The 115343-nt window shown below is 75.0% G+C and carries 96 protein-coding genes (2 of these 96 running past the window's edge); 46 read left to right on the forward strand and 50 right to left on the reverse strand.

All coding sequences use genetic code 11. The annotated features are described in order from the left end of the window. Positions 1–663, forward strand: the end of a protein-coding gene (locus OOT42_RS13250; RefSeq protein WP_273651663.1) for a nicotinate phosphoribosyltransferase. The gene continues 696 nt to the left of window position 1, outside the view; only the last 663 of its 1359 coding nucleotides appear in the window; its start codon lies beyond the left edge, outside the window; it ends in the stop codon at positions 661–663. Between the two features lie 96 nt (positions 664–759). Here the strand turns inward: OOT42_RS13250 and OOT42_RS13255 are convergent, their stop codons facing one another. The 3 genes from OOT42_RS13255 to OOT42_RS13265 form a co-directional block, all read right to left on the reverse strand. After that, on the reverse strand, positions 760–918 hold the full coding sequence (locus OOT42_RS13255; RefSeq protein WP_168679405.1) for a hypothetical protein: 159 nt from the start codon (positions 916–918) through the stop codon (positions 760–762). Positions 919–1160: 242 nt separating this feature from the next. Next, positions 1161–2972, reverse strand: a complete 1812-nt coding sequence (locus tag OOT42_RS13260; RefSeq protein ID WP_273651664.1) for a DEAD/DEAH box helicase — start codon at positions 2970–2972, stop codon at positions 1161–1163. Beyond that, positions 2969–3337, reverse strand: a complete 369-nt coding sequence (locus OOT42_RS13265) for a DUF3039 domain-containing protein (RefSeq protein WP_124344285.1) — start codon at positions 3335–3337, stop codon at positions 2969–2971. The genes OOT42_RS13260 and OOT42_RS13265 overlap by 4 nt, the downstream gene beginning before the upstream one ends. A 97-nt stretch (positions 3338–3434) precedes the next feature. Here OOT42_RS13265 and OOT42_RS13270 point away from each other — a divergent pair, with 97 nt between their 5' ends. Beyond that, the gene (locus OOT42_RS13270) at positions 3435–3800 is read left to right on the forward strand and encodes a PadR family transcriptional regulator (RefSeq protein ID WP_273651665.1); all 366 of its coding nucleotides are present in this window, start codon (positions 3435–3437) and stop codon (positions 3798–3800) included. Beyond that, positions 3797–4510, forward strand: coding sequence for a hypothetical protein (locus OOT42_RS13275; protein ID WP_273651666.1), 714 nt, complete (start codon positions 3797–3799; stop codon positions 4508–4510). The genes OOT42_RS13270 and OOT42_RS13275 overlap by 4 nt, the downstream gene beginning before the upstream one ends. A 19-nt stretch (positions 4511–4529) precedes the next feature. Here the strand turns inward: OOT42_RS13275 and nagB are convergent, their stop codons facing one another. The 6 genes from nagB to OOT42_RS13305 form a co-directional block, all read right to left on the reverse strand. Continuing rightward, the gene (gene nagB / locus OOT42_RS13280; protein WP_273651667.1) at positions 4530–5312 is read right to left on the reverse strand and encodes a glucosamine-6-phosphate deaminase; all 783 of its coding nucleotides are present in this window, start codon (positions 5310–5312) and stop codon (positions 4530–4532) included. 40 nt (positions 5313–5352) lie between these two features. Next, positions 5353–6312 carry an ROK family protein gene (locus OOT42_RS13285; protein WP_273651668.1) on the reverse strand — a complete coding sequence of 320 codons (960 nt, stop codon included), beginning with the start codon at positions 6310–6312 and terminating at the stop codon, positions 5353–5355. A 1-nt stretch (position 6313) separates the two neighbouring features. Continuing rightward, a complete protein-coding gene (locus OOT42_RS13290; RefSeq protein WP_273651669.1) occupies positions 6314–7261 on the reverse strand; it encodes a carbohydrate ABC transporter permease in 948 nt (315 codons plus the stop codon). After that, the gene (locus OOT42_RS13295; protein ID WP_273651670.1) at positions 7258–8199 is read right to left on the reverse strand and encodes a carbohydrate ABC transporter permease; all 942 of its coding nucleotides are present in this window, start codon (positions 8197–8199) and stop codon (positions 7258–7260) included. Before OOT42_RS13295 ends, OOT42_RS13290 begins: the two co-directional genes overlap by 4 nt. A gap of 115 nt (positions 8200–8314) precedes the next feature. After that, entirely contained in the window at positions 8315–9637 is a 1323-nt protein-coding gene (locus OOT42_RS13300) for an extracellular solute-binding protein (RefSeq protein WP_273654842.1), read from the reverse strand. Between the two features lie 92 nt (positions 9638–9729). Beyond that, positions 9730–10917 (reverse strand): ROK family transcriptional regulator, encoded by a 1188-nt coding sequence (locus tag OOT42_RS13305; RefSeq protein WP_273654843.1) that lies wholly within the window; start codon positions 10915–10917, stop codon positions 9730–9732. A gap of 120 nt (positions 10918–11037) precedes the next feature. Here OOT42_RS13305 and OOT42_RS13310 point away from each other — a divergent pair, with 120 nt between their 5' ends. Then, positions 11038–12090: an LLM class flavin-dependent oxidoreductase gene (locus tag OOT42_RS13310; RefSeq protein WP_273651671.1), complete on the forward strand. Its 1053-nt coding sequence runs from the start codon at positions 11038–11040 to the stop codon at positions 12088–12090. Between the two features lie 20 nt (positions 12091–12110). On the opposite strand, the gene OOT42_RS13315 is transcribed toward OOT42_RS13310, so the two are convergent. From OOT42_RS13315 to OOT42_RS13325, 3 genes are read right to left on the reverse strand one after another with little or no spacing between them, the layout of a single operon-like run. Further along, positions 12111–12431 carry a hypothetical protein gene (locus tag OOT42_RS13315; protein ID WP_273651672.1) on the reverse strand — a complete coding sequence of 107 codons (321 nt, stop codon included), beginning with the start codon at positions 12429–12431 and terminating at the stop codon, positions 12111–12113. A gap of 35 nt (positions 12432–12466) precedes the next feature. After that, a complete protein-coding gene (locus OOT42_RS13320) occupies positions 12467–13003 on the reverse strand; it encodes an OmpA family protein (protein WP_273651673.1) in 537 nt (178 codons plus the stop codon). Next, complete coding sequence (locus OOT42_RS13325; RefSeq protein ID WP_273651674.1) at positions 13000–13569, reverse strand: hypothetical protein; 570 nt, start codon at positions 13567–13569, stop codon at positions 13000–13002. Before OOT42_RS13325 ends, OOT42_RS13320 begins: the two co-directional genes overlap by 4 nt. 207 nt (positions 13570–13776) lie before the next feature. Here OOT42_RS13325 and pgi point away from each other — a divergent pair, with 207 nt between their 5' ends. Further along, complete coding sequence (pgi, locus tag OOT42_RS13330) at positions 13777–15447, forward strand: glucose-6-phosphate isomerase (protein ID WP_273651675.1); 1671 nt, start codon at positions 13777–13779, stop codon at positions 15445–15447. Between the two features lie 249 nt (positions 15448–15696). After that, positions 15697–17040 carry a pectate lyase gene (locus OOT42_RS13335; protein WP_273651676.1) on the forward strand — a complete coding sequence of 448 codons (1344 nt, stop codon included), beginning with the start codon at positions 15697–15699 and terminating at the stop codon, positions 17038–17040. Positions 17041–17195: 155 nt separating this feature from the next. On the opposite strand, the gene OOT42_RS13340 is transcribed toward OOT42_RS13335, so the two are convergent. The 3 genes from OOT42_RS13340 to OOT42_RS13350 form a co-directional block, all read right to left on the reverse strand. Beyond that, positions 17196–18455, reverse strand: coding sequence for an amidohydrolase (locus OOT42_RS13340; RefSeq protein WP_273651677.1), 1260 nt, complete (start codon positions 18453–18455; stop codon positions 17196–17198). 90 nt (positions 18456–18545) lie between these two features. Beyond that, a complete protein-coding gene (locus OOT42_RS13345; RefSeq protein WP_273651678.1) occupies positions 18546–21203 on the reverse strand; it encodes a multicopper oxidase domain-containing protein in 2658 nt (885 codons plus the stop codon). Beyond that, positions 21200–22423 (reverse strand): hypothetical protein, encoded by a 1224-nt coding sequence (locus tag OOT42_RS13350; protein WP_273651679.1) that lies wholly within the window; start codon positions 22421–22423, stop codon positions 21200–21202. Before OOT42_RS13350 ends, OOT42_RS13345 begins: the two co-directional genes overlap by 4 nt. A gap of 86 nt (positions 22424–22509) precedes the next feature. Here OOT42_RS13350 and OOT42_RS13355 point away from each other — a divergent pair, with 86 nt between their 5' ends. The 7 genes from OOT42_RS13355 (at position 22510) to OOT42_RS13385 (ending at position 32094) form a co-directional block, all read left to right on the forward strand. Further along, positions 22510–23229, forward strand: coding sequence for a helix-turn-helix transcriptional regulator (locus OOT42_RS13355; protein WP_273651680.1), 720 nt, complete (start codon positions 22510–22512; stop codon positions 23227–23229). A gap of 245 nt (positions 23230–23474) precedes the next feature. After that, a complete protein-coding gene (locus tag OOT42_RS13360) occupies positions 23475–24782 on the forward strand; it encodes an MFS transporter (RefSeq protein WP_337251873.1) in 1308 nt (435 codons plus the stop codon). Between the two features lie 31 nt (positions 24783–24813). Then, positions 24814–28593 carry a nitrate reductase subunit alpha gene (locus OOT42_RS13365; protein ID WP_273651682.1) on the forward strand — a complete coding sequence of 1260 codons (3780 nt, stop codon included), beginning with the start codon at positions 24814–24816 and terminating at the stop codon, positions 28591–28593. Position 28594: 1 nt separating this feature from the next. Next, positions 28595–30280: a nitrate reductase subunit beta gene (gene narH / locus OOT42_RS13370; RefSeq protein WP_273651683.1), complete on the forward strand. Its 1686-nt coding sequence runs from the start codon at positions 28595–28597 to the stop codon at positions 30278–30280. Then, entirely contained in the window at positions 30277–30951 is a 675-nt protein-coding gene (gene narJ / locus OOT42_RS13375) for a nitrate reductase molybdenum cofactor assembly chaperone (RefSeq protein WP_273651684.1), read from the forward strand. Before narH ends, narJ begins: the two co-directional genes overlap by 4 nt. Then, positions 30948–31703, forward strand: coding sequence for a respiratory nitrate reductase subunit gamma (gene narI, locus OOT42_RS13380; protein ID WP_273651685.1), 756 nt, complete (start codon positions 30948–30950; stop codon positions 31701–31703). The genes narJ and narI overlap by 4 nt, the downstream gene beginning before the upstream one ends. 82 nt (positions 31704–31785) lie before the next feature. Further along, positions 31786–32094, forward strand: a complete 309-nt coding sequence (locus OOT42_RS13385; protein WP_124344455.1) for a DUF2249 domain-containing protein — start codon at positions 31786–31788, stop codon at positions 32092–32094. Between the two features lie 78 nt (positions 32095–32172). Here the strand turns inward: OOT42_RS13385 and OOT42_RS13390 are convergent, their stop codons facing one another. After that, entirely contained in the window at positions 32173–33312 is a 1140-nt protein-coding gene (locus OOT42_RS13390; RefSeq protein ID WP_273651686.1) for a GDSL-type esterase/lipase family protein, read from the reverse strand. 175 nt (positions 33313–33487) lie between these two features. On the opposite strand from OOT42_RS13390, the gene OOT42_RS13395 reads away from it, so the two are divergent. Next, positions 33488–33859, forward strand: coding sequence for an RNA-binding S4 domain-containing protein (locus tag OOT42_RS13395; RefSeq protein ID WP_272726104.1), 372 nt, complete (start codon positions 33488–33490; stop codon positions 33857–33859). 60 nt (positions 33860–33919) lie between these two features. On the opposite strand, the gene OOT42_RS13400 is transcribed toward OOT42_RS13395, so the two are convergent. Further along, a complete protein-coding gene (locus OOT42_RS13400) occupies positions 33920–34240 on the reverse strand; it encodes an STAS domain-containing protein (protein WP_273651687.1) in 321 nt (106 codons plus the stop codon). Then, positions 34237–35124 (reverse strand): DUF72 domain-containing protein, encoded by an 888-nt coding sequence (locus OOT42_RS13405; protein ID WP_273651688.1) that lies wholly within the window; start codon positions 35122–35124, stop codon positions 34237–34239. Before OOT42_RS13405 ends, OOT42_RS13400 begins: the two co-directional genes overlap by 4 nt. A gap of 52 nt (positions 35125–35176) precedes the next feature. Between OOT42_RS13405 and OOT42_RS13410 the strand changes: the two genes are divergently transcribed. Together OOT42_RS13410 and OOT42_RS13415 are read left to right on the forward strand one after the other, a co-directional pair. Continuing rightward, positions 35177–36136, forward strand: a complete 960-nt coding sequence (locus OOT42_RS13410) for a DNA-3-methyladenine glycosylase family protein (protein ID WP_273651689.1) — start codon at positions 35177–35179, stop codon at positions 36134–36136. Between the two features lie 76 nt (positions 36137–36212). After that, positions 36213–36440 carry a hypothetical protein gene (locus tag OOT42_RS13415; RefSeq protein ID WP_273651690.1) on the forward strand — a complete coding sequence of 76 codons (228 nt, stop codon included), beginning with the start codon at positions 36213–36215 and terminating at the stop codon, positions 36438–36440. Positions 36441–36444: 4 nt separating this feature from the next. Here OOT42_RS13415 and OOT42_RS13420 read toward each other — a convergent pair whose 3' ends face one another. From OOT42_RS13420 to OOT42_RS13430, 3 genes are all read right to left on the reverse strand, one after another. Then, positions 36445–37113 carry a response regulator gene (locus OOT42_RS13420; RefSeq protein WP_273651691.1) on the reverse strand — a complete coding sequence of 223 codons (669 nt, stop codon included), beginning with the start codon at positions 37111–37113 and terminating at the stop codon, positions 36445–36447. Beyond that, positions 37110–38363 carry a sensor histidine kinase gene (locus OOT42_RS13425; protein ID WP_273651692.1) on the reverse strand — a complete coding sequence of 418 codons (1254 nt, stop codon included), beginning with the start codon at positions 38361–38363 and terminating at the stop codon, positions 37110–37112. Before OOT42_RS13425 ends, OOT42_RS13420 begins: the two co-directional genes overlap by 4 nt. Before the next feature lie 97 nt (positions 38364–38460). Further along, on the reverse strand, positions 38461–38886 hold the full coding sequence (locus tag OOT42_RS13430; protein WP_273651693.1) for a ChaB family protein: 426 nt from the start codon (positions 38884–38886) through the stop codon (positions 38461–38463). Between the two features lie 131 nt (positions 38887–39017). On the opposite strand from OOT42_RS13430, the gene OOT42_RS13435 reads away from it, so the two are divergent. After that, positions 39018–39869 carry a pentapeptide repeat-containing protein gene (locus OOT42_RS13435; RefSeq protein WP_273651694.1) on the forward strand — a complete coding sequence of 284 codons (852 nt, stop codon included), beginning with the start codon at positions 39018–39020 and terminating at the stop codon, positions 39867–39869. A gap of 152 nt (positions 39870–40021) precedes the next feature. Beyond that, positions 40022–42691, forward strand: coding sequence for a sodium-translocating pyrophosphatase (locus OOT42_RS13440; protein WP_273651695.1), 2670 nt, complete (start codon positions 40022–40024; stop codon positions 42689–42691). 93 nt (positions 42692–42784) lie between these two features. Here OOT42_RS13440 and OOT42_RS13445 read toward each other — a convergent pair whose 3' ends face one another. Continuing rightward, positions 42785–43273 carry a nitroreductase/quinone reductase family protein gene (locus tag OOT42_RS13445; RefSeq protein ID WP_273651696.1) on the reverse strand — a complete coding sequence of 163 codons (489 nt, stop codon included), beginning with the start codon at positions 43271–43273 and terminating at the stop codon, positions 42785–42787. Then, the gene (locus OOT42_RS13450) at positions 43270–43740 is read right to left on the reverse strand and encodes a hypothetical protein (protein WP_273651697.1); all 471 of its coding nucleotides are present in this window, start codon (positions 43738–43740) and stop codon (positions 43270–43272) included. Before OOT42_RS13450 ends, OOT42_RS13445 begins: the two co-directional genes overlap by 4 nt. A 72-nt stretch (positions 43741–43812) precedes the next feature. Between OOT42_RS13450 and OOT42_RS13455 the strand changes: the two genes are divergently transcribed. Then, complete coding sequence (locus OOT42_RS13455) at positions 43813–44670, forward strand: TetR/AcrR family transcriptional regulator (RefSeq protein ID WP_273651698.1); 858 nt, start codon at positions 43813–43815, stop codon at positions 44668–44670. Positions 44671–44716: 46 nt separating this feature from the next. Here OOT42_RS13455 and OOT42_RS13460 read toward each other — a convergent pair whose 3' ends face one another. Together OOT42_RS13460 and OOT42_RS13465 are read right to left on the reverse strand one after the other, a co-directional pair. Beyond that, complete coding sequence (locus OOT42_RS13460) at positions 44717–46069, reverse strand: sensor histidine kinase (RefSeq protein WP_273651699.1); 1353 nt, start codon at positions 46067–46069, stop codon at positions 44717–44719. 4 nt (positions 46070–46073) lie between these two features. After that, positions 46074–46727, reverse strand: coding sequence for a response regulator transcription factor (locus OOT42_RS13465; RefSeq protein ID WP_273651700.1), 654 nt, complete (start codon positions 46725–46727; stop codon positions 46074–46076). 167 nt (positions 46728–46894) lie between these two features. Between OOT42_RS13465 and OOT42_RS13470 the strand changes: the two genes are divergently transcribed. The 5 genes from OOT42_RS13470 (at position 46895) to OOT42_RS13490 (ending at position 51231) form a co-directional block, all read left to right on the forward strand. Then, on the forward strand, positions 46895–48070 hold the full coding sequence (locus OOT42_RS13470; RefSeq protein WP_273651701.1) for a LolA family protein: 1176 nt from the start codon (positions 46895–46897) through the stop codon (positions 48068–48070). After that, positions 48067–49062 (forward strand): ATP-binding cassette domain-containing protein, encoded by a 996-nt coding sequence (locus OOT42_RS13475; RefSeq protein ID WP_423775899.1) that lies wholly within the window; start codon positions 48067–48069, stop codon positions 49060–49062. Before OOT42_RS13470 ends, OOT42_RS13475 begins: the two co-directional genes overlap by 4 nt. A 4-nt stretch (positions 49063–49066) precedes the next feature. After that, a complete protein-coding gene (locus OOT42_RS13480) occupies positions 49067–49933 on the forward strand; it encodes an ABC transporter permease (RefSeq protein ID WP_273651702.1) in 867 nt (288 codons plus the stop codon). 126 nt (positions 49934–50059) lie between these two features. Then, complete coding sequence (locus OOT42_RS13485) at positions 50060–50512, forward strand: S-ribosylhomocysteine lyase (protein WP_273654845.1); 453 nt, start codon at positions 50060–50062, stop codon at positions 50510–50512. Beyond that, positions 50509–51231 (forward strand): 5'-methylthioadenosine/adenosylhomocysteine nucleosidase, encoded by a 723-nt coding sequence (locus OOT42_RS13490; RefSeq protein ID WP_273651703.1) that lies wholly within the window; start codon positions 50509–50511, stop codon positions 51229–51231. The genes OOT42_RS13485 and OOT42_RS13490 overlap by 4 nt, the downstream gene beginning before the upstream one ends. A 38-nt stretch (positions 51232–51269) precedes the next feature. Here OOT42_RS13490 and OOT42_RS13495 read toward each other — a convergent pair whose 3' ends face one another. Then, positions 51270–51545, reverse strand: a complete 276-nt coding sequence (locus OOT42_RS13495) for an acylphosphatase (protein WP_273651704.1) — start codon at positions 51543–51545, stop codon at positions 51270–51272. Positions 51546–51638: 93 nt separating this feature from the next. Here OOT42_RS13495 and OOT42_RS13500 point away from each other — a divergent pair, with 93 nt between their 5' ends. After that, positions 51639–53780: a CHAT domain-containing protein gene (locus OOT42_RS13500; RefSeq protein ID WP_273651705.1), complete on the forward strand. Its 2142-nt coding sequence runs from the start codon at positions 51639–51641 to the stop codon at positions 53778–53780. Beyond that, positions 53765–57256, forward strand: a complete 3492-nt coding sequence (locus tag OOT42_RS13505; RefSeq protein WP_273651706.1) for a WD40 repeat domain-containing protein — start codon at positions 53765–53767, stop codon at positions 57254–57256. The genes OOT42_RS13500 and OOT42_RS13505 overlap by 16 nt, the downstream gene beginning before the upstream one ends. A gap of 21 nt (positions 57257–57277) precedes the next feature. Here OOT42_RS13505 and OOT42_RS13510 read toward each other — a convergent pair whose 3' ends face one another. From OOT42_RS13510 to OOT42_RS13520, 3 genes are all read right to left on the reverse strand, one after another. Then, positions 57278–58729, reverse strand: a complete 1452-nt coding sequence (locus tag OOT42_RS13510; RefSeq protein ID WP_273651707.1) for a hypothetical protein — start codon at positions 58727–58729, stop codon at positions 57278–57280. A 92-nt stretch (positions 58730–58821) separates the two neighbouring features. After that, positions 58822–59337, reverse strand: coding sequence for a mycothiol transferase (locus OOT42_RS13515; RefSeq protein WP_273651708.1), 516 nt, complete (start codon positions 59335–59337; stop codon positions 58822–58824). A gap of 97 nt (positions 59338–59434) precedes the next feature. Then, positions 59435–60514 (reverse strand): winged helix DNA-binding domain-containing protein, encoded by a 1080-nt coding sequence (locus OOT42_RS13520; protein WP_273651709.1) that lies wholly within the window; start codon positions 60512–60514, stop codon positions 59435–59437. A 100-nt stretch (positions 60515–60614) separates the two neighbouring features. Between OOT42_RS13520 and OOT42_RS13525 the strand changes: the two genes are divergently transcribed. The 3 genes from OOT42_RS13525 to OOT42_RS13535 all read left to right on the forward strand — a co-directional run bounded on the left by OOT42_RS13525 (position 60615) and on the right by OOT42_RS13535 (position 65670). Then, the gene (locus OOT42_RS13525) at positions 60615–62828 is read left to right on the forward strand and encodes an esterase-like activity of phytase family protein (protein ID WP_273651710.1); all 2214 of its coding nucleotides are present in this window, start codon (positions 60615–60617) and stop codon (positions 62826–62828) included. A gap of 164 nt (positions 62829–62992) precedes the next feature. After that, positions 62993–65107: a TerD family protein gene (locus tag OOT42_RS13530; RefSeq protein WP_273651711.1), complete on the forward strand. Its 2115-nt coding sequence runs from the start codon at positions 62993–62995 to the stop codon at positions 65105–65107. Between the two features lie 89 nt (positions 65108–65196). After that, positions 65197–65670, forward strand: coding sequence for an Hcp family type VI secretion system effector (locus tag OOT42_RS13535; protein ID WP_273651712.1), 474 nt, complete (start codon positions 65197–65199; stop codon positions 65668–65670). Between the two features lie 12 nt (positions 65671–65682). Here OOT42_RS13535 and OOT42_RS13540 read toward each other — a convergent pair whose 3' ends face one another. Next, a complete protein-coding gene (locus tag OOT42_RS13540; RefSeq protein WP_273651713.1) occupies positions 65683–66006 on the reverse strand; it encodes a DUF1905 domain-containing protein in 324 nt (107 codons plus the stop codon). Continuing rightward, on the reverse strand, positions 66003–66158 hold the full coding sequence (locus OOT42_RS13545) for a hypothetical protein (protein WP_273651714.1): 156 nt from the start codon (positions 66156–66158) through the stop codon (positions 66003–66005). The genes OOT42_RS13540 and OOT42_RS13545 overlap by 4 nt, the downstream gene beginning before the upstream one ends. Positions 66159–66321: 163 nt before the next feature. On the opposite strand from OOT42_RS13545, the gene OOT42_RS13550 reads away from it, so the two are divergent. Beyond that, on the forward strand, positions 66322–66750 hold the full coding sequence (locus tag OOT42_RS13550) for a TA system VapC family ribonuclease toxin (RefSeq protein ID WP_273651715.1): 429 nt from the start codon (positions 66322–66324) through the stop codon (positions 66748–66750). Between the two features lie 9 nt (positions 66751–66759). On the opposite strand, the gene rlmC is transcribed toward OOT42_RS13550, so the two are convergent. Next, positions 66760–67914, reverse strand: a complete 1155-nt coding sequence (gene rlmC / locus OOT42_RS13555) for a 23S rRNA (uracil(747)-C(5))-methyltransferase RlmC (RefSeq protein WP_273651716.1) — start codon at positions 67912–67914, stop codon at positions 66760–66762. Between the two features lie 98 nt (positions 67915–68012). Here rlmC and OOT42_RS13560 point away from each other — a divergent pair, with 98 nt between their 5' ends. The 7 genes from OOT42_RS13560 to OOT42_RS13590 are packed head-to-tail and all read left to right on the forward strand — an operon-like array spanning position 68013 to position 76601. Continuing rightward, positions 68013–70475 carry a GMC oxidoreductase gene (locus OOT42_RS13560; RefSeq protein WP_273651717.1) on the forward strand — a complete coding sequence of 821 codons (2463 nt, stop codon included), beginning with the start codon at positions 68013–68015 and terminating at the stop codon, positions 70473–70475. Beyond that, positions 70472–72316 (forward strand): hypothetical protein, encoded by a 1845-nt coding sequence (locus OOT42_RS13565; RefSeq protein WP_273651718.1) that lies wholly within the window; start codon positions 70472–70474, stop codon positions 72314–72316. Before OOT42_RS13560 ends, OOT42_RS13565 begins: the two co-directional genes overlap by 4 nt. Then, positions 72313–73374, forward strand: a complete 1062-nt coding sequence (locus tag OOT42_RS13570) for an alpha/beta fold hydrolase (protein ID WP_273651719.1) — start codon at positions 72313–72315, stop codon at positions 73372–73374. Before OOT42_RS13565 ends, OOT42_RS13570 begins: the two co-directional genes overlap by 4 nt. Continuing rightward, positions 73371–74354: an acetoacetate decarboxylase family protein gene (locus tag OOT42_RS13575; RefSeq protein WP_273651720.1), complete on the forward strand. Its 984-nt coding sequence runs from the start codon at positions 73371–73373 to the stop codon at positions 74352–74354. Before OOT42_RS13570 ends, OOT42_RS13575 begins: the two co-directional genes overlap by 4 nt. Next, positions 74351–74827, forward strand: a complete 477-nt coding sequence (locus OOT42_RS13580) for a DUF1772 domain-containing protein (RefSeq protein WP_273651721.1) — start codon at positions 74351–74353, stop codon at positions 74825–74827. Before OOT42_RS13575 ends, OOT42_RS13580 begins: the two co-directional genes overlap by 4 nt. After that, entirely contained in the window at positions 74824–75264 is a 441-nt protein-coding gene (locus tag OOT42_RS13585) for a hypothetical protein (protein ID WP_273651722.1), read from the forward strand. The genes OOT42_RS13580 and OOT42_RS13585 overlap by 4 nt, the downstream gene beginning before the upstream one ends. Further along, positions 75261–76601, forward strand: a complete 1341-nt coding sequence (locus OOT42_RS13590) for a patatin-like phospholipase family protein (RefSeq protein ID WP_273651723.1) — start codon at positions 75261–75263, stop codon at positions 76599–76601. Before OOT42_RS13585 ends, OOT42_RS13590 begins: the two co-directional genes overlap by 4 nt. Positions 76602–76616: 15 nt before the next feature. Here the strand turns inward: OOT42_RS13590 and OOT42_RS13595 are convergent, their stop codons facing one another. After that, positions 76617–77489, reverse strand: coding sequence for a restriction endonuclease (locus OOT42_RS13595; RefSeq protein ID WP_273651724.1), 873 nt, complete (start codon positions 77487–77489; stop codon positions 76617–76619). 206 nt (positions 77490–77695) lie between these two features. Here OOT42_RS13595 and recC point away from each other — a divergent pair, with 206 nt between their 5' ends. From recC to recD, 3 genes are all read left to right on the forward strand, one after another. Further along, a complete protein-coding gene (recC, locus tag OOT42_RS13600) occupies positions 77696–81088 on the forward strand; it encodes an exodeoxyribonuclease V subunit gamma (protein WP_273651725.1) in 3393 nt (1130 codons plus the stop codon). Continuing rightward, positions 81085–84477, forward strand: coding sequence for a UvrD-helicase domain-containing protein (locus tag OOT42_RS13605; protein WP_273651726.1), 3393 nt, complete (start codon positions 81085–81087; stop codon positions 84475–84477). Before recC ends, OOT42_RS13605 begins: the two co-directional genes overlap by 4 nt. A gap of 97 nt (positions 84478–84574) precedes the next feature. Continuing rightward, positions 84575–86461 (forward strand): exodeoxyribonuclease V subunit alpha, encoded by a 1887-nt coding sequence (gene recD, locus OOT42_RS13610; protein ID WP_273651727.1) that lies wholly within the window; start codon positions 84575–84577, stop codon positions 86459–86461. Positions 86462–86551: 90 nt separating this feature from the next. Here recD and OOT42_RS13615 read toward each other — a convergent pair whose 3' ends face one another. The 4 genes from OOT42_RS13615 to OOT42_RS13625 all read right to left on the reverse strand — a co-directional run bounded on the left by OOT42_RS13615 (position 86552) and on the right by OOT42_RS13625 (position 90466). Continuing rightward, a complete protein-coding gene (locus OOT42_RS13615) occupies positions 86552–87055 on the reverse strand; it encodes a GNAT family N-acetyltransferase (RefSeq protein WP_273651728.1) in 504 nt (167 codons plus the stop codon). 179 nt (positions 87056–87234) lie between these two features. Further along, positions 87235–88683: a dicarboxylate/amino acid:cation symporter gene (locus OOT42_RS13620; protein ID WP_273651729.1), complete on the reverse strand. Its 1449-nt coding sequence runs from the start codon at positions 88681–88683 to the stop codon at positions 87235–87237. Between the two features lie 163 nt (positions 88684–88846). Further along, positions 88847–89065, reverse strand: coding sequence for a putative leader peptide (locus OOT42_RS20315; RefSeq protein ID WP_423775901.1), 219 nt, complete (start codon positions 89063–89065; stop codon positions 88847–88849). A 261-nt stretch (positions 89066–89326) separates the two neighbouring features. Then, a complete protein-coding gene (locus tag OOT42_RS13625; RefSeq protein ID WP_273651730.1) occupies positions 89327–90466 on the reverse strand; it encodes a matrixin family metalloprotease in 1140 nt (379 codons plus the stop codon). A 122-nt stretch (positions 90467–90588) separates the two neighbouring features. Here OOT42_RS13625 and OOT42_RS13630 point away from each other — a divergent pair, with 122 nt between their 5' ends. Then, positions 90589–91596, forward strand: a complete 1008-nt coding sequence (locus OOT42_RS13630) for a hypothetical protein (protein WP_273651731.1) — start codon at positions 90589–90591, stop codon at positions 91594–91596. Positions 91597–91614: 18 nt separating this feature from the next. Here the strand turns inward: OOT42_RS13630 and OOT42_RS13635 are convergent, their stop codons facing one another. Then, on the reverse strand, positions 91615–92214 hold the full coding sequence (locus OOT42_RS13635; protein ID WP_273651732.1) for a GNAT family N-acetyltransferase: 600 nt from the start codon (positions 92212–92214) through the stop codon (positions 91615–91617). A gap of 10 nt (positions 92215–92224) precedes the next feature. Next, positions 92225–93577 carry an FAD-binding oxidoreductase gene (locus OOT42_RS13640; RefSeq protein WP_273651733.1) on the reverse strand — a complete coding sequence of 451 codons (1353 nt, stop codon included), beginning with the start codon at positions 93575–93577 and terminating at the stop codon, positions 92225–92227. A gap of 214 nt (positions 93578–93791) precedes the next feature. Here OOT42_RS13640 and OOT42_RS13645 point away from each other — a divergent pair, with 214 nt between their 5' ends. After that, positions 93792–94667 (forward strand): alpha/beta fold hydrolase, encoded by an 876-nt coding sequence (locus tag OOT42_RS13645; protein ID WP_273651734.1) that lies wholly within the window; start codon positions 93792–93794, stop codon positions 94665–94667. Between the two features lie 47 nt (positions 94668–94714). Here the strand turns inward: OOT42_RS13645 and OOT42_RS13650 are convergent, their stop codons facing one another. The 4 genes from OOT42_RS13650 to OOT42_RS13665 form a co-directional block, all read right to left on the reverse strand. Next, on the reverse strand, positions 94715–96187 hold the full coding sequence (locus OOT42_RS13650; RefSeq protein WP_273651735.1) for a glutamate synthase subunit beta: 1473 nt from the start codon (positions 96185–96187) through the stop codon (positions 94715–94717). Between the two features lie 79 nt (positions 96188–96266). Next, a complete protein-coding gene (locus tag OOT42_RS13655) occupies positions 96267–97586 on the reverse strand; it encodes an alkaline phosphatase (protein ID WP_273651736.1) in 1320 nt (439 codons plus the stop codon). 163 nt (positions 97587–97749) lie between these two features. Next, entirely contained in the window at positions 97750–101088 is a 3339-nt protein-coding gene (locus OOT42_RS13660; RefSeq protein WP_273651737.1) for a DUF6493 family protein, read from the reverse strand. Further along, on the reverse strand, positions 101085–102398 hold the full coding sequence (locus OOT42_RS13665) for an SWIM zinc finger family protein (protein ID WP_273651738.1): 1314 nt from the start codon (positions 102396–102398) through the stop codon (positions 101085–101087). The genes OOT42_RS13660 and OOT42_RS13665 overlap by 4 nt, the downstream gene beginning before the upstream one ends. Positions 102399–102592: 194 nt before the next feature. Between OOT42_RS13665 and OOT42_RS13670 the strand changes: the two genes are divergently transcribed. From OOT42_RS13670 to OOT42_RS13680, 3 genes are read left to right on the forward strand one after another with little or no spacing between them, the layout of a single operon-like run. Beyond that, the gene (locus OOT42_RS13670) at positions 102593–104125 is read left to right on the forward strand and encodes an MmgE/PrpD family protein (protein ID WP_273651739.1); all 1533 of its coding nucleotides are present in this window, start codon (positions 102593–102595) and stop codon (positions 104123–104125) included. After that, positions 104125–105018, forward strand: a complete 894-nt coding sequence (gene prpB / locus OOT42_RS13675; protein ID WP_273651740.1) for a methylisocitrate lyase — start codon at positions 104125–104127, stop codon at positions 105016–105018. The genes OOT42_RS13670 and prpB overlap by 1 nt, the downstream gene beginning before the upstream one ends. A 54-nt stretch (positions 105019–105072) precedes the next feature. Further along, positions 105073–106197, forward strand: a complete 1125-nt coding sequence (locus tag OOT42_RS13680; RefSeq protein WP_273651741.1) for a bifunctional 2-methylcitrate synthase/citrate synthase — start codon at positions 105073–105075, stop codon at positions 106195–106197. A 37-nt stretch (positions 106198–106234) separates the two neighbouring features. Here OOT42_RS13680 and OOT42_RS13685 read toward each other — a convergent pair whose 3' ends face one another. Beyond that, positions 106235–106387 carry a hypothetical protein gene (locus OOT42_RS13685; protein WP_273651742.1) on the reverse strand — a complete coding sequence of 51 codons (153 nt, stop codon included), beginning with the start codon at positions 106385–106387 and terminating at the stop codon, positions 106235–106237. Between the two features lie 219 nt (positions 106388–106606). On the opposite strand from OOT42_RS13685, the gene OOT42_RS13690 reads away from it, so the two are divergent. Further along, positions 106607–108283: a hypothetical protein gene (locus tag OOT42_RS13690; RefSeq protein WP_273651743.1), complete on the forward strand. Its 1677-nt coding sequence runs from the start codon at positions 106607–106609 to the stop codon at positions 108281–108283. A gap of 76 nt (positions 108284–108359) precedes the next feature. On the opposite strand, the gene OOT42_RS13695 is transcribed toward OOT42_RS13690, so the two are convergent. From OOT42_RS13695 to OOT42_RS13720, 6 genes are all read right to left on the reverse strand, one after another. Then, complete coding sequence (locus OOT42_RS13695; protein WP_273651744.1) at positions 108360–109157, reverse strand: hypothetical protein; 798 nt, start codon at positions 109155–109157, stop codon at positions 108360–108362. Between the two features lie 100 nt (positions 109158–109257). Beyond that, positions 109258–110088, reverse strand: coding sequence for an HpcH/HpaI aldolase/citrate lyase family protein (locus tag OOT42_RS13700; protein WP_273651745.1), 831 nt, complete (start codon positions 110086–110088; stop codon positions 109258–109260). Further along, a complete protein-coding gene (locus tag OOT42_RS13705; protein ID WP_273651746.1) occupies positions 110085–110558 on the reverse strand; it encodes a MaoC family dehydratase in 474 nt (157 codons plus the stop codon). Before OOT42_RS13705 ends, OOT42_RS13700 begins: the two co-directional genes overlap by 4 nt. After that, positions 110555–111745 carry an acyl-CoA dehydrogenase family protein gene (locus OOT42_RS13710; protein WP_273651747.1) on the reverse strand — a complete coding sequence of 397 codons (1191 nt, stop codon included), beginning with the start codon at positions 111743–111745 and terminating at the stop codon, positions 110555–110557. Before OOT42_RS13710 ends, OOT42_RS13705 begins: the two co-directional genes overlap by 4 nt. Next, complete coding sequence (locus OOT42_RS13715; protein ID WP_423775902.1) at positions 111742–114057, reverse strand: biotin carboxylase N-terminal domain-containing protein; 2316 nt, start codon at positions 114055–114057, stop codon at positions 111742–111744. The genes OOT42_RS13710 and OOT42_RS13715 overlap by 4 nt, the downstream gene beginning before the upstream one ends. A gap of 5 nt (positions 114058–114062) precedes the next feature. Continuing rightward, positions 114063–115343: the 3' portion of a carboxyl transferase domain-containing protein gene (locus OOT42_RS13720; protein WP_273651748.1), read on the reverse strand. The gene runs 327 nt beyond the window's last position; only the last 1281 of its 1608 coding nucleotides appear in the window; its start codon lies off the right edge, out of view — the gene reads right to left on this strand; it ends in the stop codon at positions 114063–114065.

Here is a 115343-nt window from a genome sequence, read left to right on the forward strand (position 1 = left end):
CTCGTCGACACGTACGACGTGCGGCGGGGCGTCGAGCGGGCGCTGGCGGCGGCCGGCACCGGGCTGGGCGCGGTGCGGCTGGACTCGGGCGACCTCGGGGTGCTCGCGACGGAGGTGCGGGCGCAGCTCGACGCGGCGGGGGCGCACGGCACGCGCATCGTCGTGACGTCGGACCTCGACGAGTACGCGATCGCGGCGCTCGCCGCGGCACCGGTCGACGTCTACGGGGTCGGGACGTCGGTCGTGACGGGCTCGGGTGCGCCGACGTGCGGCATGGTCTACAAGCTGGTCGCGCGCGAGGGGCGGGACGGGGCGCTCGCGCCGGTCGAGAAGAAGTCGTCGGCGAAGACGAGCGTCGGGGGCCGCAAGACCGCGGCGCGGCGGCGGGGGCCGGACGGCCGGGCCGCGGAGGAGGTGCTGGTGACGGGTCCCGACGACGCCGTGGCGTCGTGGGAGCCGGAGGGCGCCGACCTGCGGGCCCTGCACGTGCCGCTCGTGACCGAGGGCGAGGTGGACGCGTCGTGGACGGGTCCGGAGGGGGTGCGCCGGGCACAGGAACGGCACCGCGCCTCGCGGGACGAGCTGCCGCGCGGTGCGCGACGGCTGTCGGCCGACGAGGCCGCGGTGCCGACCGTGACGCTGCGGCTGGCCGGACGGGACTGAGGGACCGTCCGGCCAGACCGCTGCGCGGGGACCAGGCCGCGGGCGAGCGGCGGGGCGCAGGGGGCTAGGCCCTCGCCGCTCGCGCCCGCGGCCGGGTCAGATCCGGGCTCGGCCGCGACCGCGGCCGACCAGCCCGAGGATCAGGCTGACGACCAGGACGGCGATACCGATCCACAGGAGGAACTCACCGACCCCGGCGAAGCCGAGGATGAGGAGAACCGCTCCGACGAGGACGAGGATGAGCCAGCTGGGCATGGTGCGACCCCTTTCTTCGTGGTCACCGTGAGCGTCCGGGGGAACCCGGCGCCGTGAAGCACGGGGAAGACGTTGCCGAACGGGTGACGGGCCCGCACGTCGAGAGGACGAGTTGCGGGCGCGCCGGTCGCTGCTATGTGGTCGCGCGTCCAGCGCGCTGACCTGGGCTGATGAGAGGATTGACACCGTTTCACATCGTGAGACAGGGGTTGCCTCGTCTCAACGTCGAGGCGTAACGGCCGTCACCGCTTGCCGACGAACCAGCCCCGGAGCATCTCCACGCGCGCCGTGAGCTGCGCCGGGTCCGCGAGCGCGACCTCCGGCCCACCGCACCGCCGACGCAGCTCCGCGTGCACGGCACCGTGCGGCTGCCCGCTGCGCCGCGACCACGCCCCGACGAGCTGCGCGAGCTCCTTGCGCAGCTCGGCCTGCTTGCGGTGGTCCATCTCCTCCACGGGCGCCGCCTGCGTCCGGCGCCGGCCCTTGAGCTGGTCCGCCTGCCGCTGGCGCAGCAGCGCCGACACCTGGTCGGCGTCCAGCAGGCCCGGCAGGCCGAGGAAGTCGAGCTCCTCGTCCGAGCCCACCGCGGCCTCGGTGCCGAACTCGCCGCCGTCGAACAGCACGCGGTCGAACGACGCCTGTGCCTCGAGCGCCACGAACGTGCCCTGCTTGCCGTCGGGCCCGACCGCGTCGGGACCGTTCTGCTCGGCGTTCGCGGCCGCGAGCAGCGCGTCCTCGGGGTTGTACTCCAGCCCTTGCTCCTCGGCCGTCTGCGGCCGGTCCAGGGCGTGGTCGCGCTCGAGCTCGAGGCTGCTCGCGAGGCCCAGGAGCTGCGGCACCGACGGCAGGAACACCGACGCCGTCTCGCCGCGCTTGCGGGCCCGCACGAACCGCCCGACGGCCTGCGCGAAGAACAGCGGCGTCGCGGTGCTGGTCGCGTAGACGCCGACCGCGAGGCGCGGCACGTCGACGCCCTCGGACACCATCCGGACCGCGACGAGCCAGCGCGAGTCGCCCGCGGAGAACTCGTCGATCCGGTCGCTCGCGCCGTCGTCGTCGGACAGCACGACCGTCGGCGACTCCCCCGTGAGCCGCGCGAGGTGGCCGGCGTACGCGCGCGCGTCGGTCTGGTCGGTCGCGATGATCATCGCGCCCGCGTCCGGGACCGCCCGCCGCACCTCGGTGAGCCGCCGGTCGGCGGCCGCGAGGACGCTGGGGATCCACTCGCCGTTCGGGTCCAGCGCGGTCCGCCACGCCTGCGCGGTCATGTCCTTGGTCAGCGGCTCGCCGAGGCGCGCGCTGACCTCGTCGCCCGCGCGCGTCCGCCAGCGCATCGAGCCGCTGTACGACAGGAAGATCACGGGCCGCACGACGTGGTCGCGCAGCGCGTCGCCGTAGCCGTAGGTGTAGTCGGCGACGCTGCGCCGGATCCCCTCGTGGTCGCGCGCGTACTCGACGAACGGGATCGCGGCCGTGTCGGAGCGGAACGGCGTCCCCGTGAGGCTCAGCCGCCGCGTTGCGTCCTCGAACGCCTCGCGCACCGCGTCGCCCCACGACAGCGCGTCGCCGCCGTGGTGCACCTCGTCGAGGATGACGAGCGTCCGCTCGGCCGTCGTCCGCGCCGCGTGCAGCGCGGGCTTCGACGCGACCTGCGCGTACGTGACGGCGACACCGTCGAACCCGTGGCCGTGCCGGCCCTGCGCGTTCGAGAAGTTCGGGTCGAGCCGGATCCCGACGCGCGCCGCGGCGTCGGCCCACTGCTTCTTCAGGTGCTCCGTCGGCGCCACGACCGTGACGCGACGCACGACGCGGGCCTCGAGCAGCTCGGTCGCGATGCGGAGCGCGAACGTCGTCTTGCCCGCCCCGGGCGTCGCGACCGCGAGGAAGTCACGCGGCGAGCGCTCCCGGTACAGGTCCAGCGCCTCGGCCTGCCACGCACGCAGCTTGCCCGCGGTCCCCCACGGCGCACGCCCGGGGAACGCCGGCGGCAGGTGGGAGGCCGCCGACGTGGACGCGTGGGACGTGGTGGAGGACGGGCGTGCGGCCGCGCTCACTTGCCGCCGCGGCCGAAGCCCCAGCGACGACCCCCGCCCGAGCCCTCGGAGCCGCCGTCGCCGGACGCACCCTCGCCGTCCTGCGGGTCACGCAGCCCCTCGTAGATCTCCTTGCAGACGGGGCACACCGGGAACTTGTTCGGGTCCCGGCCCGGCACCCAGACCTTGCCGCAGAGCGCGATCACGGGCTTGCCGCTCATCGCGGACTCCATGATCTTCTCCTTGCGCACGTAGTGCGCGAAGCGCTCGTGGTCGCCGGGCTCGACCTGCTCGTGGGTCTCCTGGCGCTCCAGCACGCTCGTCGACGTGCCCTGGCCCGGGTCGTTCGGGTCGGCGGGGCCGGTCGGCGGGAGGGGCTCAGTCATGCGCAGGAGTCTACGTCGCAGCGCCCACGCGACCGTGAGCGACACCGGTCGGCGGACTAGGTAGACAGCCTGCCTAGGTAGCCGTACTGTCTAGCGCGTGACGACGACCCCCTGGCCCGGCGAGTGGCTGCGCGGCGTCCTCGACCTGTGCGTCCTCGCCGTCCTCGCCGAGGGCGAGACGTACGGCTACGCGCTGGCCGCCCGGCTCGACGCGCTGGGCCTCGGCACGATCAAGGGCGGCACCCTCTACCCCCTGCTCGCGCGGCTCGAGCAGGCCGGGCAGGTCACCACGCGGTGGGAGCCCGGCGAGGGCGGCCCCGGCCGGAAGTACTTCGCGCTCACGTCCGCGGGACGCACCGCGCTCGCCGCGCGCGCGGACGCGTGGCGGACGTTCGCTGCGCTCACCGTCGAGCTGACGTCCGCGGCCGACCGCCGCGACCGCACCGAGGAGGCACGCGCATGACCGACCCCGCCACCACGTCCACGCTGGTCCCGGAGCCGTGGCGCACCACGTTCGTGCTCGAGCTGCGCGAGCGCGGCGCCGACGGTCGTGTCGTCGGCGAGGCCCTCGCGGAGGTCGAGCAGTTCTGCAGCGACAGCGGGCAGTCCGCGGTCGACGCGTTCGGTGACGCCCGCGCCTACGCGGCGAGCCGGGTCGACGCCCCCGCGCGGCGGTTCGGCGGAGTCGGGCGCGAGCTCGTCCCGACCGCGGTCGGCGTCGTCGGGATGCTCCTCGTGCTGTGGGCGGTCGGCGCCGACGGCCCGACGCTCGACGTCACCGTCGGCCGCTCGCTCGTGCCGCCCCTGCTCGTCGGCGGGGCGGTCCTCGCGGTGCACGTCGCCGTCCGCAGCCGCCTGGCCCTCGCGGGGACCGTCGCCGCGCTGCTCGTCGCGGTCGTCGTCCTCGACCGCGTCGCGACCGCGTCGCTCGTCACGACGACGCCCGCCGTCGCGGCGCTCGTGGGCACCGCGCTCCTGCTCGGCGAGGCGGGCTGGCAGACGTGGACCGCGATGCGCCGGCCCGAGCCCGTCGTGGTCGTCGCACCGGGGTCGGACCCGCGCGACGAGCGCCGCCGCAACGTGCGCGCGGGGGTCGCGCTCGCGTGGCTGCTTCCGGCGATGACCACGGTCGCCTCGGCGTTCTCCGCGCTCGTCCGCGCGCTGCTGCCGTGACGTCCGGCGCCCGAGCGCGTCAGAGCCCCTGCCAGCCCGGCTTCGCCGCGTACGTCTCGCGGTAGTAGTCCGCGAGCTGCAGGCGCGACGCGGCGGCGTCGTCGACGAGCACCGTGACGTGCGGGTGGTGCTGCAGGACCGTCGCCGGCCACATCGCGCTCACCGGCCCCTCGGCGAGCTGGTGCACCGCCTCGGCCTTGCCCCGGCCGGTCGCCAGGAGCACCAGGTGCCGCGCCGCCATGATCGTCGCGAGCCCCTGCGTGAGGCAGTGCGTCGGGACCTGGTCGACGTCGCCGCCGAAGAACCGCGCGTTGTCCTCGCGGGTCTGCCGGGTGAGCGTCTTGATCCGCGTGCGCGACGCGAGCGACGAGCCCGGCTCGTTGAACGCGACGTGCCCGTCCGTGCCGATGCCGAGGATCTGCAGGTCGACCCCGCCCGCGTCCGCGATCGCCTGCTCGTACGCCGCGCACGCGGCGGGCACGTCGGTCGCCAGGCCGTCGGGTCCCTGGACGGCGCCGTCCGCGAAGTCGACGCGGGACGCGATCTCCTTCTCGATGACGTTGCGGTACCGCTCCGGGTGGTCGGCGGGCAGGCCGACGTACTCGTCGAGCATGAACGCGCGCGCGTGCGCGAACGACAGCCCCTCCTCCGCGTGCCGGCGGGCGAGCTCGTCGTAGACGGCGAGCGGGCTCGACCCCGTCGCGAGCCCGAGCACGGCGGTCGGCCGTGCACGCAGCAGCCGCTCGACCGCGTCGGCCGCGATCCGCGCGAGCTGCGCCGCGGGCGCGATGACGACCTCCATCAGCGTTCCTCTCGTCGGGCCGCGACGGTACCGCGGCCGGTCATGCGTCGTACTCGCCGCGGCCGACGAGAGCGGCGCCGACGGCCCCGACGGGGACCCCGTCCGGCGCGAGCGTCACCCGGTCGGCCAGGCGCATCGACGCGAGGAACGGCGACGTCGCAGCGGCCGCGTCGAGGACGCCCCGCACCGCGTCGAGCAACGGCGGGCCGACGGCGCTCACGCCGCCGCCGATCACCACGTGCCGCACGTCGCACGTGAGCACGAGGACGCGCACCCCGGCGGCGACGGCCGCGGCGAACTGGTCGCGCAGCGCGACCGCCTCCGGGTCGCCGTCCGCGGCCGCGGCGAACACCTCGGCCGGGGCCGGGGCTCCCGTGCGGCTGGACCACGCCGCGTCGAGCGCGGACCCCGACGCGTACTGCTCGAGGCAGCCGGTCTGGCCGCACTTGCACGGCAGGCCGTCGGGCACGAACGTCAGGTGCCCGATCTCCCCCGCCGCGCCCTGCGACCCGCGCCGCAGCCGGCCGTCGAGCAGGAGCCCGGCGGCCAGGCCGGTGCCGAGCGCGAGGAACGCGAGGTCGTGGTGCGCGTCGTCCGCGCGCGGCTCGACGAACCGCGCCGCCCCGACGACGGCCGCGTTGAGGTCGTTCTCCAGGCGGACCGGCACCGTGCCGAGCCGGTCCGCGACCAGAGCCGCGAGCCCGACGCGCTCGTCGATCCCCAGGTTGACGGCGTGCTCGACCGTGCCCGCCGCGACGTCGACGACGCCCGGCAGGCCGAGCCCGACGCCGACCAGGTCGTCGACCGCGACGCCCGCGAGCGCCGCGAGCTCCTCGACGGCCGCGACCGCGCCGGCGACGACGCCGTCGAGACCGCGCACCGTCCCCGCCTTCACCTGGTGCCGGACCGCGCCCGACGGGTCGAGCACCACCCCCAGGACCTTGCTGCCCCCGATGTCCAGCCCGACGGACCAGCCGCCGGACCTCACCCGCACGTCCACGTCAGCCCTTCACCGCGCCCGCCACCAGGCCGGACGTCATCTTCCCCTGCACGAACAGGAAGAACACGATCACGGGGACCGCGATGATCGCGGCACCCGCCATGACGACACCCCAGTCGGTCGCCCGGTTGGCCTCGACGAGCCCCTGGAGCCACAGCGGCAGGGTGCGCTGGGTCGGGTCCGTCATGACGACGAGGGCGAGGGTGTACTCGTTCCACGCCTGCAGGAACCCGTAGACGCCGGAGGCGACCAGGCCGGGGGCCAGCAGGGGGAACGTGATGCGGAAGAACGCGCCGGTGCGGGACAGCCCGTCGACCATCGCGGCCTCCTCGAGCTCGATCGGCACGCCCGCGACGAAGCCGCGCAGCATCCAGATCGTGAACGGCAGGATCGCGGCCGTGTAGACGAGCGCGAGGCCGCCGACGCGGTTCACGAGGTCCCAGCCGTCGAGCAGCTGGTACTGCGAGATGAACAGGCCCTCGGCGGGGATCATCTGCACCACGAGGATCGTGAGGATGAACGACTTGCGGCCCTTGAACCGGAACCGGCTCACCGCGAGCGCGGCGAGGAACGCGAAGACGAGCGCGGCGACCAGCACGATCACGACGACCGACAGGGACACGCGCATGGCGGCCCAGAACGAGTCGTCGTTCACGACGCGGCGGAAGTTCGACATGGTGCCGCCGAACGGCAGGAACGTCGGGTCGGGTGCCTGCAGCTTGTTGAGCGGCAGGAACGCGCTGTTGATCATCCAGTAGATCGGGAACACCCAGACGACCGCGACGAGCACCGCGACGAGTCCCAGCACGCGGCGCGCGAGCGGGCTCTGCGTGCGGCCGGACTCCTTCGACGGCCGGCGGCGCGGCGCGCGGCGCGCGATCGCGTCGGTCGCGGCGGGGTCGGGCACCCCGTGGGGCGCGGGGGCGGGGGGCGTGGCGAGCGCGCTCACAGCTCGTCCTCCTTGAGCATCTGCCGGATGTAGAACCCGGTCAGGGCGAGCGTGATGACGAGCATGATCGTGGCCAGCGCACCGGCCTTCGAGAACTCGTCGGAGTACGAGTAGATGAGGGTGCCGAGCAGGTTCGTCTCCCGCGTGGGCGCACCGGCGCGCTGCAGGACGTAGATCTGCGTGAACACCTTGAGGTCCCAGATCACCTGCAGCAGCAGCACGATCGACAGGACGGGCCGCATGATCGGGATCGTGATGCGCCAGAAGCGCTGCCGCGCGGAGGCGCCGTCGAGCTGGGCGGCCTCCATCGTCTCCTCGGGGACCTGCAGCAGGCCCGCGTAGACGGAGAACACGACGAACGGCACGGACATCCAGACGACGATCACGGTCGCGACGACGTAGAACGACAGCGGCTCGACGATCCAGGAGTGCCCGGCCATCGAGTCGACGCCGAAGACGTTGACCAGCACCCAGTTGATGACGCCGTACTGCGTGTCGAACAGCCACTGCCAGACGGTCATCGACGCGAGGACGGGCGTGCCCCACGCGAGCAGCAGGGACACCTGGAGCGTGGTGCGCGCGGCGCGGCCGACGCGGGCCATGAGCACCGCGAGCGCCATGCCGATCACCATCGTGAGCGCGGCGTTGACGAGGCAGAACGCGATGGACCGGGCGATGACCGTCCACACGTAGGGGTCGGACAGCAGGTCGGTGTAGTTCGCCAGGCCCACCCACTCGGCGGGCTGGCCGAACTGCTGGCGCAGCCCGTACTCCTGGAAGGAGATGACGAACTGCCGGACGAGGGGGTAGCCGAGGGCGACGGCGATGACGGCGGCGGCGGGGACGAGCAGTCCGTAGACGCCGAGCCGGGGCCGGCGACGCCGGACGGGTGCGACCGGGGCGTCGGGCGCATCCGTCGCGAGGGCGGTGGCTGCCATGCGGGAGAGCTCCTTCGAGGGTGCGGCCGGGCCGGGGGCTGTGCGCCGGCGGCCCGGCCGCGCCTGACCGGGGCCGGCCGGGTCCGTCCGTGACGGGGCCCGGCCGGCCGGTGGATCAGTTGAGCGTGTCCTCGAGGAGCTGGTCCGCGTCCGCCGCGGCCTGCTCCACGGGGGTGCCCGTGGCGATCTTCTGGAAGAAGTCCTCCAGGATCCGGTCGCCCTCGACGTCGGCCCACTTCTCGGCGGCCGGGGTCAGCTTGGCGTTGATCGCGGCCGAGACGGCGGCCTGGGCGTAGACGTCGTCACCCATCGACGACGTGTACTCGGTGTTGCCCGGGATGAGGCCGTTCTGGCCGAGCATCTCCTGGAACTCGGGCGAGTAGATGATGCGGATGAGGTTCTTCGCGAGCTCCTGGTTCTTCGACTTCGCGGCGACCGCGATGTTCGAACCGCCCGCGAAGGCCGTGGCGAACTCGCCCTCGGTGTTGCCGGGCATCGCGAAGATGCCGGTGTGCTCCTCGTTGCAGGCCTGCTGCTCGCCGCGGAGCGCCTTGGCCTCGTCGGACGTGTCGTCGGGGTCGACGCCCTTGTTGCACTGCGGCAGGTCGATGCTCCAGCGCGCCCAGGTCGGCGCGGAGAACATCGCGGCCTGGCCCGCGTTGAACGGGACCCACGGCTCGTTCGAGTCGGCGTCGGCCGGCGCGTTGGTGGCGTTCGCGAACAGGTCGGCGACCTGCTCGAGACCGTCGACCGACTTCGGGTCGGACAGCGCGCCCTTCCACTGGTCACCGTCCTGCACCGCGAAGTCACCGCCCGCGGTGTAGAGCCACGTCGCGCCGTTGTACCAGTCCTGGCCCGGGAACCAGAACCCGGAGACCGTGTCCGACTGCAGCTTCTTCGCGGCCTCGCCGAACTCCTGGATCGTCGTGGGGACCTCGACGCCCGCGGCGGCGAACATGTCCTTGTTGTAGAACACGGCACGCGCGCCCGAGTAGTACGGCAGGGCGTAGTTCTTGCCGTCCACCTTGCCCGCCTCGACGAAGCCGTCGAGCAGCTTGGCGCCACCGACCTCCTCGTAGAGGTCGCTGATGTCCGAGAACGCGCCCGCGTAGGTGAACGTCGCGGACTGGGTGTTGCCGATCTCGACGACGTCCGGCGTCTGCTCCTCGGAGGCGAGCGCGGTCTGCAGGCGCGGCACGAGGCCGCTCCAGTCCTGCTCCTCGATGACGAGCTTCGAGCCGGGGTTCTCCTTCTCGAACGTCGTCACCAGGTACTCGCGGAGCGCGTCACCGGTGTCGGTGCCGTTCAGCCACAGCTTGATCGTGGCGGGCGCCGGGGTGCCACCGTCGGTCGTGTCGTCCGAACCGGTGTCGTCGCCGGAGCTGCACGCCGTGAGGGTGAGCGCGGCTGCCACGCCGACGGCCGCGAAACGTAGCATCTTCACGTTGGGGTTCCTCCCGTGAGCGAGGCGAGCGCCGAACGGCGTCGCCGGGGTGGTGATTCCGACTGCAACGGGTCGGCTCGGGGTCGTCACGTGACCCCGAGCTGACCTGACAGGACGAGGACCGTCGCGCCGGCGAGAGTCCCGTCCTCGTCGAGCGAGCCCATCCGCAGCGCCAGCCCGTCGCCGATGACGGGCATGGTGCGGGTGCGGAGGGTGGCGAGCGCCGACTCGCGGAGAGGGCCGTCCAGCAGCTCCGAGGGGCCGGAGAGCAGGACCTCCGCGAGGTCGAGCGCGCTGACGACGGGTGCGAGGGCGATGCCCAGCAGCCGTCCGACCGACGCCAGCTCGGCGTCGGAGTCCTGGGGGTCGCGTCCGGCGGTGCGGCGGCGCAGCGCGGGGACGGAGAGCACGGTCTCGAGGCAGCCCTCGCGCCCGCACGCGCAGGGCGCGGGACGCTCGGGGGTGTCGGCGTCGAGGACCGTGACGTGGCCGATCTCGCCCGCCGCGTGGTGGCGGCCGAGGACGAGCGCGCCGTCGACGACGATGCCCGCGCCCACGCCCTGCCCGACCGTGACGACGATCGTGCCCTTGCCGCTCGCGTCGCCGTAGGTGAACTCCGCGAGCGCGCGCGTGTTGGCGTCGTTCGCGACGTGCACGGGGACGCCGAGCGACGCGGTGAGGCGCTGCGCGAGCGGCACGCCGTACCAGCCGCGGTTGGGCGCCTGGACGACGACGCCCGCGGGGTCGATGACGCCGGGCGACGCGATGCCGACACCGATGACGGTGCGCTGCGCGGCGCCGAGCAGGTCGCGGCACAGCGCGTCGAGCAGCTCGACCGCGTCCTCCCCCGTGCGGCCGTCGAGCGGGACCGACCGGCGGGCGACGACGCTGCCGTCGAGGTTCATGACCGCGCCGTGCAGGCGGGTGTCGTCGGTGAGGTCGACCGCGACGACCTGGTACGCCTCGGTGCGCATCCCGACGAGCGTGGCCGGCTTGCCGACCTTGCCCTCGGCGCGGACCCCGAGCTCCTCGACCAGGCCCTCCCCGATGAGCTCGGCGACGAGGCCGGAGACGGTGACGCGGGTGAGCCCGGTGCTGCGCGCGAGGTCGGCGCGCGACGACGGGCCGACGTGGAAGAGGTGCGCGAGGACCATCGACCGGTTGTGCGCGCGGCCGTGCTCGGGCAGCGCCTTGGCCGTGGGCCGCAGCGCGCGCCCGACCGGCCGGGCGGTCCCGCTGCCGGCCGCCGAGCCGGGCGTGGTGGTCGTCGTCACGTTTGTTAGTAGAGCGTCCTTACTAATCTCGGTCAAGTGTCCATCTGTGACCGTGACCACATCGTGACCGAGCGTTCACACGTCCGGAACACCGTCGCCGCCGGTCACGTTGGACGACGCATGGAGCTCGGCCTCTACACCTTCGGCGACATTCACCCGGATCCCGTCTCCGGCGCGACGACCTCTCCCGCTCAACGGCTGCGCGAGATCCTCGAGCGCATCCGCCTCGCCGAGGACGTCGGCCTCGACTACGTCGGCATCGGGGAGCACCACCGGCCCGACTACGCGATCTCCTCCCCCGCGACCGTGATCGCCGCGGCGCTCGCGCAGACGTCGCGCATCACCGTCGGCTCCGCCGTCACCGTGCTGTCCACCGAGGACCCCGTCCGCGTGCACCAGCAGTTCTCGACCATGGACCTCTACTCCGGCGGCCGCGTCGAGCTGCTCGCCGGACGCGGCTCCTTCATCGAGTCCTACCCGCTGTTCGGTGCGTCCCTCGACGACTACGACGCGCTCTTCGACGAGAAGATCGGCCTGCTGCTGCGCCTCGACGAGGCCGAGCGCACGACGTGGTCGGGCCGGTTCCGCGCGCCGCTCGACGACGCGCTCGTCCTCCCCCGCCCGCTCGACAAGCCGGGCCTCGGCCCCCACCTGCGCATCGCGATCGCCACCGGCGGCAACCCCCGCTCGTCGGCACGCGCGGGCATGCTCGGCCTGCCCGTCTCCTACGCGATCATCGGCGGGCAGCCCGCGTCGTTCGCGCCGCTCGTCGACCTCTACCGCGAGTCGTACGCAGCCTCGACGCGGCCCGGCCGCCCCGAGCAGCCGTTCGTGTCCGTCGCCGGCATGGGCTTCGTCGCCGACGACCCGCGCGCCGCGCGGGACTTCTTCTACCCATACTGGCACGACTCCCTCCGTCGGATCGCGTCCGAGCGCGGGTTCGCGCAGCCCAACCGGATCGCGTTCGAGTCGCAAGCCGCGCGCGGCGGCGCGTACGTCGTCGGGCACCCCGGGGAGGTCGCCGAGCGGATCGTCGCGCTGCACGGCGTGCTGCACCACGACCGGCAGGCGTTCCAGATGGACCTGTCCGGCGTCCCGCACGCCGAGTCGATGCACGCGATCGAGCTGCTCGGCACGCGCGTCGCGCCCTTGGTGCGGGACGCGGTCGGCTGACGCCCTCGGGCCCCGCGCGGTCAGACCCGGGCGCGCGTGACCGACGGGCGGTCGACGAGCGCCCAGGTGACGGCCGCCAGCGCCACGGCCACGAGCGCGACGGACGGCCACGCGCCCAGGTGCGGCGCGAGCAGGTGCGAGACGACGAAGCACGAGGCCGCGACGACGAGCACCACCGCGGTCCGCAGGGATCCCGCCGGCCGCCACGCCCGCACGGCGCACCACGCGCCGCCGGCCAGCAGCACCGCTCCCCCGAGCGCCCGGACGTCGGTGGCCTGCGCGACGGCGAACCCGACGACGAGCGTCAGGGCGGCGATCAGCGCCGTGGGGACCCGGTGCACGCCGTCACCCTACGGCGCTCGCCACGGGCCTCGGGTCAGGCCGTCGCCCACCGGATCTCGACGCGCCGGTTGCGGGCCATCGCCTCCGGGTCGGGCGCTCCGCCGGCGTACTCCGACGCGAGCGGCTCGCTCGACCCCGCGCCGCCGACCGCGAGCACGAGGTCGGGCCGCGACGTCCGCAGGACCGCCGCGACGGCCTCCGCGCGGGCGCTCGACAGCGGCAGGTTGATCGCGTCGCCGCCGCGCGAGTCCGTGTGGCCGACCACCGACACCTGCGCGCCCTGCGGCACCTGCGCGGCCTGGGCCTCGACCGCGGCGAGCGCGGCGGCGTCGAGGTCGGCGCTGCCGAACGCGAACAGCACGTCCGAGCCGATCGTCAGCACGGTCGTGGTGCCGTCCTGCTGCGGCGGCTCGACGGCCTCGACGGACCCGTCGGTCGAGTAGCGGTCGATCGACTTCTCGATCGTCGCCGCCGACGGCTCGGGGGCGTCCGAGCGGTCCGTGTAGCCCGCGGGGACGACGGCCAGCGGGAGCGCCAGACCGGCCGCGACGGCGAGGTGCAGGGCGCTCACGACGCCACCGGGATCGCGGGCAGCTCGACCGACCACTCGTCGATCGTGAACGTCAGCTCGTCGACGTCGTCCTCGGGTGCCGCGTACACGAACCACGACTCCATCGGCTCGCCGTCGCGCGTGACGGCGTCGTCGTTGGTCAGCCAGTCCTGCGCCCCCTCGCCCTCGATCACGGAGTAGCGCTTGAGGTTCTGCCGGTCGAGGAGCACCGGGTGCAGGAAGAAGAAGTCGTTCATCTCGGAGAGCGTGACCTCGTCGTCGGCCTTCGCCAGGTGCGGCGTGAACGCGACGCGCAGCGTCATCGTCGAGCCGTTGCCGTCGAGCGTGAGCGAGCGCACCGCGACGTCGACGGTGCCGATCCCGTTCGGGAGGGTCGCCTCCGCCTCCGCGACGGTCGTCAGGTCGCCACCCGCGCCCGCGTCCGCCGACGCGCTCGGGGACGCGCCCGTCGGACTCGGGTCGGGGTCCGAGCCGCCCGTGCAGGCGGCCAGCGGGGCGGCGAGCACGAGAAGGGCGGCGAGCGTCGCACGACGGCGCGCGGGATGAGGGCGGGTCGGCTGGGGCATCCCGCGATGATGCCCGATCCGTCCGGTTCCCCCGCGGCCGTCCCACCGGCCGCCCGTCGCCGTCACCCGGACGGAGGACCCGCGACCGTACCCGGTCGGACCAGCGTCGGCACCGACGGACGTCCTGTGCGGCCTGGTGACCGGCCGGGCTAGGTTGGGACGGCCAGCGCGGTCGCGCACCCATCACCCGCTCCGAGAGGGAGACCCGTGTCCTCGCACCCCATCGACGCCACCAGCACGAGCGCGTGGCAGGACCTGTCCGCGCACGAGGCCGAGCTGCACGCCGACCTGCGCGGCTGGTTCGCCGCGGACCCGGCGCGTGCTGAGCGCCTGTCGTTCCCGCTCGCCGACCTGCACGTCGACCTGTCGAAGAACCTCGTCACGGACGAGACGCTCGCGCTGCTCGTGCGGCTCGCCGACGAGGTCGGCCTGAGCGACCGGCTCCAGGCGCAGCTGCGCGGCGACCACATCAACGTCACCGAGGACCGTGCGGTGCTGCACACCGCGCTGCGCCGGCCCGCGGGGGCGTCGCCCGCGCTGGTCGTCGACGGCCAGGACGTCGACGCGGACGTGCAGGCGGAGCTCACGAAGATGTACGCCTTCGCGGACCGCGTCCGTTCCGGCGCGTGGACCGGGGTGACCGGCGAGCGGGTGCGCACGGTCGTCAACATCGGCATCGGCGGCTCCGACCTCGGGCCCGTCATGGCGTACGAGGCGCTCAAGCCGTACGTGCAGGACGGCCTCGAGGTGCGGTTCGTGTCGAACATCGACCCGACGGACCTGGCGGAGAAGGTCAAGGGCCTCGACCCCCGCACGACGCTGTTCATCGTCGCGTCGAAGACGTTCGGGACCCTCGAGACGCTGACCAACGCGCGCCTCGCGCGCGACTGGCTGTGGCGCGAGCTCGGCACGGAGGACACCGACGAGGCCCGCAACGCCGCCGTCGCGCAGCACTTCGTCGCGGTGTCCACGGCGCTCGACAAGGTCGCGGCGTTCGGCATCGACCCCGCCAACGCGTTCGGCTTCTGGGACTGGGTCGGCGGCCGGTACTCGGTCGACTCGGTGATCGGCACGTCGCTCGCGATCGCGATCGGCCCCGACGCGTTCCGGGACTTCCTCGCGGGCTTCCACGCGGTCGACACCCACGTCGCCACGACGCCGTTCGCGCAGAACGTGCCCGTCCTCATGGGCCTGCTCAACGTCTGGTACGTCAACTTCCTCGGCGCGCACACGCACGCCGTCCTCCCCTACGCGCAGTACCTGCACCGCTTCCCGGCGTACCTGCAGCAGCTGACGATGGAGTCGAACGGCAAGTCGGTCCGCTGGGACGGCACGCCCGTCTCGACGCAGACCGGCGAGGTGTTCTGGGGCGAGCCCGGCACGAACGGCCAGCACGCGTTCTACCAGCTCATCCACCAGGGCACGCGGCTGATCCCGTCGGACTTCATCGCGGTCGCCAACCCGGCGCACCCGCTGAAGGACGGCGAGACCGACGTGCACGGGCTGTTCCTCGCGAACTTCTTCGCGCAGACGAAGGCGCTCGCGTTCGGCAAGACCGCCGACGAGGTGCGCGCCGAGGGCACCGCCGAGGACATCGTCCCCGCGCGCGTGTTCTCCGGGAACCGGCCGACGACGTCGATCCTCGCGCCGTCGCTCACGCCGTCGGTGCTGGGCCAGCTCATCGCGCTCTACGAGCACATCACGTTCGTGCAGGGCGTGGTGTGGGGCATCGACTCGTTCGACCAGTGGGGCGTCGAGCTCGGCAAGAAGCTCGCGCTCGAGATCGCGCCCGCGGTCGAGGGTGACGCGTCCGCGCTCGACGCGCAGGACCCGTCGACGAAGGCGCTCATCGCGAAGTACCTCGAGCTGCGAGGCTGACGCGACCGTCTGGCGAGGGGCGCCGTCCGGATCACCGGGCGGCGCCCCTCGGCGCGTACCGGCGACGTCGGTGCACGTCAGCGCCCGGCGCACCGTCGGCGTGGCGGCCCGGCACAGCCCGGGACGCAGTCGACGTGGGTATCGAAAGTCTGGACCGGTAGAGCCATGAGAAACGTCTCATAGCGCTCCCGCTGGGCGATTTGCGGTGGTTGGGTGTCCCAGCAACCGCTTTCCAGACCGGAGGTCTCCATGACATCCCGCCCGACCACGCGCCGCGCCCGCCAGGCCGTCGCGCTCGCCGTCGCCGGCGTGCTCGCCACCGCGACCGCCTTGGCCGTCGCCCCCGCCGCGTCCGCGGCGACGCCCGACGGCAGCGCGACGTACGTGCTCGTCAGCCGCAAGAGCGGCAAGGTCGTCGACGTGCAGGGCGCGTCGACGTCCGACGGCGCCGCGGCCGTGACCGCGAACCGCACGGACGCGACCTCGCAGCAGTGGCAGTTCGTCTCCGTCGGCAGCGGCTGGTACGAGCTGCACAACCGCGCGTCCGGCAAGGTGCTCGCCGTCGCGTCGGCCAGCACCTCCGACGGCGCCGCGCTCGTGCAGGCGACCGACCAGAGCAGCTGGTCCCAGCAGTTCTCGCTCGTCGACCAGAGCGACTACGTGCGCCTCGTCAACCGGAACTCCGGGAAGGTGGTCTCGATCGCGGGCGCCTCGACGTCCGCGGGCGCCCCGATCGTCCAGCTCACGGACGGCAAGTCGTACCACCAGCAGTGGCAGCTCGTGAAGGTCGGCTCGGGCAGCACGCCGACCGCCACGTCCACGCCGAAGCCGACCGCCACCGCCACGTCGACCCCGAAGCCGACGGCGACCGCGACGTCGACGCCGAAGCCGACGACCACCTCGAACCCCGGCTCGTTCCCGTCGTGGCCGACCGCGAAGGGCGAGAAGAAGGTCTCGTCGACCATCTCCGTGAGCGGCACGCTCGACGGCGGCCTGGTCCGCTACTACGGCATCTCGTCCGGCGGGCAGAGCGAGTCGCAGCCGCCGATGTTCCTGCTCTCCGACGGCGCCGTCCTCAAGAACGTCATCCTCGGCTCGGGTGCGGGCGACGGCGTGCACTGCACCGGCACGTGCACGCTCGAGAACGTGTGGTGGGAGGACGTCGAGGAGGACGCCGCGACGCTCAAGGGCTCGTCGTCGTCGCAGGTCATGACGGTGAACGGCGGCGGCGCGCGCTCGGCGTCGGACAAGGTGTTCCAGCACAACGGGCCGGGGAAGTTCGTCATCAAGAACTTCCAGGTGTCCGACTTCGGCAAGCTCTACCGGTCGTGCGGCAACTGCTCCAAGCAGTACGCCCGCACGGTCGTCGTCGACAACGTGCAGGTCACCGCGCCGGGCAAGTCGCTCGTCGGGATCAACTCCAACCTCGGCGACAAGGCGACGCTCACGAACGTGACGATCGTCAACGACTCGTCGAAGAAGATCGCGATCTGCGAGGAGTACAAGGGCGTGACCTCGGGCGAGCCGTCCAAGATCGGCTCCGGCCCGTCCGCGGCCTGCGGCTACTCGACCTCGTCGATCACCTACCGCTGACGCGCTCGGGCGCGCCCGGGTGACCGGAGCCGCCCGACGCCACGCACCACCGACGGCACCGTCCCACGCTCCCGGGACGGTGCCGTCGGTCGTCGCACGCCGGACGTGAGCCGACGGCCGGCATCGCGCACGACGCGCCCCGCGCGCGGCCGGTGTCAGTGCGAGAAGCGCTCCGCGCGCTCGACGACGCGTCCCCGGTGGGCGGCGTCGTCCCAGGTGTAGACGGTGCGGCCGTCGATGAGCACGTGCTCGGCCCGCGCGTGCACGTCGAGCGGGTCACCCGACCACACGACGACGTCGCCGTCGCGGCCGGGCTCGAGCGCACCGACGCGACCGTCCAGCCCGAAGAACGACGCCGGGTTCGTCGTGAGCGCCTCGAGCGCGGTCTGGCGCGGCAGGCCCTCCTTCACGGCGAGCGTCGCCTGGTGCACGAGGAAGTGGATCGGCACGACGGGATGGTCGGTCGTGATGGCGACCCGCACGCCGGCCGCCGCGATGGCCGCGAGGTTCTCGATCGCGCGGTCCCGCAGCTCGACCTTGGACCGGCTCGTGAGCATGGGGCCGAAGATCACCGGCACGTCACGCTCCGCGAGCACGTCGGCGATCTTGTGCGCCTCGGTGCCGTGGTTCACGACCAGGCGGTAGCCGAACTCGTCCGCGAGGCGCAGCGCGGTGGCGATGTCGTCGTGCCGGTGCGTGTGCTGGTCCCAGACGAGCTCGCCGTCGAGCACGCGCGCCAGCGTCTCCATCGCGAGGTCGGCGGCGAACGGCTCGCCCTTGGTCGCCGCCGCGGCCCGCGCGGCCGCGTAGTGCCGGGCCTTCGTGAACGCCTCCCGGATGACCAGCGCCGTGCCGAGCCGCGTCGACGGGAGCTGCTTGCGCTCGCCGTACACGCGCTTCGGGTTCTCGCCGAGCGCCGAATTCACGCTCACCGACGCCGAGATCACCTGCTCGTCGACCGTGCGGCCGCCCCACGTCTTCATCGCGACCGACTGGCCGCCGATCGGGTTGCCCGAGCCGGGCTTCACGACGACCGACGTGATGCCGCCGACGAGCGCGTCGCGGAAGCCCTCGTCCTCGATGTTGACCGCGTCGACCGCGCGCACGCCCGCGGTGTTGGGCGTGACCATCTCGTTGGTGTCGTTCCCGGCGGCGCCCTCGCCCTCCTCGTGCAGGCCGACGTGCGCGTGCCCGTCGACGAACCCGGGCAGGACCCAGCGCCCGGTCGCGTCGATCGTGCGCGTGCCCTCGGGCACCTCGACGTCCGCACCGACCGCCGCGATCCGGCCGTCGACCACGAGCACCGTGCCGCCCTCGACCGGCGGACCGGACACCGGGACGACGTACCCGCCGGTGATCGCGACGGTGCGGTCCGGACGGTGCGCAGGGGACGGCGACGGGGTCGTGGAGGCCATGCCGTCCACCGTACGTCGCCGCCGCCCGACTCCTCGGGTCGGGAGGCGGCGGGACCCGGCGCCGGCCCGGGGGTGCGCCGGCGCCGGGCGTCAGGGAGCGGTGACGACGAGCCGGCCGGACGCGCCGGCCTCGGCGTCGCTCATCGCGTGCGACACGAACGGGTAGGTGCCGGGCTGCGGGATCGTCAGCTCGACGAAGCCGCCCTCGGCGGGGGCGAGCGACAGCACCTGGGCGCCGCCCGTGCCCGTCGAGCCGCCGTCGCGCAGCACCCAGTCACCCTCGCGGTACACCGTGTCGAACTGCGCCCCGACCACGTGGAACGCCGACGACAGGTTCGGTCCCGCGTCGAGCACCCAGAACCGCAGACGCTCGCCCTCGGTCACCTCCAGCGGGCGGTCGCGGTACTGGTGCGCGTAGCCGTTGAGCACGACGAGGTCGGGCACGCGCGTCGCGATGCGCGCCGGGTCCGCGACACCGCCCTGCGGCCCGAGGTAGAGCTCCGACTGCACGACGACGTACTCGTGGTCGACCGGCGGCAGCCCCGGCGGATCGATCACGACGGCCCCGAACATCCCGTTGGCGATGTGCAGGCTCATCGGCATCGTCGAGCAGTGGTACATCCAGATGCCGCTGCGTGTGGCCGTGAACGAGAACGTGAGCGACTCCCCCGGCGGGATCGTGCGCATCGTGTCGTCGGGGACGAGCTCGCCCGCGTGGAAGTCGATCGAGTGCCCGATCGAGCCGTCGTTGACGAGCGTGATCTCGAACCGGTCGCCGACCTGGCCGCGCAGCACCGGACCGGGTGCCGTGCCGTCGAACGTCCAGAGCGTCTGCGTGACGCCGGGCGCGACCTCACGCTCGACCTCGCGGACCGTGATCGTGCGGCGGTGCGTGCGGCCCGCGGGCTCGGACGGCGGTGCGGCCGCGTCGCGCGCGACGAAGCCGTCGGCGGGGGCGGCCATGAGGTCGAGGTCCTCGGCTGCGGACGGGCCGGTGGCGGCGTCCGTCGGGACGTGACCCGCGTGGCCCGCGTGCGCGCCGCCCGCCTCGTCGCCGCCCGTCGTGCCGTCCGCCGTGACCGTCCCGCCGACGGCGACGATGTCGAGCGTCATCCCCATGTAGCGGTGCCCGGCGACCGCGCACCACGCGTCGACCGAGCGGCCGACCACGCCGACGTCGAGCGTCGCCTGCTCCCCGGGGCCGATCCGGCCCGTCGTCGCGCCCGTCGCGAGCGTGAGGTCGTGCACGTCGTCGTCGGTGTTGACGAGCTCGATCACGAGCCGGTCGCCCGCGGGCACCTCGATGCGGTCGGGCGAGAAGCGCATGTCGCGCGCCTCGACCTGGACGGTGGTCGTGCGGCCCGTGGGCGCGACGCCGTCCGCGCCGGCGGCGGACACGAGGCCGATCCCGGCGGCGGGCGGGTCGAGGGCGACGCCGACCGCGACGACGAGCGCGAGCACCCCGACGCCGACCGCGGCCGCACCCGAGCGGTGCCGGCGCGGCTCGACGACCGGCGCGGCACCGACGGCGGACCGCGGCACGGGCGCGGGCGGCGTGGCGCGGCGTGTGACGAGCGCGGCGCGGACCGCGAGGACGAGGAAGGTCACGAGCGCGCCGAGCACGACGAACGAGCACACGACCCGGACGGCCGCGGGCACGGGGGCGACGTAGACGAGCAGCCCGCCGTTGACGAGGACGAGCCGGACGAGCGCACCGCGGTCGAGCTCGGCCGCGGTCGCGCGGGCCGTCGACGGGCCGCCGCCCAGGACGACGGACAGCAGGTACGACAGCGACCCGACGAGCACCTGCGCCGCGAACCCGACCGCGAAGGGTGCGACGAGCACCTTCACGTCGTCGACCGCGGCGGCCCACGACGGCGCGGTCGCGACGATCGCGCCGTACGCGAGCGTGCAGCCCACGAGCCAGAGCACCGCGGCCCCGACGGTCCACGCCGCGTACGTGCGGGGCGCCGCCGTACGTGCCTGGTCCACCATGGACCGCGCGATGACGGCGACGCCCGCGACGACGACCAGGCAGCCGACGCCGACGAGCGGGCGCCGCCCGGTCGCCGACCCGGCGCCGAGCACCGCGATCCCGGCGAGCACGACGGGCAGCGCGCGCGGCGCAGCCTTCTCCGCACGCTCGTCGATCCGGGCGTGCAGCACGGTCGGCCACAGCACGACGAGCGTGCCGAGCACCGTCAGGCCGACCCAGCCCAGCAGGTTGAGCGCGACGTGCGCGACGTACGCGCGACCGTGCGCCTCGTCGGCCAGGTCGCCGCGCGCCATGAGCACGCCCAGCGTGACGCCGACCGGGAGCAGCGCGCTCGCCGCGACGTAGTACCGGACCATCGGCCCGAACCGCGAGGGCAGCGCGCCGCGACCCTGCCGCGCGAGGACGACGACGTGCGCGACCGCGCCGGCCGCGACCAGCACGCCGCCCGCGACGACCAGCGCCCAGACGGACGCGAGCAGCCCCGCGACGACGAGCACCGCGCCGAGCGTGTGCGCCGCCAGGCGGGCGGTGTGGCCGCGGCGGCCGCCCGGGGCGGGGCGGCGCAGCAGCGTGTCGGCGAAGTGCTGGCTCCACACGAGGATCGCCGTGCTCACCGCGCCGAGCAGCAGCAGGTGCACCATGAGCCACGGCGCCGCGGGGACGTTGCGGTGCACGAGCGTCGCGACGACCGCCGTGACGAGCCACGCGCCGACGAGCGCGTTGGCCCGCAGGTGCCACGACGCGCGGGTCACGCCGTCACCTCCGCGGTCTCGTCCGCGGCCTCGTCCACGGTCTCGTCGACGCGGGAGGTCGTGGTCGGGAGCCCCGCCGCGCGGTCAGCGGGAACGGCGACGGGGCGGTCGGGGTGGCCGACGTCGCGCGTCGGTCCGGGGCGGGGCCGTCGCGCCGCGCGGGCGGACAGCACCGCGACGACCGGGAACGCGAGGACGGCGAGGATGTTGCCGACGCCGCCGACCTGCACGACGACCGGCAGGTCGCGCGCGTCACCGACGGCGACCCGTAGCGCGAGCGTCAGGTGCAGCGCGACGAGCGGTCCGTACATCAGGGGGCGATACGGCAGCGCGCGGCGCAGCACGGCGGGCAGGATCACGGGCGCGTGCGCCATGACCATCGAGATCACGAACCCGAGGAACACGGCGTGCAGCACCGCGTCGTACCCGGGCCCGGCGAGCTGCGGACCGCCCACGAGCCACAGCGCGCCCGCGACGGCGAGCCACGCGTACCCGGCGAGCATCGCGACGGCCATGAAGCGCGGCAGGCCGGTGGCCCGCACGGTGCGGCGCGCGACGTCGTACCGGACGAGGAAGGCGACGAGCACGAGCAGCACGACGCCCAGGGCCGCGTACCCGACGGCCGGCCACAGCAGCGCGAGCGCGGCCGCGACGGGGAACGCGAGGGACGCCCCCACGACGCCGCGCTCCGCGACGGGCGGCGGTGCCGCGACGCGCATGAGCTCGAGCCGCTCGCCCGCGACGGTCAGCACGAGGAACCCCACCCACCACGGGACGAGCCGCGGGACGGGGACGTCGCCGAGCCAGAGCACGGCCGACCCGACCGCCATCAGCGCGCCGAGGCCCTGCACGGCGACCGCGGCCGCGGCCTGGCGTCGCCACACCGCGCCGTACAGGCCGACGAGCGCGACCGCCCCGCCGAGCTGCGCGGCACGTCCGGCGGCGAGCGGCAGCGGCGACAGCAGCAGGAGCCCGCCGACCCCCAGCAGCGCGGGGGCGGCGTAGCCGAGCAGGCGCCCGACCGCGACCGCGCGCTCGAGCGCGACGAGCGCACCGACGAAGCCGAGCACCATGAGCGCGCCGTGCACGTCGGGCAGCCGTTGCGTCGAGACGGGTGCCGGGAGCCCCAGCAGGACGAGCGCGGCGTCGAGACCCGCGAGCAGCGCGACCGCGACGGGGACCAGGAGGACGGTCCGTCCGCGCAGGCCAGGAGTATTCACGGCTCGACCGTAGATTTACGTCCCTGGCCTGCGGATGGGACGGAGGTCCCGAGCCGGGTACGTCACTCCGCCTCGATGATCGGCGCATGTCCCGACGCACCGCAGCGGCCCGCACGCTGGGCTCGGGCAGCCGCGTCGACCTGCTGCACCTGCTGCAGAGCGGCGGCCCGCAGACGGTCGGCGAGCTCGCCGACCGCACCGGCCTGCACGAGAACACCGCACGCGAGCACCTGCAGCGCCTGGTCCTCGACGGGTTCGTGCACCGCGAGCCCGAGGTGCGCACGACGCGCGGCCGGCCGCGGATCGTCTACCGGGCCGTGACCTCGCAGGACGTGCGGACCGACCCGGTCGCCGCCCGCCGGCTGGAGGACGCGATCGCGGGCGCCGCGCTCAGCCGCGTGCTGCTCGCCGGGTACGGCAAGCCCGTCGCGTCGGTGCCCGAGACCGCCCGCGCCGCGGGCCGCGAGCTCGCGGCCCGCGCGGTCACCGCGGTGCACCCGCCGGCGCCGCGCACGTCGCCCGACGCGCCGCCCGAGCAGCGCCAGCTCGACGCACTGTCCGCGCACCTCGACCGGCTCGGCTTCGACCCCGACCTGGAGGACGACCCGCTGCGGTTCCACCTGTGGCGGTGCCCGTTCCTCGACCTCGCCCGCGAGCGCCCGGACGTCGTGTGCAGCGTGCACCTGGGCCTCGCGCAGGGCGTGCTCGACGCCGTCGGCGGCCCCGTCGAGGCGGCGGAGCTCCACCCGTTCGTCGAGCCCCACCACTGCGTCCTCAACCTCCGGTCGGCGACCTCCTCCTGCTGACCGCGACGCCCCGTGCGCCGGCTCGCCGCCGCGACACGGTCGTCACCGCCGCCGAACGCACCATCACACGCGTCTCGCCCGCCCGGGACGCGCGTGACGTTGCGTTCGCGGTCCGTTCTCCGGCCGAGCGGCTTTTCCACGGCACTCCTGGTGGAGCGGCCGCCGGGTGGGTCGCGATGCTCACGCCGAGGGGACCGGCACCGGTGCCCGGCGCCACACCCCGGCGCACGCACGAGGAGGACCCTATGGCGGCAACGACGGCGCTCGCGCCCGACCTGGCGAACTGGAACCCCGAGGACGAGTCCACGTGGGACAAGAAGCTCGCGTGGCGCACGCTCTGGATCACGACCTACAACCTGACGCTCGCGTTCTGCGTCTGGTACCTCGTGAGCGCGATCGCGCCCCGGCTCAACGTCATCGGGTACGACCTGTCGAAGGAGCAGCTGTACTGGCTGGTCGCGATCCCGGGGCTCGCGGGCGGGCTGTTCCGCATGGCGTACACGTTCCTGCCGCCGATGCTGGGGACGCGCACGCTGGTCGGTGGCACCGCGACGCTCATGCTGCTGCCGATGGCCGGCTGGACGATGGCGGTCCGCGACCCGTCCACCCCGTACGCCATGCTGCTGCTGCTCGCGGTCGCGGCGGGCATCGGCGGTGGGGCGTTCGCGGGGTTCATGCCCTCGACGAGCTACTTCTTCCCGAAGCGGATGGCGGGCACGGCGCTCGGCCTGCAGGCGGGCCTCGGCAACTTCGGCGTGAGCCTCATCCAGTTCCTCGTGCCGTGGGTCATCGGCTTCGGGCTGCTGGGCACGGCGGCGCTGACGCCGCAGCAGAAGGCCGAGGGCGGCCAGATGTGGCTGCACAACGCGGGCCTGGTGCTCGTGCCGTGGGTGCTGCTGGGCATCGGGCTCGCCGCGCTCTACCTCAAGCGCGTGCCGGTCACGGCGAACATCCGTGAGCAGCTCGACATCTTCCGCGACAAGCACACGTGGTTCATGACGGCGATCTACGTCATGACGTTCGGCGCGTTCTCCGGGTTCGCCGCGCAGCTCGGCCTGCTGACGCTCAACCTGTTCGGCGGGTTCGAGCACGCGCCCGACCCGCTGAAGTTCGCGTTCCTCGGCCCGCTCCTCGGCTCGATCACGCGCGCCGCGTGGGGTCCGCTGTGCGACCGGTTCGGCGGCGCCGTGTGGACGCTCGTGTCGGGCATCGGCATGACCGTGAGCACCGTCTTCACGCTGTTCTTCCTGCGCCCGACGGACACGGCCTCGTTCGGCTGGTTCCTCGCGGGGATGCTGCTGATCTTCACGTTCGCGGGCATCGGCAACGCGGGCACGTTCAAGCAGATGCCGATGATCTTCGACCGCCGGCGTGCGGGCGGTGTCATCGGGTTCACGTCCGCGTGCGCGGCGTTCGGCCCGTTCCTCGTCGGCATGGCGCTGTCCGCGTGGTCGCCGACCGCGTTCTTCGTCGGCTGCGCCGTCTACTTCGCGGCCTGCACCGTCCTGACCTGGGTGCAGTACGCGCGTCCCGGCGCCCCGCGCCCCAGCTGACCCGGTCCGCCCTCGCCCCCCGGAGGTCCCCGTGCCCGCACGTCATCAGCCCACCGGTCCCGCCTCGTCCGCGGCCGGCACCGACAACCGCGCGATCGACGCGCTGCTCACGGTCGGGTCGCGCCTGCGGCCGGGCACCGTCTCGACGGACCTGCGCAGCCTGTTCCTCGAGGGCGGCCGGAAGGGCGACGCGTTCTACCGGGACCGCTGGTCGCACGACAAGGTGGTGCGGTCGACGCACGGCGTGAACTGCACGGGCTCGTGCTCGTGGCAGGTGTACGTCAAGGACGGCATCATCACGTGGGAGACGCAGCAGACCGACTACCCGACGGTCGGCCCGGACTCCCCCGAGTACGAGCCGCGGGGCTGCCCGCGGGGCGCGTCGTTCTCCTGGTACACGTACTCGCCGACACGCGTCCGGTACCCGTACGTGCGCGGCGTGCTGCTGCGGGCGTACCGCGAGGCGAAGGCCCGCACGGGCGACCCGGTCGCCGCGTGGGCGCAGGTGACGTCCGACCCGGAGACCGCGCGCGCGTACAAGGCGGCGCGCGGCAAGGGCGGGCTGGTCCGGGCGACGTGGGACGAGGCCGCCGAGATCGTCGCGGCCGCGCACGTGCACACGATCAAGGAGTACGGGCCGGACCGCGTCGCGGGCTTCTCCCCCATCCCGGCGATGTCGATGGTGTCGCACGGGTCGGGCGCGCGGTTCGTGTCGATGCTCGGCGGGACGATGCTGTCGTTCTACGACTGGTACGCCGACCTGCCCGTCGCGTCGCCGCAGGTGTTCGGCGACCAGACGGACGTCCCGGAGTCGGCGGACTGGTGGAACGCGTCGTACCTGGTCATGTGGGGCTCCAACGTCCCGGTGACCCGCACGCCCGACGCGCACTTCCTCGCCGAGGCGCGCTACCGCGGGCAGAAGGTCGTCGCGGTCTCCCCCGACTACGCGGCCAACACCAAGCTCGCCGACGAGTGGCTCGCCCCGCACCCGGGCACGGACGGCGCGCTCGCGTTCGCGATGGGGCACGTGGTGCTCCGCGAGTTCCTCGTCGAGAAGCGCACGGCGCGGTTCGTCGACTACCTGCAGAAGTACACCGACGCGCCGCACCTCATCACGCTCAAGCAGCGCGGCGACGCGTGGGTGCCGGACAAGTTCCTCACGGCCGACGCGCTCGGTGCCGCCGCGGGTGACGACGCCGGCGCGCGCGACGCCGCGTTCATGACCGTCGTGCTCGACGCCGACGGCACGCCGCACGTCCCGAACGGCTCGCTCGGTCGCCGGTTCGACCCCGCGCAGGAGGGCCGCTGGAACCTCGACCTGGGCGACGTCGAGCCGGTGCTCTCGGTCCGCGACCTCGACCCGGCGACGGCCGGGACACCCGAGGCCGTCGCCGTCGACCTGCCCCGCTTCGACCTCGCCCCCGAGGCGGGTGCCGAGCACCAGGGCGGTGCGGGCGTCGTGCGCCGCGGCGTCCCGGTGACGCGCGTCGGCGGCCGGGTCGTCACGACCGTGTTCGACCTGCTGCTCGCGCAGTACGGCGTCGGCCGCGACGGCCTGCCCGGCGAGTGGCCGACCGGCTACGACGACGCGTCCACGCCCGGCACGCCCGCGTGGCAGGAGGAGATCACGTCGGTGCCCGCCGCGACGGCGGCACGGATCGGGCGTGAGCTCGCGCAGAACGCCGAGGACTCGGGCGGCCGCTCGATGATCCTCATGGGTGCGGGCACCAACCACTGGTTCCACTCGGACACGATCTACCGCACGTTCCTCGCGCTCATGTCGATGACCGGCTGCCAGGGCGTCAACGGCGGCGGCTGGGCGCACTACGTCGGCCAGGAGAAGTGCCGACCCGTGACCGGGTGGGCGCAGTACGCGTTCGGGCTCGACTGGGTGCGGCCGCCGCGGCAGATGATCGGCACCGCGTTCTGGTACCTCGCGACCGACCAGTGGCGGTACGACGGGCTGCCCGCCGACGCGCTCGCGTCGCCGCTCGCCGAGGGCCGGTTCGCGGGCCGCACGACCGCGGACTGCCTGGTCGAGAGCGCGAAGCGCGGCTGGATGCCGTCGTACCCGACGTTCGACCGCAACCCGCTGGACCTCGTCGCGGAGGCACGGACGAAGGGCGTCGACCCGGCGCAGCACGTCGTCGACGAGCTCGCAGCGGGGCGGCTGCACTACGCGTGCGAGGACCCCGACGACCCCGCGAACTTCCCGCGCGTCCTCACGGTGTGGCGCGCGAACCTGCTCGGGTCGTCGGGCAAGGGCAACGAGTACTTCCTGCGGCACCTGCTCGGCACGGACTCCGCGGTGCGCGCACCCGAGTCGGAGCCGGGACGCCGGCCGGAGTCGATGACGTGGCGCGACGAGGCGCCGCGCGGGAAGCTCGACCTGCTGGTCACGAGCGACTTCCGGATGACGTCGACGACGCTGTTCAGCGACGTCGTGCTCCCCGCGGCGACCTGGTACGAGAAGCACGACCTGTCGACGACGGACATGCACCCGTACGTGCACTCGTTCAACCCGGCGATCGCGCCGCCGTGGCAGACGCGCACCGACTTCGACGTCTTCCACACGCTCGCCCGGGCGTTCCAGACGCTCGCCGCTGACCACCTCGGCACGCGCGAGGACCTCGTCGCCGTGCCGCTGCTGCACGACACCCCCGACGAGCTCGCGACGCCGCACGGCGCGGTGCCGGAGTCGATGGGCCTGGTCCCGGGCGTCTCGATGCCGAGACTCGTGGTCGTCGAGCGGGACTACGGCACGCTCGCCGACCGGTGGGCGGCGCTCGGGCCGCTCACCGCCCGCGCGGGGATGGTGACCAAGGGCGTCGCGTTCTCGCCCGACGTCGAGGTCGCCGAGCTGGGCCGCGTCAACGGTCTCGTGCGATCGGGCGCGGCGGCAGGCCAGCCGCGCCTCGACGACGCGCGCCACGTGTGCGAGGCGATCCTCGCGCTGTCCGGCACGACGAACGGCCGGCTCGCGGTGCAGGGGTTCGAGCGCGTCGAGAAGCGCACGGGCACCGAGCTCGCGTCGCTGGCCCGCGACCACGAGGGCAAGCGGATCACGTTCCCCGACGTGCAGGCGCGGCCCGTGCCGGTCGTGACGTCGCCCGAGTGGTCGGGGTCCGAGCACGGCGGTCGGCGGTACTCGGCGTTCACGATCAACGTCGAGCACCTCAAGCCGTGGCACACGCTCACGGGCCGCCAGCACTTCTTCCTCGACCACGACTGGATGAGCGAGCTCGGCGAGAACCTGCCGGTCTACCGGCCGCCGCTCGACCTGCACCGGCTGTTCGGCGACGCGCGCCCGGGGTCGACGGCCGCGTCCGGGGCGCCCGGGTCCGACGGGCACGCCGAGGTCGCCGTCCGCTACCTGACCCCGCACTCGAAGTGGTCGATCCACTCCGAGTACCAGGACAACCTCCACATGCTCACGCTGTCGCGCGGCGGCCCGACGATCTGGATGTCCCCGCAGGACGCGGCGACCATCGGCGTCACCGACAACGAGTGGGTCGAGGCGTACAACCGCAACGGCGTCGTCGTCGCGCGGGCCGTCGTCTCGCACCGCATGCCCGCCGGGACGGTGTTCATGTACCACGCCAAGGACCGCACGGTGGACGTCCCCCGCTCGGAGACGTCGGGCCTGCGTGGCGGGATCCACAACTCGCTGACGCGCGTGCTGCTCAAGCCGAGCCACCTCGTCGGCGGGTACGCGCAGTTGTCGTTCGCGTTCAACTACCTCGGCCCGACGGGCAACCAGCGCGACGAGGTCACCACCATCCGCCGCCGGTCCCAGGAGGTGACGTACTGACATGCGAGTCATGGCGCAGATGGCGATGGTCATGAACCTCGACAAGTGCATCGGGTGCCACACGTGCTCGGTGACCTGCAAGCAGGCGTGGACGAACCGCGCGGGCGTCGAGTACGTCTGGTTCAACAACGTCGAGACGCGGCCCGGCCAGGGCTACCCGCGCACGTACGAGGACCAGGACCGCTGGGGCGGCGGGTGGGTCCGCAACAAGAAGGGCCGGTTGCGCCTGCGCTCGGGCGGCCGGTTCACCAAGCTGTCGCACATCTTCGCCAACCCCCGGCTCCCCGAGGTGCGCGATTACTACGAGCCATGGACGTACGACTACGACGTCCTGCTGTCGGCGCCGCAGGGCGAGCACACACCCGTCGCCCGGCCGAAGTCCCTGCTCACCGGCGAGGACACGAAGATCACGTGGTCGGCGAACTGGGACGACGACCTCGGCGGCTCCGCGGCGACGATGGAGAAGGACCCGGTCCTCGCGCAGATGAGCGACCGCGTGAAGGCCGAGCTCGAGAGCGCCTTCATGTTCTACCTGCCGCGCATCTGCGAGCACTGCCTCAACCCGTCGTGCGTCGCGTCGTGCCCGTCGGGCGCGATGTACAAGCGCGCGGAGGACGGCATCGTGCTCGTCGACCAGGACGCGTGCCGCGGCTGGCGCATGTGCGTGTCGGGCTGCCCGTACAAGAAGGTCTACTTCAACCACGTCACCGGCAAGGCCGAGAAGTGCACGCTGTGCTACCCGCGCCTCGAGGTCGGGCTGCCGACGGTGTGCTCGGAGACGTGCGTCGGGCGCCTGCGGTACCTCGGGCTCGTGCTCTACGACGCCGACCGCGTGCTGGAGGCCGCGTCGGTCGAGGACCCGCACGAGCTCCTCGCGGCGCAGCGGTCCGTGCTGCTCGACCCGTCCGACCCCGAGGTGATGGCCGCCGCCGAGCGCGACGGGGTGCCGCACGACTGGGTCCTCGCCGCGCAGCGCTCGCCCGTGTGGGCGCTGATCTCGCGGTTCGAGGTCGCGCTGCCGCTGCACCCCGAGTACCGGACGCTCCCGATGGTCTGGTACGTGCCGCCGCTGTCGCCGGTGGTCGACGTCGTGTCGGGGTCGGGCAACGACGGCGAGGACGCGCGCACGCTGTTCGCCGCGATCGAGCGGCTGCGCATCCCCGTCGAGTACCTGGCCGGGCTGTTCACCGCGGGCGACACGCGTCCGGTGACGGCCGTGCTGCGGCGGCTCGCGGCGATGCGCGCGCACATGCGCAACGTCAACCTCGGCGTGGAGCAGGACCCGCGCATCGCCGCCGCCGTCGGGATGACCGGCGACGAGGTCGAGGCGATGTACCGCCTGCTCGCGATCGCGAAGTACGAGGACCGCTACGTCGTCCCGCCCGCGCACGCCGAGTCGGCCCGGGCGCTCGACGAGATCGCCGAGGGCGGCCTGGGGTGCTCGCTCGACGGCGCGGGCGGTCCTGGCATGGGCGGTCCGCGGGCGCGCGGCGAGCGGCCCGCCGCGCTCGCGCAGCCGGCCGTGGGCGTCGAGTCGTTCCACCCGTCGACGTCGGGGTCCGCGTCGGACCGCCCGGCACGCGTCAACCTGCTCAACTGGGGCGGCGACAAGCGCGAGGCAGGCCTCTTCCCGCCCACGCAGGGGCAGCCCGGCTACGGCGACGGCCCGACGGGAGCGCACGCATGAGCCGCCGCACGCTCCCGTTCCTCGACCCCGTGCGCGTCACGACGGGCGAGCGGTCGCTCGCGCACCTCGCCGCGGCGATGCTGCTCGACTACCCGACCGAGCACGTCCGGGCGCACCACGACCTGCTGCGGTCGACGGTCGCGGGGCTGCCCCGGCCCGTCGCCGACGCGTTCCTCACGCACCTCGACGCCGTCGGCGCGATGGACCTCGCCGCGCAGCAGGGCCACTACGTCGCGACGTTCGACCTGCGCCGACGCTGCGCGCTCTACCTGTCGTACTACTCGGCGGGCGACACGCGGCGGCGCGGGATGGCGCTCGTGACGTTCCGCGAGGCCTACCGCGCGTGCGGGTTCGACGCGAGCGACGACGAGCTGCCCGATTTCCTGCCGGCCGTGCTGGAGCTGTCCGCGCGCGCGCCCGGACCCGTCGTCGACGTGCTGCTCGGCACGCACCGCGAGGGTCTGGAGATCCTCCGGTCCGCGCTGCACGACGTCGCCAGCCCGTACGCGCACGTCCTCGACGCCGTGTGCCGCACGCTGCCCGCGGTCGACGCCGCGACCGCCGAGCGGTTCGCCGACCTCGTCGCGTCCGGGCCGCCCGGCGAGACCGTCGGCCTGTCCGCGCCGCTGCTCCCCTTCCCGACCGTGCGCCCGCAGGAGGTGCCCGCATGACGTCCACCGCCGTGCTGCTGTGGGTCGTGGTCCCCTACGTCGCCGCGACGGTCTTCGTCGTCGGGCACGTGTGGCGGTACCGGCACGACCAGTTCGGCTGGACGACGCGCTCGTCGCAGGTGCACGAGAGCCGGCTGCTGCGCATCGGGTCGCCGATGTTCCACCTGGGCATCCTCATGGTCATCGGCGGGCACGTCGTCGGCCTGCTGATCCCGCGCGCGTGGCTCGAGGCCGTCGGGATCCACGAGCACGCGTACCACCTGGTCGCGACGTGGGCCGGCAGCATCGCGGCCGTCCTGACGATCGCCGGCCTGGCGATCCTCGTGTACCGCCGGCGGGTCGTCGCCGCCGTGCGCCGCGCGACGACCACGTCCGACAAGGTCATGTACGTCGTCCTGGGCGTCACGCTGTTCTGCGGCACCGCCGCGACGGTCCTGTTCCAGGTCCTCGGCGGCGGCTACGACTACCGCGGGTCGATCGCACCGTGGATCCGCGGGCTGCTGTCGCTGCGCCCGGACGCCGCGTCGATGGCCGAGGTCCCCGGGATGTTCCAGGCGCACGTGCTCTCGGCCATGGTCCTGTTCGCGATCTGGCCGTTCACGCGGCTCGTGCACGTGCTGTCCGCGCCCGTCGGCTACCTCGTGCGCCCGTACGTCGTCTACCGCACCCGCGACGCCCAACGTGGGACGCGTGTCACACGCCCCGGCTGGGAACGGGCCGAACGTCCCGGGGCACCGGCCGAGCACCGATGACACGCTGACGACGGCCGTCCCGGCCCCACGACCCGCACCACCTGTCCCACCTGCACGACACGCACCGACCAAGGAGAACCCCATGGCTGCCGAGAACGTCGAGATCCTCACCACCGCGCCCGTCGCGGAGCCCGCCGGCCACACGTGCGGCTGCGGCGGCCACGACGAGGCCGACCCGGTGCTCGACGTCCGCACCATCCCGCACGCCATCCGCCACGCGACCGTCTTCGGCGCGTTCGAGGCGATCGCCCCCGGGAAGTCCCTGATCCTCGTCGCGCCGCACCTGCCGCGGCCCCTGCTCGCGCAGCTCGCCGAGCGCGCGCCGATCGAGTCCGAGGTGCTCGTCGACGGTCCCGACGCCTGGCACGTGAAGATCACGCGCACCGCCTGACGGTCGGCTCGACCACCGCCCCGACGCCGCGATCGCACGGCGTCGGGGCGGCGGTATGTCGGCGTCACACGTCGGTGGTCAGCGCGGGGTCGCCGTGCAGGTGACCGTCGACGGCTCGCCCGAGCCCGTGCCCTGGAAGCCGATCTCGGTGGCCTGGCCGGCCGCGAGCGTCCCGTTCCACGGCGCGTTCGTGAAGGTCCACGTCTTCCCGCTCACGGAGCTCTGCGAGCTCCACGCGTTCGCCACCGTGCCGTTCGGCAGCGTGACCGCCACCGTCCACCCCGCGATCGGCTGGGTCGCGGTGACCCGCACGCTCGTCACGAACCCGCCCGGCCAGGTGCTCGCGAGCGTGTAGCGCGCGGTGCAACCGGCGCCCGACGTCGGGGTCGGGGTCGGGGTGACGGTCGGCGTCGGCGACGGGGTCACCGTGGGCGTGGGTGTCGGGGTCACGGTGGGGGTCGGCGTGACCGTCGGGGTCGGCGTGACGGTCGGGGTCGGCGTCGCGCCCGACAGGACCGCCGCGAGCGCCGGATACCACCGGTCGGCCATCTTGACGATGCCCGCGTCACCGGGGTGCACGCCGTCGTAGGTGTCGGTCGCGGGCACCCACCCAGTCGCCTGGTCGACGACCACGATCGGTGACTGCGCGGTCGACAGGCCCGCCGCCCACGCGGGGATCGCGGCGTTCAGCGCGGCGGTCCGGCCGGGGCAGTCGGCGCAGGTCGGCGGCGCGACGGGGATGATCTGCGCGACGAGGACCACCATCTGCGGGTTGCTCGCACGCATCTGCTGCACGAGCGTCGTGTACGCGTCGAGGATCTGCTGCGTGCTGCGCGCGCTCCACACGTCGTTGGTGCCGAAGTGCATGAGGACGACGTCCGGGTCGGTCGCGGCGAGCCACGGCACGAGCTGGTTCTGCGCCGCGACGTTCGTGACGAGGAAGCCGCCGTGCCCCTCGTTGTCGCCGTCGTGCGCGATGCCGCAGCCCTGCGGGCCCTGCGTGCCGACCATGTCGATGTTCGTGTACCCGTTCTGCTGGAGCTTCTGCCACAGCAGCGCACGCCAGCAGCCGGGGTTGCCGGTGATCGAGTCACCGAGCGCCATGATGCGCACCGGGTCCGCGGCCTGCGTCGGGCCGGCCAGCGCGAGCGCGCCGGCGAGCAGCAGCAGCACGGCGGTCAGGGCGCCCGCGAGCCGCCGCGAGAGCGTCGTCGTCATGCGTGGTCCTCCCGTGGGGACGGCGCGCGGGCACGTCCCGCGCGTCGGCGGAGCACCTGCGGCCCGCCTCGTCGCAGCGTGGTGGGCGGCACACGCCCAGGGCCAGTTGGAGCGCTTCGACGAAGCGTTTAGCCGCCGCGATCCGCGGCGCGTCGGGCCGTGAGAGAGTCGTGGCATGCCCGAGGTGACCCGAGCCCGCGTCGACGCGTGGACCTGGTCGGTGCGACTCTTCCCGACCCGGTCCGCCGCGGGAGCCGCGTGCCGCGCGGGCCACGTGCGCGTCAACGGCGAGCGCGCCAAGCCCGCGACGCAGGTCGTCCCCGGCGACGAGGTGCACGTCCGCGGCGGTGCGCGCGAGCGCGTCGTGATCGTGCAGCGGCTCGTCGTCAAGCGCGTCGGCGCCGACGTCGCCGTCGCGTGCTACCTCGACCGCTCCCCCGCGGTCCCGCCCAAGGAGCACGTCGCCGTCGCCGGCCAGCGCGACCGCGGCGCGGGCCGCCCGACGAAGCGCGACCGCCGCCTCATCGAACGCCTCCGCGGCCACTAGGTCGACGCGCCGGCGCGACGGCCCGGGCGTGAGGGCCGGCGGGCCGGTCCGGCTCGACGGCTAGACGCCTTCGACGCCCTGGGCGCGCATCCACGCGTCGACGCCGGTGACGGCGAGGATCTCGGTCACCGGGCGCGGCGCGCCGTGGAGGCGCACGCGGCGGCCGGACTCGGTCGCGTCGCGGACCAGGCGCACCAGGAGCGAGAGGCCGGTCGAGTCGACGAACGTCACGTCCGCACAGTCGACGACCACGTCCTGGTCACCCGTGGCGAGCGCCGCCCACACGGGTGCGGCGGACTCGCGCACGGCGAGGTCGACGGCGCCGGCCAGGGTGACACGCAGGACGGACCCCTCCGTCGACACCGCGATGCCGCCGCTCACGCGCCCACCTCCGTCCGCAGCCCGAGCCGTGCCGACAGGGCCATCGCGTCGACGGGCGCGCGGACCTTCACGTCGTTGTCGAAGTAGACGAACACGTCGCGGCCGTCCGACGCGGGCGCCGCGCCGCGCAGCCGTCGCGCGTCGACGGGGTCGCTGCCGTCCGCCCAGGCCCGGACCTTCGCGGCCCACCGGTCGAGCGCGTCGTCCTCGTAGCCGCTGGTGTAGAGCTCGGTGTCGCCGTGCAGCCGCACGTACACGACGTCGGACGTGACGTCCTCGATGACCGGCCAGCGGCCCGCGGTGTCCGCCACGACGAGACCGACGTCGTGCGCGCGCAGGAGGTCGACCAGCTCGGGTGTCTCGAACGACGTGTGCCGGACCTCGAGGACGTGCCGCAACGGCCGGTCCGCGTCGGTCGTCGTCCACGACCGGTCGTCGAGCCGCTCGTCGTGCCGCGTCGCCATGTCCGCGGCGGCGGCCGTCGAACGCGGCAGGAGCCCGAAGAACGTGGCGAGCCGGTCGGGGTGGAAGCCGAGGTTCGGGGGCAGCTGCCAGAGGATCGGGCCGAGCTTCGCGCCGAGGGCCAGCACACCGCTCGCGAGGAAGTTCGCGACGGGCGTCTCGACGTCGGCGAGCTTGCGCATGTGCGTGACGAACCGCGGCCCCTTCACGGAGAAGACGAAGTCGTCGGGCGTCTGCTCGGCCCACGCGCGGTAGCTCTCGGGCCGTTGCAGCGAGTAGAAGGAGCCGTTGATCTCGATGCTCGTCAACCGCTCGGACGCGTACGCGAGCTCGAGCCGCTGGGGCAGGCCGCGCGGGTAGAAGACGCCACGCCAGGGGGCGTAGCGCCAGCCGCTGATGCCGACCCGGATGGTCACCGGCACAGCCTGCACGGCGCACGCCGGACCGGCATCCGGAAGGGCGCACACTGGTCGGGTGACCGTCGAGACCTCCCCCGCGCCCGGCCCCGAGGGCGACGCGACGGCTCCGGTCCTGGTCGACGTGTACCGCCCGGCACAGCGCGTCGACGTCCGGCGCACGGTCGCGCCGCACCGCCGCGGGGCGGCCGACCCGTGCTGGTGGGCGGCGCCCGACGGGGCGCTGTGGCACGCGGTCGCGACGCCCGACGGACCCGCGACCCGGCGGCTCGCGGTCCACCGCGACGGCGTGCACGTCGCCGCGTGGGGTCCCGGTGCGGAGCGGGCCGTCGCGGCCGTGCCGCGCCTGCTGGGCGCGCACGACGACCCCACGGGATTCGACCCGGGCCTGCATCCCGTGGTCCGCGACGCGTACCGGCAGCTGCCGGGCCTGCGGGTGGGCGCGAGCGGTGACGTGCTCGCCGCGTTGGTGGCCGGGATCCTCGAGCAGCGCGTCGTCGGCGCCGACGCGCGCGCGGCGTGGCGGCGGCTCGTCACGCGGCACGGCACGCCCGCCCCCGGTCCGGTGCCCGCGTCGGTGCGGGTGCCCCCGCCGTGGCCGGTGTGGCGGGACCTGCCGGTGTGGGAGTGGCGGCAGGCCGGCGTCGACGACCAGCGCTCGTCGGCGGTCCGGCGGGCGGCCGAGGTGGGTCGTCGCCTCGACGAGACGGTGGACCTCCCGCTGGGAGAGGCGCGGCGACGCCTCCTCACGGTGCGTGGCATCGGGCCGTGGACGGTCGCCGAGACGACGTCGCGCGCGCTGGGCGACGCGGACGCGGTCTCGGTCGGCGACTTCCACCTCGCGCACCTCGTGGGCTGGGCGCTCACGGGCCGGCGCACCGACGACGCCGGGATGCTCGAGCTCCTCGAACCCTGGCGGGGGCATCGCCAGCGCGTGATCCGGCTGCTCGAGACGACGCTCGCGGGACGTGCCCCGAAGTTCGGGCCGCGCTCCCCGCGCGCGCTCCCCCTGCGCTGACGGCGCGGCGGCGCCGGGCCCGCCTGGCCTTCGCGCGCCGCGCGGGGCAGGATCGACGCGACGAAAGGTGGGTCCCATGAGCTATCCGGTCATCGCACCGCGTGACGACGAACGGTCGGAGTCGGCCGGGCGCGTCGTCGGCGCGTTCTTCGCGTTCCTCCTCTTCGCGGCGGGGATCGTGCTGTTCGCGCTGTCGTTCCAGGGTCCCGACTGGAGCCTCTGGACGTTCGTCGGCGCGATCCTCGCGATCACGCTCGCCTTCATGATCCCGACGACGATCCTGCCCGCGCTCGAGGGCGACTGACCGGTCAGGCGCGCTCGTCGCCCGCCTCGTGGACCCAGCGGGCGATCTGCACGCGGTTCGTCGCGTCGAGCTTCGTGAGGACGTTGCCGACGTGCGTCTTCACGGTCGCGACGCCGAGGTGCAGCTCGCGCGCGATCTCGGCGTTCGACATGCCGGCGCCGACCGCCTCGGCGACCTCGCGCTCGCGCTCGGTGAGCGTCGCGAGGAGCGCCCGCGCGCGGGCACGGGGCGGGTCACCGGCCGGTGCCGCCGTGACGGCCGCGATGAGCTGCGACGTGACGCTCGGGGACAGCATCGGCTCGCCCTGCGCGACGCGCCGGACGGCCGCGACCAGGTCGGGCGGCGGCGTGTCCTTGAGCAGGAACCCCGCGGCCCCCTGCCGCAGCGCGGTGAGGACGAGGTCGTCGGCGTCGAACGTCGTGAGCACGAGCACGCGCGCACGGGAGCCGAGGTCGCGCAGCCGGCGGTGCGCGGCGAGGCCGTCCATGCGCGGCATCCGGACGTCCATGAGGACGACGTCGGGCGCGGTCCGGACCACGACGTCGACACCCGCCTGCCCGTCGGCCGCCTCGCCGACGAGCTCGACGTCGGGCGCGCCGCCGAGGATCAGCCGCAGGCCCGTGCGCACCAGCGGGTCGTCGTCGACCACGACGACGCGGACGGGCGCGGTCATGCCGGCCACGGCAGGCGCGCCCGCACGACGAACGTGCCGTCGCCCTGGTAGCCGTGCTCGAGCTCGCCCCCCGCGAGCGTCGCACGCTCGGTCAGCCCGACGAGCCCGACGCCGGGACGGTGACCGCTGCTCGCGGTGAGGAACGCGCGGTTGCGGACCTCGACCGCGAGGTCACCCCCGGGCGCGCCGGCGAGCACGACCTCGACGGGCTGCCGCGGGGCGTGCTTGCGCGCGTTGGTGAGCGCCTCCTGGACGACGCGGAACGCGGTGCGGGACACCGACGCGCCGAGCTCGCGGACGGCGTCGGGCGCGAGGCCCGCGGTGTCGAGGCTGACCTCCGCACCCGCCTCGCGCGCCTCCGCGACGAGCGCGGGGATCTCCTGGAGGGTCGGCTGCGGCCGCTCGACGGCGTCCGGCTGGGCCGGGTCGCGCAGGACGCCGAGCACGTCGCGCAGCTCGGCGAGCGCGGCGTGCGCGGCACCCGCGATCGTCTCCGCGGTCTCGACGACCTGCTCGCGCGAGAGGTCGTCGCGGTACGCGAGCGCCCCGGCGTGCAGCGCCACGAGCGAGATCCGGTGCGCGAGGACGTCGTGCATCTCGCGGGCGATCCGCGTGCGCTCCGCCTCGCGCGCGACCTCGGCCGCGAGCGCGCGCTCCCGCTCGGCGGCCTGGGCGCGGGCGTGAAGCGACGCGACGAGCTCGCGTCGCGTCGCGATGCCCTGGCCGGTGCCGACCGCGAGCGCGAGGACGGCGAGCCCGATGAGGACGTCGGTGATGTGCGTGGCGGGCGAGGTGTCGGCCAGCCAGACGCGCGGCACGTGCACGAACGTCGAGTACAGGGTCGTGGCGAGCCAGGTGAGGCCGACGACGACGAGCCACCGGCCGCGACGCCACGTCGACATCGACACGATGGCGAACGTCGCGGGGCCGATCGCGACGACGGACACCGCGGTCGCGGCGGTCGTCGCGACCGCCACGGCGAGCGGGAACCGGCGGCGCAGCGGCAGGAGCGACAGAGCGACGACGCCGAGCACGAGGTCGAGGACGATCGCACCGCCGACGACCTCCTCGGACGGCGCGACGGCGGTCTCGCCGGCGGCGTCCGGCATGGTGAGGGCGACGACCTGGGCCATCCAGAGCGCGACGCCGAGCCCGCCGGCCAGGAGGTAGCGCCAGGCCCGGGACCACCCGCGCCACCGGGGGTGCAGCCAGACGTCGGGCGTCGGCGGGGCGACGACGACGGAGGACATGCCGCCAGCGTAGGGGCGCGGGGCCGCGTGGCAGGTCAGCCGTCGGGCGGGTCCGTCTCCACCCTTGTGCGGAGGGCCGCGGCCGGGCGCCGGACGGTCAGCGGAGGGCGGCGCGCGAGCGGCGGTCGTTCTCCCGCCGGATCGCGTCGACGAGCTCGGCCTTCGTCATGCGGGAGCGCCCCCGCACACCGAGCTCGGTCGCGACGTCGTACAGGTGGGCCTTCGACGCGTTCGCGTCGACGCCGCCGGCCGTCGGGGCGTCGCTGTCGAGGCCGCCCTCCTCGGCGCGCGCGTCGGACGGCCCGTACTCCTCCTTCGGGCGCCAGCTGTCGCCGACCTTCTCGTGCGTGTGCTTGAGCGCCGCGAACGCGACGCGGTAGGCCCGTTCCTCGTCCCCGTCGTACTGCTCGAGGGCGGCGTCGTGGGCGTGCGCGAACGTGCGCTGCGCCTTGTCGCCGGACCGTTGCAGGGTGCTGGGCAGCTCGTCCGGGATCGGGTCGCCGTCGCGCCTCGTCTTCGGCACGGTGCGCCTCCTTCCGTGGGCGGGTCGCTCCCCTCATCGTGCGGCCGGTCCCCCTCGCGCGCACCGCGACGGCGGTGACGGCCGCGACGGGGGTCGCGAGTAGGCTCACGCGGTCGGCGGGAGGAGGCGGCATGGCGGGGACGTCACCCGACGGCAGGCCCGTCCTCGACCTCCGGGCGGACTGCGCGCGGTGCGCCGCGCTGTGCTGCGTCGCCCTGCCGTTCCAGCGGTCGGCGGACTTCGCGTTCGACAAGCCCGGCGGCGTCCCGTGCCGGAACCTGCGCGACGACCTGCGCTGCGGCGTGCACGCGCACCTGCGCGACCGCGGGTTCGCGGGGTGCACGGTGTTCGACTGCTTCGGGGCCGGTCAGCGCGTGACCGCCGCGTTCGCCGGTCGGGACTGGCGCGACGGCGCGGACGTCGCGGGGCCGATGTTCGCCGCGTTCGGGGTGCAGCGGCGGCTGCACGAGCTCGCGTGGTACCTCGTCGACGCCGCCGGGCGCCCGGTGCCCGCCGCCCTGGCGGACGAGGCGCAGTCGCTGCTCGCGCGCGTCGCTGCGCTCGCGGACGCCGCGCCGGACGACCCCGCCCGGGGCGGCGTCGACGCTCTGCACGCGACGGTCGACGGCCTGCTCGCACGCGTGAGCGCGGCGGTGCGCGGTGCCGCGCGGCGGTCCCTGCCCGGGCGACGGCGCGACCGGCGACGGGCCGACCTCGTGGGCGCGCGGCTGCGGGACGCGGACCTGCGCACGGTCGACCTGCGCGGCGCGTGGCTCATGGGGGCGGACCTGCGGGGCGCCGACCTGCGGATCGCGGACCTCGTGGGCGCCGACCTGCGCGGTGCGGACCTGCGCGGCGCGGACCTGACGGACGCCCTGTTCGTCACGGGCCCGCAGGCCGCCGCGGCGCGCGGCGACGCCGTCACCCGGCTGCCCGGACGCGTCCCGCGTCCCACCCACTGGACGGCGTCGGTCGCCCGCTGACCTGCGGGAACGGCGTGTCCGCCCCGACACGCCGGACGAACCGGTCCGTGCTCCCCCGCGCGGGCGAGCGCCCGGGACTGAGGTCACACGTGCGCCAAGTGCCCCCGCTCTACGTTCGAAGAACGAGCAAAGGGTTTCCGCACGAGCCGAGGATGACCGTGTCCACAACACCGTCGCGCGAGAGCGCGACCACCACCCGTTCCGTCGCACGTCCCGCAGCACGACACACCCCCGTCCCGGCTCGCACCGCCGGTCGCACCCGCACCGCCACGACGACCGCCGGCTGGCTCGCCCTCGCCGCCGTCGTCGCCCTCCTGTCGGGATGCGCCAGCACCACCTCCACCGACACCTCCGAGGGGGCGCCGCACGGCGGCGAGGCCGGCCTGGCCCTCCCCGACCTGTCGTCCGTCACGATCGCGGGCCTGCCCGGGCGGGTCTGGCTCGGCGTCGGGCTCGTCGTGTGCGCGCTCGGCCTCGCGTTCGGCGTGACCGTCGTCGCGCAGCTCAAGCGCCTGCCCGTGCACGGCTCGATGCGGTCCGTGTCCGAGCTCATCTACACGACCTGCAAGGCGTACCTCGTGCAGCAGGGGCGCTTCCTGCTCGTGCTGTGGGGCTTCATCGCCGCGGTGATCGTCGTCTACTACCGCGTCCTCGTCGGGTTCGACTGGGGACGCGTCGCCGTCGTCATCGCGTTCAGCCTCGTCGGGATGGCGGGGTCGTACTCCGTCGCGTGGTTCGGCATCCGCGTCAACACCTACGCGAACTCGCGCACGGCGTTCGCGGCGCTGCGCGGCCGGGCGCTGCCGCTGCACCGCATCCCGCTGCGCTCGGGCATGGCGATCGGCATGGTGCTCATCAGCCTCGAGCTCGCGATCATGCTGGTCATCCTGCTGTTCCTGCCGGGCGACCTCGCGGGCGCGTGCTTCATCGGGTTCGCCGTCGGCGAGTCCCTGGGCGCGGCCGCGCTGCGCATCGCGGGTGGCATCTTCACGAAGATCGCCGACATCGGCTCCGACCTCATGAAGATCGCGTTCAAGATCAAGGAGGACGACGCCCGCAACCCCGGCGTCATCGCCGACTGCACCGGTGACAACGCGGGTGACTCCGTCGGCCCGAGCGCGGACGGCTTCGAGACGTACGGCGTCACCGGCGTCGCGCTCGTGACGTTCGTGCTGCTCGGCGTGCCCGACCCGGGGGTGCAGGCCGCGCTCCTCGTCTGGATCTTCGTCGTGCGCGCCGTGATGATCGCCGCGTCCGGCGTCTCCTACACGGTCAACGACCTGTGGGCGTCGCGCCGGTACGCCTCGGCCGAGCGCATGGACTTCGAGAAGCCGCTCACGTCGCTCGTCTGGCTGACGTCGGCGGTCTGCATCGCCGCGACCTACGCGACCACGTGGCTCGTCCTGGCCGACGGCACGCCGGGCCTGTGGTGGAAGCTCGCGACGATCATCTCGTGCGGCACCCTGGCCGGCGCTCTCATCCCCGAGCTCGTCAAGGTGTTCACGAGCACCGGCAGCCGGCACACCCGCGAGGTCGTCGCGTCGTCCCGCGAGGGCGGCCCGTCGCTCAACATCCTGTCCGGCCTGGTCGCAGGGAACTTCTCCGCCTACTGGCTCGGCATGGCGATCGTCGTGCTCATGGGCGCGGCGTACCTGGTCAGCGAGCTCGGCCTCGCGGACGTCATGCACGCGCCCGCCGTGTTCGCGTTCGGGCTCGTCGCGTTCGGCTTCCTCGGCATGGGCCCCGTGACCATCGCCGTCGACTCCTACGGTCCCGTCACCGACAACGCGCAGAGCGTCTACGAGCTGTCGGGCGTCGAGCAGGTCGACGACGCCGAGCTGCAGGACGCCCTGGGCACGACGCCGCGGTGGGAGCACGCCAAGCAGCTCCTCGAGGAGAACGACGGCGCCGGCAACACCTTCAAGGCGACCGCCAAGCCGGTCCTCATCGGCACGGCCGTCGTCGGCGCCACGACGATGATCTTCTCGATCATCATGGGCCTCACCGACGGCCTCACGACCGGGCTCGAGAACCTGTCCCTGCTGCACCCGCCGTTCCTGCTCGGCCTGGTCGCGGGCGGCTCGATCATCTACTGGTTCACGGGCGCCTCTACGCAGGCCGTCACGACCGGCGCCTACCGGGCCGTCGAGTTCATCCGCACGCACATCCGCCTCGACGGGACGGCCGCGGCCAGCGAGGCCGACTCGCGTCGGGTCGTCGAGATCTGCACGCAGTACGCGCAGCGCGGCATGCTCACGATGTTCCTCGGCGTGTTCTTCGCGACGCTCGCGTTCGCGTTCGTCGAGCCGTACCTGTTCGTCGGCTACCTCATGTCGATCGCGCTGTTCGGCCTCTACCAGGCGATCTTCATGGCCAACGCGGGCGGCGCCTGGGACAACGCGAAGAAGATCGTCGAGACCGAGCTGCACGCCAACGGCACCCCGCTGCACGACGCGACCGTCGTCGGCGACACCGTCGGCGACCCGTTCAAGGACACCTCGTCCGTCGCGCTCAACCCGGTCATCAAGTTCACGACGCTGTTCGGCCTGCTCGCCGTCGACCTCGCCGTGCAGCTCTCCGGGCAGGGGCGCCACGCGCTGGTGCTCGTGCTCGCCGGGGTGTTCTTCCTCGCCTCGACGTACTTCGTGCACCGGTCCTTCTACGGCATGCGCATCGAGTCCCACGCCGCCCCCTCGGAGCCGGAGGCACCGACCGACGCCGAGCCGGTCGCGCGGGACGAGGTCGTGCCCGACGACGAGCCGGGCGCCCTGCTCCCGCAGCAGCCGACGCCCGCCGACGACGCGGTCCCGAGCCGCGTCTGACCCCACGCCCCCGGACCGGACGCGGAAGCCGACCCCCGTCCGGTCCGGGCCTCGGGTCGCCCCGAGCCGCGCGGGCGTCCCGCGACCGCGGGCTCAGCGCGGCTCGACGCGCAGGACCGGGTAGTCGGCCGCGACCTCGGCGAACCGTGCGAGCGGTGCGTGGCGGTCGACGGCGACGTGCGGACGCGCGCCGGGCGCGATCGCGAGGTACCGGCGCAGCACCGGCGCGCGCTCCTCGACGGGGACTTCGACCAGGCGCACGGGCTCCGGCCGGGGTGCGTGCAGGACGGCGCGGCCCTCGTCGGCGCGCACGTTGCGGACCCACTGGGCGTCGGTGCCGAGCATCGAGACGAGGTACCGCTCGCCCTGCTGGCGCACCAGCACGAGCGGCACGCGCACGGGCCGGCCGGACGCGCGGCCGCGCACCTCGAGCGTCACGCCGCGACCGCCGACGGTGAGGACGCCGTGGGCGTACTGCCATGCCGCGACCGCGTTCATCGCGCGCGCGAGCGGGCCTGGTCGTCCGCCGCGGTACATCCGCTGCTTGAGCCGGTGCCAGGGCCGGACCCGGGTGGTGCTCATGCGGACCACAGCCCGTGCGTCGCCCAGACGGCGCCCATCGCCTCGGTGAGAACGGTCGCGGTGGTCACGAGCACGGCGACCGCCGCGACGGCGACGACTCCGGCCGCGATGCGCGCGCCCGTGGTCGCGGGTCGCCGCGGCCGCAGGACGCCCCACACGGTGGCGAGCACCGCGACGCCGAGCACGACGACGGCGACGGTCAGCGCGTCGGACCCCTTGGCGTGCGCTCGGACCTCGGCGGGCAGCGGCTGCCCGGTGGCGGCGGCTGCGGACTCGAGCTGGTCGAGCAGGTCTCCCCCGGCTGCGCCCGCCCAGAGCGCGAGCGCGAACGTCACGGCGCCGACGGCGACGAGCGGGACGCGCAGGGCTGTGCGCGTGCGCGGCGCGGCGGCGTAGACGAGCGCGAGCAGCGCGGTCAGGGGTGCCACGATGACCACGAGGTGGCCGGCGACGGCGTGCGCAGGCATGGCAGCCCTCCGGACGGTAGTTTGGTACTTGGAGTTCCAAGTTCCACAAGCGAAGGTAGGACGATGGCGAGCGTGCGTCAACCACCCCGTGCCCGTCCGCGGCTGTCCGACGCGGAGACCGAGCGGCGCGTGGTCGACGCCGCCCTGCGGCTGCTCGCGGAGCAGGGCATCACCGTGGGCCTCGACGGGCTGCGCTTCGAGGACGTCGTGCGCGCCGCCGACGTCTCCCGGACGTCGGCCTACCGGCGCTGGCCGTCCCGCGACACGTTCGTCGCCGACGTGCTCGTCGCGCTCGCGCGCGGCACCGAGCTCACCGGCATCGGCGACCGCATCGGGGACGAGGTCGGCGCGCTCCTCGCGGCGGACACCGTCGACCTGCGCAGCCCGCAGGGGCGGCACGACCTCTTCGTCCAGCTCCTGCGCCTGTCGTTCCAGACCGACGTCGAGGGCACGCTCTCGTCCCCCGAGTTCCACACCTACCTCGCGCTGCGCGCGGCCTTCGTCGGCGTGCCCGACGACGACCTGCGCGACGAGATCGCGGCCGCCCTCGCCCACAGCGAGCGCCGCGCCGTCGCGCGCGGTCGTGTCGTCGTCGCGGGCGCCGCCCGTCTGCTCGGCATGCGCCTCGTCCCGCCGCTCGCCGGTGACGACGGGTACACCCTCGTCGCCCGCGCCGTGAGCGCCGCGAGCACCGGGTTCGCCGTGTCCGCGCTCGCCGACCCCGGGCTGGTGCGCACGACGCGGCCGCTCGCACCGTTCGGCTCGACGCGCACCGCGCCCTGGTCCGTCCCCGCGCTCACGCTCGCCGGGATCGTGCTCACGCACCTCGAACCGGACCCCGACGCGCCCGTGCCCACCCTCGACGACCTCACGACAGGGCTGCGCGCGCTGATCGACGCGGGCGCGCACGCCGCCGCGACCGCCGAGTAGCCGCCCGGGTCAGGACGCGGGCAGGACCACGCGCGCAGGTCCCGGGTCAGGACGCGGGCAGGACCACCCGCGCACGCAGGCCGCCGAGGTCGGCGTCGGCGAGGACGACGTCGCCCCCCTGCTCGCGGGCCATCTCACGCGCGATCGCGAGCCCCAGGCCGCTGCCGCCGGCCTCGCGCTCGCGCGCGTCGTCGAGGCGCACGAACCGCTCGAAGACGCGCTCGCGGTCGGCCGCGGGGATGCCGGCGCCGTCGTCCTCGACCACGACGGACCCCTCCGTGACGGTCACGACGACGCGCGACGCGGCGTGCCGCAGCGCGTTGCCGACGAGGTTGCGCACCACCCGGCCGGTCGCGACGGCGTCGCAGCGCGCCCGGCCGTCGCCGCGCACGTCGACCGTGACCGCCCGGACCGCGCCGTTCTCCCCGTCGACCACGTCCCGCACGAGCGCGGCCAGGTCCACGTCCTCGGCGCGCAGCGGAGCCGACCCGACGCGTGCGAGGAGCAGCAGGTCGTCGACGAGCGACTGCATGCGCGACGCCTCGCGCTCGGCGTCGGCGACGACCTCCTCCTGCGGGTACGCGTCGGGGTGGGCGCGGGCGACGTCGAGGGTCGCGCGCAGCGACGCGAGCGGTGACCGGAGCTCGTGGGCGGCGTCGGCGACGAAGGACCGCTGCCGGGCGGCGCTCGTCTCCAGGCGGTCGAGCATGTCGTTGAGCGTGCGCGCCAGGGCGGCGAGCTCGTCGTCGACGGGCGGCACGGGCAGCGAGCCGGAGCCGCCGGTGCGCGCCACGTCCGCCGCCGCACGGCGCAGCTCGTCGACGGGCCGCAGCGCGCGGCCGATGACGGCCCAGATCGTGGCCGCGAGCAACGCGGTCAGCACCGGCACGACGACGACCAGCGCGAGCCTCAGGGCGCCGACGAGCCCGCGCACCTCGTCGAGCGGCACGGTCGCGACGGCCACGACGGGCTCGCCGCGGTAGGTGGCGTTGCGCAGCGCGACGCGCGCGTCGGGGTCGTAGCCGCTGTCCGTCGTGGTCGACACGATCACCTCGTCGCCGTCCGGCCGCAGCGCCGCGAGCGTGTCCTCGGGCAGCAGCGGCAGGGTGCGCGACGCGTTGGCGGACGACGCCAGGACACGACCGTCGGCGTCGAGGAGCTGCGCGATCTCGCCGCGCTCGGCGACGGGCAGCGGGTCGGGCACCCGGTCGGCCTCGGCGAGGTCCGCGACCGTGTCGACACGGTCGCGGACGACCTCGTCGAGCGCCGAGACGCGCCCCGCTGACAGGACGGACGTCAGCACGAGCGCCCCGACCGCGAGCGTCACCATGAGCAGCCCGGCGGTGAGCGCGGTCAGGCGCAGCCGCAGCGACCCGCGCCAGACCCGACGGTGCGCCACGGCGTCAGCCGGCCACGCGGTAGCCGGCGCCGCGGACCGTCGCGACCGTGTCCCGGCCGAGCTTGCGCCGCAGGTAGCCGACGTACACCTCGACGACGTTCACGTCCTCGCCCGTGCCCTCCCACACGTGGTCGCGCAGCTCGACCTTCCCGACGACGCGGTCGGCGTGCCGCATGAGGTACTCGAGCAGGGCCAGCTCGCGGACCGTGAGCACGACCTCCTCGCCCGCGCGTGTCACCGTCCGGGCGGACGGGTCGAGCACCAGGTCGCCGACCCTGAGGACCGCGGGGCGCACCTGCGGCGGGCGGCGCAGCAGGGCCCGCAGCCGCGCGACGAGCACGACGAACGCGAACGGCTTCGTCAGGTAGTCGTCGGCGCCCACGTCGAGCCCGTCCGCCACGTCGTACTCGCCGTCCTTCGCCGACAGCAGCAGCACGGGCGTGAACACGTCCTGCGCGCGCAGGGCCGTCACGACGTCGTACCCGTTGCGGCGCGGCAGCATGATGTCGAGCACGATCGCGTCGTACTCGTGGTCGAGCGCCATGCGCAGGCCGGTCTCGCCGTCGTGCGCGACGTCCACCGCGAAGCCCTCCGCGGACAGCCCGCGGTGCAGCGCGCTCGTCAGCCCTCGCTCGTCGTCCACCACGAGTACCCGCACGTCGGCAGCATGCCACCCGTCGCCACCGGGACGGCGCACCGCGTCTCAGGATGCCCACAGGGGCCGTGGCGCACAGTGGTCTCATGACCGAGACACAGCCCACCCCGCAACCGGCGGCCCCGGCACGCCGGTCCCTGTCCCCCCGAGCCCGGTGGGCGGTGCCCGCCGTGGCCGCCGTCGCCGTCGGTGCCGCCGTCATGGGCCCGCCGCTGTTCGCGAGCGCGGGCGACGAGGGCCTGCCGCCCGTGACGCCCGAGGAGCTCGTCGCGAAGGTCGTCGAGAAGGACGCCCCCGCGCTCTCGGGCACCGTCGTCTACACCGCGCGCCTCGGCCTGCCGTCGCTGCCGTTCGGGCCTGGCGGTGCGAGCGCCGACCCGGTGAACCTCATGTCCGGCTCCTCGACGCTTCGCCTGTGGTCCGACGGCGAGCAGCGGTCGCGCGTCGCGCTGCTCGGCGCCGCCTCCGAGTACTCGGTGGTGCACGACGGCACGCAGGCGTGGACCTACTCGAGCGACGACGACGAGGTCGTGCACTACACGGTCGACCCCGCCGACGCCGCGACGCTCGAGAAGCTCGCGACCGAGGGGCCCGCCGTGCAGGGCGACCTGCCGACGCCGCAGGACGCCGCCGAGCAGGCCCTCGCGCACGCGAAGGAGCTCTCGACCGTGTCCGTCGACGGCCAGACGACGGTCGCCGGCCGCGACGCCTACCAGCTCGTCGTGACGCCCAAGAGCACGACGACGCTCGTCGGGCGCGTCGTGCTCGCGGTCGACGCGACCGAGTGGACGCCGCTGCGCGTGCAGGTGTGGAGCGCGTCCGACGACACCGAGCCCGCGCTCGAGGTCGGCTTCACCGACGTGTCCTTCGCGACCCCGTCCGACTCCGTCCTCACGTTCTCGCCGCCCGCCGGGGCGCAGGTCCGCGAGGTCGTCGTGCCGCTGCCGACCGACGCCGAGATGGCCGCGGCGGAGAAGCACGCCGACGGCGAGCTGCCGCAGGGCGTCACCGTGCACGGCGAGGGCTGGGACACGGTGGTCGAGGTCAGCGGTGTCGACGTGACCGGCGCCCTGGCGGGCGACCCGGAGGCGCTGGCCGAGCTGCAGGAGCACGAGCCGACCATCGGGTCCGACAGCGCGCAGGCGCTGCTCGAGGACTTCGGCGGCGACCCGTCGGACAAGGCCGACATGGGCGAGATCGACCCGTCGGCGCTGCTCGACTCGATCGCGAAGCCCGTCCCGGGCGGGCGCGTCGTGAGCTCCGACCTGTTCAGCGTCCTGCTGACCGACGACGGCCGGGTGCTGGTCGGCGCGGTCTCCCCCGAGACGCTGCAAGGGCTGGCGTGAGCACCTCGGTGCTCGACCCCGCGCGGGTCGGTCGGGGGTCCGGTGACGACACCGGGCCCCTGGCCGTGCGCACGGAGGGGCTGACGAAGCGGTTCCGCGGCGGGCAGGTCGCGGTCGACGACCTGGCGCTGCGCGTGCCGCGCGGGGCGGTCTACGGGTTCCTCGGGCCCAACGGGTCGGGCAAGACGACGACGATCCGCATGCTGCTCGGCCTCGTGCGGCCCACCGCGGGCGCGGCGTGGTTGCTGGACGCGCCCGTGCCGGAGGCGTCGGCGTCGGTGCTCCCGCGCGTCGGGGCGCTCGTCGAGGGGCCGGCGTTCCACCCCTACCTGTCCGGCCGGGACAACCTGGCCCGGCTGGAGGCGGCGGACGCGACCGCCGACCCGCGCACCGCCGACCGGCGCGCGGCGGAGGCGCTCGACCGCGTCGGGCTGTCCGCTGCCGCGGAGAAGCGGTACCGGCAGTACTCGCTCGGCATGAAGCAGCGGCTCGGGCTGGCCGCGGCTCTCCTGCGCCCGCGGGACCTGCTGGTGCTCGACGAGCCGACGAACGGGCTCGACCCGCAGGGCACGCGCGAGGTCCGGCACCTCGTGCGCGAGCTCGCCGACGGGGGCACGACCGTGCTCGTCTCGTCGCACCTGCTCGCCGAGATCGAGCAGGTCTGCACGCACGTCGGGATCATGCGCGCGGGGCGGATGGTCCTCCAGGGCGACCGGTCGGTGCTCGTCGCGCGCGGCGTGTCGCGGCTGCGGGTGACGACGACCACCGGGCTCGCGGGAGCGGCCGCGCGCGTGCTCGACACGCTGGGTCTCGACGAGGTCGCCGTCGACGGGCTCCAGGTCGACGCGCTGCTCGGCGACGTGCCGCCCGAGAAGGCGTCGGCCGCGCTCGTCGCGGCCGGGGTCGACCTCGTCGGGTTCGAGGTGCGGCACCCGAGCCTGGAGGAGATCTTCGTCGAGCTCACCGGGGAGGGCTTCGATGTCGCACGCTGATGCCATGACCCAGACGGTCGCGACCGCCGCGCCGCCGCTGCGCCCGGTCCGCGGGGCGTTCGGCCGCCTGCTCCGGAGCGAGCTGCGGCTCGTGCTCGGCCGCCGGCGCAACCTCGTGCTGCTGACCGGGCTGGGCGCGGTGCCGCTGCTGCTCGGCCTCGTCGTGTTCTTCACGCGCGACACCGCCATGGCAGGCGAAGGACCCGGCTTCATCGGCCGCGTCACGGAGAACGGGCTGTTCCTCGTCGTCGCGTCCGTGTTCGTCTGCCTGCCGTTCCTGCTGCCGCTCACCGTCGGCATCGCGTCGGGCGACGCGGTCGCGGGCGAGGCGTCGACGGGCACGCTGCGCTACCTGCTCGTCACCCCCGTCGGACGCAGCCGCCTGCTGGTCGTCAAGGCGATGGGCGCGCTGGCGTTCGTCGCGGCCGCGGTCCTGGCGATCGCGGTCGTCGGGCTCGTCGCGGGCGCGCTGCTGTTCGGCCTGCGGGACGTCGTGCTGCTGTCCGGCGACACCGTGCCGCTCGCGGCGGGCGCGCTGCGCGTCGCGGGCATCGTCGCGTTCGTCGGGCTCTCCATGACGGGGCTCGTCGCGGTCGGGCTGTTCTTCTCGACGCTCACCGAGGTGCCCGTCGGCGCGATGGCCGCGACGGTCGTCGTCGCGATCGTGTCCGGCGTCCTCGACACGCTGCCCGCGCTCGACGCGATCCGGCCCGGGCTGCTCACGCACCACTGGCTGGACTTCGCCGAGCTCCTGCGCATCTCCCCCGACTGGGGCGTCGTGCTCGGGGGCCTCGGGGTGCAGGCCGCGTGGGTCGCCGTGTTCGCGTCGCTCGCGTGGGCGCGGTTCACGACGGCCGACGTCTCGTCCTGACCCGGTCGGTCGCGGGCGTCCACGAGCCGGGACGCCCGTGACCGCCGGAAGCAGCACGGTGCCCGGACGGTTGACAATGGAGTCTCCGCCTCGTCCGACAGGAAGCGTGCCGTGAACCAGCCTCGTATGAACGTCGAGTCCTTCAACCTCGACCACCGCACCGTCGCCGCGCCCTACGTGCGCCTCGCGGACCAGAAGGTCCTGCCCGCGGGGGACGTGATCCAGAAGTACGACGTGCGCTTCACGCAGCCCAACCGGGGCCACCTGGAGATGCCGGCGGTGCACTCGCTCGAGCACCTGTTCGCGGAGCACTCGCGCAACCACTCGGACCGCGTGATCGACTTCTCGCCGATGGGCTGCCAGACCGGCTTCTACCTGATCCTGCAGGGCGAGTGGGCGTACGACGACGTGCTGGACCTCGTGCAGTCGACGCTCGAGGACGTCGTCCAGGCGACCGAGGTGCCCGCCGCCAACGAGGTGCAGTGCGGCTGGGGCGCGAACCACACGCTCGAGGGTGCGCAGGAGGCCGCGCGCGCGTTCCTCGCGGAGCGCGCCGGCTGGAGCACGGTGACCGCGTGATCGCCGTCGACGCCGTCGTCGTGACGGCCATGGCCGACGAGGCGGCGCCGTTCGTCGCGCGCGCCGACTTCGTCGGGCCGGTGACCCGCGTCGGGCACGCCCAGCACCGGATGGTCACGCTCGCCGGGCGGCAGGTGCTCCTCGTCGTGAGCGGCATCGGGCTCGTCAACGCGGCGACCGCGGCGGCCGTCGCGATCAACGCCACGCACCCCCGCGCGCTCGTGAGCGCGGGCAGCGCGGGCGGCGTCGGCGTCGAGGTGCGCGTCGGGGACGTCGTCGTCGGGTCGCAGTACGTGTACTCCGGCGCGGACGCGCGCGCGTTCGGCTACGAGCTCGGGCAGGTCCCGGGCATGCCCGAGGTGTACGCCGCCGAGCACGCGCTGCACGACGCCGCGACCACCGCGCCCGTCGACCTCCGAGTCCTGTCCGGCACCGTGCTGTCGGGCGACGCGTTCATCGACGCGTCCCGCGTGGACGCGATCCGGGACGCGTTCCCGGGCGCGCTCGCGACCGACATGGAGTCCGCGGCGCTCGCGCACACCAGCCACCTGTACGGCGTGCCGTTCCTGTCCGTGCGCGGCATCTCCGACCTGTGCGGGCCGGTCGCGAACGACGACTTCCTCACGCACGTCGACGACGCCGCGGACCGCTCCGCCGCCGTCGTCATCGAGCTGCTCCGCGCGATGGCCGACGAGCCCACGCCGCACCTCGTGCCCTGACGCCGTGACCGGGCCGGGCCGTCGCGGCGCCGGCCCGGTCAGGGCTCGATCTCGAACGACACCCGGTGGCCGGGCGCCTCGTCGGTCACGTCCACCGACGACACGGACGCCCCGCGCGGTCCCTGCCGCGCCCAGCCGACGAACGCGTCGACCGCGTCCGCGTCACCCTCGACGACCGCCTCGACGGCCCCGTCGGACCGGTTCCGCACCCACCCGGCGACGCCGAGCCGCGCGGCCTCGCGCGCCGCGCTCCACCGGTACCCCACGCCCTGCACGAACCCGTGCACGACGACGTGCCGCGCCACGCGCGTCATCCGGCTCCCCCTCCCGGGTCCGCGCCGGGACCACGCGTCGATCGTGGCACCGGTGCCCCGGTATCTGCGCCCGGACGGCGGGCACCTTCGAGGGTGAACGCCGGCGCCTTCGGGGGCAGGGTCGCCGGGCCCGACCACCTGGCCGCGCGGGGGCCCGTGATGGACGAGTACGCCGATCTCGAGATCCAGCTGTACCGCAAGGACGACGTCACCTACGGCATCTGGCCCGCCCTCACGCTGCCGCGCAGCGACGCGGACGCGCGCCTCGACGGCGACAGCGCGGGCTTCGTCGCGCACATCGACCCCGACGCGCTGCGGGACCTCGACCCGACGGAGTACGGCCGCGCGCTCGGCAAGGGACTGTTCGGCGGCGGGTTCGGTGCCGCGTTCCGGCAGGCGGTGCAGACCGCGTCGAGCAACGGGGTGCGGCTGCGCGTGCGGCTCGTCGTCGACCCGGCACCCGAGGCCGCGGCCCTGCACGGCGTGCTCTGGGAGACGCTGCGCGACCCCGACGACGACCGCACGCTCCTCACGGACGAGAACGTGCTGTTCTCGCGGTTCCTCGGCAGCCGTGACTGGCGCCCGGTGCGGCCGCGCTCGCGCGGCGACCTGCGTGCGCTCGTCGTCGTCGCGTCGCCCACGGACGTCGGCGAGTACGCCCCGCAGGGCCGGGGTGGGCTCGCACCGCTCGACGTCGAGGCCGAGCTCGAGCGCGCGAGGACGGCGCTCGGCGACATGGCCGTCACGGTGCTCCCCGGGGAGGCGACACCGACGGCGGCGAACCTCGTCGCCCAGCTCCGGCGCGGGTACGACGTCGTCTACCTGGTCTGCCACGGCTACCTGCAGCACCACGAGCCCGTGCTGCTGCTCGTCGACGACGACGGTGCGGGCGCACCGATGCTGGGCAGCGACCTCGTGCAGCAGCTTGGTGAGCTGTCCCGCACGCCGGGCCTCGTGTTCCTCGCGTCGTGCCGCAGCGCGGGCGAGGGCGAGGACGCGCGGTCCGACGACGCGGGCGTGCTGGCGGCCCTGGGACCGCGGCTCGCGGCGGCGGGCGTCCCCGCGGTCGTCGCGATGCAGGGCGACGTGACCATGGCGACGGCCGGCACGTTCGCGTCCGCGTTCTTCCGCAGCCTCGACAGCGACGGGCTCGTCGACCGCGCGTGCGCCGTGGGGCGTGCGGCGGTGCGCGACCGGGACGACTGGTGGGTCCCGACGCTGTTCATGCGGCTGCGCAGCGGGCGCATGTGGTACGACTCGGGCGGCTCGCAGGGGCTGTTCGAGAAGTGGCCGTCGGTCGTGCGTGACATCGAGGACGAGAAGTGCACACCGATCGTCGGGCCCGGGATCAGCGACCTGCTGCTCGGGTCGCGGCAGGAGGTCGCGCGCGCCTGGGCGAACCGTTACCGGTTCCCGATGGCGCCGCACAACCGCGAGAGCCTCCCGCAGGTCGCGCAGTACCTGGCGATCAACCAGAGCCGGTCGTTCCCGCGCTCGGAGCTCGAACAGCACGTGCGGCGGACCGTGATCGAGCGGTTCGGCGACGAGATCCCCGAGCCCTTGCGCACCGGGCGCCCGCCCATCGAGGACGTGCTCGCGGCCGGCTGGCACGCGCTGCGCGACCGCGGCGCGATCGAGCCGTACTCCGTGCTCGCCGACCTCACGGCGCCCGTCTACATCACGACGCAGCCCACCCGGCTGCTCGCGAACGCCCTGGAGGCCGCGGGCAAGCAGCCCGAGATCGAGCTCTGCCGGTGGAACGACGACATCGAGTGGCCCGAGTCCGTGTACGAGCGCGAGCCCGGGTACCGGCCGACCGTGCAACGGCCGCTCGTCTACCACCTGCTCGGGCTGCTGGAGGTGCCCGAGTCGCTCGTGCTCACCGAGGACGACTACTTCGACTACCTCATCGGCGTCACGCAGAACCGCGAGCTCGTGCCCCGGCACGTGCGCGGCGCGCTCACCCGCACCGCGCTCATGTTCGTCGGGTTCCGGCTCGACGAGTGGGACTTCCGCGTGCTGTACCGCAGCGTCATGAACTACGAGGGCAAGTCCGCGAACGACCACACCCACGTGGCCGTGCAGATCGACCCCGAGGAGGGGTCCACGAGCGACCCGGTCCGCGCCCGCGCGTACCTCGAGGGCTACTTCCGCGACGGCGCGCGCGTGAGCCTGTACTGGGGCAGCACCGAGCGGTTCGTCAAGGAGCTGCACGACCAGTGGGGGTCCCGGTGACGGGCGTCCTGCCCGACGTGCGGACCGGCAACCCGTACGTCGGGCCCCAGTCGTTCCGCGCCGGGCAGCACCTGTACGGCCGGGCCGTCGCGCTCGACACGCTGTTCAACCTCGTGGTCGCCGAGCGCATCGTGCTGCTCTACTCCCCCTCCGGCGCGGGCAAGTCGTCGCTCATCAACGCCGCGCTCATCCCCGAGCTGAACCGCGAGGGGCTCGAGGTGCTGCCCGTCGTCCGCGTCAACACCCCGCACGTCGCGACCATGCAGCCGCCGCCGCGCAACCGGTACCTCATGAGCACCCTCATGTCGCTCGAGTCGGACGTGCCCGAGGACCAGCAGGTCCCGCTCGACCGGCTGCGCGACATGACGCTCGCCGAGTACCTCGCGCAGCGACCCGACCAGGACGGTGTGCCCGGCAACGAGGTCCTCGTCTTCGACCAGTTCGAGGAGGTCCTCAGCCTTGACCCGACCGACGAGGACGCCAAGCGCGCGTTCTTCGCGCAGGTCGGCGAGGCGCTGCGCGCCCACCGGCTGTGGGCGCTGTTCGCGATCCGCGAGGACCACCTCGCCGCGCTCGAGCCCTACCTGCGCGCCGTGCCGACCCGGCTGCGCACCCGCTACCGCCTCGACCTGCTGACCGCCGACGAGGCGTTCGACGCGGTCGTGCGGCCCGCGCAGGACGCGGGCGTCGAGTTCCGCGCCGAGGCCGCGCACGCGCTCGTCGACGACCTGCGCCAGGTCCGCGCGCAACGGCTCGACGGCACCGTCGACGTCCTCGGCGCGTACGTCGAACCGGTCCAGCTCCAGCTCGCGTGCACCACCATCTGGGCCCGCCGCGACCCCGGGAGCGCCGAGATCACGACGTCCGACGGTGTCGCCGGCGGGTCCGTCGAGCAGGCGCTCGCCGACTACTACGACGCGCGCGTCGCCGAGGCGGCCCGGGTCACCGACGTGCGCGAGGACGTCGTGCGCGACTGGTTCGAGCGCCGCCTCATCACCCCGCAGGGGCTCCGCGGCCAGGTGCTCGAAGGGCCGCTCGGGACGGCCGAGGCCGACGCCCCGATCCTGCGCGAGCTCGAGCACCTCATCCGCGCCGAGACCCGCCGCCAGGCGACCTGGTACGAGCTGTCGCACGACCGCTTCATCGAGCCCGTCCGGCGCAGCAACGCCCGCTGGCGCGCCCAGCACCTCACGGGGTTCGAGCAGGCCGCCGCGCTGTGGGACGAGAACGGCCGGCAGCGTCGCCTGCTGCTCACCGGGAGCCACCTCGTGTCCGCGACGAGGGACGTCGCGGCCCGCCGCCGACCCCTGCAGCCGCACGAGCAGCAGTTCCTCGAGGCGTCGCACGCCCTGGAGGCCGACCGGCGGCGCGACCGGCGACGGCGGCTCTGGATGCGGGTCCTCGTCCTCGCGCTCGCGGTCCTCCTCGTCGCCGCCGTCGGGCTCTACGGCCAGACGCAGCGGCTGCTCGGCAGCGCGACCGTCGACGAGGCGCGCGAACGCAGCCTGTTCACCGCACTGGCCGACCTCGACCAGGACACCGAGAAGGCCGCCCGGACCGCCGTCGACGTCGGGCGCGACGACCTCGCCGGGGACGAGGGGCTGCGGACGAACGCACGCGACCTCCTCCACCTCGCCGCGACGACGACGCCCGTGCTCGCCCTGCTCGGCACCGACGAGCCCGTACTGGCGCTCGCGCAGGCCCTCGACGGCGGGACGGTCGTCACCGTCGACTCGGCCGTGACGGTCTGGTCACGCGAGGTCGACGACGCCGGCCGGACCTCGTTCGCCCGCGTCGACCGCATCCTCGCGGGCGAGGAGCCGCTCGTCGCCGACGTGAGCGCCGACGGGTCCGTCGTCGTCGCGGGCCTCGCGGACGGCACGCTCGTCGCGTGGCGGCGGGCCGACGGGTCGACGACGCGCTGGGCGGGCACACCCGGTCTGCACACCGTCGCGGTCGCGCCCGACGGCCGGACCGTCGTCTCGCTCGGGCCCGACGCGTCCGCGACGGTGTGGGCGGTGGACCCCGGGCGCCGCGCGGACCGGCACCGCCTGTTCGACGTGACCGCCGCGGCAGCCGGCGACGAGGACGCCACGACGGCGTGGCCGACGGCCGCCGCGTTCAGCACCGACGGCCGCGCGCTCGCCACGGGCGACGACACCGGCACCGTGCACCTGTGGGACGTCGCCGCGGGCCTCCCGCGCGCACGGGTCGAGGCGGGCGAGAGCGTGCAGCAGCTGCGGTTCGGCGCCGACGCGACGACGGTCGGCACGTCGGGCGCGTCCGGCGCGGCGGTGTGGGACGTCGCGTCCGGCACGCAGCTCGCGACCGTGACCGACACGGGAGTCTCCGCGTTCCTGCTCGGACCGGGCCTGACGACCGCGTACGCGACCGCCGCGTGGGGCGAGGTGCGGCGGTACGACGTCGCGACCGGCGCGCGCGACGGGTCCGCGTTCCTGCCGGGCACCCGCCTCAGCGGTGCGCTGCCCGACGAGACGACACCGCGGCAGGCGCTCGTCGTGGCCTCCGACGGCCGCACGGGCCTCTGGCAGCTCCAGGACGACGACGACCCGCAGGACGCCGACGTCTCGGAGGGCGTCGCCTACACCGTCCGCGCGGACGGCACCGTCGTGCGCAGCGGGCCCGACGGCCTCGCGCGCGAGACGGCCGTCGTCGAGCCCGACGTCCCGTGGACGATCGACGCCGACGAGTCCGGCGGCCGCGTCGTGACCGTGACGCAGGACGGCGCCGTGCACGTGTGGGGCACCGCGACCGGTGCGCGCCTGCGCGACGTGCCCGTGGTGCCCGACGAGCCGCTCGTGGACGACGCGAGCGTCGCCGGGCGGCTGCTCGCGCTCGCCGTCGCGGGCGAGGTCCGGCTGGTCGACGTCGACTCCGGGTCGGTCTCCGGGGCGCTCCAGCCGGCGCAGGACGCGGTCCGGGTGGAGCTGCTGCCCGACGCGTCCGCCGCGGTCGTCGCGTACGCCGAGCCCGGCGAGCCCGCCCCGGGGACGTCGACGGTGGCGGTCGGCGAGGTCGTGCCCACCGCGGGCGGCGTGCCGGTGCGGCTGCGGATGCCGCTCGCCGCGGACGACCGGCCGTCGGACGTGGCCGTCGGCTCCGGCGCCCGGCAGGTGGCCGTGACCACGGAGGGCGGCGTGCTCGCGCTGTTCGACCGGACGACCGGTCGGCTCATGTGGCGCACGACGCTGCCGCACCTGCGGCCGCGGACCCTGGCGTTCACGCACGACGGCCTGGTGGTCGCGGCGGGTGAGCGCGGGGTCGACGTCGTCGACGCGCGACGGGGGCGCGTGCTCCGGGAGATCCCGACGAACGAGTGGGTCGACGTGGCGACCGTCGAGGGCCGGGCCGGGGACGTCGTCGTGACGCTGTGGGGCGGCCGTGTCGTCGAGGTGCCGCCCGACGACCGCGGGCTCGTGGACCGCGTCGCGTCGCGGCTCGTCGGGCTGGAGTGAGCGCGGACTCCCGCGGGCGGGTCAGAGCGGGACGAGGCCGCCCGAGCCGGGTGGCGCCGCGCGCACGGCCGGGTCGCCGAGCACGACGAGCCCGCGCGCGTCGTGCACGGCGGTCCAGAGCGCGACGAGGTCCGCGTCGGGGAACGGCTTGCCGAGCCGCTCGGACGCGTCGATGCGGGCCGTGAGCAGCGTCGCGAGCGCCGCGTACCGCGACGTGAGCTCTTCGAGCGCGTGCCCGACGCGCAGCCCGTCGAGCAGTCCCAGCAGCGCCCCGCGGAACGCGCCGGCCTGCGCGGTCGTGCCGTGCCAGAGGAACGCGCACGACCAGGTGCGGTCGACGTGCCCGACGAACGCGAGCGCCCCGCCCGCGGGGTGGCCGAGCAGCCGCGCGGGCAGGGGTGCGGTCGCGTCCTGCGCGGCGATCTCGACGAGCGTCGCGCCGGGGCCCGCGGGGTAGTCGCTGTACCGGGGCGTGCCCGCGCCGTAGCACGCGAACGCGAGCACGACGCGGGGGCGGACGGCCGCCGCCGGGTCGACGTCGGCGGCGGCGAGGTACTGCGCCGCGGTCAGCGGCCCGCGCTGCTGCACCGGTCCGGGCCAGTCCTGGCACACGAGCGCGCCGCCGAGCCCGAGCGCGGTCGCCTGGGGTCCGCCGAGTCCGTGGCTCGCGGTGAACAGCACGTCGGGACCGTCGGACGTACCGAGCAGCGCACGCAGCCGGGCCTTCGTCGCGACGCCGCCCGTGTCGGCCTGGACCGACCACGCCGAGGCCGACCGGCCGACCTCGTCGAGCAGCGGCGCGAGCAGGAACCGACTGCTGAGGTCGGTCGCCGCGTCGTCCGGGTTGCGCGGGCCGAACAGGCGGGCGGTCCGCGTCCCGCCGGGGGGCGCACCGGCGGCGTCGCGGTCCTCCGCCGCGAGGACCGAGGCCGCGTACGCCGCGTAGGACGCCGCGTCGGGCAGGTCGAGGCGTCCGACCGCGTACGCGACGCCGAGCTGGTACTGCAGCTCGAACGGCAGCGCCGCCGGTCCGCCGACGAGCAGCAGGTAGTACGGCACGACGCGCGGGTCCACGACGGTCGGCGTCGCGCCGTGCCGCACGAGGAACGTGTCGGCGTCCTCGCCGTCCTCGACCACGAGGTGCCGGAACCGGTCGCCGGCCTGCCCGCGGCGGCGCGCCAGCAGCGGCTCGAGGGCCGCGAGCACGGCCGCGTCGACGCCGGGGGCCGTCACGAGCCCCCAGCCGACCGAGCCGAGGTCCTCGGCGTCGAACCCGACGGTCACCCCGAGGTGGCGCTCGTCGGCGCGGCTGCGCCGCCGCAGCCGCCGCTCGTCGCCGGCACCCGGTGCGGGCACCCCGCGCAGCGCGGCGGCCAGGTCGCCCAGCGCGGTCGGCGGGGTCAGGTAGGTGCCGGTCGCGACGTCCAGCCCGTCGACGACGAGCAGGTCGTCCCGTCCCACGGACGCGTCCACGGCACACCTCCCCCGCACGCGGCAGGTCTGCTCGCCACGCTAGGGCGACACCGCGCGCGCCGAGAAGGTGCCCGCGCGGATCTCACCCGGCGTCACGCGTCGGCGCGGCGGTCCCACAGCCCGCGGACGTACGCGGCCTGGCCGGCGTGCTGGACGTCGTCGTCGACGATGCTGACGAGCCGCACGCCGAGCGTCACGGGCGGGTCCCACGACTCGTCGACGACCTGGTCGAGGTCGGCGGGCTGCAGGCGCTGCAGGTAGGCGGCGGTCTGCGCGGCGACCTCGTCGTAGTAGCCGAGCAGCAGGTCGCCGGGCACGTCGACCGCGGCGACGTCGTCGGGCGACTGCCCGTACCCGGTCGCCCGCGCGGAGAACGGCAGGCCGAACCGCTCCGCCCAGCCGCGGGCCGTCCACACCTGCTCGACGCCCGCGACGTGCGCGACCTGCGCGTCCTGCCCGCGCGCCGCGTGCCAGACGAGCCACGCGACCGAGTTCGCACCCGGGTCCGGGCGGTACGTCAACCCGTCGGGCGGCAGCCCCTCCACGGCGCCGTGCAGCACGGGTCCGACGCGGCCCAGGGCCTCGACGAGCAGGTCGGCGACCTCCATGCGTCCTCCTCGGCGGGTCGCACGGGCGGCGACCGACCCGGTCGACGCTAGCCACGGCGCCGGCCGGCCGCGCGCCGTGCGGAGTCCGGGTGCGGCGTCAGGCGTCCCAGTCGACGCGCACCGGCAGGCCGGCGAAGCGCGCGTACGACGCGAACGCCGTCTCGACGGCGGCGCGCTCGGCGTCGGTGAGCGCGCGCGCCGGCCGCGGCTGGGCGACGACCCCGTCGCGGACGGCGACGCGCCGCCACCACCCGACCACCTGCCCGTCGAGGAGCAGCGGCGCGATGACCATGTTCGAGCCCGCGGGGGCGATCGTGAGGCCGGCGACGTTGGTCACGAAGCGGCTCGCGGTGTAGGCGACGCCGTACTCGTCGTAGCCCTGCAGCACGTGCGCGGTCGGCGACGGGTCGGGCGTGGGCGCCGGGACCGGCGCGGACCACACCCGGACGCCGTCGACCTCGTCCTCGACCAGCGCGCCGTCGCACAGCGCGATCCCGCGTCGCACCTGCGTGAGCGTCAGGGTCGCCCACCACGCCAGGTCCTTCTCCGCCGCCGGCCCGTGCCCGGTGAAGAACCGCCGGGTCAGCTCCGCGAGCGCGTCGTCGCCGCGCAGGTCGGGCCCCTCGGCGACGCGACCGTCGACCAGCGCGTACGTCTGCTGCGCGCCGCGGACGGCTCCGCTCGCGACCACGGCGTCGAGCTCGAGCCGCATCAGCAGGTACGCGAGCCGCAGCCCGCTCGCCTCGACGCCCGCGCGCGCGAGGACGTCGCCGAGCTCCGCGCGGGTCAGGTGCTCTCCCCCGCGCAGCGCCGCGGTGACGGCGCGGCGGGTGCGCTCGACGCCCTCGTCGTCGATCCCGACCTGCCGCTCGACGGACCGGTTGACCTGCCGGACCCGCGGGCCGGTCAGCGCCTGGACCCAGCGCAGGTCCTCGGCGGCGAGGTAGTGCCAGGTGGCGCGCAGGGCGTGCGTGCGCACGATGCGTCCCTCGTCGACCGCGGCCAGGACGGTCGCGTCGTCGGTGCCGCTGCGCATGCCGAGCGACCAGCGCGACATGGGCACCTCCTGCGCCTGCGACGCGACGAGATGCCGGACCACGGCAGTCGGGTCGGGCAGCGGCGGTCCCGACAGGTGCTGGCCGTGGAGGCGGCGGTGGGCGACCTCGACGGCGTCCATGCAGCGGATCCTAGGCGCCACCTGGGTGTTCCTCGTGCGGTCACACGGCGTCGACCGATCGGACATGCGGGGGCCAACCGGACGCGGTCGACTGGTCGTCATGCGAACCCGTCGCGCTGTCGCTCTCGCTCTCGTCGCCGTCACCGCCGCGCTGGGTGGCACGGTCGCCGCCTCGCTCCCCGCCGCCGCCGGCGGCCCCCCGGGCCACGGCCCGTCGGCGGACCGCGGTCCCGCCCTCGTCTCCCGCGCCACGCTCTCCGCCGACTTCCTCGCGGACGGTCCACCGTCCGGTGCGGCCGTCACGCCCGCCAACGGCCGCACCGGTCCCTTCGCCGGTCAGGTGATCCCCGGCTTCTCGGGGGCCCTCGACAACGGCGACGGCACGTTCTGGGGGCTGCCGGACAACGGCTTCGGCAGCAAGGCGAACTCGGCCGACTTCCTGCTCCGGATGTACCTCGTGACGCCCGACTGGCGGTCCGGCCAGATCCAGGTCGGCCGGCACCTCTCCTTCCAGGACCCGGACCACCGCATCGACTTCCCGCTGACCCGTCCCGACCGCCTGCTCACCGGCGCCGACTTCGACGTCGAGTCCGTGCAGCGCGCGAAGGACGGCACGCTGTGGGTCGGCGAGGAGTTCGGGCCGTTCCTGCTGCACTTCAGCGCCGACGGCGTCCTGCTGTCCGCGCCCGTGCCGTTCCCCGACGGCAAGTCGCCCGCCAACCCGTACCTCGCGCCCGGCGAGACGCCGCGCGTCGCGAGCAGCCGCGGGTTCGAGGCGCTCGCCGCGTCGCCCGACGGTCGCCGCCTCTACCCGGTCGTCGAGGGGGCGTTCACCGACGACGCCGACAAGCGTCGCCGGTTCGTCTACGAGTTCGACACCCGCACGCAGCAGTACACGGGCCGCACCTGGGCGTACCAGACCGACGCCGAGGCGAACGTGATCGGCGACGCGCAGTGGGTCGGCAAGGACCGCCTGTGGCTGATCGAGCGCGACGACTTCGACGGCGCCGCGTCCGTCATCAAGCGCGTCTACGAGGTCGACCTGTCGAGGACGGACAGCGACGGCTTCGTCCGCAAGACGCTGGTCCTGGACGCCCTGCGCATCGCGGACCCGCGGGGCGTCAGCACCGGCGGCGGCTACGGCACGGGTGACCCGTTCGCGTTCCCCGTGCAGTCGTTCGAGACGATCGTCCCGCTCGGCCGCGACCGGCTCCTGCTCGCGAACGACAACAACTACCCCGGCAACGCCGCGCGCGTCACCGGCACCCCCGACGCGACCGAGATGGTGGTCGTCGACCTGCGCGGCGTCCGCCTCGCCCGCCCGGACGACACGCTCGTGGTCGGTCACCGCGGCGCGTCGGGCTACCGCCCCGAGCACACGCTCGCGTCGTACGAGACGGCGATCCTGCAGTGCGCCGACTACATCGAGCCCGACCTCGTGAGCACCAAGGACGGCGTGCTCGTCGCCCGGCACGAGAACGAGATCGGCGGCACGACCGACGTCGCGACCCGCACCGAGTTCGCGTCGCGCCGCACCACGAAGACGATCGACGGCGTCGCCCTCACCGGCTGGTTCACCGAGGACTTCACGCTCGCCGAGCTCCGCACGCTGCGGGCCAAGGAGCGCATCCCCGCGGTCCGCCCGGGCAACACCGCGTTCGACGGCCGGTACCAGGTGCCGACGTTCGACGAGGTCCTCGACCTCGCACGGAACTCGCGGACCTGCGCCGGGGAGCCCGTCGGCGTCTACCCCGAGACCAAGCACCCGACGTACTTCGACGGCATCGGCCTCTCGCTCGAGGAGCCGCTGCTCGCGACGCTCGCCGCCAACGGGTTCGACGGCCGCCACGCTCCCGTGATCATCCAGTCCTTCGAGACGTCGAACCTGCGCGAGCTGGCGACGCGCACGAGGCTCCCGCTCGCGCAGCTGATCAACTGCTCCGGCGCCCCGTGGGACCTCGTCGCCGCCGGTGACACCCGCACCTACGCCGACCTCGTCACCCGCGGGGGCCTGCGGGACATCGCCCGCTACGCCGACGGCATCGGCGCCTGCAAGGACGTCCTGATCCCGCGCGACGCGTCGGGGGCGCTGCTGTCGCCCTCGCCCGTGATCCGCGACGCCCACCGTGCCGGTCTCACGGTCCACGGCTGGACCTTCCGCGCCGAGAACCAGTTCCTGCCGACCCAGTTCCGCGTCGGCACCGACCCGAACGCGCACGGCGACCTGGACGGCGAGATCCGCACCTTCCTGCGTGCCGGCATGGACGGCTTCTTCACCGACCACCCCGACGTCGGCGCCGCCGCCGTCGACTGACACGACCGACCACGCACGAGGCCCCGGGGGTGGCGAGCCCGGGGCCTCGTCGCGCCGAGGTTCATGGCGACGAGGACCCTCCGTTCGTCCGCTCAGGCGACACGTGCGATTCCCACGTCCGACTCCCTCACCTCCCCGAGACAGGTGCCCCTAGCATCCGGAACATGGCGGAGACTGCGCTGACCAAGGGAGCCAACTGCGCCCTCGCGGCTGAGACGACCGACGTCCGTGTCGTCGTCGCGTGGAACGACACCGAGGGTGGCGTCGACGTCGACGCGTCCGCCCTCCTGCTGGGTGACCAGGGTCGCGTGCGCTCGGACGACGACCTCGTCTTCTTCAACCAGCCGGCATCGGCTGACGGCGCGGTGCGGCTCCTCGGTCGGACGACCGACGACGCCGGGTCGCGCGAGCTCGTCGGCATCCAGCTCCACGCCCTGCCGGAGGACGTGAGTGCGGTCGCGATCACCGCCAGCCTGTCCGACGGCGCCTTCGGCTCGCTCGACGGGCTCCATCTGCGCGTGCTCGACGAGGAGGGCACCGTCGTCGTGCACTACGAGATCACCGACGCGACGACGGAGACGGCGTTCCTCTTCGGCGAGGTGTACCGCCGAGGCGACGGCTGGAAGGTGCGTGCCGTCGGCCAGGGGTGGGACACGGGCCTCGCCGGACTCGCCGCGCACTTCGGCGTCAGCGTCGACCAGGAACCGGAGACCGAGCCCGAGGCACTGCCGCTGACGCACGACGACCTGCCCGACGCCGCGCCGACCGACGACGCCGACGAGCTCGTGGACGTCGTCGAGCCCACCACGACGTCGGCCCAGCCGGTCGTGGCGAGCGCCGTCATCGACGACGACGCCACGGACGACGTCGCCGCGGCGCTGCGGCCACGCCGGTCGTCGGGCGTCCGGACGTCCAAGCGGGCGGCAGCGCCGGTACAGCCTCCTCGCCTACGGCTCGCCGGCGCCGAGACGTGGCAGGCAGCCCGTCTGTTCTCGATCTCCGGCGTCGGCACGGCCGAGGAGCAGGAGAAGCGGGCGACGTCGGCCCTCCTCGCGACGATGACCGCGGTGCCGGCGTTCGGGCGCGCGCTGACGTCGCGGTTCGGCGCGCCCGCCGGTGCCGTCGAGACCTACCTCGAGGTGCCCTTCACGCTGGGTGAGTCGACGGTCTACCCGGACGGGGTCCTGCGAGTCGCGCGCGGAGCGAAGCGGTGGACAGCGCTCGTCGAGGTCAAGACCGGCAGCGGGCAGCTGCGCCGGGAACAGGTCGAGCACTACCTGGACGTCGCACGCCAGGAGGGCTACGACACGCTGGTCACGCTGTCGAACGACATCGCGCCACAACCGGGTGAGCATCCCGTCGTCGTGGACCGTCGGAAGCTGCGCAAGGTCACGATCACGCACCTCTCGTGGGCCGAGGTTCTGCACGAGGCCACCTTCACCCTGAACCACCGAGGCGTCGGTGACGCGCTCCAGGCGTGGATCCTGGCGGAGCTCATCCGCTACCTGGAGCACCCGCGATCCGGTGCGGGCACGTTCGACGACATGGGTCCCGCGTGGGTTCCGGTCCGCGAGGCGATCCACGCAGGGACGCTGCGCGCGACGGACCGGAAGGTCCCTGCCGTGGCGGACACGTGGACCCGGCTAGTGCGTCAGGTGTGCCTCCGGCTCGGGTCGGACCTGGGTGTCACAGTCACGCAGTCGATGCCGCGACGGCTCGCCACGGACTCCGCAGCAAGGATCCAGGCGATCGTCGGCAGGCTGGCTGCGGACGGCGTGCTCGAAGCGGTGCTCAAGGTGCCGCAAGCGGCGGGTCCGCTCACGATCACCGCCGACCTCCGGACCTCACAGGTCCGGATAGGGATCGACCTCGACGCACCCCAGGAGGGGACAGCACAGCGCCGCATCAGCTGGCTCGTCCGACAGCTGAAGGACGCCCCCGATGCGGTGCTCGTCGAGGCCCGGTTCGCAGGTCGACCCGACACAGCGTGCGAGCGCCTCGCGGACGTCCGCGCCAACGCATCCGTGCTCCTGCCGGACCGCAGCGCGGAGATCACCGCGTTCCGCCTCACGCTCGCGAGCGTCATGGGGACCAAGCGCTCGGGGATTCGCGGCGCCTTCGTCCCGAGCGTCACGACCGCGGTCGAGGCCTTCTACAGCTCGGTCGTGCAGTCGCTGCGGCCTTGGCAGCCGGCCGCCCCGAAGCTGCCGGAGGAGGTCCGCGCCGAGGCGATCGATGACGTCGACATCGCCGATGTGAATGTCGACGCCGACGGCTGACGCCGTACCTTCGCCCCGTCGTCACGCCGTTCCGGCCGCACGCTCGCAGTGCCAGACTCGGCGGTGACGACGGCGTCGGGAGGGGTGCCATGAGCGCGCACGCGTACCTGCGGATCGGGTCGGTCGAGGGCGGGTCGACCGACCGGCACCACGAAGGCTGGATCGAGGTCCGGTCGTTCACCTGGTCCGAGACGTCGGGTGCCGGTGCGGGCGGTCACGCCGCCGTCTCCGGCCGCGTCACGGCGAGCCCGCTCGTCGTGACGGCGGACGTCAGCGTCGCGTCACCGCGGCTCATGGTCGCGTGCGCGCGCAACGAGCGCTTCGACGTCGCTGAGCTCGAGGTCGTGCAGGCCGGGGAGAACGGCGGACGACCGTTCCTGCGGTGGCGGCTGCAGGACGTCGTCGTCTCGGGCTACGCGGTGACCGCCGAGGACTTCCTGCCGGTCGACACGATCACGCTGCGGTTCGAGTCGCTGCGGTTCGACGTCGTGCCGCAGCAGCCGGACGGCTCCCCCGGGTCGGCCGTGACGGGCGAGGTCGACTTCACGCGGCCGTCCCGCTGACGCCGCTGGCGGTCAGTCGCTCCCGACGTCCACCAGCGCGACCCGCAGCCGCACGGTGTCGCCGACGTCGCACGACTCCGCCCGACGGACCGCCTTCTTGAGCGGCAGGACATAGGTCTTCGCCTTGTCGTCGGGGAACACCGACGTGCGCCAGACGGACCCGCCGAGCGTGACCTCGACCCGCACCGACCCGAACCCGCGCGTCACGCCTGACGACACCTCGAGCACGTCGTCCGCGACGTCGGTCGGCAGGCTGACGAAGACCCACGAGTCCGTCTTGCGGGCGCCCCACCGCCACAGCGGCGCGTCGAACTCGTACGTCGGCCGGTCGGTCATGACCGCATCGTCGCAGGCCGCACCGACATGTCGATCCACGCGGATTCGCTTGCTCGCATCGCGGCATCGAGTGATGCGATGATTCGGCCATGCGAACGACAGCGGATCTCGATGACGACGTAGCGGCGGCCGCGCGCGCTCTGGCCCAGCATGAGCACATCTCCCTGGGACGGGCGATCAACGCTCTGGCCCGGCGAGGGATGGCACCAGTCGCACGCGCGTCGTCGACGAGTGGCTTCCCGACGTTCCCCGCGGTCGACGGGCACACGATCACCTCCGACATGGTCGCGGAGCACCGTGACGACGACTGAGCCGGTGTGGCTGCTCGACGTCAACGTCCTGGTCGCCCTCGCTCACCCGAGCCATGTCCACCACGCCACGGCGCACCGATGGTTCTCGACCGTCACCACCTTCGCGACCACTCCGATCACCGAGACCGCGCTGCTGCGCCTAAGTCTCAATCCCGCCGTGACCGGGCAGCAGATCGGACCGGCAGATGCGCTCGACCTGCTCGCGAGGATTCGAGCCCTCCCCCACCACCGTTTCCTCGACGACGACACCACGCTCGCCGCCCCGGCCATCCGCAGCGCCCCCGCGGGCCACAAGCAGGTCACCGACTTCCATCTCGTGAACCTGGCGGCGTCGGCGGGCGCGGTCCTGGCCACCTTCGACGCTGCACTGCCGGGCGCGCTGCATCGCGACGACCGGACCCACGTGCGCGTCGTCCCGCCGTCGGCCGGCTGAGCTTCGCGATCAAGCGCCGGACGGCTCCGCGGCGGGGTCGCGGGTCAGGAGCGTCACGACCTCGTAGTGGGTCGTCTGGGGGAACATGTCGAGGACCCGGCCGCGGACGGGGCGCAGGGACGGCATGGCGGCGAGGTCGCGCGCGAGCGAGCGGGCGTTGCACGACGAGTAGACGACGGTCTCCACGCCGGACCGTTCGAGCCAGCCGGCCAGGTCGGGGCCGATGCCGCGTCGCGGCGGGTTGACGACGACGAGGTCGGGCAGGTCGGCGGGTGACGCGCCGAGCGCGAAGGCGGTCGCGTCGTCGGCGCGGAACGTCGCGCGGGGCAGGCCCGCGTCGCGCGCGGTGAGGGTCGCGCTCGCGACGGCCTCGGCGGACGTCTCGACGCCGACGACGTCGCGCGAGCCGTCGGCGACGTGCAGCGCGAACCCGCCGACGCCGCAGTACAGGTCCCACACGGACGACGGCGCGGCCTCGTCGACCCACGCGGCCGCCTGCCGGTAGAGCGCGGCGGCGACGTCGGTGTTCGTCTGGAAGAAGCTCTGCGGGCGCAGGTGGAGGTCGTGCCCGTTGATGCGCATGCGGAGCGTCTCCTCCTCGGTCAGGAGGATCTCGCGCTCCCCCTCGAGCACGGCCTTGTGCTCGGGCAGCAGGTTCACCGACGCGACGACGAGGCGCGGGAGCTGTGCGCGCAGCCAGGGCAGGTGCTTGCGGATGCGCGCGACGGCCTCCTGCGAGCGCAGCACGAACCGCAGCATGAGGTCGCCGTCGGGCGACTCGGTGAGCAGGAGGTGCTTGAGCTCGCCGCGGCGCGCGGGGACGTCGTAGGGCTCGAGGCGGGCGCGCGTCACCAACGCCGTCAGCACCGGGAAGGTCGCCGACAGCGAGGCCGGGTAGAGGCCGCAGCCCTGGAGGTCGACGCCGACGCCGGCCGCGTCGAGGATGCCGAGCGTCGGGGCGTCGACGGTCCCGCCGACGACCATCTTGGCCTTGTTGCGGAACCCCTCCTCGCGGCTGGGCACCGGGTCGAGCCACACGAGCTCGGGGTGCTCGGCGAGCAGGTCGGCACACAGGTCCTGCTTGGCGGCGAGCTGGTCGGCGTAGGGCCGCCCCATCCACGTGCAGGAGAGGCACCGCTGCGCGTCGTAGTAGGGGCACTGCACGGTTCACCAGCCTACGGGCCGTGTATCTGTGGCCCAGGTCACACCTCTTGTCCGTGCAGGGGGCGCAGTCGGTGTTCGCGCGCGGGCGGGGAGACGTCATGGACATCCGGAACGGCGGCCTCGAGGTCGTCGACGCAGTGGTCGTCGGCTCGGGCTTCGGCGCCGCGGTCGCGGCGCAGCGGCTCGCGGAGGCGGGCAAGCAGGTCGTCGTCATGGAGCGCGGCCGGCGCTACGGGCCCGGGGACTTCGCCCGGACGCCCGCGCAGATGGGCCGGGCGTTCTGGGACCCGAGCGAGAAGCTCTACGGGCTGTTCGACGCGTGGTCGTTCCGTGGGCTGGAGGGGCTCGTGTCGAGCGGGCTCGGCGGCGGGTCGCTCATCTACGCCAACGTGCTGCTGCGCAAGGACGAGCACTGGTTCGTGCACGACTCCCCGCTGCCGGGCGGCGGGTACGAGCACTGGCCGATCAGCCGCGCCGACCTCGACCCGCACTACGACGTCGTCGAGAAGATGCTCGGCGCCACGCCCTACCCGTACGACGACACCCCGAAGACGCGCGCCGTCGAGCAGGCGGCCGTCGCGCTCGGCATGCCGACGATCCGGCCGCCGCTGGCCGTCACGTTCGCCCGCCCCGGCGAGGACGCCGCCCCGGGACTCGACCTGCCCGCCGCGGCGTACGGCACGGTCCACCCCGGGTCGCGCCGGCGCACGTGCACGCTGTGCGGCGAGTGCGACATCGGCTGCAACATCGGCGCGAAGAACACGCTCGACCACACCTACCTGGCGTCCGCGGCGCACCACGGCGCCGACGTCCGGACGCTGCACGAGGTGCGCGCCGTCCGGCCGCTCGACGGCGGCGGCTACCTGGTCCGCTACGTCGTCCACCCCGAGGGCGCGCGCGGCGACATGGACACCCGCACGCGCAGCCTGCCGGAACGCTCGATCGTCGCCCGACGCGTGATCCTCGGCGCCGGCACGTTCGGCACGACGTTCCTGCTGCTGCGCAGCCGCGCGTCGCTGCCCGGTCTGGGACCCGCGCTCGGCACCCGCTTCTCCGGCAACGGCGACCTGCTCACGCTGCTGCTCGACTGCACGCGCGACGGCGAGGCCCTGCCCGTCGACGGCGGCCACGGTCCCGTCATCACGACCGCGATCCGCCGACCCGACGCGCTCGACGGCGACGGCTGGACCGGTCGCGGCTACTACGTCGAGGACGCGGGGTTCCCCGGGTTCCTCGGCTGGCTCGTCGAGACGGCACAGCTGCGGTCGACCGCCCGGCGCGCCGCGGCGTTCGCGTGGCAGGTCGTGCGCAACCGGGTCCTGGCGCAGGGCCGCTCGAACGTCTCCGCCGACCTGTCCGCGCTGCTGGGCGACGGGCGGCTGTCCGCCGGGTCGCTGCCGCTGCTCGGGATGGGCCGCGACCTGCCCGACGGGCGGATGTCGCTGCACGACGGGCGGCTCGCGGTGAGCTGGACCACCGCGACGTCGCGGGCGTACTTCGACGACGTCCGCACGACCATGGAGCGCGTCGGCCAGCAGCTCGGCGCGCGCTTCCAGGACAACCCGCTGTGGTGGGCCAAGCGCGTCATCACCGTGCACCCGCTGGGTGGCGCGCCCATCGGGCGGCACGTCGGAGAGGGCGTGTGCGACGAGTTCGGCGAGGTCCGCGGGCACCCGGGGCTGCACGTCGTCGACGGCGCCGCGATGCCCGGCCCGGTCGGCGCGAACCCGTCGCTCACGATCGCCGCGATGGCCGACCGCGCGTCGACCCGGATGCTCGAGCAGGACTGGACGCGGCCCCGCCGGACGCACGTCGCCGCGCCCGCCCGTGCGCTCGCCGCGCGCGCCCCCGGCGCCACGTCGGTCGCGTTCACCGAGCGCATGGTCGGACCGTTCACGCTCGACCAGACCGACCCGCGACACGGCGCCGAGATCGCCCGCAGCCTCGGCGACCGGCTGCAGTTCGTGCTCACGATCACCGCCCCCGACATCGACGCCTTCGTCGCCGACCCGCTGCACCGTGCCGACGCGACGGGGTTCGTCGAGAGCAACGTCCTGGGCGGGCGGCTCGACGTCGAGCGCGGCTGGTTCAACCTGTTCGTGCACCCCGGCGGCACGCCCGGCCGACGCATGCTCTACCGGCTGTGGCTGCGCGACGCCGCCGGCTCGCCGCTCACGCTCGTCGGCGCGAAGGAGGTCGAGGACGACCGCGGGCTCGACGTCTGGGCCGACACGACGACCCTCTTCGTGCGCGTGCTGTCCGGGCACGTCGCACCGCCCGAGGCCACGACGCACGCGCAGGCGCTCGCCGTGCTCGACGGGATGCGCGACGACGTGGTGCCCGACGGCACGATCGGCGCGGGCGTGCTCGTCATCAAGCCGTTCGACCTGGCCAAGCAGCTCACGACGTTCCGGACCGAGGGCGACGCCGGTGCGGCCGCGCTCGCGCAGTTCGGGCGGCTGTTCCTCGGCGAGCTGTGGGACGTGTACGTCGCCGACAGGCTGGCCGGGCGGCGCCGCGCCGCCGCGCCACGGGCCGCCGCCGCGAGGGCCGGCCGATGAGGCGTCGCGACCTGGTCTCGCACGGCAGCGACCTCGGCTTCGTCCCCGCGCCGCAGGTCCGCTGGCTCGACCCGCCCGAGCTCGCGCGGACCGCGCTCAAGGTCGTGCTCGCGTCCGTCTTCACCGCGTACGGCGACCGTCGCGAGGTGCAGGCCGCGCTGCCCGGCGGGCTCGTCGAACCCGCGCACCGGCCCGACGGGGACCTGTGGCTCGACTTCGTCGCCGACCTCGGCGACGGGTTCGACGCGACGTACACCGTCGCCACGCTCCTCGCGCAGCCCGAGCTCAAGGTCGCCGGCGCCGACGGCCCGCTCGCGCTGCCCCGCGGGCACGTGCTCGTGCTCGGCGGCGACGAGGTCTACCCCGCCGCCTCCGCCCGCGGGTACGAGCACCGGACGACAGGGCCGTACGGCGCGGCGCTGCCCGCTCCCCCGCCGGGCGCCGTGCTCGACGCGACGACCGAGCCGACGCTGCTCGCGATCCCCGGCAACCACGACTGGTACGACGGCCTGACGGCGTGGCTGCGCGTGTTCACGCGCGGCGCGAGCGTCGGGGCGTGGCGGACCGTGCAGCGCCGGTCGTACTTCGCGGTGCGGCTCGCGCCCGGCTGGTGGCTGCTCGGCCTCGACTCGCAGCTCGACGAGTACATCGACGAGCCGCAGCTCGACTACTTCCGCACGCACGTCACCGCGCACCTGCGCCCCGGCGACGCGGTCGTCGTCTGCGCGGCCGAGCCCGCGTGGTCGAAGGCGGGGCGCGACCCCGACGCGTTCAACCAGCTGCACTTCTTCGAGCGCGAGGTCGTGCGGTACCGGCAGGTGCCCGGACGGCCCGGACGCGAGGACACCGGGGCGCGCGTGCGGCTGTGGCTGAGCGGCGACCAGCACCACTACTGCCGGTACGCGTCCCGCGCGCCGGGGTCGGCCTCACCGGTCGACGCGGCCGGCCCGGCCGACCCGCGCGCCGTGCAGGCCGTGACGTGCGGGCTCGGCGGTGCGTACCTCGGGGACACCGACCGGCTCGTCGACCACCTCGTGCTGCCCCCGCCCGCGTCACGCATGCGCAGCAAGGACTCCCCCGGCACGCCGTTCGACCGCGTCGGGCCGACGTACCCGCCCCAGGACCAGTCGCGCCGGCTGCGCCGCCGCATCGCCAACCCGCTGAGCCCGTACTGGGCGGGTCGCCGCAACCTCGGGCTGCTCGCGACCGCCGGCGTCGTCCAGCTGCTCGTCGTCGGGTGCCTCGCGGGGTTGCTCGGGGTCCTGCGGGGCGGGTCGCCGACGCTGCTGCGCGGGCTGTCCGGCGACGTCGCGGCCGCCGCGCTCGGGGCGGCCGCCTGGGTGCTCGGGCTGCTGCTCGTGCACGTCGCGCTCGCCGCGACGATGCCCGGCGGGCGGCTCGCGCGGCTCGTGCCCGCGACGACCGGCGTCGGGCTGCAGCTCGTCGCCGCGCTCGTCGTGCTCGTCGCCGCGGTCGCGGTCCCCTGGCCCGCGTGGTCACCCGCGCTCACCGCGACGCTGGTCGTGCCGTTCGTCGTCGTCCTCGGCGCGCTGCTCGGCACCCAGGCGTTCGCGCTGCTCCTGCTGTCCCGCCGGACCGGCGTCGTCGCCGGCTGGCAGATGTCCGGCCAGGCGGTCACCGACCGCAAGGGATTCCTGCGGCTGTGCCTGCGCACCGACGGTCGGCTCGTGGTCTACCCGCTCGTCGTCGACACCGTCTGCCGCCGGTGGGACGTCGAGGCCCGGGACGGTGGCGCGCGCCCCGTCCCGGCCGACGGCCTGCCGGCCGTCCGGCTGCTGGAGGAGCCCGTCGTCGTCGCGCAGGAGGGGTACGCGTCATGAGCGTCGAGGAAGCACCCGCCACGATCACGCGGGCCGACCACCGCACCGAGCTGGTCCCGTTCACCGCGCGCGACGGCACGCGGCTCACGTTCGTGCACGTCCGTGGCCCGCGCGAGCCGTGGCGCGGACCCGTCATGCTCGCGCACGGCTCCGGCGTCCGGGCCGAGCTGTTCCGCCCGCCGCTGCCGCGGACGCTCGTCGACGTCCTGCTCGAGGACGGCTGGGACGTGTGGCTGCTCAACTGGCGCGGCTCGATCGACCTCGACCCGATGCCCTGGACGCTCGACGACGCGGCCGTGTTCGACCACCCCGCGGCCGTCGACCACGTCCTCGCCGCGACCGGTGCGACGACGATGAAGGCGGTCGTGCACTGCCAGGGGTCGACGTCGTTCACGATGGCCGCCGTCGCCGGGCTCGTCCCCGCGGTCGACACCGTCGTCTCGAACGCCGTGTCGCTGCACCCCGTGCTGCCGTTCTGGTCGCGGCAGAAGATCCGCTACCTCGTCGACCCGATCGAACGGTTCACGCCGCACCTCAACCCCGCGTGGGGCTACCGCTCCGACGGGAACTTCTCCAAGGTGCTGCGCGGCGTCGTGCGCGTCACGCACCCGGAGTGCGACAACATCGTCTGCCGGATGGTGTCGTTCACCTACGGCTCCGGCTTCCCCGCGCTGTGGTCGCACGAGAACCTCGACCGCGCGACGCACGACTGGATCAGCGGCGAGTTCGCCGACGTGCCCATGTCGTTCTTCCGGCAGATGGGCCAGTCCGTCGCCGTCGGGCACCTCGTGCCCGCCCGGGACCACCCCGAGCTGCCCGACGACCTGGTCGCCGGGCCACCGCGCACCGACGCGCGCTTCGCGTTCCTCGCAGGCGCCGACAACCGGTGCTACCTGCCCGAGTCGCAGGTCCGGACGCACGCGTTCTTCGCGCGGCACCGGCCCGGCAAGGGCGACACGCTGCACGTCCTGCCGGGCTACGGGCACCTCGACGTGTTCTTCGGCCGGCGCGCGTGGCGGGACACCTACCCGATCATCCTGGAGGAGCTGCACCGATGAGCCTGCTGACCTCGGCCGCGCGGACGGTGCTGTCCCGCGTCCCGTCCCCCGTCCCGCGCCGCCAGCGCCGCCTCACGGGCCAGGCCGCGCGCGTCGACTCCATCCCGTACGCCATGCCGGTGTCGTCCGAGGACTCGCCCGTCCTCATGGCGGCGTTCCCGATCTCGCTGTCCGCCGCGCGGGCCGTGCTGCCCGGGACCGAGCTGCACCCCGTGTCGCTCGGGTTCGGCCGCGGCGTGCTCGTCGCGACCGTCGTCAACTACCGGTCCACGGACATCGGCCAGTACATCGAGTACTCGCTCGCGATCGCCGTCACGCACGGCCCGCGGCCCGCACCGCCGCTGCTGCCGCTCGCGCTCATGCGCACGCTGCAGCTCGGCCAGTACGTCGTCGACCTGCCCGTGTCGACCGAGGTGTCCGTCAAGGGCGGCAAGGGCATCTGGGGCATGCCCAAGCACCAGGCGTCGCTCGACTTCGTCGTCACCGACACGACCGTGTCCGCGCAGTACGACGACCTCGACGGGCGGTTCGGCGCGCTCGTCGAGATCGAGCGACCCGCGCCCCTGGGCCTGCCGCTCAAGCTCGCCGCGGCCAACTACTGCGCGTTCCGCGGGCAGCTCATGAAGTCGACGATCTACTTCGAGGCGACCGGCGACGTCGCCGTCGGGCCGGGTGCGCGGGCGCGCATCGTGCTCGGCGACGCACCGGGCGTCCAGCCGCTGCGCGCGCTCCGGATCGGGTCGAAGCCGCTGTTCACGGCCTGGCTGCCCACCGCGCACGGCGTGCTCGACGACCACTACGAGGCGTGGTTCCTCACCTCGGACACGCTCGGCTCGGTCGACGCGTCCCTGGCGTCCGGGCAGTTCGGCGAGCCGCTCGAGTCGGTGCACGGCCTCGGCCGCGGCGAGACGTGGCCGGCGCCGCCCGACCGGTCACGGCCCGAGGTGCAGGGCCGCATCGCCGCGGGGGTGACGACGTGATCACGTTCCTCGCGGCGCTCTGGTTCCTGTTCGGGGCGACCATGTACGTCGGCACCATGTGGGTGCTCAAGTGGTTCCTGTTCCCCACCTGGCGGGGCCTGTCGCGGGACAACGTGGGCACGCACTTCGGCATCCCGACGAAGCGCGCGACCGCCTTCTTCACCGGCGTCGTGCCGCTCATGTTCGTCGCCGCGATCGTGATGATCGTGACCGAGCGGGGCACGGGCTGGGTGTGGTTCGGCGTCGCCTGCCTCGCCGGGATCTTCGTCCTGACGTTCGTCGGTCAGGCGCTCATCATCCCGGTGAACAAGCGGGTCCGCGGCGGCGACTTCGCCGACGACACCGAGCTGCGCCACCTGCTGCACCGCTGGATGGTGCTCAACGACGTGCGGTTCTACGGCTCGACCCTCACCTGGGTCGCGATCGTCTGGTATGTCGTCGCGCGCGGCGACCTGCTCGGGGCGCTGTCGTGACCGCCGACGCGGGCCCCCGCCCGCCCGGGACCTCGCGGCGCGCGCCGGTCGCGGACGGGCGGACGCCGCTCGTCCTGCTGCTCGTCGTCATCGGCTGGATCACGGTCGCGAGCGGCGCCGCGCAGATGCTCGTGCCGTCGTTCGTGCTGTCGCTGCTCGGCGCCTCCGAGGACGCCACCGCGGAGCAGCTCTTCGCGACCGTCGGGATGTTCATGGTCGTCGTCGGCGGCCTGCTGCTCACCACGTTGTCCCGGCCGCGGCACGACCCCGACGTCGTGCTCTGGGCCGCCGTGCAGAAGGCCGCCGCGTCCGTGGCGGTGGGAGTCGGCGTCGCGCGCGGGGTGTTCGACCCGCTCGCGCTCGGCGTCGCCGCGTTCGACCTGCTCACCGCCGTGCTCCTCGCGGTGCACCTGCGCGCCCTGCGCGGTGCGCGATGAGGTCGCTCGTCGCCGCAGGGGGCGGCATGCGCGTCGCGTGGCAGGCGGGCGTCGTCCGCGCGCTGCAGGAGGACGGGATCACGTTCGACCACGTCGACGGGACGTCGGGCGGCATCCTCACCGCCGCGATGCTGTGCTCCGGCGTCGACGGCGTCGAGATGTGCCGCCGCTGGCGCGACGTCGACGTGCGCGACTTCGGCTCGGCGCTCCCCCTGCACGAGTACCTGACGGGCCCGTGGAACCTGCCCGCGGTCGGCGGCGCCGACGGGCTCGTGCAGCGTGTGTTCCCGGCGCTGGGCATCTCGGTCGAGGCGATCCGCGCATCGACGCTCCAGGGCTCGTTCAACGTCGTCGACTTCGTCACGAAGCAGAACGTCGCCGTCGACGCCGCCGACGTGGACGCCGACCTGCTCGCCGCCGGCATGTCCCTGCCGCTGTTCCTCACACCGCTGCGCCGCGACGGGCACGTCTGGACCGACGCCGTCTGGGTCCGCGACGCGAACGTCACCGAGGCGCTGCGTCGCGGCGCCGACGAGGTCTGGCTGGTCTGGTGCATCGGCAACACCGGACGCTGGGGCGACGGGCCGCTCGAGCAGTACGTCCACATGATCGAGATGAGCGCCGCGGGGGCGCTGGCCGCCGACCTCGCGCTCGCCGACGCGACCGGCCGGGAGTTCGTGCTGCACGTGGTCAAGCCCGAGCACCCGCTGCCGCTCGACCCCGAGTTCTACCTCGGCCGCATCTCGTCCGACTCGCTCGTGCAGATGGGCTACCGGGACGCGCGGCGCTACCTCGCGTCGCGGTCGGCGGGCGGCGTGGCGCGGGACGCGTCGTGCACGCGGATGACCGAGCCGCCGCCGTCCGCGCGGTACGTCGAGCACCTGCGCGGGACCGTCGACGGCGTCGACGTCGTCCTCGACCTCACCGTCGTCATGCCGCTCGACGGGCCGGTCGGCGGGGCGTCGGTCGCCGGCGCGCTGACGTACGCGCCGTGGGGCGAGCGCGCGTACCTGGCCGACGGGCGGGTCGAGGAGGCCGACGACGCGTTCGTCTACCGCGGGTCCGTGCGGGTCGACGGGGACGTCCTCGAGGTCGAGGCGGTCCGGTCGCTCGTCGACGACCCCGGCTTCGACGCCTGGGCCGACCTGTCGCGGGTCGCGCTGACGGTCCGATCGTCGTCGGGCGCCGTCGCGCTCACCGCGCCGCTCGACCTCGGCGCGGGCGGCGTGCGGCGGCTGGTGACGTCGGTCGAGCCCGTCGGGGTGACGGGCGTCTTCCACCGCGCCGACGCGGTCCGGCGGCTCCTCGCACGCGGCGCGGGCGCGCTGCGCCGCTGACGACCGGGACGTCGCTCAGCGCAGGGCGGCCTGGCGGCGACGGGTGCGGCCGCGGCGGCGCGCCCGCACCGGGACCTTGAGCGGGTGCTTGCCGAGCCGGAACATCACCGCGACCTGCACGACGTAGAGGACGACCGCCCCGAGCGCGACGCCGCTGCACCAGACGAAGAGCGAGCCGACGTCGACGGTCCGGCCGGTGAGGTCCGCGACGTCGGCCGCGACCGCGTGCAGCCGGTCGCGGTACGACCCGACGAGCCAGGCCGCGGCGGCGGCGAGCACCCCGACGACGAGCAGCGCGTTGCGGCGGACCGCGCGCCCCGGCGACACCCACCGCCAGCCGGCGTACTCGGGCTCGGGCGTCGGGTGCTGCGGGCCGTCCCACCACCGTCCCGCGCGGTCCTCGTCGTCGGTCGGGACGACGTCGGCGCCCGCGCGCACGGCGCGGCGCGGGCGGGCCGTCGGCTGCGGACGCTCGGGCGTGCCGCCGGCCGCGAGGAGCGCGGTCGCGTGGTCCAGCACGTCGGACGCGGCGTCGTTCGCGGGCGTGAGCGTGCCCGCCAGGTCGAACGTGAACAGCACCATGCCGTGCTGGTCGGCGTACTCGACCGCCTCGTCCGAGTACCCCGGGCCGGTGAAGAACCAGAGCTCGAGGTCGGTGCGGTCGGCCCGGGCGCCGTAGAGGCGCTGCAGGTCGGGCCGGCCCGCTCGACCGCCGCGGAACTTGACCTGGGCGAGCGCGTGGCGGGCGGTGACGTCGAGCCCGCCGTCGGCGCCGCGCCCCGGGTTGGCGCTCGCGTCGGGGTGGCCCAGCCCCCGCATGTGGTGCGCCGCCATCTCCTCCGCCTCACGCGGGGTCAGGACGTGCCGGCCGGGCACCCACTCGCTCACGGAGCAGGAGGCTAGCGAACGGTGCCGACAAGTCCGGCATCCCCGCCGCGGCGGCCGACGGCGGTGGTGGCGACGGGTCCGGCGGGGCACTTGCGCGGGCGCGGTCCGCCGTTCGCGAGCCGTCCACAGCCCGGCCTCCCGTGGACGTCTCCCCAGGTCATTCACGACGCAGGCAGGTGTCGGGCGCGGACGCTAGCGTGACGGCCGTGGAGGCGACGACGACGGCAGGCGCGCTGCACGTGCACGTCGCCGAGCGCAGCGACGTGCTGGTCGACGCGCTCGCGTCGGTGCTGGTCGACGCCCCGGCGGACCCGTTCACACCCGACGTCGTCCTGGTCCCGACGCGCGGTGTCGAGCGGTGGGTGGCGCAGCGACTCGCGCACCGGCTCGGCGCCGGGCCCGCAGGCGACGGCATCTGCGCGAACGTCCGCTTCTCCTCCCCGGCGCGTGCGGTCGCCGACGTGCTCGCCCGGGTGCTCGGGACGTCGCCCGACGACGACCCGTGGGCGCCCGAGCGCGTCGCCTGGCACGTGCTCGGCGCGCTCGACGACGCGCGCGGCGACCCGCGGCTGCGGACGCCCGTCGGTCACCTCGGCGACGCCGGCGACGACGTCCGCCAGGGCCGGCGGCTGAGGCTCGCGCAGCGCCTCGCCGGTCTCCTGCTGTCGTACGACGCGCAGCGTCCCGACGTGGTGCGCGCGTGGGCGCAGGGGCGCGACGAGGACGGCGCCGGCGCGCCGCTGCCGGCCGACCTCGCGTGGCAGGCGCACCTGTGGAGGCTCGTGCGGGAGCGCGTCGGGTCGCCCGCCCCGGCGCAACGGCTCGACGACGCGCTCGACGTGCTCACGCGCGACCCCGCGCTCGTCGACCTCCCGGCACGCCTCTCGGTGCTCGGTGCGACTCGCCTGCCCGACGCGCACGTGCGCGTGCTCGCCGGCCTGGCACGGCACCGCGACGTCCACCTGTGGCTCCCGCACCCGTCCCTGGCCCTGTGGCGCGCGGTCGCCGACCTGACGCCCCCCGACCGGCACCGGCGTGCGCTCCCCGTCGTCGCGTCGCACCCGCTGCTCGCCTCGATGGCGGGCGACGCCGTCGAGCTCCAGGTGCGGCTCGCACCGCTCGCCCCCGCCGTCGCGCTGCACGACGCCCCCGCGCCGCCGACGACCGTGCTCGGCGCGCTCCAGGCGCGCATCCGCGCGGACGCCGCCGAGGGCCCGCGGCGTCCGGTGGCGCCCGACGACCGCACGGTCCGGGTGCACGCGTGCCACGGCCGGCACCGGCAGGTCGAGGTCCTCCGCGAGGCCGTGCTCGGGCTGCTCGCCGACGACCCGACGCTGCAGCCCCGGGACGTCGTCGTCATGTGCCCGGACGTCGAGGCGTTCGCGCCGCTCGTGTCGGCGACGTTCGGCGACACCGGTCCCGCCGCGTCCGGGTGGGAGCATCCCGGACGCGGGCTCCGGGTCCGCGTCGCCGACCGCGCACCCGCGCGCGCCAACCCGCTGCTCGCGTTCGTCGCGACGCTGCTCGAGCTCGCGGGCTCGCGCGTGACGGCGTCGGCGGTCGTGGACCTCGCGGGGCTCGAACCCGTGCGGCGGCGGTTCGCGCTCGACGACGTCGCGCTCGACCGGCTGCGGTCGTGGGCGCTCCAGGCCGGGGTCCGGTGGGGCGAGGACGTCACCCGCCGCGAGCGCTACCGGCTCGGGGCCGTCGCCCAGGGAACATGGTCCGCCGCGCTCGACCGGCTGCTGCTGGGCGTCGCGATGGCCGAGGAGGACCAGCGCTACGTCGGCGCGGTGCTCCCCGTCGACGACGTGGACAGCACCGACGTGGACCTCGTCGGGCGGCTCGCCGAGCTGCTCGACCGGCTGACCGTCGTCCTGCACGACCTCGACGGCACACGACCGGCGACCGGCTGGCTCGACACCGTCGACCGCGCGCTGCGGCTGCTCACCGACGTCGCCCCGCAGGACCGCTGGCAGCAGGTCGAGGCCGCCCGGGTGCTCGGCGAGGTGCGGGTCGCGGCCGAGCACCACGGCCGGGACCTGCGGCTCCCGGACCTCGTCGCGCTGCTCGAGCCGCACCTGCGCGGCCGGCCGACGCGCGCAGGGTTCCGGACGGGCGCGCTCACCGTGTGCTCGCTCGAGCCGATGCGCGCGGTCCCGCACCGCGTCGTCGTGCTGCTCGGCGTCGACGACGGGGTGTTCCCGCGCGGAAGCGGCCGCGACGGCGACGACCTGCTCGCCCGTGACCCGCTCGTCGGCGAGCGCGACCGCCGCACCGAGGACCGTCGCCTCTTCCTCGACGCCGTGACGAGCGCGACCGAGCACCTCGTCGTCCTGCACTCCGGTGCGGACGAGCGCACGGGCGCACCCCGCCCGCCGGCCGTGCCGGTCGGAGAGCTGCTCGACGCCCTCGACGACGCCGTGGACTTCGGCGACGGCCGCGACGCGCGCGCGCACGTCGTGGTCCACCACCCGCTGCAGACCGTCGACGAGCGCAACTTCGTCGCGGGCACGCTCGGGCGTCCAGGGCCGTTCAGCTTCGACGCGCTCGACCTCGCGGCCGCGCGCGCGGGGCGGGGCGACCGTGTCGAGCGCGGCCCGTTCGTGCGCGAGCCGCTGCCGCCGACCGACCCCGTGGACGACGTGGGCGACCTCGCGGAGATCCTCACGCACCCCGTCCGCGCGTTCGTGCGCCGGCGGCTGGGGGCCGTGCCGCCGCGCGAGACCGAGCAGCTCGACGACCGGCTGCCGCTCGAGCTCGACCCGCTGGAGCGCTGGGACGTCGGTCGCCGGCTGCTCGAGGCGACGCTCGACGGCGCCACGCTCGACGACGCCGTGGCGGCCGAGCGCCGCCGCGGGCACGTCCCGCCCGGGACGCTCGGCGGCACGACGCTCGACGGCGTCGCGGCGTCGGTCCGGCCGCTCCTCGACGCGGTCGAGCGGTGGCGCGTCGGCGAGGCGCGCACGCGGGACGTGCGGCTCGTGCTGCCCGACGGGCGTCCGCTCGCGGGGACCGTCGGACCGCTGCACGGGAACGTGCTGGTCACCGCCGTCTACTCGCGCCTCGCCCCGAAGCACCGCTTGCGGGCGTGGGTGCTCCTGCTCGCGGCCGCCGCGGACGCGTCCGTGGACGCCGCCGAGCTGCGGGCCGTGACCGTCGGGCGCGGGCCGGGTGGCGGCGCGCGCGTCTCGGAGCTCCGCTCCCCCGGGCGCGCCGCGGCGCTGGCGGTCCTCGGCGACCTCGCGGACCTGGCGGACGCGGCGCTGCGCGAGCCGCTGCCGCTCCCCCTCGCCACGAGCTGCGCGTACGGCCACGCCCGCTGGTCCGAGCAGTCGGTCGACGACGCGCTCGCCGCCGCACGCAAGGAGCTCGGCACGCTCGACGACAGCCGCAACGGCCGCGGCGGGTTCGAGGTCGCTGAGACGTCGCACGCGCTCGTGTGGGGCGAGGGCTTCACGCTCGACGCGATCGCCGGGCTGCCCTCGCCGGTCGACCTGACCCGCTGGCCCGAGGACACCAGTCGCTTCGGTGCGCTGTCCCGGACGCTGTGGGAGCCCATGCTCACGCACGAGACCATCGCGATGGTGGTCGCATGAGCGCGTTCTTCGACGTCTGCGGCCCGCTGCCGACGGGGACGGTCGTGCTCGAGGCCAGCGCGGGGACCGGCAAGACGACGACCATCGCGTCGCTCGCCGCCCGGTACGTCGCGGAGGGCGTCGCCCGGCTGCCCGAGCTCATGCTCGTCACGTTCGGTCGCGCCGCGACGGCGGAGCTGCGCGACCGCGTCCGCGGGCGGCTCGTCGAGGTCGAGCGCGCGCTGCAGGACCCCGCGGCGGCGTCCTCCCCCGACGAGGTCGTGCGGCACCTCGCCGACGCCGACGCCGGGGAGCTCGCCCTACGGCGTTCGCGTCTCGCCCGCGCGCTCACCGAGGTCGACGCCGCGACCATCACGACCACGCACGGCTTCTGCCAGCAGATGCTCACCGAGCTCGGCACGGTCGGCGACGTCGACCACGACGCGACGCTGCTGCCCGACGTCGCCGACCTGGAGGCCGAGGTCGTCGACGACCTCTACCTGCGCAAGTACGCGGGCACCGAGAGCGCCGTGCTCGACGTCGCGACCGCGCGGACCGTGGCGCGTGCGGCGATCAGCGACCACGCCGCGACCCTGCAGCCCGACGACGCCGCGACCGGCTCGGCCGCCCAGCACCGGTACGGCCTGGCGCGCGCGGTCCGGGACGAGCTCGGCCGGCGCAAGCGCGCCCGCCGCGTCGTCGACTACGACGACCTCCTCGTCCTGCTGCGGGACGCCCTCGCGCACCCCGTCACCGGCGCCGCGGCCGTCGAGCGCGTGCGCGGCCCGTACCGCGTCGTCATGGTCGACGAGTTCCAGGACACCGACCCCGTGCAGTGGGACATCCTGCGGCTCGCGTTCCACGGCAGCCGGACGCTCGTCCTCATCGGCGACCCGAAGCAGGCCATCTACGCCTTCCGTGGCGCGGACGTCGCGACGTACCTGCGGGCGGCGCAGACGGCCGAGGCGCAGACGCTCGGCCGCAACTGGCGGACCGACGGGCCCGTGCTCGACGGTCTCGCCCCGATCCTGCGCGGCGCGGCGCTCGGCGACCCGCGCATCGTCGTGCACCCGGTCACGGCGGCGCGCACCGATCGCCGGCTGGTCGGTGCACCGCCCGTCGTGCTCCGCCAGGTCACGCGCGACGCGGTCGGAGCGACGTCGGGCAAGCAGCCGGCCGTCGCCAAGGTGCGCGAGCTCGTCTACCGCGACGTCGCCGCCCAGGTGGTGCGCACGCTCGACGAGACGCGTCTGCGCGACGGGGACGGCGCGACCACCCGACCCACCCGGCCGGCCGACGTCGCCGTGCTCGTGCGGACGAACGCGGAGGCGCTCGCCGTGCACGCCGCCGTGGTGGGATCCGGCGTGCCCGCGGTCATCTCCGGGCTCGCGAGCGTCTTCGGCAGCACGTCCGCGACCGACTGGCTCACGCTGCTCACCGCGCTGACCCGCCTCGCCGACAGCCGCAGCGTCGCCGCCGCAGCGCTCACCCCGTTCGTCGGGTGGGACGCCGCCCGGCTCGCACTGGCGGGCGACGACGACCTCGACGCGCTCGCCGACCGCGTGCGCGGCTGGGCGCACGTCCTCGACGAGCACGGCGTCGCGGCCCTCCTGGAGGCGACGGCCGCCGCCGGGCTGCGCGAGCGGCTGCTGCGGGCGCCCGACGGCGAGCGTCGGCTCACCGACCTGCGGCACGTCGCGGAAGCCCTGCACGAGGCCGCGCTCGACGGTGGGCTCGGCGCCGCCGCGCTCACCGAGTGGCTGCGCGCACGCATCGACGAGGCGGGCGTCGACTACGCCGAGGAGCGCAGCCGCCGGCTGGAGACCGACTCCGCGGCCATCCAGGTCATCACCGTGCACGCGAGCAAGGGCCTGCAGTTCCCGGTCGTGCTCGTGCCGTTCGCGTGGAACCGCTGGTCGCCGCGGTCGCCGGAGGTCCTCCGCTTCCACCGCGACGACGAGCGCGTCCTGCACGTCGGCGGACCGGGCAGCCCCGGCTACGCCGAGGGCCTGACCCGCCACGACGCGGACGAGTGCGGCGAGGACCTGCGGCTCGCGTACGTCGCGCTCACGCGCGCGCACTCGCAGGTCGTCGTGTGGTGGGCGCCCAGCGTGAACTCCGCGTCGTCCGCGCTCAGCCGCCTCCTGCTCGCACCCCGCGACGAGCACGGCACACCCGCCGCCCGCGTCACCGTGCCGAACGACGCGCAGGCGACGGCACGCTTCGCGGCGCTCGCCGAGGGGTCGGGCGGCGCGCTCGTGCACGAGGTCGTGGACCGCGCGCCTGACGCCGTGCGGTGGCGACCGAGCCGGCCGCCCGCGGCCGACCTCGACGTGGCCGTGCTCGGGCGGGACGTCGACCTCGGCTGGCGGCGCACGTCCTACTCCGGCCTGACCGCGCACGCCCACCACGCCGGCGTGGGCGACGAGCCGGAGCGTCCCGGGATCCAGGACGAGCCCGACGCGGACCTCGGCACCGCACCCGTTCCCGCGGGCGACCCCGACACCCCGCTCCGCGCCGTGCCGTCGCGCATGGCCGACCTGCCCGGCGGCACCGCGTTCGGGACGCTCACGCACGCGGTCCTCGAGCACGTCGACACGCACGCCGCGGACCTGCGGGCCGAGGTCGTCGCCGCGTGCCGCGCCACCGGCCTCGCCGTCCCGCTCGGGGTCGAGCCGGAGACGCTCGCCGACGCGCTGCTGCCCGCGCTGCACACGCCGCTCGGCCCTCTCGCGGCCGGCCGCACGCTCGCCGACGTCGCCCCCGCGGACCGCCTCGCCGAGCTCGAGTTCGAGCTGCCGCTCGCCGGCGGCGACCGACCGGCCCACGGCCCCGCCACGCCCGGCGGCGAGGACGAGGCCGCCGGTTCGCTCCGCGACGTCGCCGCGCTCCTGCGCGAGCACCTCCCGCCCGACGACCCGTTCGCCGGGTACGCCGACCGGCTCGACGGCGACCTGGCCGGGACGCGCCTGCGCGGCTACCTCACGGGCAGCATCGACGCCGTCCTGCGGGTCCCCGACGGCGACGGTCACCGGTACCTGGTCGTCGACTACAAGACCAACCGCCTCGCACCCCACGACGAGCCGCTCACCACGTGGCACTACCGGCCGGAGGCGCTGGTGCGGGCCATGACCGACTCGCACTACCCGCTGCAGCTGCTCCTGTACTCCGCGGCGCTGCACCGCTACCTGCGCTGGCGCCTGCCCGGCTACTCGCCCGAGCGCCACCTGGGTGGCGGCCTCTACCTGTTCGTCCGCGGGATGGTCGGCGCGGAGACGCCCGTCGTCGGCGACGTGCCGACCGGCGTCATGTCCTGGCGCCCACCCCCGGCACTCGTCGTCGCCCTGTCGGACCTGCTCGCGGGCGGGCCGGCACGCGGTCCGGCGCGCGACCGCGAGGAGGCGTCGTGACGAGCACCGCACGGGCGCACCGGCGCGACGCCGCCGGTGTCGGGCCGACGACCGGCACGTGGCGCGCCGCCGGGGCCCGGTGGGACGAGGAGTCGACGTGAGCGTGACCGGACCGGGACGGGCGGACACGGCACCGGCGACCGGCACGTGGGACGGCGACCCGGACCCGCGCGTGCCGTGGCGCGTGGACGGGCTGCTCGCCCCGTTCGTCGCCGCGGGTGCGCTCGTGTCGGCGGACGTGCACGTCGCCCGACGGCTCGGGGCGATCGGGGGCGAGCGCGACGAGCGCGTGCACCTCGCGATCGCGCTCGCCGTCGCGTCCGTGCGGTCGGGTTCGGTGTGCGTCGACCTCACGGACGCGCCCGCGGCGGTCGCGGCCGACCTCGGCGACCACGACACCGGGACGAGCACGGGCGCGGGTGCGGGTGCGGGTGCGGGTGCGGGACTGCCGTGGCCCGCGCTCGACGGGCCCGACGGCTGGCGCGCGGCCGTCCGGCGGAGCCCGCTCGTGGCCGACGGCACGGCGGGACCGGCCGACCGGCCCGTCCGGTACGTCGACGACCGCGTCTACCTCGACCGGTACTGGCGTGACGAGCTGACGGTCCGCCGCGAGGTCGAGGCGCGCGTCGGGACACCGCTGGCGGCTGACTCGACGGCGCTCGACGCTTCCGCGCGGCGGCTGTTCCCCGACGACGCCGACGACCGGCAGCGGGAGGCGGTCCGGGTCGCGGGCGCCTCGCTGCTGACCGTGCTCACCGGCGGACCGGGCACAGGCAAGACGACGACGGTCGCGCGGCTCGTCGCTGCGCTCCAGGAAGTCGTCGGGCCGGACCTGCGCGTCGCGCTCGCCGCCCCGACCGGGAAGGCGGCGTCACGCCTGCAGGAGTCGGTCAACGCCGAGGTGTCACGGCTGGGCGCGGTCGACCAGAACGGCGTGGGGCCGCTCAGCGCGTCGACGGTGCACCGGCTCCTCGGCCGACGGCCCGGCAGCTCGACCCGGTTCCGCCACGACCGCACCCGACGGCTCCCGTACGACGTGGTCGTCGTCGACGAGTCGTCGATGGTGTCGCTGCCCCTCATGGCGCGGCTCGTCGAGGCGCTGCGGCCCGAGGCCCGGCTCGTGCTCGTCGGCGACCCCGACCAGCTCGCGAGCGTCGAGGCGGGCGCGGTGCTGGGCGACCTCGTCGAGGCACTGCACGGACGCGCGGTCGTGCGGCTCACCCGGACCCACCGGTTCGGCCACGAGCTCGGCGGTCTCGCGGCCGCGATCCGCGCGGGCGACGCCGACGGGACGCTCACGCTGCTGCGCGCGGGCGGCGCGCACGTGCGGCTCACGGAGACGGCGGCTGACCTCGCGTCACCGGCGGAGCTGGCCGGGCTGCGGCACGACCTGGAGGCCGCGGGCCGGGATCTCGTCGCGGCGGCCCGTGCGGGCGACGCGTCCGGGGCGTTGCGCGCGCTGGCACGCCACCGGCTGCTGCTCGCGCACCGCGAGGGACCGGCGGGCGTCGCGCACTGGGCCGCCCAGGCGGAGGCGTGGGTCGACGCCGTGACCGGTGGACGCGGCGACGACGGCCCGTGGACGCCCGGGCGGCCGCTCCTGGTGACGGAGAACGACGTGACGAGCGGCCTGTCGAACGGCGACACCGGCGTGGTCGTCCGCGACGTCGGCGGGGACGGGACGCAGGACGCGGTCGTGGTCGCGTTCGGCGACGCGAACCGTCCACACCTCGTGCGCCCCCACCGGCTGCCCGCCGTGCAGACCGTGCACGCGATGACGGTGCACCGCGGGCAGGGCAGCCAGTTCGACCGCGTCACGGTGCTGCTGCCGCCCGCCACGTCGCCCCTGCTCACCCGCGAGCTGCTGTACACCGCGGTGACGCGGGCGCGGGACTCGGTGCACGTCGTCGGGTCGGAGGCCGCGGTCCGTGCCGCCGTGGAGCGGCCGATCCGCCGCGCGAGCGGCCTGCGGCACGCGCTGTAGGCAGCGCACGCACGACCCGAGATCGCGGCGAAGGCGAGACCCGAGCAGCGAAGACGGCGAGACCCGAGGACGCGGGACGGAGTGGCGGCGCTACGGCGTCGCGGCGGGGAGATCCGTCGAGCGGAGGTCGCGGCGCAGGAAGACGCTGTGCGGGTCGAGGACGTACCCGGCGAACGGCGGGCACTCGACGAACCCCGCGCGGCGGTAGAGACGACGGGCGGCGGCGAAGTAGTCCTGCGTCCCGGTCTCCAGCAGCACGCTCGCGAGCCCGCGACGGGTCGCCTCCGTGAGCGCGTGGTCGAGCAGGGCCGCGCCGACACCCCGACCGCGGGCGGCCGGGACGGTGCGCATCGACTTGAGCTCGGCCGCACCCCCGTCGAGGGTCGCGAGCGCCACCGTGCCGAGCAGGGCGCCGTCGCCGTCGCGCGCCGTCCAGAAGGTCACCGCGGGGTCCGTGAGCGCTGCCGGGTCCAGCGCGTGGACCGACTCGGGCGGCGACGTCGCGAACATGTCGGCGAGGTGCTGCTCGAGCAGGGCCAGCACGTCGGGCCGCAGCGGGTCGTCGACGTCGATCGTCAGGACGGTCGCCTGCACCAGGCACTCCTCTCGCGTGCGGATACCGAGCAGCACGTCGCGGTCCCTCGCGGAGGCGCTCGGTGCGGGTCGCATCGTCGCGCGCTCGTGTGTCGCGGGTGTTGCCCGCGCCGCGCACCGCGCCCGGTCGCCCCTCGGAGACGAGAGGGGCGACCGGGCGCGCGGTGGGCCGTCGACGGTCAGGAGGCGGTCACGGGCTCCCGCTGGGCGGGGACGGCAGCGCCGTCGCGGACCCCGTCGTCGACCGCCGCGGACTCGTCGGCGGTGTCGGCCGCGTCGTCGGCGAACAGGTTGTCGGCCGAGGCCGACGCGTACCGCTCGACGTCGAGGATGCCCTCCCTCTTGGCGACGACCGTCGGCACGAGCGCCTGCCCGGCGACGTTCACCGCGGTGCGGCCCATGTCGAGGATCGGGTCGATCGCCAGCAGCAGGCCGACGCCGGCGAGCGGCAGGCCGAGGGTCGACAGCGTGAGCGTCAGCATGACGACGGCGCCGGTCAGCCCCGCGGTCGCGGCGGAGCCGACGACGGAGACGAACGCGATGAGGACGTAGTCCGTGACGGACAGGTCGACGCCGAAGATCTGCGCGACGAAGATCGCGGAGATCGCCGGGTAGATCGAGGCGCAGCCGTCCATCTTGGTCGTGGCCGCGAGCGGCACCGCGAACGACGCGTACGAGCGCGGCACGCCGAGGTTCCGCTCGACGACCCGCTCGGTGACGGGCAGCGTGCCGACGGACGAGCGCGACACGAACGCGAGCTGGATCGCGGGCCACGCACCGCGGAAAAACGACGCGACGCGCAGGCCGTTGGCCCGCAGGATCACGGGGTAGACGACGAGCAGCACGACGGCGAGGCCGAGGTAGATCGCGGCGGCGTACGTGCCGAGCGGGGCGAGCAGGTCCCACCCGTAGGTCGCGACGGCCTTGCCGATGAGGCCGAGCGTGCCGAGCGGCGCGAGGCGGATGACCCACCACAGGATCTTCTGCACGACGGCGAGGGCGGACCGGTTGAACGCGAGGAACGGCTGGGCGGCCTTGCCGGTGCGCAGCGCGGCGATGCCGACGACGAGCGCGACGACGACGATCTGCAGCACGTTGAACGACACGGACGTCGTGGCCTCGACGGCTCCGTCGGCACCCGTGGACACCTGCGTGCCGGCGCCGATCCCGAGCCAGTTGCCGGGGACGAGGCCCTTGAGGAAGTCGAGCCACGAGCCGCTCGACCCGGCCTCGAAGCCGTCCTCGGGGCTGAGGGTCGACCGCGCACCGGGCTGCAGCAGCAGTCCCAGGCCGATGCCGACGCCGACGGAGATCGCGGCGGTGATCGCGAACCACAGGAGCGTCTGCCACGCGAGTCGCGCGGCGTTGGTGACGCGCTCGAGGTTGGCGATCGAGGTGACGATCGCGAGGAACACGAGCGGCGGCACGATGGCCTTGAGCAGCGTGACGAACGAGGACCCGAGGGTGTCGAGCGTCGTGGTCAGCCAGTTCGCGTCGCCCGAGGGCGTCGGGCCCATCTGCAGCGCGATCCAGCCGAGGAGCACGCCGAGACCGAGGCCGAGCAGGACCTGGACGGTGAAGGAGGGGAACCGCAGCCGGCGCGTCGGCTGCGTGATGGTGTCAGACACGGGTGTGTTGCCTTTCCGGGGCGCGGGCGCGCCACGAGGGAGGTCCGTGAGGGAGCGTCAGGAGGGGACGAACCACACCCGCGGGGCGTGGCGGAGGGCCGGCGACGACGCGATCCGGCCGGCAGGCCCGGAGGTCCGGGCGGTCAGCGACCCGTTTCCGGGGTCAGCAGCCGGGGCGGCGGGTGAGCCGACAGAGCGCGCTGGCGACCCGACGCAGGTCGACGGCACGGCGCTCGGTCAGGTGCAGGCTCACGCGGGGCAGCTCCAGGACGGGGGGTGACCGCTCGACCGCGGCCACCGATCGCAACCGACGGTACGCGCGGGCTGTTCCCGCCTGCCGCCCGGGAGCGGCCGTTGAGGCGGACGTCACAGGCAAGCGCATCCCCGCCGAGGATCACCCGCGGTCGCCGTATCCCCCCGCACGGCGCCCGCTCCTGTCTGCCGAACGCGCGCTCGACGACCCGGGTGGTCACCGGCGGGCGGCAGACCTACGGCTTCCTGTGGGGGTGCGGACGGCGGCGGACCGCCGCTCGGCCTGACGCACCCGACGAGCGCCGCGGGCTCCCGGGGGGAGGGTCCGCGGCGCTCGTGCGCGCCACCGGGCGTCCCCCGCCGGCTCGGACGCCGCGCGCGGCGCCGGGGGTCAGAGCCAGGGCGCGCAGGGGCCGGTGCCGAGCAGCGCGAGTCCCGTGAGGTCGCCGGCCTGGAAGTCGGTCACGGACGGGTCGGTGCGGGGCGCCATCAGCTGGGTCGGGTCGTCGACGTGCCCGAGCCCGACGACGTGCGCGAGCTCGTGCATCACGACCGCGCGCGCCATCGCGCGCCCTCCGGGCTCGTCGAGCATCGCCCCGAGCTGCTCGGCGTCGAGCGACACGCTGCCCGAGACGGCGACGCTCGGCTGCCCGACGGCCTCCAGCGCGACGGGGCCGGCGACGCCCGCGACGCCCCCGGCGAGGCGCGCGTCCTCGGACGCGTCCGACCAGGTCACGAGGACCGGCGCCCACCGGTCGCCGTACCGGTCGGGCTGGTACGCGGGCCGGTCCACCGTCGGGGCCTCGGTCGTCTCGCCGTCGGCGACGAACACGAGCCCGGTCGCCCGACCGAGGCGCTCGACCGCCTCGTCGACCACCGCGCGCCCGTCGGTCGGTTCGCCGTCGGGGCGCACGACGTAGTGCACCGGGCGGCAGGGGCTCCATGCGACCGGCGTCCGGCCGTCGGCCTGCGTCTGCAGGTAGGCGTACGACCCGCTGACCCGCGCGAGCGACGGCGGGACGCCGATCGGGTCGCCGGCCTCCTCCAGGCCCGCGGGCGGGGTGACGGGCGCGTGCACGATCCCGCCGACGACCGCGTCGAGCCACGGGACGCCGTGCACGACGGGCGCGAGCACCCGCTGCGCGTCGTGGAGCACACCGGGCCCGAAGGTCGTCGCGGCGAGACCCAGGACGACGCCGAGCGCGAGCGTGCTCGGGGTCGGGCTGCCGCGCCGGCGACGCCACCGGTCCGACGGCATGCGCGCGCGCTCGACACGCGGCGCGGCGGCGGCCCGCGGCCGGTCGCCCGCCGGCTCCTCGTCCGAGGGCGACGCAAGGGTGGTCGACTCGAGGGCCGGTGCCGACGCCTGCGTTGGCAGCCCGGGGGCCGTCGTCTGCCGAGCCAGCCCGACCCACCGCGCGCACACCTGCCCCTCGCGCGCCGCGTGCTCGTCGGGGACCCGCCCGGGCGCGCGGCCGCTCGGCGACGTCGGCACGTCGCACGGCAGCGGTCGGGACCCCTCGGCGGTCACGTCCTCCGCATCGACCGCGCGAACCCGCACGTGAGGGGCTTACGGGCGACGCCACCCGTCCGCCGCGCCGCAGTCGCCGCGCTCCGGTTGCCCGTCGGCCGGGACCGCAGGACGCTCGCGGCATGCCCGAACCCGCAGGAACCGGAACGACCGACGACGCGGACCACCGCACGGCGGCGGCAACACCACCCCGCGCACGCGTCGGCGGCCCGACCCCCGCCGCGACGGCGACGACGGACCCGATCGCGCGGGCGACGTACCGGCTCCTGCGCCTCACCCTGGTCGCGCTGCCGCTGCTGCTGCTCCTCGCGTCGTTCCTGGTCTGGCTGTCGGGAGGCCGCTTCGAGCGGTCCATCAGCGACTACTACGAGGGCGACCTGCGGGACGTCCTGGTCGCGATGCTGGCCGGCGTCGCCGTGTGCCTCGTCGCGTACCGGGGCTTCCCCGCGGTCGAGGACTACACGCTCAACTGGGCGGGCTTCCTCGCGCTGGTCGTGGCGTTCGTGCCGAACAGCCTCACGGCGCACCTCGAACGGCTCGACGGGGCCGCGCGCGCGCAGGCCGCGCTCCCGGCGCGCATCGTGCTCGGGTCGCTGCTCGTCGTGTCGGCGGCCGTCCTGCTCGTCGAGCGGCGGACGGCCCGTGCGACGGCGCACGCCGCCCGGACGTCGCGCGACGGCGGCTGGGTGTTCTGGCTGATGACCGTGCTCGGGGTCGCGGTGCTCGGGCTGCTCGTCGTGCGCCTCGTCGAGCCGGCCACGACGTTCGCGTGGCTGCACGGTGCAGCGGCCGTCGTGCTGGTCGTGAGCCTCGCGCTCGCGGTGCTGAGCCACGGCTGGCCGGCCACGGACGCCGCCACGGACGCGCGGTACCGCCGGATCTACCTGACGATCGCGGGCCTCATGGTGGCGGGGCTCGCGTTGTGGGCGGCACTCGCGCTGGCGGGGTTCGCGCAGGCGATCCTGGTCGTCGAGTGGTGGGAGGTCCTGCTGTTCCTCGCCTTCTGGGTCACGGAGACGATCCGCACCTGGGACGCGCCGCCGGTCGAGCCGCTGCGTCTGCCCGACCCCGACGAGCCGGGCGGACCCCCGCGGCCCCTCGCACCGCCGCAGCGCCGCACGGCGCCGTGACGGCCTCGCGGTGCGCGCCTACAGCTCGAGCCTCATGACGACGCGGCGGGCGGTCGGCGGCACGACCGGCCGCAGCCCCGCCGCGGCGAACATCGCGACGGTGCCGGGGTGCATCTCGACGGGCAGCGCGGCGGTCGTCGTCATCGGGTAGGCCTCGACCGCCCGCGCGCCGGACCGCCGCGCGTGCTCGACCGCGGCCGCCGCGAGGGCCGTGGCGATCCCCCGACCGCCGTACCGCGCGCGTGTGAGGACGCAGGTGACCGCCCACACGCCCGCGTCCGACCGGTCCTCGTCCCGGCCGTCCCACGGCACGCGCGCGTTCCGCAGCAGCCGGCCGTAGACGCTGCGCGGCTCGACGGCGCACCACCCGACGGGCTCGCCGTCGAGGTAGGCGACGAGCCCGGCCGTGGTCGTCGCGTCGGGGTCGTCGCAGCCGACCTGCTCGCGCAGCCGCGCGGCGAGCGCCTCGGCGCCGACGGACGCCCACGACTCGCCGGGCTGCATCTTCCAGCGCTGGCACGAGCAGCGCCGACCGTCGGCGCGCGAGTCCAGCACCGTGCGGACGTCCTCCCACGGGACCGCGTGGGCCGGACGGACGTCGACGTCGGCGGGTTCCACGGCAGCGGCGTCAGTGCACGCCCGAGGGCACCGCGGCGCGCGACCCGAGCACGTCGTCCGGGTCGTAGCGCCGCCGCACCTCGTCGAGGCGCGCAGCGACGTCGGCCCGCCACCGTCCGGGCAGCGCACCGCTCATGTTGGGGTTCGCCTCGTCCGCCAACCACGGCGCGACCGCCGCCAGCACACGCTCGGCCGCACCGGGACCGGACGCGCGGGCCTCGGGCCCGACGGACACGAGCCCGAGCGTGAACGCCGCGTCCCGACCGGCGACGGCGTCCGCACCCGACGCTCGCCCGCCCGCTCCCGCGACGTGGCGCAGCTCGACCGCGACGAACGGGTGCTCGGTGCCCGGGCCGACGGTGTCGAGCCAGGCGTCGGCGAACCCGTCGGCGGCGCCGGCGAGGAGCGCCCCACCCGTCCAGACGGGTGCGGGCGCGGTCGGGTCGCCGTGGATGCGGTCGGAGTCACGCGCGGCGAGGGGCCCGAGGCCGTCGATCATCGCGGGCGCGAGCGCCCGGAGCGGGGCGGCGGCCCGCTCCCCCGCGTCGACGGGGCCGGGACGCGCGACGCGCAGCGACAGGACGGTGCGCCCGCGCAGCGGCTCGGGCACGGCGTCGATCGGGGGCATCCGGACGACGGCGGCGCTCGTCGTCGTGAGGTCGTCGGCGTGCGCGGTCCAGTCCAGCCACCCGCGCAGCACGGTCTCGACGTGCGGGGTGTCGAACACGAGCGCCCCGGCGTACAGGGCGGGGACCTCGACCAGGGCGATCCGTACGGCGACGACGACGCCCGGCACGGCGTCACCGCCACGCAGCGCCCAGAGCAGGTCGGCGTGCTCGCCGTCGTCGGCCTCGACGACGTCGCCCGTTCCCGTGACGACCGTGGCGGAGAGCAGCCGGTCGGACCCGAAGCCGTGGCTGCGGGCGAGCGGGCCGAGCCCGCCGCCCAGCAGGAAGCCGACGACGCCGACGTTCGACGACGAGCCCACGACGGGCACGAGCCCGTGCTCGGCGGTGCGCTCGACGACGGCGCCCCACCGCGCGCCCGCGCCCACGGTCGCGGTGCGGGACGCGGGGTCGACGACGACCTCGTCGAGCCGGCGCGTCGTGACGAGCACGCCCGACGTCACCGGGCGCTCCGCCCCGTGGCCGGTGGACTGCACGCGCAGCGGGACGCGGTGCTCGCGCGCGGCACGGACGGCCGCGACGACGTCGGCCACGCCGGTCGCCCCGACGACGACGTCGGGGCGGATCCGTGCCGCGAGGTTGAACGCGGCGACCTCGTCGTCGTACCCCGGCGCACCGGGGACGAGCACGGGGCCCTGGACGTGCGCCGACAGCGCGTCGGCGAGGGTGCTCGACATGCGACCTCCAGACGACGTCGCCGGCGGACGGTCCACGGCGACACCCGACGCTCCCACCGACCACCGACATGCGACAGGGGGCGTCCCGCACGCGCGCACGACGCGGGCGGTCCACGATGGGCCCGATGAGTTCCGGGCGTGCACCGGGTCACCACGGTGAGCCCGTCCGCAGCCGACGACGAGCGACCACCGACCGCCGCGACAGGAGCGCACCATGACCACCACGACCGACACCCGCACGCTCGACGTGCCGGGCGCCACGCTCACCTACGACGTGCGCGGTCCGCTGCCCACGGCCGACCGCGAACCGCCGCTGCTGCTCGTGGGCCAGCCGATGGACGCGAGCGGCTTCACGACGCTCGCGTCGCTGCTGCCGGAGCGCACCGTCGTCACGTACGACCCGCGCGGCCTGGGGCGCAGCGCGCGCCACGACGGGTCGACGGTCAACGACCCGGCCGTCCAGGCGGAGGACCTGCACGTGCTGGTCGAGGCGCTCGGCGTCGGCCCTGTCGACCTGTTCGGGTCGAGCGGCGGCGCGATCACGGGCCTCGCGCTCGTCGCGGCCCACCCGCAGGACGTGCGGACGTTCGTCGCGCACGAGCCGCCGCTCGTGGAGATCCTCCCCGACGCCGACAACGCGCGGGCGGCCGGCCGTCGCGTCGGCGAGGTGTACGCCGCACAGGGCTGGGGTGCGGGCATGGCGACGTTCATGCTCGTGTCGTCGTGGAAGGGCCCGTTCCCCGACCGTTTCGCGCAGGACCCCGTCGACCCCGCGCAGTTCGGCCTGCCCACCGAGGACGACGGCTCACGCGACGACCCGCTGCTGTCGGGCGTCTCCGACCCGGTCACCGCGTTCCGGCCCGACGTCGAGGCGATCGCCGCGAGCCCGACGCGCGTCGTCGTCGCCGCGGGCGAGGAGAGCCGTGACCTGCTGACGTTCCGGGCGACCGAGGCGCTCGCCGCGCTGCTCGGTCAGGACCTCACGCTGTTCCCGAGCCACCACGGCGGGTTCCTCGGCGGCGAGCACGGGTACGCGGGGCAGCCGGAGGCGTTCGCGGCCCGGCTGCGCGAGGTGCTCACCTCGGCCTGACGGGTCGGCCGCGGGGCCGGCCGGGGGCGGCACATGCCGGTTCGCCGTCAGGCGCGCATCGCGACGCTGCTCGCCCGGACCGGTGCGGGCAGCGTCGTGCGGCCGGTGAGGTGTGCGTCGACGGCGGCCGCCGCCGCGCGGCCCTCCGCGATCGCCCACACGACGAGCGACTGCCCGCGCCCGCAGTCGCCCGCGACGAACACGCCGGGTGTGGCCGTCGCGAAGTCGTCGGTGCGCTCGAACGCGCCACGCGCGTCGGTGGTCAGGCCGAGCTGCTCGGCGAGCCCGTCGCGCTCGGGGCCGGTGAAGCCGAGCGCGAGGACCACGAGCTGCGCGGGCAGGACCTGCTCGGTGTCGGGCACGGGGACGAACCGTCCGTCGACGCGCTCGACGTCGACGACGCGGACGCCGGCGACCCGGCCGTCGTCGTCACCGTCGAGCCCGAGCGTCGACACCGCGAACCGGCGCTCGCCGCCCTCCTCGTGCGACGTCGAGACCTTGAACACCGCCGGGTAGGTCGGCCAGGGCTGGTCGTCGGGGCGTTCCTCGGGCGGCTGCGACAGGATCTCGAGCTGCACGATCGACCGGGCGCCCTGCCGCACGGCGGTGCCGACGCAGTCCGCGCCGGTGTCGCCGCCGCCGACGACGACCACGTCGAGCCCCGTCGCGACGGGCGCACCGGGCACGGGCGCGCCGACCGCGGCGTGGTTGGCGGGCACGAGGTAGTCCATCGCGGGCATGACGCCGGCGAGGTCCCGCCCGGGGACGGGCAGGTCGCGCGGCACCGTCGAGCCGGTCGTGACGAGCACGGCGTCGAACCGTCGGCGCAGCTCGTCCCCCGTGACGTCGTGCCCGACGTCGACGCCGCACCGGAACACGGTGCCCTCGGCGCGCATGACGTCGAGGCGCCGCTCGACGACCGCCGCGGGCAGCTTGTACTCGGGGATGCCGAACCGCAGCAGCCCGCCCGGGGCCGCCGCCCGCTCGAACACGGTCACGTGGTGGCCGGCGCGCGTGAGCTGCTGCGCGGCCGCGAGCCCGGCGGGCCCGGAGCCGACGACGGCGACGGTGCACTCGGTCATCCGGCCGGGCACCACGGGCACGACGAGGCCGCGGTCGAACGCCTCCTCCGCGATCGAGAGCTCGACGTTGCGGATCGTGACGGGCGGCTCGTGGATGCCGAGGACGCAGGCCGACTCGCACGGCGCCGGGCACAGGCGGCCGGTGACCTCCGGGAAGTTGTTCGTCAGGTGCAGCCGGTCGCTCGCGTCCCGCCACTGCCCGCGCCACGTGAGGTCGTTCCACTCGGGCATGACGTTGCCGAGCGGGCACGCGTGGTGGCAGAACGGGACGCCGCAGTCCATGCAGCGCCCCGCCTGCCGGTGCAGCGTGTCGAGGTACGCGGCGTCGCCCACCGGGTGCCGGTGCACCTCGTCCCAGTCGAGGATCCGGACGGCCACCGCCCGGTCGGGCGGGAGCTCGCGGACGCGCGTGGTGAGGAAGCCCCGAGGGTCGGCCATGCCCGGACCGTAGGGCGGGCGCGGCCGTCGCCCGGCGGTCGAAGGTCCTAGGACCGGCCGCCGGGCGACGTCGGTGCGGCTACCGGCGCCCGCCCATCGCGTCGCGCAGGACGACGAAGACGTCGGTGTTCGGCTGCGAGCGCGCGAGCCGCTCGGCGCTCGGTCCCTCCGCGGTCAGCGGCGTGGCACCGCCCGTGTGCCCGCTGGTCGTCCAGTCGATCGTGAACTCCAGGTCGGTCCCGGCGACGGGGAACGGCCCGTCCTCGAGGCTCTGCAGCACCTCGGCCGACGTGCTCGCGGGGTCGCCGCTCTCGTCGTCCGCGTCGACGTTCTCGATCGCGAGCCCGCCGGTCTCGTGGTCGCCGACCACGACGACGAGGGTTCCGGGGTGGCGCTTCGCGAACGCGTGGACGAGCGCGACGGTCTCGTCGAGCGCCTGCCCGGCGGTGAGCGTGAGCGCGGCGTTGTTGGCGTGCGACATCTCGTCGACCGCCTCCTCCTCGACCATGAGGAAGAAGCCCTGCCGGTCGCGCGACAGCACGTCGAGCGCCTTGCGGGTCATGTCGACGAGCGGTACGACGGGCGCGTACTCGTCGCCCTGGCCTTCGGGCGCCTGCTCGAACATCTCCTCGTTGGCGAACAGCCCGAGGATGCGCGGGGCGCGGGTGGCGGCGAGCTCCTCGGCGGTCGTGACGTACTCGTACCCGGTGGCCTGGGCACGCTCGACGAGGTTGCCCTGGTCGCTGCGGCTGACCTCGGGTCGCGGGTCGGCCGGGTCGTCCGGGTAGGCGCCCTCGTCGCCTGCGGGGTACCACCAGTCCTCGCCGCCGCCGAGGATCACGTCGGGCCGCGACTCCTCGATGAGCTGGCGCGCGATCTCGGTCTGGTCGCCGCGGTCGGGGACGTGCGCGCCGAACGCGGCGGGCGTCGCGTCGGTGACCTGCGCGGTGGTGACGACGCCGGTGGACTTGCGCAGCGACCTCGCGTGCTCGAGCAGCGTCCCGACGGGGTTCCCGTCGAGGTCGACGCTCACCGCGCCGTTGTAGGTGCGCACGCCGGTCGCGAAGGCGGTGGCCGCGGCCGCCGAGTCGGTGACGGCCTCCTCGGGGTCGAGCGAGTCGGTGTGCGTCCAGCCCGCGTACCGCAGCGAGTCCATCGCGGTCTCGCCGTCCTTGCCGACGGTGCTGAGCCGGATCGCCTCGCGCGCGGCGATGCTGAGGCCGTCGCCGACGATCAGCACGACGTTCTTCGCCGTGCGCGAGGAGCCGCCGCGATCACCGCCCGCGACGTCCTGGTCGCCCGTCGTGAGGCCGCTCGTCACGAGCCCCCCGGTCGTCAGGCCTGCCGCGATCGCGGCCGCCCCGCCTGTCGCCATCCACCGTCGTGCGTGCGTGCGCATGGTGCCCCCTCGAACCTCGTCGTCCTCGGATGAGCCGGGCCCGTCCTCGGACCCGAAGCGCCCATGCTGGGACGGATCTTTCCGTCGCGCATCCGCTGCAGGTCGGGGTGGCGCGGCCGGCGGTGGCGCGGGCGGCGGAGGTCGCGCCGGCGTCGGTGTTGCGTCAGGCGGGCCGCACGCGCGCGAGCAGGTCGCGCGCCTTGCCCGGCGCGGCCCCACCCCGCCGGGCCGCGACGTCCGACAGTCCCGGCCACGCCGCCGCCTCCGCGGGGAGCAGCCCGCGACGCGCGGCCTCCCGCAGGTGCGCGGCATGCACCAGCGCCACGTCGAGCACCCGGTTGAGCCACCGCGGCGGCGTGCCCTCGACCGTCGCCGCGAACCGCACGGACTCGACCAGGACGGGCCACAGGACGGGGAGCGTCGTCGGGTCGTCCTCCAGCAGCCGGACGACGCGCGCGGGGCTGAAGTCGGCGTGCGGCAGGAGCGCCCGCATCGCGACCGTCACCGCGGCGGAGCCGACGACACCCTCGCCGACGATCTCCCGGACGTAGTACCGCGGCGGGTCGTCGTGGCACATCGAGGCGAGCACCACCGCGACCATCGACGCGGTCAGCGGCGGCACCGGGGCACCTCCGCGCTCCAGCGGGCGGTCGCGCCCCGCCAGCCAGTCGCGGTGCGGCATCGCGACGAGCCGCCCCGCGGACTCGTCCCAGTGCAGCCACGCGTCGGGCGTGCCCGACCCCGACGCCGACGCCTGCCCGGCGGCCGACACCGCCGCGCACTGCCCCTCGCGCTCGAGGTCGTAGAACCAGGTCTTCGCGACGCGGTACGGGCCGGCGGGATCCCCCGGCAGGTCGATGTCGACCGCGAGCATCCGGCTGGACCCGGTCCGCGCGACCCACGTCGTCGTGAGCGTCGCGCCGTCGACCACGGCAGGGCCCGTCCCTGCCCCGGGGGCCCAGACCTCGTCGAACGCCCGGCCGGGCGTCGCGGCCGGCACCACGGGCTCGTCGGGCTCGGCCGGCTCGGCGACGGCGACCGGCGCCGGCAGCAGGTCCACGACGGCGCGCGCGGCGACCACAGCCCGGGAGGACCCCGACCGGGCCGCGAGCGTCCGGGTGCCCGGCACGTCGAGCACCGCCGCGTCCGCGTCGCCGCGCGCGACGGCCGTGAGCACCGCGGGCGCGAGCGCGCGCATCGTCTCGGCGACCTCGGACGTGCCCGCGAGCAGCCGCGACGCCCGGAGCGACACGGCCAGCACGTCGTCGAGGAGCGGCCACACGACGCTCAGCAGGCCCTCACCGGCGAGCTCGGCGCACGCCCGTGCGAGGGCCGCCAGGTTGGACGGAGTCTCGGTCCAGTCCAGCAGGCGCACGTCCGCGGTGCCGGGGCGCAGCAGCCCGCGCTCCCACGCCTCCAGCACGGCGGCCGACCCGTCGGCGGCCGCGACCGGGTGGAATCCCCGCTGCGCTGCGACGAGGTTCACGGTCAGGCCCGGCGGCAACGGGGTGGCCCGTCGGGCGGCCTGCCGCAGCCGCAGCCCGAGGTCGGCCGACTCCGAGGAGGACAGCCCGGTCGCCGCGGCGTCGCCCCAGGCGGGGAAGACCTCGGGACCGACGCGGTCGTAGGCGTTGTCGTTGCGGAGCCGGGACGGGAACGCCTGCAACGACTCCGGCAGCGCGAGAGGCTGCGGCGCCCAGTGCCGCCACGAGCCCTCGATCGCGAGCGCCGGCTCGCGCACGGGGTCGGTCAGGTAGGCGCGCGCGGCGGGTCCCGCCGTGAACGCGGCGGGCGTGCCGTCCTGGAGCACGACCGGCACCCGGAGGGTGTCGAGCGCGGCGAGCACGTCGGCAGTGACGAGCGCGCCGTCGGTCCGCGTGAGTGCCAGGAACAGGTCGGCCTCGCTCGCCACCGCACCCGCCGCCGCGTAGGTCGTGAGCCGGTCGACCAGGTCCGACGGGTCGACGCGCAGGTCCACCCAGGTCGGCGTCGAGAGCAGCACCGCGACCTCGCCGAGCCGGCGCACGACGGACGCCTCGCGCGCGTCGCACGGGTCCCAGACGACCCTCCCCCAGCCGTCGGCGCCGCCGCGGCGGTCGAGCAGGTCGGAGTCCTCGCCGCGGACCCACGCGGGGACGCACCGCAGGCCACCGACCCAGGACGGCCTGACGCCGCCGAGCGCCGAGCGCGCGGCGTCCCGGTCGGCCGCGGCGACGGCGGTCGCGAGCGCGAGGAACCGCTCGACCTCGACGTCCACGACACCCTCCGGCCGGCCGGTGAGTGCGGCCGCGGCGTCGGTGAGAGCGGCGGCCGAGACCTCGCCCACCGTGAACCTCGGCACGTCCCACACGGGCGGCGTGGCCTGCCAGAGCCCGATCGGGGGCGCGTCGTCCTCGGACCCCGCCGGTGCGTCCACGATCCCCCACGCGTCGGCGAGCGCCTGCGCGGCGCGGGCGAGGGGGCGATCGGTCCCCGTGACGTGCTGCCGGACGAACGGCGCGACGGCGTCGACGACGTCGTCACCGGGTCGCGGCCGCGCGGCCGCGGCCGTCAGGAGCGCGAGCACCACCTTCTTCGTGCGCACGGGCAGCGTGACGGCGAGGACGTCGCCGAGCACGTCGTCGCCCGCGCGCGCGATCAGCCGCGGCGCGAAGGCCTCGACCACCGGGGCGTCGCCACGCGCGAGGACGCCCACCAGCACGTCGGCGTGCGCCACGAGCTCGTCGTCGGTCAGCGCGAGCGCGCCCGTCAGCACCTGCGTCCACGCCTTGCGGTCGCCCGGGCGCTGCGCGGCGTCGAGCGCCGTCAGCACGAGGTCGACGGCCTCGTCACGGTCCAGCCACCCGCGCGCGACCCCCGCCGCGGGCACCCCACCGAACGGACCCGTCGCCGGCACCCCGACGGCCACCGCGGCGCGCACGTGCTCGGCGAACCGCCGCTCGACCACGTCCGCACCGCACGGCTCACGCTCCGCGCGGACCAGCTCGCCGACGCCGGTGAGCACGATCGACGCGTGCACCGCCCAGTCCTTCAGGTACTCGACGCTGTGCGGCACCGGCAGGTCGTTCCGGTCGACGAGCCGGACGGTGACCCCGCCGAGCATGCTCGTGCTGTGCTCCCAGGCACGCCCCGCGCGGTCGGCCGCCTCGACGAACCGCGCCGCGTACGCGTCACCACGAGCGGACACCAGACGCGTCAGCAGCTCGTCCCCGCCGGGCGCCGTCACCAGCAGGCGGGCGGCCCGGCGTGCGTCGACGCCGACGCGGACCGCGAACAGCCGGAGCATCCCCTGGTCGACGTCCGTCCAGGGGATCCAGCCCCATGTGTTCTCGCCCGTCCGCCCGAACTCGCCCCACTCGCCCGACGCGAGCCCGTCGCGCGCCACGCGCTGCTCCTCCGCGGTCCCGAGCGGCAGCTGCTCGACGTCCTCGACGGACGCCGACGCCCACCCGAGCGAGCGGAACACCTCGATCGCGGCGGTCTGGCGGGCGGTGAGCGTCATGCGCGGGCCTCCGAGGCGATCTGGACGGCGAGGACGTGCGCGCACGGCCCGCGGCCGGTGCCGTGCGCGAGAAACCACGGGCAGGTGCACCGACCGCCGGCGGCCACGCGGTGGTCCGGCCCGCCGCTGCGGCTGCGCACGGTCCACCCGTCGGCGGCGGGCACCACCCCGCCGTCGGCGACGAGGCGGCGCGCCGCGACGAGCCGCGGGTTGTCCTTCTCGACGCGGTCGGGGTCGTGCGGCAGCTCGCGGTGGAACCACGCGTCGTCGCGGACGTCCCAGCCGACCCGCCCGTCGGCGGCCAGCACGGCGAGCGCGGCCCGCGCGCGCGGCTCGGGGCACCCGGCCTCCCGCGCGAGCCGCGGCACGTCGATCACCGGCTCGAACGCGAGGAGCGCGCTCACGAGGTCCGCGTCCTCGGCGACCGTCTCCCCCGCGAGCGCGGTCAGCAGGGACCCCTCACCCGAGTGCCCGCGCCACGCCTCGTCGGTCAGGCCGAGCACCAGGCGCGCACCGGGGACGTCGAACGTCACGACGACCGGCCCGGCGTCCGCGCCGCCGTGCACCGTCATGCCCGTGACGTGCGGCAGGAGCCGCTTGACGGCGCTGAGCCGGTGCAGCCCGGACACGAGCACGCCGCCGCGCGCGGGCCGCGTCGAGACGCGCACGCCCGTCCGCTCGGCGACGAGCCAGCCGGTCCGGGCGGCGCTCGTGGCGGCAGGGAGCGCGGCGACGAACGCGCGCGCGGGAACGGTGCCGACGGCGAACGCGAGCGGGAGGCCGTGGTGCAGCTCGGCGACGTTCCCGAGCGCGCGCACCCAGCGCCCCGGCATCTCGACGGGTCGCTCGACGGCCGTCTCCTCGGGGCTCGACACCGTCAGCCCGCCGCGGCCGACGTCGAGGTGCAGCAGGCGCTCGCGCCCGACCCGTCCGAGCGCGGACCGCGTCGCGAGCCCGATGTCGACGTTCGTCGTGCCGTGCCCGACCTCGCCGGAGTCGAACCCGTCGGGCAGCAGGTCGAGCCGCGCGTAGACGCTGTTGCACGCCGAGAAGCACTCGGCGCGCAGCCGGTCGCCGTGCGCGGTGAGCACGGGGTCACGCAGCGTCGACGGCGTGTACTGGAAGTACCGCGTCGCGGTGACGTCGGCGAGCGTCAGCAGCCCGCGCGCGAGCACCTGCGGGTGCGCCGCGAACCCGTGGAAGAAGCTCGGGTCGTCGACGACGCCGCCGGGCGTGAGCGCGGGTGCGAGGCCGAGCGTCAGCCCGTCCTCGCCCAGGTGGGACGGGGTCGCGAAGGCTCGGGTCGGCACGGCGCGGAGTCTAGGTCGGTCGTCCGACACGGCGGCGGGACGCCCACGCACGTCACCCGGTCGACCCACGGCCGCCCGCGGGGACGGGCCGCGCACGCCGGTGACGGATAGCCTCGACGTGGCCGACCGCACCGCAGCGGTCGGCGTCGTCGTGGCCGTCGGCCCGCGACCAGCCCGACGAGGGACGGAGGCGCATGCCCCGCACACACCACCTGCGCGTGCACCCGAGCGCGGACCGCCTGCCGCGCTCCGACCAGCTCGCCTGGGCGATCGCGGAGGTCGCCGCGGACCCGGTCCCGGTGCCCGACGACGTCGCCGACATGGTCGTCAACCGCGTCATCGACAACGCCGCCGTGACCGCCGCGTCGCTGACCCGCCCGCCCGTCGTCGCCGCGCGTGCGCAGGCGGTCGCGCACCCGCACGCGCCGTCGTCGGAGCGCCACGGGTCGACGGTCTCCGGACTGGCGCCGGACGTGCGTGTCTCGCCCGAGTGGGCCGCGTGGGCCAACGGCGTCGCGGTGCGCGAGCTCGACTTCCACGACACGTTCCTCGCGGCCGACTACTCCCACCCGGCGGACAACATCCCGCCGCTGGTCGCGGTCGCGCAGCACGTCAGCCGGTCGGGCGCGGACCTCGTGCGCGCGATCGCCACGGGGTACGAGATCCAGGTCGACCTCGTGCGGGCGATCAGCCTGCACGCGCACAAGATCGACCACGTCGCGCACCTCGGCCCGTCGGTCGCCGCCGGCCTGGGCACGCTGCTGGGTCTCGCGCCGGAGGTCACGTTCCAGGCCGTCGGCCAGGCGCTGCACACCACGACCGCGACGCGGCAGTCCCGCAAGGGCGAGATCTCGTCGTGGAAGGCCTACGCCCCCGCGTTCGCGGGCAAGGTCGCGATCGAGGCCGTCGACCGGGCGATGCGCGGCGAGGGCGCGCCGAGCCCGATCTACGAGGGTGAGGACGGCGTCGTCGCGTGGATGCTCGACGGGCCGGACGCGTCGTACGACGTGCCGCTGCCCGGCCCGGGCGAGCCGAAGACGGCGATCCTCGACACGTACACCAAGGAGCACTCGGCGGAGTACCAGTCGCAGGCGCTCATCGACCTGGCCCGCCGCCTGCACCGCTCGCGGCCGGAGCTGGCGGACCCCGCGAACGTCGCGTCCATCGTGATCCACACGTCGCACCACACCCACTACGTCATCGGGTCCGGCGCGAACGACCCGCAGAAGTACGACCCGACGGCGTCGCGCGAGACGCTCGACCACTCGATCCCGTACATCGTCGCGGTCGCGCTGCAGGACGGGCGCTGGCACCACGTCGACTCGTACGCGCCGTCGCGTGCGGCGCGGCCGGACACGGTCGCACTGTGGCAGAAGATCACCACGACCGAGGACCCGGCGTGGACCGCGCGGTACCACTCGACAGACCCGGCCGAGAAGGCGTTCGGCGGGCGGCTCGAGATCACCACGACCAGCGGCGAGGTCGTCGTCGAGGAGATCGCGGTCGCCGACGCGCACCCGCTCGGCGCCCGGCCGTTCGCCCGTGCCCAGTACGTCGAGAAGTTCCGCGCGCTCGCGACCGACGTGCTCGGCGAGGACGAGGTCGAGCGGTTCCTCGACGTCGCGCAGCGCCTGCCGTCCCTGCGGCCCGACGAGCTCGCCGGCCTCACGGTCGTCGCGCCCGCGGCCGTCCTCGACGCCGTCCGCTCCCCGGGAGGACTCTTCTGATGCTGTACGCGACGACGACCGCCGCGGAGAAGCGCGTCGCGCTGCGCGAGGCCCTCGGGTCGGGGCGGCTGCTGCGCCTGCCGGGTGCGTTCAACCCGCTGTCGGCGCGGCTCATCGAGTCGAAGGGGTTCGACGGCGTGTACGTGTCCGGCGCGGTGCTGTCCGCGGACCTCGGGCTGCCGGACATCGGCCTCACGACGGCGACCGAGGTGACGCAGCGCGCCGGCCAGATCGCGCGGCAGACCGACCTGCCGTCGATCGTCGACGCGGACACCGGCTTCGGCGAGCCGATGAACGTCGCACGGACCGTGCAGGGCCTCGAGGACGCGGGCCTGGCCGGCTGCCACATCGAGGACCAGGTCAACCCCAAGCGGTGCGGCCACCTCGACGGCAAGGACGTCGTCGACGACGAGACCGCGCTGCGGCGCATCCGCGCGGCGGTGGACGGCCGGCGCGACCCGAACTTCCTCGTGGTCGCCCGCACCGACGCGCGCGCCGTCGCGGGGCTCGACGCCGCGATCGACCGCGCGCACGCGCTCGTCGACGCGGGCGCCGACGCCGTCTTCCCCGAGGCGCTCACGAGCCCCGACGAGTTCGCGGCGTTCCGCGACGCGCTCGACGTGCCGCTGCTCGCCAACATGACCGAGTTCGGCAAGGGCGAGCTGCTCACCGCGCAGCAGCTCGACGACCTCGGCATGAACATCGTCATCTACCCCGTCACGCTGCTGCGCCTCGCGATCGGCGCCGCCATGGCCGGGCTCGACGAGATCCTCGCGACCGGCACGCAGGCCGGGCTGCTCGACCGCATGCAGACGCGCGCCGAGCTCTACGACCTCCTCGACTACCCCGCGTACAACCGGTTCGACGAGGGCGTGTTCAACTTCAGGCTGTGACGCCCACGCACCCGGGCGTCGCCGCGTTTCCGTCAACGGCGATGGAGGCAGTGCATGACCGAGATCCACAAGGGGCTCGCGGGCGTGGTCGTCGACACGACCGCGATCTCGTCGGTCGACCCCGACAGCAACTCCCTGCTCTACCGCGGCTACCCCGTCGACCAGCTCGCGGAACGCTGCCTCTTCGAGGAGGTCGCGTACCTGCTCTGGCACGGCGAGCTCCCGACCGCCGACGAGCTCGCCGCGTTCCAGGGCCGGGGCCGGTCGCAGCGCACGCTGCCCGCCCCCGTCGTCGAGGCCGTGCTCGCGCTGCCGACGACGTGCCACCCGATGGACGTCGTCCGCACCGCCGTGAGCGCCATCGGCGCGCACCACCCGCGCGCGGAGGACCCGTCGCGCGAGGCGAACCTCGCGAAGTCCGTGCAGCTGCTCGCGCAGCTCCCGGCAGTCGTCGCGATCGACCAGCGCCGCCGCCGTGGCCAGGAGCCGATCCCCGCGCGCGACGACCTGCCGTTCGCCCAGAACATCTTCTGGATGACGTTCGGCGAGGTGCCCGACCCCGTCGTCGTCAAGGCGTTCGAGGTCTCGCTGATCCTGTATGCCGAGCACTCCTTCAACGCGTCGACCTTCACCGCGCGCGTCATCGCCTCCACGCTGTCCGACCTGCACTCCGCCGTCACCGGCGCGGTCGGCGCCCTCAAGGGCCCGTTGCACGGCGGCGCGAACGAGGCGGTCATGGCGACGTTCGCGGAGATCGGGTCCGCGTCCCGCGCCGCGTCCTGGCTCGACGACGAGATCGCCGCGAAGCGCAAGGTCATGGGCTTCGGGCACCGCGTCTACAAGCACGGCGACTCGCGCGTCCCCACGATGCGGCGCTGGCTCGGGAAGCTCGTCGAGCACTACGACCGGCAGGACCTGCTCGACCTGTACGTCGCGCTCGAGGACGCCATGACCGCGCGCACCGGCATCCTGCCCAACCTCGACTACCCGACCGGTCCCGCGTACCACCTCATGGGCTTCGACACCCCGACGTTCACGCCCCTGTTCGCCGCCGCGCGCGTCGTCGGGTGGACCACGCACGTCATGGAACAGCTCGCGTCGAACTCGCTCATCCGCCCGCTGAGCCGGTACGACGGCCCGCCCCGCCGCGACGTCCCGGACCGTCCCGCGGCGACCTGACGGTCACCGGCGCGACGACCGGGCGCCGCACCGGCGGTCAGCGGGGTGGCTCGGCCGCCGGTGCGTCGGGGTCCTCCTCCGGCTCGAACGTGGTCGGCTCGCCCGAGCCGACGCCCACGCCGCCGCCCTCCGCCAGCTCCTGGGTCTCGTCCGCGCGTCCGGCGTCGCCCTGCTCGTCGGTGGTGCTCATGGGTCTCTCCCCCGGTCTCCGGGTCGATCCCGCCGCTGCCCCACGGGTCCCTCGACGGTAGGCCCGGTCCAGGGCGCCCGCAGGACGGGAGCGCACGTCGGTCCCGAGCACCGTGTGGGCCCGCGCGACGACCCGCTGGCACCTCGCCTGTGGATGAGCCTGACCGGCGCGTCACGGCGCTCACTACCTTCGGCCCCGATCACTCGAAGGGGGGCCCTCATGCGCCGTGTCATCGCTCTGCTCTGCCTCGTCGTCGGAGCCGTCGTGCTCCTGGTCGGGACGGCGGCCGCCACGCTCGTCGGACCGGACGACCGCGTCGACCTCCGACCGCTCGCCGCACCGGCGGGCGTCCGCGCGGTCGTCGTGCCGCACGACCTCGTCCCGCTCAGCGGGGTGACCCTGCACGTCGGAGCGCGTGCCGACCGCGGCGACGTCCTCGTCGGCGCGGCGCACCCGGTCGACGTCTCCTCCTACGTCTCGACCACCCGACGCCTCGTGCTCCTGCGCGCCGGCACGGACGGCCGACCGGTGGGCGACGTGCGCGGACGCGCCGGCGACACACCTCTCGACCTCGCCGCGGCGACCTTCTGGACCGCCGACGACGCGGGCAGCGGCACGCGTGCGCTCGACGTGGTGCTCACTGACGACCCGGTGGCGGTCACGGCCGTCGCGGCCGACCCGGGTGCGCGCCTCCACGTCGTCGTGGGCGTCGAGGTGCCGTCCTCGTTCCTGGCCGCGACGGCGACGGCCCTCACGGGAGCCGCGCTCGTCGCGCTCGGGATCGTCCTCGTGCGACGACGCGGTCCGCGGGGTCCGAGGGGCGCGATCGGGCCGGACGAGGTCGGCGTGACCGTGGCCGGTGACGTCCGGCGCTCACGCGCCGCAGCACCGCCGGCGCACGTCGCGACCCGGTCACGGCGCGCCGGTGTCCTCGCGGTCGTGACGGTCGCGACCGCGGTGAGCCTGACCGGGTGCGCCGCGCGACCGGGCGTCGTGATCCGCCCGTCCGAGCCGGAGCGGCTCGCGGTGACGGACGCGGAGCGGGACGCGCCCGGGCCGGGCCAGCACCCGTACTCCGAGGCCGCCGCGGCGGCCGCCGCGGGTGACCCTGACGCGTGGGCGGCGGTGCTGAGCGGCCCCGAGCTCGAGGCGCAGCAGCTCGAGTCCCGCGTGGCGCTCGCACGTGCGGCGCAGGACGGCACGCCCGTCGACGGCTCGACGTACGGCCTGACGACGCTGGAGGAGCTGAACCCCGCGTTCACGGCCTACCCGCTGTTCCGCGTCGAGGTCACACGCAAGGACGGCGACGCCACGGCGCCGCCGCTCCTGCGGCTGTCCGAGCGGCGCGACGTCCTGGACGGCTGGCACGTCCTCGCGGAGACGACGGTCGCGGAGGGCACGGTCCTGCACCGGGGCGACCCGGGCGCACGGCACGCGCCGAACGAGGCCGACCTCGGCCGGGCGCAGGACGCGCTGGGCGCGGTGCAGGACTACCTCCGGACCGGCGAGGCCGGTGCGATCCACGAGGTCGGCGCCCTCGGCGACGTGCGCCACGACCTGCTGCTCGGGGACCTGGGCGCGGTCGTGCAGTCGGTCACCGTCGACCCCTGGGGGGACCGTGCCGCGCCGTTCGGTCCGCACGGGGCGTCTCGCGCGTTCGCGGTCGGCGGAGGCACCGTCGCGGTCCTCACCCTCGACGCCGACGTGACGATCTCGTCGACGTCCGCGGACGACCTCCTGCAGTTCACCGACCCCGTCCTGGCGGCCGCCGTCGGTCAGCCCGGGTGGCGCACCGCGCTCCGCGTGCGGGCCGTCGTCGTCGTCGCGGTCGCGGTGTCGTCGTCGGGCACCGTGACCGTCCTCGGCGCGTCCGCCAAGCCCGTCGCCCGGTCGTGACACCGGGCCCGCTCGTGCCGGGACGGAGCTGCGCGTCGACGGCCTCCGGCACCCCCGCGTTCCCGGGCCGCCGAGGTCAGTCGTGCGTGAGGGTGATCGTCGCGAGGAAGGCGCCGCTGTTGTTCGCCACGCCGGCGTCGTTGACGCCGAGGTACAGCTGGCCGTCCCGCGGGCACACGTAGGCGGCGCGCTCGCCGACGACGAAGAAGGTGTCGGGGTCCTCGTCGAGGCTGCCGATGACGGTCACCGTGTTCGCGTCGGGGAAGCCCTCGACGTTGAACTGGTGGAAGAACGGGTCGAGCAGCCCGTTCGGTCCGACGGTCCCGCCGGCCGACTGGTCGTGCGACACGGACCCGCTCATCTCGATGCCGAAGACGTCGCCCGTCACGCACGTCACGCCCATCGGGGTCCACACCTGGGTCGCCGGAACGGCCCGGTCGACGACGGTGACGGTGGGCTCCTCCGGGGTCGGGGTCGGGGTCGGCGTCTCCGCCGGCGCCGTGCTCGTCACCATGGACGCGCCGGAGCCGGCGTCGCTGCCCCCGTCGGGCCACAGCGCGTACACGAGCGCACCGAGCACCACCACGCCGCCGACGCCCGCCGCCACGCCGACGAGCAGCGAGCGACGGTCGGTCGGCTGCGGGGGAACCGCGACCGACGACGGGCCGCCGCCGGCGGGAGGTGTCCAGCTCGCCGCCGTCGCGCCGCCCGTCGGCGCGTGCGCGCCGCCCGCTCCGGAGGCCGGTACCCCGCCGACGCCGACGGGCGGCGGCGGAGCCGGTGCGGCGCTCAGGACCTCGTCGGCCGCGGCCGTGTCCCCCGGGCCCGTGCCCGCGCCGGGCCCGTCGTCGTCGGGGTTCCTCGTCGTGTCCACAGCGTCCCTCCCCCGTGAGGCACCGCGCACCGCACGCGGCACCACCGACAAGGAGGCACGCCGCGACCCGCAGATACGGCGGACCGCCCCCCGTCAGCCCTCAGCCTTCGGTCGAGCCGGACGCGGTGGACGCGCGGCGCAGGATCACCTCGGCGTGCCGCAGGACGGGACCGTCGACGAGCCGCCCGTGCCACCGGAACGCCCCGGGCGCGCCGACGGCGACCGCGAGGACCGCACGTGCCCACGCGACCTCGTCGTCGTCCGGCCGGTACGCGTCGCGCACGACGTCGACCTGCGCGGGGTGCAGGCACGCGGTCGCGGTGAAGCCGGTGGCGGCCGCGTCGTCGGCCTCCTCGGCCAGGCCCGCGAGGTCGTCGAGGTCGAGGTGCACGGCGTCGATCGCGGCCTTGCCGTACGCCCCGGCGGCGACCAGCACGACGGCGCGCGCGTACCGGGCGATGTCGCGGTAGGACCCTTCGGGCCGACGGCTCGACGTGCCGCCGAGGGACGCGACGAGGTCCTCGGCACCCCACATGAGGGCCACCACGGACGGCTCGGCGGCGATCTCGGCGGCGTGCAGGACGCCGGCGGCGGTCTCGACGAGCGCGACGACGTCGAACCCCGCGAGCGCGCGCACGTCGTCGGGACCCGACGTCTTGGCGAGCATGAGCGTGCGGTACGGCGTCTCCGCGAGCGCGCGCAGGTCCTCGGCCAGGTCGGGCGTCGACGCGGCGTTGACACGGACGACCGTGCGGGCGGGGTCGAGGAGCGTGCGGCGCAGGGCGTCGCGCGCGCGCCCCTTGGCGTCGGGCGCGACGGCGTCCTCGAGGTCGAGGATCACCGCGTCCGCCCGGTCGGCGGCCTTCGCGTACCGGTCGGGGCGGTCGGCGGGGCAGAACAGCAGCGCGGGGCCGAGGGTGAACGTGCTCACGGCGCCGCGTCCCGCGTCCAGAACAGGACCGTGCGCGTGGCCTCCGCGACCACGACGCCGTCCTGGTTGCGGCCGGTGTGCGCGAGCGTGACGACGCCCTGCCCCGGGCGCGACGACGAGGGCCGCTTCGACTCGACGACCGTCTCGGAGTAGAGCGTGTCGCCGTGGAACAGCGGGTGCGGGAACCGGACGCCGGTGAACCCGAGGTTCGCGACGATCGTGCCCTGCGTGAGCTGCGTGACGGACGTCCCGACCAGGACGGCGAGCGTCATCATCGAGTTCACCAGCCGCTGCCCGAACGGCTGGTCGGCCGACCACGCGGCGTCGAGGTGCAGCGCCTGGGTGTTCATCGTCAGCGTGCTGAACAGCACGTTGTCCGCCTCGGTGAGCGTGCGTCCGGGGCGGTGCAGGTAGCGGGTGCCGGGTTCGAGCTCGTCGTAGTACAGCCCCCGCTGCACGACGTCGGTCATCGTGCGGACACCCCGACACCCGCGCCGGCGAACCCGAGCTCGCGCGCGATCACCATGAGCTGCACCTCCGTCGTGCCCTCGCCGATCTCCAGGATCTTCGAGTCGCGGTAGTGCCGCGCGACGGGGTTCTCGTTGAGGACGCCGTACCCGCCGAAGATCTGCGTCGCGTCGCGCGCGTTGTCCATCGCGGCCTCGCTCCCGAGCAGCTTTGCGAGGCTCGCCTCGAGCTTGAACGGCCGGCCGGCGACGAGCAACCGCGCGGCCTCGTACCAGGCGAGCCGTGCGGCGTGCACACGGGCCTCCATGCGCGCGAGCTTGAACGCGATGTGCTGGTTCTCGCCGATCGGGTGGCCGAACACGTTGCGGCTGCGGGCGTACCGCATCGCCTCCTCGAGGCAGCCCTGGGCCGCTCCGGTGCACAGCGCGGCGATCGCGACGCGACCCTCGTCGAGCGCCTGGATGAACTGCGCGAACCCGCGACCGCGCGTCCCGAGCAGGTTCTCCTCCGGCACGCGCAGGTTCTCGAAGCGGAGCGGGTGCGTGTCCGAGGTGTGCCAGCCGACCTTGTCGTAGGCGGGCAGGACCGTGAGGCCGGGCGTGCCCGCGGGCACGAGGATCGCGGACAGCTCCTTCGCCGTCGTGCCGTCGTCGCGGGTGCGCTCGCCCGTCACCGCGGTGATCGTCAGCAGGCGCGTGATCTTCGACCCGGAGTTGGTGATGAACTGCTTGCTGCCGTCGATGACCCACTCGCCACCCTCCAGCCGGGCCGTCGTACGCGTCCCGGCCGCGTCCGACCCGGCGTCGGCCTCGGTCAGCCCGAACGCCGCGAGCCCGCGCCCCGACGTGAGCGTCGGCAGCCACTCCTCCTTCTGCGCGTCCGTGCCGAACCGGAACACCGGCATAGCGCCGAGCCCGACGCCCGCCTCGAGCGTCACACCGATCGACTGGTCGACGCGCCCGAGCTCCTCGACGGCCAGGCACAGGTCGAACATGTCGCGCCCCTGGCCGCCGTACTCGGTCGGGAAGGGCAGGCCGAACAGCCCCATCTCCCCCATCTGCGCGAGGATCTCGTACGGCAGCTCGCGCTTGGTGTCGTACTCGTACGCGGCCGGCGCGACGACGTGGTCGGCGAAGTCGCGCACCTCGTCGCGGAGCTTGCGCTGCTCGGGGGTGAGGTCGTGGCTCATGGTGCGGTCCCTTCGTGGGGGGTGACGGTCGCGACCACGTGGTCGAGCTGCACCCGGTCGGCCGGTCGGACCGTGAGGGTGACGACGCCGTCGCGGGGGGCGGCGAGGCGGTGCTCCATCTTCATCGCCTCGATCGTGAGCAGGGGTTGACCGGCGACGACCTCGTCACCGGTCGCGACGTCGACGGCGACGACGACGCCGGGCATGGGGGCGCGGACCTCGGGAGCGGTCGGGCCGTCGCCGCGCGGACCGGCCGTGCGGTCGTCGGCGAGCTGCTCGGCACGGCTGCGGACGCGCAGGTCGTGCGTCGCGCCGTCGACGGCGACCCAGGTGACCGGGCCGTCGACGGCGACGCGCACGGGGTGGACGACACCCGCGATCTCGACGTCCGCGGAGTCGGGCCCGGTCCGCACGAACCTGACCCGGCTCGCCGCCGCGCCCGCCGTGCCCGCGGTGCCCGCCGTGCCCGCCGTGCCCGCCGGTCCGACCGTGACGTCCGCGACGCCGGCGACGAGGTCGGGGATCCCGGACGGGCCGGTGACGCGCGCGTCGCGGCCGTACGCCGTCGCCTCCGCCGGCCGCCACGGGTCCGACGCCTCCGGAGCGGCAGCCGTGACGGTCACGTCGACGGCACCGCGGTCCGCCACCACGCGGTACGCGCGCGGGACGGCACCTCCGATCCGCCACCCGTCCGGCCGCCACGGACCGCCGACCCCGCGAGCTCGGTCGTCGGCCGACGGACCGGCCGCGTGCCGCCACAGCACCGCGGCGACGGCGGCGGTCGTGTCGGGGTCGACCGCGTCGCTGCCCTCCGAGGGGACCCGCGCGCCCGGGTCGGCACTCGCGGGGGCGGGCGCGTCGCCGGTCGGGCTCGGCGCGCCGGTCTCGATTGGCACGCTCAGGAGCCGCGCCAGGAGGCCGGTGTCGAGCCGGCCGGCGCGCACGTCGGGGTCCGCGAGCACGCGACGGAGGAAGCCGACGTTCGTGCGCACGCCGAGGACGACCGTCCGCGCGAGCGCCGCGTCGAGCCGGCGCAGCGCCTCGGCCCGGTCGGCGCCGTGCGCGACGACCTTCGCGAGCATCGGGTCGTACGTCGTGCCGATCTCCAGGCCGGTCCGCAGCGCGCTGTCCACGCGGACTCCCTCGCCCGTCGGCTCGTCGAGGACCAGGACCGTCCCCGTCGTCGGCAGGAAGTCGCGCGACGGGTCCTCGGCGTAGACGCGCGCCTCGACCGCGTGCCCGGACAGCCGGACGTCGTCCTGCCCGAACAGCAGCTCCTCCCCCGCCGCGACGCGGAGCTGCTGCTCGACGAGGTCGAGCCCGGTGACGAGCTCGGTCACGGGGTGCTCGACCTGCAGGCGCGTGTTCATCTCCATGAAGAAGAACTCCGTGGGCGCCTCGTCAGACACGAGGAACTCGACGGTCCCGGCCCCGACGTAGCCGACGCTGCGCGCGACGTCGCACGCCGCCGCGCCGATCCGGGCGCGCGTCGCCGCGTCGAGGAGCGGCGACGGCGCCTCCTCGACGACCTTCTGGTGCCGCCGCTGCAGGGAGCACTCGCGCTCGCCGAGGTGCACGACGTGCCCGTGCGAGTCCGCGAGCACCTGCACCTCGATGTGCCGCGGGGTCGCGACGAGCCGCTCGACCAGCAGCGTGTCGTCGCCGAACGCGGCGGCGGCGACCCGGCGTGCGGCGACGAGCGCGTCAGCGAGGTCCTCCGCGCGGCGCACGACCGTCATGCCCTTGCCCCCGCCGCCCGCCGACGGCTTCACGAGCACCGGGTACCCGAGCCGCCCGACCGCCGCGGCGACCTCGTCGTCCGTCATCGCCGCGAGCGCGACGCCCGGGATCACGGGCACGCCCGCGGCCACGACGTGGTCCTTCGCGCGGACCTTGTCGCCCATGACGTCGAGCGCCCGCACGCCCGGACCGACGAAGACGATCCCGGCGGCCGCGCACGCCCGCGCCAGGTCGGCGTTCTCGGACAGGAAGCCGTACCCGGGGTGGATCGCGTCGGCGCCCGCGACGCGCGCGGCCCGGACCACCGCGTCGACGTCGAGATAGCTCGCGCGCGGCTCCGCCGGTCCGAGCCGGACGGCCGCGTCGGCGAGCGCGACGTGGCGCGCGTCCCGGTCGGCGTCGGAGTACACCGCGACCGACCGGATGCCGAGCCGGCGCAGGGTCGCGATGACGCGGCACGCGATCTCGCCCCGGTTGGCGACGAGCACGGCACCGAACAGCGGTGCAGCGGGCGCGCGGGGCGGTGCGGGCGCGTCGGTCGGCGGGGTCGCCGCGGGGTCGGTGGCGGTCACGCCCGTCACATCCGGAACAGCGCGGGTCGGGGCGCGTCGAGCGGGACGGTCGCGCACACGTCGAGCGCCATGCCCAGGACGCGGCGCGTGTCGAGCGGGTCGATCACGCCGTCGTCCCACAGCCGCGCGGTCGACCAGTACGGGCTGCCCTGCGTCTCGTACTGCGCTCGCAGCGTGGCGCGGAACTCCTCCTCGTCGGCGGCATCCCAGGTCCCGCCGCGGGCCTCGACCTGGTCCCGCCGGACCGTCGCGAGGACGGACGCGGCCTGCGCGCCGCCCATGACGGAGATGCGCGCGCCGGGCCACATCCACAGGAACCGCGGCGAGTAGGCGCGCCCGCACATCGAGTAGTTCCCGGCGCCGAACGACCCGCCGACGACGACGGTGAGCTTGGGGACGCGCGTCGTCGCGACCGCCGTCACCATCTTGGCGCCGTGCTTGGCGATCCCCCCGGCCTCGTAGTCGCGCCCGACCATGAACCCGGAGATGTTCTGCAGGAACACGAGGGGGACGCCGCGCTGGTCGCACAGCTCGACGAAGTGCGCACCCTTGAGCGCGGACTCGCTGAACAGCACGCCGTTGTTCGCGACGATCCCGACGGGGTGGCCGTGCAGGCGCGCGAACCCGGTGACGAGCGTCGCGCCGTACTCGCGCTTGAACTCGTGCAGCTCGGAGCCGTCGACCAGCCGTGCGATCACCTCGCGCACGTCGTAGGGCGTCTGCAGGTCGGTGGGGACGACGCCGTAGAGGTCGTCGGGGTCGACGGCGGGCGGCCGGGGCCCGACGACGTCCCACGCGGTCGTCGTCGGGCGCGGCAGGGTCGCGACGATGTCGCGGACGATGGCGAGCGCGTGCGCGTCGTCCTCGGCGAGGTGGTCGGTGACGCCCGACGTGCGCGCGTGCAGCTCGCCGCCACCGAGCTCCTCGGCCGTGACGACCTCGCCCGTCGCGGCCCGGACCAGCGGCGGCCCGCCGAGGAAGATCGTGCCCTGCCCGCGCACGATCACGGTCTCGTCGGACATCGCCGGCACGTACGCGCCGCCCGCGGTGCACGAGCCGAGCACGCACGCGACCTGCGGGACGCCCTCGGCGGACATGCGCGCCTGGTGGAAGAAGATCCGGCCGAAGTGGTCGCGGTCGGGGAAGACCTCGTCCTGCATCGGCAGGAACGCGCCGCCGGAGTCGACGAGGTAGACGCACGGCAGCCGGTTCTCGCGTGCGATCGCCTGCGCGCGCAGGTGCTTCTTGACGGTCAGCGGGTAGTAGGTGCCGCCCTTCACGGTCGC

This window comes from Cellulomonas fimi (assembly GCF_028583725.1).
Lineage (GTDB): Bacteria > Actinomycetota > Actinomycetes > Actinomycetales > Cellulomonadaceae > Cellulomonas > Cellulomonas fimi_B.

Coding starts and splice junctions, on each gene's coding strand:
- OOT42_RS13255 (WP_168679405.1), bottom strand. CDS start 918: ATGCCCAGCTGGCTCATCCTCGTCCTCGTCGGAGCGGTTCTCCTCATC.
- OOT42_RS13265 (WP_124344285.1), bottom strand. CDS start 3,337: ATGACTGAGCCCCTCCCGCCGACCGGCCCCGCCGACCCGAACGACCCG.
- OOT42_RS13275 (WP_273651666.1), top strand. CDS start 3,797: ATGACCGACCCCGCCACCACGTCCACGCTGGTCCCGGAGCCGTGGCGC.
- nagB (WP_273651667.1), bottom strand. CDS start 5,312: ATGGAGGTCGTCATCGCGCCCGCGGCGCAGCTCGCGCGGATCGCGGCC.
- OOT42_RS13295 (WP_273651670.1), bottom strand. CDS start 8,199: ATGGCAGCCACCGCCCTCGCGACGGATGCGCCCGACGCCCCGGTCGCA.
- OOT42_RS13300 (WP_273654842.1), bottom strand. CDS start 9,637: ATGCTACGTTTCGCGGCCGTCGGCGTGGCAGCCGCGCTCACCCTCACG.
- OOT42_RS13310 (WP_273651671.1), top strand. CDS start 11,038: ATGGAGCTCGGCCTCTACACCTTCGGCGACATTCACCCGGATCCCGTC.
- OOT42_RS13325 (WP_273651674.1), bottom strand. CDS start 13,569: ATGCCCCAGCCGACCCGCCCTCATCCCGCGCGCCGTCGTGCGACGCTC.
- OOT42_RS13335 (WP_273651676.1), top strand. CDS start 15,697: ATGACATCCCGCCCGACCACGCGCCGCGCCCGCCAGGCCGTCGCGCTC.
- OOT42_RS13340 (WP_273651677.1), bottom strand. CDS start 18,455: ATGGCCTCCACGACCCCGTCGCCGTCCCCTGCGCACCGTCCGGACCGC.
- OOT42_RS13355 (WP_273651680.1), top strand. CDS start 22,510: ATGTCCCGACGCACCGCAGCGGCCCGCACGCTGGGCTCGGGCAGCCGC.
- OOT42_RS13360 (WP_337251873.1), top strand. CDS start 23,475: ATGGCGGCAACGACGGCGCTCGCGCCCGACCTGGCGAACTGGAACCCC.
- narH (WP_273651683.1), top strand. CDS start 28,595: ATGCGAGTCATGGCGCAGATGGCGATGGTCATGAACCTCGACAAGTGC.
- narJ (WP_273651684.1), top strand. CDS start 30,277: ATGAGCCGCCGCACGCTCCCGTTCCTCGACCCCGTGCGCGTCACGACG.
- narI (WP_273651685.1), top strand. CDS start 30,948: ATGACGTCCACCGCCGTGCTGCTGTGGGTCGTGGTCCCCTACGTCGCC.
- OOT42_RS13385 (WP_124344455.1), top strand. CDS start 31,786: ATGGCTGCCGAGAACGTCGAGATCCTCACCACCGCGCCCGTCGCGGAG.
- OOT42_RS13390 (WP_273651686.1), bottom strand. CDS start 33,312: ATGACGACGACGCTCTCGCGGCGGCTCGCGGGCGCCCTGACCGCCGTG.
- OOT42_RS13395 (WP_272726104.1), top strand. CDS start 33,488: ATGCCCGAGGTGACCCGAGCCCGCGTCGACGCGTGGACCTGGTCGGTG.
- OOT42_RS13415 (WP_273651690.1), top strand. CDS start 36,213: ATGAGCTATCCGGTCATCGCACCGCGTGACGACGAACGGTCGGAGTCG.
- OOT42_RS13420 (WP_273651691.1), bottom strand. CDS start 37,113: ATGACCGCGCCCGTCCGCGTCGTCGTGGTCGACGACGACCCGCTGGTG.
- OOT42_RS13425 (WP_273651692.1), bottom strand. CDS start 38,363: ATGTCCTCCGTCGTCGTCGCCCCGCCGACGCCCGACGTCTGGCTGCAC.
- OOT42_RS13435 (WP_273651694.1), top strand. CDS start 39,018: ATGGCGGGGACGTCACCCGACGGCAGGCCCGTCCTCGACCTCCGGGCG.
- OOT42_RS13440 (WP_273651695.1), top strand. CDS start 40,022: ATGACCGTGTCCACAACACCGTCGCGCGAGAGCGCGACCACCACCCGT.
- OOT42_RS13445 (WP_273651696.1), bottom strand. CDS start 43,273: ATGAGCACCACCCGGGTCCGGCCCTGGCACCGGCTCAAGCAGCGGATG.
- OOT42_RS13450 (WP_273651697.1), bottom strand. CDS start 43,740: ATGCCTGCGCACGCCGTCGCCGGCCACCTCGTGGTCATCGTGGCACCC.
- OOT42_RS13480 (WP_273651702.1), top strand. CDS start 49,067: ATGACCCAGACGGTCGCGACCGCCGCGCCGCCGCTGCGCCCGGTCCGC.
- OOT42_RS13485 (WP_273654845.1), top strand. CDS start 50,060: ATGAACGTCGAGTCCTTCAACCTCGACCACCGCACCGTCGCCGCGCCC.
- OOT42_RS13495 (WP_273651704.1), bottom strand. CDS start 51,545: ATGACGCGCGTGGCGCGGCACGTCGTCGTGCACGGGTTCGTGCAGGGC.
- OOT42_RS13515 (WP_273651708.1), bottom strand. CDS start 59,337: ATGGAGGTCGCCGACCTGCTCGTCGAGGCCCTGGGCCGCGTCGGACCC.
- OOT42_RS13520 (WP_273651709.1), bottom strand. CDS start 60,514: ATGGACGCCGTCGAGGTCGCCCACCGCCGCCTCCACGGCCAGCACCTG.
- OOT42_RS13525 (WP_273651710.1), top strand. CDS start 60,615: ATGCGAACCCGTCGCGCTGTCGCTCTCGCTCTCGTCGCCGTCACCGCC.
- OOT42_RS13530 (WP_273651711.1), top strand. CDS start 62,993: ATGGCGGAGACTGCGCTGACCAAGGGAGCCAACTGCGCCCTCGCGGCT.
- OOT42_RS13535 (WP_273651712.1), top strand. CDS start 65,197: ATGAGCGCGCACGCGTACCTGCGGATCGGGTCGGTCGAGGGCGGGTCG.
- OOT42_RS13540 (WP_273651713.1), bottom strand. CDS start 66,006: ATGACCGACCGGCCGACGTACGAGTTCGACGCGCCGCTGTGGCGGTGG.
- OOT42_RS13545 (WP_273651714.1), bottom strand. CDS start 66,158: ATGCTGGGCCAGAGCGCGCGCGGCCGCCGCTACGTCGTCATCGAGATC.
- OOT42_RS13560 (WP_273651717.1), top strand. CDS start 68,013: ATGGACATCCGGAACGGCGGCCTCGAGGTCGTCGACGCAGTGGTCGTC.
- OOT42_RS13565 (WP_273651718.1), top strand. CDS start 70,472: ATGAGGCGTCGCGACCTGGTCTCGCACGGCAGCGACCTCGGCTTCGTC.
- OOT42_RS13570 (WP_273651719.1), top strand. CDS start 72,313: ATGAGCGTCGAGGAAGCACCCGCCACGATCACGCGGGCCGACCACCGC.
- OOT42_RS13575 (WP_273651720.1), top strand. CDS start 73,371: ATGAGCCTGCTGACCTCGGCCGCGCGGACGGTGCTGTCCCGCGTCCCG.
- OOT42_RS13590 (WP_273651723.1), top strand. CDS start 75,261: ATGAGGTCGCTCGTCGCCGCAGGGGGCGGCATGCGCGTCGCGTGGCAG.
- OOT42_RS13605 (WP_273651726.1), top strand. CDS start 81,085: ATGAGCGCGTTCTTCGACGTCTGCGGCCCGCTGCCGACGGGGACGGTC.
- OOT42_RS20315 (WP_423775901.1), bottom strand. CDS start 89,065: ATGCGCTTGCCTGTGACGTCCGCCTCAACGGCCGCTCCCGGGCGGCAG.
- OOT42_RS13630 (WP_273651731.1), top strand. CDS start 90,589: ATGCCCGAACCCGCAGGAACCGGAACGACCGACGACGCGGACCACCGC.
- OOT42_RS13640 (WP_273651733.1), bottom strand. CDS start 93,577: ATGTCGAGCACCCTCGCCGACGCGCTGTCGGCGCACGTCCAGGGCCCC.
- OOT42_RS13645 (WP_273651734.1), top strand. CDS start 93,792: ATGACCACCACGACCGACACCCGCACGCTCGACGTGCCGGGCGCCACG.
- OOT42_RS13650 (WP_273651735.1), bottom strand. CDS start 96,187: ATGGCCGACCCTCGGGGCTTCCTCACCACGCGCGTCCGCGAGCTCCCG.
- OOT42_RS13655 (WP_273651736.1), bottom strand. CDS start 97,586: ATGCGCACGCACGCACGACGGTGGATGGCGACAGGCGGGGCGGCCGCG.
- OOT42_RS13660 (WP_273651737.1), bottom strand. CDS start 101,088: ATGACGCTCACCGCCCGCCAGACCGCCGCGATCGAGGTGTTCCGCTCG.
- OOT42_RS13670 (WP_273651739.1), top strand. CDS start 102,593: ATGCCCCGCACACACCACCTGCGCGTGCACCCGAGCGCGGACCGCCTG.
- prpB (WP_273651740.1), top strand. CDS start 104,125: ATGCTGTACGCGACGACGACCGCCGCGGAGAAGCGCGTCGCGCTGCGC.
- OOT42_RS13680 (WP_273651741.1), top strand. CDS start 105,073: ATGACCGAGATCCACAAGGGGCTCGCGGGCGTGGTCGTCGACACGACC.
- OOT42_RS13685 (WP_273651742.1), bottom strand. CDS start 106,387: ATGAGCACCACCGACGAGCAGGGCGACGCCGGACGCGCGGACGAGACC.
- OOT42_RS13690 (WP_273651743.1), top strand. CDS start 106,607: ATGCGCCGTGTCATCGCTCTGCTCTGCCTCGTCGTCGGAGCCGTCGTG.
- OOT42_RS13705 (WP_273651746.1), bottom strand. CDS start 110,558: ATGACCGACGTCGTGCAGCGGGGGCTGTACTACGACGAGCTCGAACCC.
- OOT42_RS13710 (WP_273651747.1), bottom strand. CDS start 111,745: ATGAGCCACGACCTCACCCCCGAGCAGCGCAAGCTCCGCGACGAGGTG.